This is a genomic window from Micromonospora sp. NPDC085948 (genome assembly GCF_040686315.1).
In the GTDB taxonomy this organism is placed as follows: domain Bacteria; phylum Actinomycetota; class Actinomycetes; order Mycobacteriales; family Micromonosporaceae; genus Micromonospora.
The window spans coordinates 664,463-775,405 of sequence record NZ_JBFBJW010000002.1; the positions used below are offsets into that span (position 1 = coordinate 664,463).

Sequence of the window (110,943 nt, forward strand, 5' to 3'; positions counted from 1 at the left end):
GGCGACGACCGCGATATCGATCGGGCTCAGACGACAGGCGCTGGCGCACGCACACCCTCCGTTGTCGGGGTTCCGAAGCGGCCGGTGGACGTTCGTGAAGCTCCGATGAACGTCCGCTGACCGCGTCGTCACCCGTCCATGGACCTGATGACAACCGTGGACACGTTAGCCAACCACCAGAGGAGTCACAAGCTAGAGCGAGAAATTGGCGTGTCGATCTGTCCGTTTGCGTCCATGATTGTCACGCATCGTGACGCCGAACGGTGCCCCAGATGCTGCCCGTTCGTCGCCGAGCGTGACCGGTCCGGCGGACTCGTCCGGCTTGACTGCGGGCAGCGCCGGGTCACGCCCGGGCGGCGCGGATAGCGTCGGTGCGACCACTCCCGGCCGGCAGCGGTCGCGGCGGGCACCTGTCGGGCGCGGAACCCGGATTTCCCGGGCCGGGCCCGCCGGGTTACCGTTCGTTCAGGTGAAGGCCGTGAAGCCGGTGAAAGGTGTGCGCTGATGAGCTCTCGAATTCGGGTCGTCGTCGCCAAGCCCGGTCTGGACGGCCACGACCGGGGAGCGAAGGTCGTCGCGCGCGCACTGCGCGACGCGGGGATGGAGGTCGTCTACACCGGCCTGCACCAGACCCCCGAGCAGATCGTGGAGACCGCCATCCAGGAGGACGCCGACGCGGTCGGCCTGTCCGTCCTCTCCGGCGCACACATGACGTTGTTCCGGCGGGTGCTGGAACTGCTCGGTGAGCGGGACGCCCGCGACATCGTCGTGTTCGGTGGCGGCATCATTCCGAACGGCGACATTCCCGAGCTGGAAAAGCTGGGCGTCGCGAAGATCTTCACGCCGGGCGCCACCACTCAGGCGATCGTCGAGTGGGTCCGAGAGAACGTCGCGCAGCCGGTTTCCTGAGGCTCGCCGCGACGGTCGGCTCTGGCGAGGCGGATTTGGGCACGGGGGAGGGGCCGGACGCACCCCTCACACGTCCGGCCCCTCTATGCACGATGCCCCGCCGCCACCCCTCGACCGACAGGGCATCGGCCGTATCCCGTCTTTGCGCTGCTCAGCGCTCCGACATCTGACTCAACGACGCCCCCACGGCCGGGTTACGCCACCGGGGCAACATCGCCCGGACGGTGGATGCGGACCGGGTCGTGGCCGGAAACCGGCCGCTCCCGATGTCCGGTTGTGCATTACCGCACACCACGCACCCGCTCGGTTGCCGGCGGTGCCGGCCTCGCTAGGCTGCGGCCAATGGCCTGTTTCAACTGATGACAGGCGTCAAACTGTTTTTGAACGCTGGTGGCGGCGCGACGGCGCGCCGCGGAGACGGGACGGGACGCGCAATCGTGGACCTGTACGAGTACCAGGGGCGGGACCTGTTCGAGCGGCACGGCTTGCCCGTGTTGGCCGGCGGCGTCGCCACTACCCCGGAAGAGGCCCGTGCGATCGCCGACCGCCTCGGCGGTCGCGTGGTCGTCAAGGCGCAGGTGAAGGTCGGCGGCCGCGGTAAGGCCGGCGGCGTCAAGCTGGCCGAGGGCGCCGAGGAGACGGTGGCCCGTGCCACCGACATCCTCGGCATGGACATCAAGGGCCACACCGTCCACAAGGTCATGATCACGGTGACCGCGGACGTGGCCGAGGAGTACTACTTCTCGTACCTGCTCGACCGGGCGAACCGCACCTTCCTCTGCATCGCCAGCGTGGCCGGCGGCATGGACATCGAGCAGGTCGCCGCCGACACCCCCGACAAGGTGGTGAAGGCCCCGATCGACGCCGTCAAGGGCGTGGACGAGGCCAAGGCTCGCGAGATCGTGACCGCCGCCGGTTTCCCGGCCGAGGTCGCCGACCAGGTGGTCGAGATCGCCGTCGGCCTGTGGCAGGCGTTCGTCGCCGAGGACGCCACCCTGGTCGAGGTCAACCCGCTCGCCAAGAACGGCGACGGCCGGATGCTGCTGCTCGATGCCAAGATCAGCCTGGACGAGAACGCCGCGTTCCGGCACCCGGACCACGAGGCGCTCGTGGACCAGGCCGCCGTGGACCCGCTGGAGCAGGCCGCCAAGGCCAAGGACCTCAACTACGTCAAGCTCGACGGCGAAGTCGGCATCATCGGCAACGGCGCGGGTCTGGTCATGTCGACCCTCGACGTCGTCGCGTACGCCGGTGAGCGGCACGGCAACGTCAAGCCGGCCAACTTCCTCGACATCGGCGGCGGCGCGAGCGCCGCGGTGATGGCGAACGGGCTGGAGATCGTGCTCTCCGACCCGGCCGTGAAGAGCGTCTTCGTCAACGTCTTCGGCGGCATCACCGCCTGCGACGAGGTCGCCAACGGCATCATCCAGGCGCTGGCCCTGCTGGAGCAGCGCGGCGAGCAGGTCACCAAGCCGCTCGTCGTCCGTCTCGACGGCAACAACGCCGAGGCTGGCCGGGCGATCCTGGACAGCGCGAACAACCCGCTCGTGCAGCGGGTGGACACCATGGACGGTGCGGCCGAGCGGGCCGCCGAGCTGGCAGCTGCGGGGGTCTGATCATGGCTATCTGGCTGACCAAGGACTCGAAGGTCATCGTTCAGGGGATGACCGGTTCCGAGGGTTCCAAGCACACCCGGCGGATGCTCGCCGCCGGCACGAACGTGGTGGGCGGCGTCAACCCGCGCAAGGCGGGCCAGACCGTCGACTTCGACGGCACCGAGCTGCCGGTCTTCGCGTCGGTCGCGGACGCGATGGCCGAGACCGGGGCCGACGTCACGGTCATCTTCGTGCCGCCGCAGTTCACCAAGGCCGCCGTGGTCGAGGCGATCGACGCCGCGATCGGCCTGGCCGTGGTGATCACCGAGGGCGTGCCGGTGCACGACACCGCGTCGTTCTGGGCGTACAACGTGTCCAAGGGTGAGCAGACCCGGATCATCGGGCCGAACTGCCCCGGCATCGCCTCGCCCGGCGCGTCCAACGCCGGCATCATCCCGGCCGACATCACCGGCTCGGGCCGGATCGGCCTGGTCAGCAAGAGCGGCACGCTGACCTACCAGATGATGTACGAGCTGCGCGACATCGGCTTCTCCACCTGCGTCGGCATCGGCGGTGACCCGATCATCGGGACCACCCACATCGACGCCCTGGCGGCGTTCGAGGCCGACCCGGAGACCGACGCCATCGTGATGATCGGTGAGATCGGTGGCGACGCCGAGGAGCGGGCCGCCGAGTTCATCAAGGCGAACGTCACCAAGCCGGTGGTCGGCTACATCGCCGGCTTCACCGCCCCGCCCGGCAAGACCATGGGTCACGCCGGGGCGATCATCTCCGGCTCGGCCGGCACCGCCGAGGCGAAGCAGGCGGCGCTGGAGGCGGTCGGCGTCAAGGTCGGCAAGACGCCGACCGAGACCGCCAAGCTGATGCGGGAGATCATGTCCGGCAGCTGAGCCGGCCAGGCAACACCGGAGGGGGTCGACCGCAGCCTGGTCGGCCCCCTCCGGCGTACCACCGGGGCGCCGAACGGACCGTAGGCTGCCGGCGTGCTGACAGTGCAGCGGCTGAGGGCCGACCACGCGGACGCTCTGCTGGCGTTCGAACGGGAGAACCGGGCGTACTTCGCGCGCTCGGTGCCGGATCGTGGCGACGCGTACTTTTCCGGGTTCGCCGATCGGCACCGGGCGTTGTTGGCCGAGCAGGAGGCGGGCCTGTGTCACTTCCACGTCGTCCTGACCGAGCAGGGTGACCTGGTCGGCCGGGTCAACCTCGTGGATGTCGCGCCCGGGTTCGCCGAACTCGGCTACCGGGTCGGTGAGCGGGCCGCCGGCAAGGGCGTCGCCACCGCGGCTGTCGAGCAGGTGTGCCACCTGGCCGCCGACGACTACCGGCTCGCCGGTCTCACCGCGCTGGCCACCCTCGACAACCCGGCGTCCCAGGCGGTGCTGGCACGCACCGGTTTCACCGTGACCGGTGAAACCAGCATCGGTGGCCGCCCGGCTCTGCGCTACCAGCGTCAGCTCGCTGGTCGACCGGCTCGCTCAGTCGTTGTTCCAGAACGGGTAGTTGCCGGTCGCCCGCAGGATCGCGCCGCCGATGATGTTGATCACGCCGAAGACGATGGCGAGGTAGCCGAGCAACGGTGACTGCCCGGACCGGCGGGCGTCCCGGATCGACAGGTAGCCGAAGATGATGCCCAGGATGCCGCAGCAGATCAGCCCCAGCACGATGCCCAGCACACCCCAGAGCGTGGTCCGGTCCCGTCCCCGGGCCGGTGGGGGCGGGGGTGGCGGGTATGGCGTCGTCACAGCTTCCTCCGGGCGGTCGTGGACGGCGAGCCGGCCGGACCGCGACCGGCGGACCCGACCCGGGCGGTGGCGACTCGCGCCCCCTCTGGCCGAGGCTAGACCGGACCGGGTCGCCGAGGCCCTGGTTCGGTCAACTCGTCGCCCTTCGGACGGGTTAACGGACTGCCACCGCCTTCCCGACGTGCCAGAGTAGAGCGGATGTCCCCCGTCACCCCTGACCGTCCCAGCCGTCCCGGCGGTGTGCGCGCCGACGACCGGCCGGTCGACCGTGCCGCGCCGGCCCGACGGGTGCCCGCGCCCCGCTCGGGCGGGACGCCACGCGGGCGTGCGCCGCTGCCCGTCGCCGCCGGGGTGGCCGCCTGCTGGGCCGCGCTCACCTCCTACCTGCCGGTCGCCATCGTGCTCGGCCTGGTTCAACTCGGCACGGATTCCAGCACTCTGACCAACACCCTGCGCACCGCGCTGGCCGGGTGGCTGCTCGGGCACGGCGTGCCGCTGCACACCGCGTCCGGTCCGCTGGGGCTCGCCCCGCTGGCGCTGACCGTGCTGGCGCTGTGGCGGCTGACCCGGGCCGGTGTGCACGTCAGCCGCGCGATCGGCGCCCGCGACACCCGCTCACCGCGACGGGCGCTGCTCGCCGCGGGCTCGGTCGGCATCGCGTACGCGCTGCTCGGCGCCCTCGCGGCGGTGCTGATCGGCGCCAACGGACCGGATGTGTCGGTGGTCCGGGCCGGAGTGACGTTCGCGGCGGTCGGCACCCTCGCCGCGCTGGTCGGCGCGACCCGCGTCACCGCCGTGACCCGGCTGCTCGTCACCCGGCTGCCGGCCCCGGTGCGCGACGGCGTGCGCAGCGGTCTGGTGGCCGGGCTGCTGCTGCTCGGCGCGGGTGCCGGGGCGGCCGGCCTGGCGGTGGCCACCGGCGGCGGCGACGCGGCCGACATGATCGGCGCGTACCGGACCGGGGTCGCCGGGCAGGCCGGGATCACCCTGGTCAGCGCCGCGTACGCGCCGAACGCGGCGATCTGGTCGGCCAGCTACCTGCTGGGGCCGGGTTTCGCGGTCGGCATCGACACCGCGGTCCGCACCAGCGAGGTGTCGGTCGGCGCGTTGCCGGCCGTGCCACTTCTCGCCGGTCTGCCGCGAGGTCCGGTGGACGGTCTCGGCGCTCTCCTGCTCGCGGTGCCCGTGCTGGCCGGGATGGTCGCCGGCTGGTTGCTCGCCCGCCGGGTGGCTCGACTCGCCGGTCCGGAGCGGGCCCCGCAGCGCTGGGCCGAGGTGCTGGTGCCGGCGGCGCTGGCCGGGCCGGTGGCCGGAGTGCTGCTCGGCGTGGCCGCCGCGCTGTCCGGCGGGTCGCTCGGCGCCGGCCGGCTGGCGCAGGTCGGGCCGGTGGGCTGGCAGGTCGGAGCGGTGGCGGCAGGTGTGATCGCGGTCGGCGCACTCCTCGGTGCCGCGGCCACCCGAGCGCTCACCCGCGCCCCGGCCCAGTAGGAGCGCTCAGCCCGGCCCGGTAGGCCAGGCCCCGGCCGCGTCCTCGTGCGGGTGAACGAGCGCGGGGCGCCCCGGACGAATCCGGAGCGCCCCGTCGACAGCGAGCCTGGTCAGGGCTGGCCGGGCAACGTCACCTGTGCCACGACGGACACGATGATCAACACGATGCCGAGCCCGACGGCGACCGCGCCGCAGATCAGGCCGGCCTTGGCCTGCCCGGCGTTGCTGGCCTGGCCCTGGGCGACCTTCTTCCGGGCGAGGTAACCGGTGACCACTGCCGCGATGCCGACCGGGATGCCCAGGGAGAAGCAGCAGAGCAGCGGGATCGCCGCGATACCGAGGATCATCGACACCAGGCCGAGGGTGTTGTTCTGCCCCTGCGCCTGCGGGTACCCGGCGTTCGGGTAACCCGGGGCGTTGCCGTACTGGGGCTGCTGCTGGCCGTACGGGTCCTGGTACGCCGGCGGCTGACCGTACGGCTGGCCGGAGGTGGGCTGCTGGCCGTACGGGGCCTGCGGTGCGCCGTACGGGTCCTGCTGACCGTAGGGCTGGCCCGAGGTGGGCTGCTGGCCGTACGGGGGCTGGGGTGCCGCGTACGGGTCCTGCTGACCGTAGGGCTGGCCGGAGGTGGGCTGCTGGCCGTACGGGGCGGCGGGCGGCGGGGGGGCGGTCGGGTCCTGGTTGGGCTGCTGGCCGTACGGGTCCTGACCGGGGTTACCGGGCTGCATTCGAAGAGCTCCTTGGACTGGTTCCGTCAGTTACTGCTGTGTGTTTCCATCCATGATCGCGTTCAGTCCTCCCGATGCCCAGTGCGGCAACCGGTAGACATTCTTCCCGAAGCGCAGGAAAAGGCAGTTCTTGCTCAACTCCGCGGGTCGGGCCAGCGCCGTGGCGCGGGTGGGCGGGACGTTCGGCCCGAGCGAGCGGCAGCGTACCGGGTCGATGCACGTCGACGCTGTCGAAGATCGGCGCACCGCCCAGCGGAGGGGCATCCTGACCTGCCCGATAGGGTGGCCCGGTGACCGAGCCCGCGCCTGTCGCCCGCATCGTCGTCCTCATCTCCGGCTCCGGGAGCAACCTTCAGTCGCTGCTGGATGCCGCCGCCGACCCCGCGTACGGCGCACAGGTCGTCGCGGTCGGCGCGGACCGCGACGGCATCGCGGGCCTGGACCGGGCCGACGCGGCCGGGGTGCCGACCTTCGTCGAGCGGGTCCGCGACCACGACACCCGGGAGGACTGGGACCGGGCGCTCACCGCGCACGTCGCGAAGCACCAACCCGACCTGGTCATCTCCGCCGGCTTCCTCAAGCTGGTCGGCCCGCACTTCCTCGCCGCCTTCGGTGACCGCTACCTGAACACCCACAACACCCTGCTGCCGGCGTTCCCCGGCATCCACGGTCCGCGGGACGCCCTCGCCTACGGCGTGAAGCTCACCGGGGCCACCCTCTTCTTCGTCGACGCCGGTATGGACACCGGGCCGATCGTCGCGCAGGTCGCGGTGCCGGTGCTCGACGACGACGACGTCGACACGCTCACCGAGCGCATCAAGGAAGCCGAGCGGCGCCAGCTCGTCGAGCAGGTCGGTCGCCTGGTCCGCGAAGGCTGGACCATCACCGGAAGGAAGGTCACGGTTCCGTGAGTCCCACTCAGGACGGGCGCCGCCCGATCAGGCGGGCGCTGGTCAGCGTCTACGACAAGACCGGGCTGGTCGAGCTGGCCCAGGCCCTGCACGCGGCCGGCGTGGAGATCGTGTCCACCGGCAGCACGGCGGGCACCATCGCCGCCGCCGGGGTGCCGGTGACGCCGGTGGAGACGGTGACCGGGTTCCCCGAGGTGCTCGACGGTCGGGTGAAGACCCTGCACCCCAAGGTGCACGCGGGTCTCCTCGCCGACCTGCGCAAGGACACGCACGTGGCGCAGCTCGACGAGCTGGGGGTGGCGGCGTTCGACCTGCTGGTCTCCAACCTCTACCCGTTCCAGGCGACCGTCGCGTCCGGCGCCGGCGTCGAGGAGTGCGTGGAGCAGATCGACATCGGTGGCCCGGCCATGGTGCGGGCCGCCGCCAAGAACCACGCCTCGGTCGCCGTGCTCACCGACCCGGCCGGTTACCCGGCGCTGCTCGGCGCGCTCAGCGAGGGTGGCTTCACCCTGGCCCAGCGTCGGGCGCTGGCCGCCCGGGCGTTCGCCGACATCGCCGAGTACGACGTCGCGGTGGCCCAGTGGTGTGCCCAGGAGCTGGCGCCGGCCGACGACTCCTGGCCGCAGTTCGCGGGGCTGGCGCTGCGCAAGTCGACCGCGCTGCGGTACGGCGAGAACCCGCACCAGCCGGCGGCTCTCTACACCGACCCGGACGCCCCCGCCGGGCTGGCCCAGGCCGAGCAGCTGCACGGCAAGGAGATGTCGTACAACAACTACGTCGACGCGGACGCCGCCTGGCGGGCCGCGAACGACTTCGCCGACCAGCCGGCGGTGGCGATCATCAAGCACGCCAACCCGTGCGGCATCGCGGTGGGTGCGGACGTGGCCGAGGCGCACCGCAAGGCGCACGCCTGCGACCCGGTGTCGGCGTACGGCGGGGTGATCGCGGTCAACCGGCCGGTCTCGGTCGAGCTGGCCCGGCAGGTCGCCGACATCTTCACCGAGGTCGTGGTCGCGCCCGGCTTCGACGACGGCGCGGTCGAGGTGTTGCAGGGCAAGAAGAACATCCGGCTGCTGCGGGCGCCGGCCTGGACCCCGGCGCTGGTGGAGCTGCGGCAGGTGACCGGAGGCGTACTGGCCCAGGTCGCCGACCGGGTGAACGCCCCCGGCGACGACCCGGCGAACTGGCAGTTGGCGACCGGAGAGGCCGCCGACGAGGAGCTGTTGCGGGACCTCGCGTTCGCCTGGCGGGCGGTCCGCGCGGTGAAGAGCAACGCGATCCTGCTCGCCAAGGACGGCGCCACCGTCGGCGTCGGCATGGGTCAGGTCAACCGGGTCGACTCGGCGCAGCTCGCGGTCACCCGCGCCGGCGCCGACCGGGCCCGTGGCTCGGTCGCCGCCTCGGACGCGTTCTTCCCGTTCGCCGACGGCCCGCAGATCCTCCTCGACGCCGGCGTCCGCGCCATCGTGCAGCCGGGAGGCTCCATCCGCGACGAAGAGGTCATCGAAGCAGCAAAGAAGGCAAACGTAACGATGTACCTAACGGGAACCCGCCACTTCTTCCACTAACCCCACCCCCTGTTCGCGTCGATCATGGAGTTGTGGTGCCCCGCAAAAGGGGTACCGGCCAAGAAATCGGCCACCACAACTCCATGATCGACGTGTCGGGCGGTCGGGTTAGGCCGGGAGGGGTGGGCGGAGTTCGGCGAAGTGGCAGGCCGACGGGTGCGGGTCGGCTGCTCTCGGGACCGTCTGCGGGTCTTCCTTGGCGCAGATGTCCTGGGCCTTCCAGCACCGCGTCCGGAAGTGGCATCCACTCGGCGGGTCGGCCGGGCTGGGCACGTCGCCGACCAGCCGGATCATGTTGCGCTGATCGCGGGCCTCCGGGTCCGGCACCGGCACCGCGGAGAGCAGAGCCTGGGTGTACGGGTGGGTGGCCCGCTCGTAGATCTCGTCCTCGGTGCCGATCTCCACGATCCGGCCGAGGTACATCACCGCCACCCGGTCGGCGATGTGCCGCACCACGGACAGGTCGTGGGCGATGAAGATGTACGAGAGCCCCAACTCGTCCTGGAGCTGCTTCAGCAGGTTGATCACCTGAGCCTGGATGGAGACGTCCAGCGCCGACACCGGCTCGTCGCAGACGATCACCTCGGGCCGCAGGGCGAGCGCGCGGGCGATGCCGATGCGCTGCCGCTGGCCGCCGGAGAACTGGTGCGGGTACCTGTTGATGTGCTCCGGGTTGAGCCCGACCAGGTCGAGCAACTCCTGGACCCGCTTCTGCTTGCTGCCCTTCGGCGCGGCATCCGTGTGGATCTCGAACGGCTCGCCGATGATGTCGCCGACGGTCATCCGCGGGTTCAGCGACGTGTACGGGTCCTGCATCACCATCTGCATGTTGCGGCGTACCCGACGCATCTCGCCCCCGGAGGCCTTGAACAGGTCGCGACCTTCCAGGGTGGCCCGGCCGGAGGTGGGCGTCTCCAGTCGCATCAGCAGTCGGGCGAGGGTGGACTTACCGCAGCCGGACTCACCGACCACGCCCAGCGTCTCGCCCCGACGCAGCTCGAAGCTCACCCCGTCGACGGCCTTGACCGCGCCGATCTGCCGCTGGAACAGAACGCCCTGCGTGATCGGGAAGTGCTTCACCAGGTTGTCGACGGAGAGGATCGTCTCGCCGCGGACCTTCGTGGGGTTAGCGGGCGACGCTGTCATCACGGACCTCCTGCGCGAAGTGGCAAGCGCTGGTCCGGCCGTCGCCGAGGACCAGGTCGTGCGGTACGACGTCCACGCAGACCTGCTGGACGTACGGGCACCGGGGGTGGAACGGGCAACCGGACGGGATCCGCATCAGGTTCGGCGGCAACCCCTTGATCGTCGACAGTTCCGCGCCGCGGACGTCCAGGCGCGGGATCGACTCCAACAAACCCTTGGTGTACGGGTGGGCGGGCGCCTTGTAGAGCGAGCGGACGTCGGCGTGTTCGACGATCCGGCCGGCGTACATGACCGCGATCCGGTCCGCGACACCGGCGACCACACCCAGGTCGTGGGTGATCAGGATCATCGCCATGTTGCGTTCCCGGCGCAGGTCGGCCAGCAGGTCCATGATCTGGGCCTGGACGGTCACGTCGAGCGCCGTGGTGGGCTCGTCGGCGATCAGCACCTTCGGGTCCAACGCCAGCGCCATCGCGATCATGACGCGCTGCCGCATGCCGCCGGAGAACTGGTGCGGGTAGTCGCCGATCCGCTTGGCGGCCCCCGGGATCTTGACCAGGTCCATCAGCTCGATGGCGCGACGTCGGGCGTCGGACCGGGACATCCCGGCGCGCTGACGCAGCGTCTCGCCGATCTGCCAGCCGACCGGGAACACCGGGTTCAGGGCGGAGAGCGCGTCCTGGAAGATCATCGCGATCTCCTGGCCGCGGATCTGCCGGCGCTGTTCCTCGGAGCGGGTGAGCAGGTCCTGACCCTGGTAGAGGATCTGCCCGGAGCGGACGAACGCCGGCGGGGTGTCCAGGATGCCCATGATCGCCTGGGCGGTGACGGACTTGCCCGAGCCGGACTCGCCGAGCACGGCAAGCGTCTCGCCGGCGTCCAGGTGGTAGGACACGCCGTTGATCACCCGGGCCACGCCCTCGTTGGTGCGGAACTCGACGTGCAGGTCCCGCAGCTCCAGCAGGTGGCCGCCCTCGGGCGTGGCGGAGGCGGGCGTCGGTTGAACGGTCATGGCTGTGCCTGCCTTTCGCTCGCGACCGCGGGGCTCGCTTCGCTCAGTTCTCGCGCTCGCATGAGTCACCGCAGCTTCGGGTCGAAGGCGTCACGGATCGCGTCGCCGAGCATGATGAACGCCAGCACGGTCAACGCGAGGAATGCCGACGGGACGATCAGCGGTGTGGCCGCCTCCCGCATGTGGATGCGGCCGGTGTCGATGTCCTGACCCCACGAGATGGTCGGCGCCTTCAGGCCGATGCCCAGGAAGGACAGCGTCGCCTCGGCCGCGATGAACGAGCCGAGCGCGATGGTCAGCACGACGATGACCGGGGCCAGCGAGTTCGGCAGGATGTGCCGCCACATGATCCGGCTGTTGCCGGCGCCGAGCATCCGCGCCGCCGAGACGTAGTCCTGCTCCTTGGCGGTGATCACCGAGGACCGGACCACGCGGGCGGCGGTGGTCCAACCGAGCAGGGCCAGCACGAAGACGACCGCGCCGATCCGGGCCCACTGGTTGTCGCTGGACACCCGCTTGAGCAGCACGATCGCGGCCAGCAGCAGCGGGATGCCGAGCACCACGTCGATCACCCGGGACAGCACCGCGTCGACCCAGCGGCCGAAGTAGCCGGCCAGCATGCCGATCACCAGCGCGATGATCCCGGTGCCGAGCGCCGCGAGCGCGCCGACCAGCAGCGAGGCGCGGGTGCCGTAGACCGCCCGGGAGTACGTGTCGCAGCCCTGGAAGTCGTACCCGAAGATGGCCCCGCCGGACGGCCCGGCGTGCTGCCGGGAGAGCAGGCAGTCGTTCGGGTTGTTGGCGGTGAACACCCCGGGGAGCAGCGCCATCAGGGTGAAGATCACGACAAGCGCCAGCGAGATCCAGAAGATCGGGTTGCGGCGCAGATCGCGCCAGGCGTCCCCGGCCAGGCTGCGGGGCTTGTTCGCGGCGCCGACCTGGTTGGGTGTACCCGGCTCACCCGAGGGGCCACGCCGCGCGGCCTGGTTCTCGCTGGCCGCCACAGTCTCAAAGTCACTCATGCCGCCACCTCGCTGCGCTCACTCATGCCGCCACCTCGCTGCGCTCGGCGCCGGCATGAGTGCCCAGGCACGCTGCGCTGATGATTCGTTCGCTGCGCTCACTCATAGCGGATCCTCGGATCGAGTACGGCGTACAGGACGTCCACCACCAGGTTCGAGACCAGGTAGACCACGACGAGCACGCTGACGATGCCCACCACCAGGGGGCCGTCCTCGGTGCGGATGCCACGGAAGAGGTTGAAGCCCACGCCGGGGATGTTGAAGACGCCCTCGGTGATGATCGCGCCGCTCATCAGGTTGCCCAGTTCCACGCCGAGGAAGGTGACGACCGGGATGAGCGAGTTGCGCAGCACGTGGACGACGACGATGCGGCGCTTGACCAGGCCCTTGGACCGGGCGGTCCGGACGTAGTCGGCGCGCAGGTTCTCCGCCACCGAGGCCCGGGTGAGCCGCAGCGCGGTGGCCAGCGACAGCGAGCCGAGCACGATGCCCGGCAGGAGGAGTGCGTAGAACGTCGGGTCGGAGCCGGCGGTGGGTGGGAAGAGTTGCCACCTGACGCCCAGGAAGTACTGCGCCAGGGGTGCCAGCACGATGGTCGGGATGCCCAGCACCAGCAGGGTCAGCACCAGCGTCGAGTTGTCGAAGATGCTGGCCCGGCGGATGCCGGCGAGCACACCGGCGGTGACCCCGAAGATGATCGCCACGGCGAGCGCGATGAGCGCCAGCCGGACGGTGACCGGCCAGGCCTGCTGGAGGATGTCGCCGATGTTCCGACCGGTGAGCGACTCGCCCAGGTTGCCCTGGAGCAGGTTCTTCACGTAGTCGAAGTAGCGGTAGAAGAAGCCGCCGACGCCGGTGGCGTCCAGGTGGTACCTCTCGGTCAGGTAGGCCCGTTGGGCCGGCGTCACCGGCCGCTCACCAGCGAGCGCCTGGATGGGGTCGCCCTGCCCGGCGAATGTCAGCGCGTAGACGATCAGGGTGGTCCCGAAGAACGCCAGGACCATCTGCAGTAGGCGCCGCAAGATGTAGCGGAACATGCTTAGCAGTCTCTCCGGAAATGTGCGAAAGGGTCGCAGGACGGCATCTCTGGTCGTACCCGAAATATCCGAGACGTGCCGTCCGGCCCGGGGAAGCCGGCACCACCGACGCCGGGACCGCTCTGCGACCCGACCCGGTGGTGCGGTCGGGCCACCCGGGCGTCGCCCGGGTGGCCCGCACCTTGGTCAGCTCAGCTGGCCGCTTCGATCTTGACGAGGTTGACCCGCTGGAACAGGTCCATCTGCACGTTCTTGACCTTGGACGAGTGGCCGAACACGTTCTCGCCGAAGCGGAGCGGGATCACCGGCATGTCCTTGGCCAGGATGTCCTCCGCCTGCTGGTACTTGGCGATCGCCTCGTCCTGCGTCTTGGCGGCGGAACCCTCCTTGACCAGCTTGTCGAACTCCGGGTTGCTGTAGCCGTAGTAGTTCGACGAGCCGTTGGTGCTGTACAGCGGGCCGAGGTAGTCCTCCATGGTCGGGTAGTCCATGACCCAACCCATCCGGAAGGCACCCACCGGCGTCTTCTTCTCGACCTTGGTGAGCAGGTCGGCGAACTTCGGCTCGGCCGAGCCGACGGCGTCCACACCCAGGTTGGCCTTGAGCTGGTTGACCGTGGCGTCGACCCAGTCCTTGTGACCGCCGTCGCCGTTGTAGGAGATGACGATCTTCTTCGGGCCGCCGGCGGCCTGGTAGAGCTTCTTGGCCTCGGTCGGGTTGAACTCGCCCGCCTTGCCCGTGGTGTTCTCCCGGTAGCCCGGCAGGACCGGCGAGACGAAGGAGCGTGCCGACGTCTGCGAGCCCTTGAAGACCGACTTGGTGATCTCGTCACGGTCGATCGCCATCGAGATGGCCTTGCGCACGTCCGGGTTGGCGTAGTCCTTGTCGAACGTCGGGAACGCGAGGAACTGGAACGACGACATCGGACTGGTCTGGTACCGGTCGCCCAGGTCGCTCGGCGCGGTGCTCAGGCTCTCGGTCGGGATCGTCGGCAGCACGTCCAGGTTGTCCGCCTGGACATCCGCGTAGGCCGCGGTGAGCTGCTGGTAGATCCGGAACTCGACGTCCTTGACCTTGGGCTTCTCACCCGGGTACGCGTCATAGCGCTCGACGTCGATCTTGCTGTCGTGCTGCCAGGTGCCCTTCATCTTGAAGGGACCCTGCCCGATCGGCGCCTGCTCGAAGCCGTCCTTGAGCACACCCGGGGCCGTGAACGCGGCCTTCGGCAGTGGGAAGAACGCGTTGTAGCCGAGCGTGGTCTTGAAGTCGATGTACGGGGCGGACAGCGTCACGGTGAACGTGCTGTCGTCGACCTTCTTCAGGCCGGACATCTCCTTGGCCTTCGGCGCCTTGCCCTGGAGGTCGGCGTAGCCAGCGATCTTGTCGAAGAAGGCGTTGGCGTCCTGACCGTTGGGGGCGTACGCGCCGTAGTTCCAGGCGTTGATGTAGTCCTCGGACGTGACCTTCTCACCGTTGTGGAAGGTGAAGCCGTCCTTGAGCTTGATCGTCCAGACCTTGTTGTCGGACGAGGTGATCGACTGCGCGGCGACCTCGTACGGCTTGTTCTGGGCGTCGTAGTCGACGAGCGGGCTGAACAGGCCGGCGATCACCTGTGACCCGGACGTCTCGGTGGTGTTCGTGGGAACCAGGTGCTTCGGCTCGGCGATCTGGATGCTGACCGCCGACGTGCCGTTGCCGCTGGATCCACCGTCTCCGCCGCTGCCGCAGGCCGCGAGGCCCAGCGTCACCGCGAGCGGGAGGGCGGTCCAGGCGGCGAGTCTACGAACTCGCATTGAGCCTCCTCATCTCCTCACGCTGCGCAGTCAGGCCCGACGCTGGGTTACGCTGCGCAACAAGCGGCAACGGTAGGTCGGCGACCGGCTGTCGGCAACGAGGCGGTTGCGGGTGGGTAACGTTCCGGCACGCCAGGGGTTGCCGAAGGTCAGCCGACCTGCTAGCAGATTTCGGGTAAACGCCTTCCAGCTGCGAAAATGCGGCCGGTCAACGCGCCCAATGGGGCAACCTCGGCCAGCCTGGTGGCCTCTTGACTCGCCGTCCGGTACCTGCCGCACTTTGCCGCCCTGTCTGGTTCGACGGTGACGAAATCCACGATCTGTGACTGAGAGTGACTAGCGCCACGTAACGGAAAGTCACAAGCTGTCGCCGGGGGCGGAGCCGGTGGCGCCGGAGGTCGTCCGAACGCCGAAGCGGTGGCCGTGAGACGATCTGGTGGTGACGGCGACGCTTCTGGACGGCAAGGCAACCGCGGCGGAGATCAAGGACGAGCTGCGGATACGGGTGAAGGCACTCGCGGAACGCGGCATCACCCCCGGGCTCGGCACGGTCCTGGTCGGGGCGGATCCGGGCAGCCAGGCGTACGTCAACGGCAAGCACCGCGACTGCGCCGAGGTCGGCATCGCCTCGATCCGGCGGGAGCTGCCCGCCGACGCCACCCAGCAGCAGGTCGACGACGTGCTGGCCGAGCTGAACGCCGACCCGGCGTGCCACGGCTACATCGTCCAGCTGCCGCTGCCGGCCCACCTCGACACCCAACGGGTGCTGGAGTCGATCGACCCGGACAAGGACGCCGACGGCCTGCACCCGGTCAACCTGGGCCGGCTGGTGCTCGGCTACGACGGCCCGCTGCCCTGTACTCCGCGCGGCATCGTCGAGTTGCTCCGCCGCCACGACGTGGCCCTGCGCGGCGCCACCGTGGCCGTGGTCGGTCGGGGCAACACCGTTGGTCGGCCGCTCGGCCTGCTGCTCACCCGCCGCAGCGAGAACGCCACGGTCACCCTCTGCCACACCGGCACCCTCGACCTCGCCTCGCACACCCGGGCCGCCGACATCGTCATCGTCGCCGCCGGCGTACCGGGGCTGCTCACCGCCGACATGATCAAGCCGGGCGCGGTGGTGGTCGACGTCGGTATCACGCGGGTGATCGGCGCGGACGGCAAGGGCCGCTACACCGGCGACGTGGACCCGGAGGTGACCGAGACGGCCGGCGCCCTGGTCCCCATGCCCGGCGGTGTCGGGCCGATGACCCGGGCCATGCTGCTCACCAACGTCGTCGAGCGCGCCGAGCGCGGCTGACCCACACGTCCGCAGCGCCGAACCAGGACGGCGGTGACGTTCGCCCCATCCCGGCGATGGCCGCCGCCCCTGGCCTGATCGGTGCCAGGATGACTGATACGGTCCGGAAAACCGACTGGTATCAGGGAGTGGGACGACCATGGGTAAGAAGGTCACTGTCGTCGGGGCTGGCTTCTACGGCTCCACCACCGCACAGCGCCTGGCCGAGTACGACGTCTTCGACACCGTAGTGATCACCGACATCGTGGAGGGCAAGCCCGCGGGCCTCGCGCTCGACCTCAACCAGTCCCGGGCCATCGAGGGCTTCGAGACCAAGGTCGTCGGTGTCACCACCGGCCCCAACGGTGAGGGCTACGAGCAGATCGAGGGCTCCGACGTCGTCGTGATCACCGCTGGTCTGCCGCGGAAGCCCGGCATGAGCCGGATGGACCTGCTGGAGACCAACGCCAAGATCGTTCGTCAGGTCGCCGAGAACGTGGCCAAGTACGCCCCGAACGCCGTCGTCATCGTGGTCTCCAACCCGCTGGACGAGATGACCGCGCTGGCGCAGCTCGCCACCCAGTTCCCGAAGAACCGGGTGCTCGGCCAGGCCGGCATGCTCGACACCGCCCGGTTCAGCAACTTCGTCGCCGAGGCGCTGAACGTGCCGGTGGCGTCGGTACGCACGCTGACCCTGGGCTCGCACGGCGACACCATGGTCCCGGTCCCGTCGAAGAGCACCGTCAACGGCAAGCCGCTGCGTGACGCGATGCCCGCCGAGCAGATCGAGGAACTGGTCGTCAAGACCCGCAACGGTGGCGCCGAGGTGGTCGCGCTGCTCAAGACCGGTTCGGCGTACTACGCCCCGTCCGCCGCCGCGGCCCGGATGGCGAAGGCCGTCGCCGAGGACTCCGGCGAGGTCATGCCGGTCTGCGCGTGGGTCGACGGTGAGTACGGCATCTCCGGTGTCTACCTCGGTGTCGAGGCCGCGATCGGCGCCGAGGGCGTCAAGCGCGTCGTCGAGACCGACCTGGACGCCGACGAGCGCGCCAGCCTCCTGGCGGCCGCCGAAGCCGTCCGCGCCAAGCAGGGCGACGTCTCCAGCATGTAGTTCCCCGAGACACCGCTTCAGCGAAGGGCGCGCCGGCTTCGCCGGCGCGCCCTTCGCCGTCCCCACAGTCCGCACAGCCCCCAACCCCGGACCCGGGCGGGCTCATCGAGCAGGTTGATCAAGAGGTTTGCGTCAGGAATCGCGGTTCTGGTGACGCGAACCTCTTGATCAACCGCAGAGGATTGGTCGGACCGCCGCGTGGTCAGACGGTGGTGAAGGGGGCGCTGAGATGGGGGGTGGCCAGGAGGGTGGGGGAGTGGGTGCGCAGGGTGGTCAGCCGGGAGGTGCGGGCTCGTTCCGGGTCCTCCTCGTGGGCGTACGCCAGGTCGGGGTCGACCAACTGCACCATGTGCACCAGCAGGTCGCCGGTGAGCAGCAGCCGCTCGTCGGCGGAGGTCACCAGCACCGACTGGTGGCCGGGCGTGTGGCCGGGAGTGGAGAGCAGGCGTACCGCCGGGGTGAGGGTGGTCTCGCCGTCGACCACCCGGAGCTGGCCGGCGGCGCGCAACGGCGCGACCAGGCCGGCCGGCAGCGCCGGATTGAGTGTCTCCGCCGCGTCGAGATCGGCCCGCTGCACCAGGTAGCTCGCGTTCGGGAAGTACGGCCGGCCGGGGTTGCCGGTCACGGCCCAGCCGATGTGGTCGGTGTGCAGGTGGGTGAGCACGACGGTGTCGACGTCCGCGGGGTCGATGCCGGCGGCGGCCAGTTCGGTGGGCAGCCGCCCCGGTACGGGCGCCCAGCTCGCGGCCAGTGAGTCGGCCGGGCCGATGCCGGCGTCGACAAGGGTGACCGGCCCGTCCCCGGAGCGGATCGCGAAGCTGCGAAACGGCAGCCACCACTGCCCGTCGGCGGTCACCGCCCCCGGGTCGCGTCGGTCGGCCTCCCGCCAGTGGGCTGCCGTGGCGTGTGGAAACGCCTCGGTGCGAGGTTGGAAGAAAGCTCCCTCGGAGTCGATGAGCGCGGTGACCGTGATAGACCCGAGGGTGCGGCTCAGTGGCATCGGGCGATGGTGCCAGGGAATTCTGTGCCGTGCAGCCCGCTTCCACCGGCCGACCGAGGCCGGGTGGGGGCTGCCCGTCCAATTGCAGTACGCTCGTACTGCTTGAGCACGTGTCCCCCGAGAGGAGCGCCGGCCGATGGCGAAGATCAAGGTAAACAACCCGGTCGTGGAGCTCGACGGCGACGAGATGACCCGGATCATCTGGAAGCAGATCCGGGAGCAGCTGATCCTGCCCTACCTCGACGTCGACCTGCACTACTACGACCTGTCGATCCAGCACCGCGACGAGACCGACGACCAGGTCACCGTTGACGCCGCCAACGCCATCAAGGAGCACGGCGTCGGCGTCAAGTGCGCGACCATCACCCCGGACGAGGCCCGGGTGGAGGAGTTCGGCCTGAAGAAGATGTGGCGGTCGCCCAACGGCACCATCCGCAACATCCTCGGCGGCGTCGTCTTCCGTGAGCCGATCATCATGTCCAACGTGCCGCGGCTGGTCCCCGGCTGGACCAAGCCGATCATCATCGGCCGGCACGCCCACGGTGACCAGTACAAGGCCACCGACTTCGTCGTCCCCGGCCCGGGCACGGTGACCATCACCTACACCCCCGCCGACGGCGGCGCGCCGATGGAGATGGAGGTCGCCAACTTCCCCGGCGGCGGCATCGCCATGGGCATGTACAACTACGACGAGTCGATCCGGGACTTCGCCCGGGCGTCGTTCCGGTACGGGCTGGACCGCAACTACCCGGTCTACCTGTCCACCAAGAACACCATCCTCAAGGCGTACGACGGCCGGTTCAAGGACATCTTCGCCGAGGTGTTCGAGACCGAGTTCAAGGACGAGTTCGCCGCCGCCGGCATCACCTACGAGCACCGGCTCATCGACGACATGGTCGCCGCCGCGCTCAAGTGGGAGGGTGGCTACGTCTGGGCCTGCAAGAACTACGACGGTGACGTGCAGTCCGACACCGTCGCGCAGGGCTTCGGCTCGCTGGGTCTGATGACCTCCGTCCTGCTCTCCCCGGACGGTCGTACCGTCGAGGCCGAGGCCGCCCACGGCACGGTCACCCGGCACTACCGGCAGTACCAGAAGGGCGAGAAGACGTCGACGAACCCGATCGCGTCGATCTACGCCTGGACCCGGGGCCTGGCCCACCGCGGCAAGCTGGACGGCACCCCGGCGGTCACCGAGTTCGCCAACACGCTGGAGCAGGTCATCGTCGACACCGTCGAGGGCGGCCAGATGACCAAGGACCTGTCCCTGCTCATCTCGCGCGACGCCCCGTGGCTGACCACCGACGAGTTCATGAACGCGCTCGACGAGAACCTGGCCCGCAAGATCGCCGCCTGATCCAGGCGTACCGCATCATCGGAGCCCGCCGGCGTCTCAGCCGGCGGGCTTCGGCGTGTCCGGCGCTGACGCGCCGGGTGGCGTCACCGCCGTCGGCGCGCCTCGTTGACCAGGATGGACGAGATGCCAGTCGCGTCCGAGGAAGGTTGACCACGGTCGACCCGCGGCACCCGTGCGCCGATCAGCCAGCCTTCCCGGCTGTGCCGTGCACAGCCAGCCGTCCCTTCCCTGCGGGGGGCCCTGTCCCGGGCCCCCCGCGCCCTGTTTCCGTCGCTCACCGGCAGGGTCGGAAAGCAGCTCGGCTCAGACGGCGCGCAGCAGTTCGGCGGCACGCTCGGGGGAGATGTCGTTGATGAAGACACCCATCCCGGACTCGGAGCCCGCCAGATACTTCAGCTTGTCCTTGGCCCGCCGGATGCTGAACAGCTGCAGGTGCAGGTGGCCGAACTCGCGGTCGATGCGCACCGGCGCCTGGTGCCACGCCGAGATGTACGGCATCGGCATGTCGAACAGACCGTCGAAGCGGCGCAGTAGATCCAGGTAGAGCGGCCCGAAGGCATCCCGCTCGCTGTCACTGAGCGCCGGAATGTCGGGTACCACCCGGTGTGGCGCGACGTGCACCTCGAACGGCCAGCGGGCGGCCGCCGGGACGAACGCCGTCCAGTGTTCGTTCTCGGCGACCACCCGGTCGCCGGTCGCGCGCTCGGCGGCCAGCACGTCCGCGTACAGGTTGCCCCCGCCGGTCCGTTCCGCGTGCCGGCGTGCCGCGGCGAGCAGCGCGCGGGTGCGCGGCGTCACGAAGGGGTACGCGTAGATCTGCCCGTGCGGGTGGTGCAGCGTGACGCCGATCTCGACGCCCCGGTTCTCGAAGCAGAAGATCTGCTCCACGCCGGGCAGTTCGCCGAGCACCTCGGTGCGGTCGGCGAGCGCGTCCAGGACGGTGCGGACCCGGCTCGGCGGCAGGCTGGCGAAGGAGGCGTTGTGGTCCGAGGTGAAGCAGACCACCTCGCATCGGCCGACTCCCGGTCGGACAGGCGTGAACGGGGTGATCTCGCCGGGCTCCTCGGCGACGCGGCCACTGAGCGACGGGAACCGGTTCTCGAAGACCACCACGTCGTAGTCGGGCGCGGGGACCTCGGTCAGCCGATCACCCACCGACGGGTCGAGGGGGCACTCGTTCGCCGGGGGGAGGAAGGTGCGGGTCTGCCGATGCACGGCCACCGCCACCCACTCGTCGGTCAGCGGGTCGTAGCGCAGTTGGGACGCGGGGGGCGGCGGCGGCAGGTCCCGGCGGTCCGGCTGGTCGCGGACCGCGTCGTCGCGCTCGTCGAAGTAAATCAGTTCCCGGCCGTCGGCCAGGTCGATCGCGGTGCGTTTCACTGCGCCGCCCCCTCACTCGTCGGCGTGCGCGTCGCGCGGCCCGCCCCGGTCGCTTCTACCATGATCAATTCGCCCACCTGTTCGCCGAGTACCCGCCGTGCGGGCGCAGGCAACCGGTCGTCGCTGACGAGTACGTGTGCTGCCGCCAGCTCGACGATCGAGGAGATGCCCACCGTGCCCCACTTGGTGTGGTCGGCCAGCACCACCAACCGGTCCGCCGCGGCCACGAGCGCCCGGTCGGTCTCCGCCTCCATGAGGTTCGGGGTGGTGAAGCCGGCCCGCTCGGTGATGCCGTGCACGCCCAGGAAGAGCAGATCCAGGTGCAGTGCCCGGATCGCCCCGACCGCGAGTGGGCCGACCAGCGCGTCCGACGGCGTGCGGACGCCCCCGGTGAGCACCACCGTCTGGTCCGGTCGGCCACCGGCGTGCAGGATCTCGGCCACCGGCAGCGAGTTGGTCACCACGGTCAGGCCGGGGACGTCCACCAGCTTGCGGGCCAGCTCGGCGGTGGTGGTGCCGGCGGAGAGCGCGACCGCCGCGCCCGGCCGGACCAGTTGGGCCGCCCGATCCGCGATGGCCGCCTTCTCCACCAGTTGGCGGACCGACTTGGCGGAGAAACCCGGCTCGTCGGTCGAGCTCGGCCCGGCTGCCGTGGCGCCGCCGTGCACCTTGGCCAGCAGGCCCCGCTCGTGCAGCGCCTCCAGGTCACGACGGATGGTCATGTCGGAGACGCCGAACTCGGCCGCCAACTCACTCACGCGGACGCCGCCGGTGGACCGGACCCGCTCCAGGATGGCCGCCTGCCGCTGCTGAGCGAGCATTCGCCGTGCCTCCCGGAGGTCCCCGTACTCTCACGCGGTCAAACGTGTTCCAACAAAGACGAACACTAGCGCGGAGCGAGCGGCGGCCGGACAGCGGCTACGGAAACACCTCAGGAAGAGGCGATCTTCAGCTCCACCCACCCGGTCTCGGTGAGCTGGTGCAACACGGCCTGAACGGCGTCCGCGACGCTGAGATCGCTGGTGTCCAGCACCAGGTCGGCGTCGCTCGGCTCCTCGTACGGGTCGTCGATACCGGTCATGCCGGTGAGCAGGCCGGCCCGCGCTCGCGCGTACAGGCCCTTGCGGTCCCGGCGCTCACACACCTCCAGCGGGGTGGCGACGTGCACCAGCACGAAACCCGCCCCCGCGGCCAGGGCCATCTCGCGGGCGGCGGCACGGGCCGCCGCGTACGGGGCGATCGGGCAGCAGATGCCCACCCCCCGGTGCCGGGCGATCTCGGCGGCCACCCACCCGATCCGCCGGACGTTCATGTCCCGGTCGGCCTTGCTGAAGCCCAGCCCGGCGGTGAGCTCCCGGCGCACCACATCCCCGTCGAGCAGGGTCACCGTGCGGTCGCCGCTCTCCCGCAGCGCGTCCGCCAGCCCGCGCGCGATCGTCGACTTGCCGGAGCCGGAGAGGCCGGTCAGGAAGACCACCAGCCCCCGGTGCCGGCGCGGTGGCCGGGCCCGGGTCAGCTCCCTCGCCACGGCCGGCGGGGTGTGCCACTCCGGCAGGGGGAAGCCCCGATCCAGCAGGTCCTCGATCTCCTGCTGGGTCAGCGCGAGCCGACGGTTGCGCGGAGGGATGTCCTCCCGCCAACGCCACTGCCCGTCCCTGTTGTCGTAGGCGAGTTCCCGTGGCACCAGCACCCGCAACCCGGCGCCGGACAGCATCTCCCCGGTGGAGAGTAGGTGGGTGACCCCGTACGCGGCGGAGACCCGGGCGCGCAGCAGCGCGTCGCTGATCTCCTCCCGGCGATGCGACAGCGGCACCGCGATCACGGTGGCGGGCGGCATCCGGTCCCGGGCGGCGAAGATGATGCGGACCAGTGCCTCGGGCGGAAGCCCTCCGACGCCGCCCTCACCGACCGGGATCATCACGAGCAGGTGCGCGGCCAGCGTGCGGGCTGCGTGGGCGATCTGAGCGAGCTGGGGACGGTGCAGCGGCCGGTCGGCGATCACACCGAGCACCCGGCCCGGGGGCAGCAGCGCGCGGACCTCCTCCGGGCTGCGACGCAGTCGCTGGAACGGGCCGTGGCCACCGTCGCCCAGCCGCCGGACCTGGCCGCCAACCCCGGCGACGCCCTCGCGTACCGGCCAGACGTCCGCCACGTCCAGGGCAGCCGCCGGCGCGCCCTCGCCGTCGGTCAGCACCAGCGCCCGGCGGGCCGGGTCGCGCGGGTCGAAGCCCTGAGCCAGGGCGGTCGGCACCTGGAGGGTAACCGCGACCTGCCACGGCGTGCCGTCGGCCAGTTGGCCGCGCCGGCTGACCGACACCAGGTCGGCACGGGTCATGAAACCGGTCAGGGGGGAGTACGCACCGGTCAGCAGCAGCTCCAGGTCAGCGAGCTCACCGGGACGCGGCGTGTACGCCGGTGCGTCCTGCAGCACCTCGTCGGGCAGCACCCAGCCGTTGCTCATCCACACCCCCCACTCGCTGACCGGCACACAGTTTCGCAGCCGACCGTCGATCGGTCGAGGCCGCCACTCCACGATCCGGCCGGGCGGATCAACACCGGATCCGCCGACCACTGCGGACCTCACCCCGAACCGGTTGTGGTCGGTGCGGAGGACGGACTCGCTCGACATCCAGGTGACGCGGGCACGACTCCCGACAGGCCGGGAGATGAATGGTGTCACCCCGGATCGCCGTTTCCCGAGGCGGGGTCGCGCCGGACGCGCTACCGGCGGCAACGGTTCCACCACCCTCGGCGGGGGACCCTAAGGGTCTGTCGGGGCAAGGATCAGGGAAGCGCCGGGGGCGCGCCGGTGTCCGTGGTGGGCGTCGACTCCCTACGCTGGCAGCGTGACACTGATCGCGACCCAGTCGCTCACCAAGACGTACGGAGGTCGGGTCACCGCGCTCGCCGACCTCACCGTCGCCGTCGAGCCCGGGATCATCGGCCTGGTGGGCGCGAACGGCGCCGGAAAATCCACGCTGATCAAGATCCTGCTCGGCCTGATCGCCCCGACCAGCGGTCAGGTCTCGGTGCTCGGCATCGACCCGTCCGCCGATCCGGCGGCGGTCCGTGCCCGCGTCGGTTACATGCCCGAGCACGACTGCCTCCCACCCGACCTGTCCGCCGCCGAGTTGGTCACCCACCTCGGGCGGATGAGCGGCCTTCCCCGCACCGCCGCCCGCGAGCGAGCCTCGGAGGCCCTGCGGCACGTCGGGCTCTACGAGGAGCGTTACCGCCCGGTGGGCGGCTACTCCACCGGCATGAAGCAGCGCGTCAAGCTGGCCCAGGCGCTTGTGCACGACCCCGATCTGCTGCTGCTCGACGAGCCGACCAACGGTCTGGACCCGGCCGGCCGGGACGCCATGCTGGCGCTGGTGCACCGGATCGGCACCGAGTTCGGCATCTCCGTGCTGGTCTGCTCGCACCTGCTCGGCGAGGTCGAGCGGATCTGCGACACGCTCATCGCCATCGACGGCGGCAAACTGCTGCGCGCCGACCACATCTCCGCGATGACCACGGCCACCGACGTGCTCGCCGTGGAGGTCAGCGAGGGCACCGAGGAGCTCGCCGCCCGGCTCACCGAGCTGAAGCTGCCGGTCGCGCGGGACGGGCGACTGCTGCTCGTGCCACTCGCCGACGACGGCACCTACGACCTGATCCTCGGCGCGGTCGCCGAACTGGACCTGCCACTGCACCGACTGGACCAGCGCCGGCACCGGGTGGCCGAACTCTTCGCCACGAGGGAGCTCTCCCATGCCTGAGCCGACCGCAGCCGCCGTGCGCCCCGCGCCGACAGGCGTCATCCACGACATCGGCTACCAGCGCTACGAGGGCCCGAGGCAGGGCCGCCGGCAGGTCTTCGGCGCGCTCTACGGGCACGGGTTGCGCACCGTGTTCGGCTTCGGGCGCAGCGCCAAGGCCAAGATCTTCCCGTGGCTGGTGGTCGGCATCGTCAGCCTGGTCGCGGTGGCCCTGGCCGCGATCCGCAGCCAGATCGGCGAGCCGGTCGCCACGTACGCCCAGTTCGCCGACGCGATGAGCTGGCTGGTCATCTTCTTCGTCGCGGTGGCCGCGCCGGAGCTGGTCTCCCGGGACCTGCGCAGCGGCGTCCTGCCGCTGTATTTCTCCCGACCGCTGCCCCGCAGCGACTACGCGCTGGCCAAGCTGCTGGCGCTGGTCACGGCGCTCTGGCTGCTGCTCGGGGGGCCGCAGTTGCTGATGTTCCTGGGTGCCGCGTTCACCACCAAGCAGGGCATGCGCGGGGTCTGGAACGAGCTGCTCGACCTGCTGCCCGGCCTGCTCTACGCCGGGCTCTGGGCGGTGGTCTTCGCCTCGATCGGCCTGCTGGTCGCCTCGCTGACCGGCAAGCGGGCCTTCGCCGCCGGCGGCGTGGTCGCGGTCTTCCTGATGACCACCCCGATCGTGGGCGTGCTGAGCATCCTGCCGTCGCAGACGGCCAACGAGCTGGCCGGGCTCGCCTCGCCCTCCACGCTGGTGCAGGGGGTGGGCATCTGGTCGCTGGGTGACCTGCTGGTCGAGGGCGATCCGGGCGAGATGCTGATCGGCGGGTTCGGCCTGGTCTACGCCCTGGCCGCGGTGCTGTTGGTCGCCGGCGCGACCGCCCTCCTGCTGGTCCGCTACCGGAAGGTCGCCTCCTGATGAGCACGCTGAACCTGACCGGGGTGTCCCGGTGGTACGGCAACGTGGTCGCGGTCAACGACATCAGCATGGCCCTGGGGCCGGGCGTGACCGGGCTGCTCGGCCCGAACGGCGCCGGCAAGACCACGCTGCTGCACATGATGGCCGGGTTCCTCTCCCCGTCGCGCGGCACGGTGACGCTGGACGACGAGCCGACCTGGCGCAACCCGGACGTCTACCGACGGTTGGGGCTGGTCAGCGAACGGGAGGCGGTGCAGGGCTTCCTCACCGCGTACGAGTTCGTGCTGGCCAGCGCGAAGCTGCACCGGCTGGCCGATCCGGCGGCGGCCGCCCGGCGGGCGATCGATCTGGTCGAGTTGGAGTCGGCGCAGAGCCGTCGGATCGGCACGTACTCCAAGGGCATGCGCCAGCGGGCCCGCGTGGCCGCCGCGCTGGTGCACGACCCGCAGGTGCTGCTGCTCGACGAGCCGTTCAACGGGATGGACCCGCGCCAGCGGCTGCACATGATGCAGTTGCTGCACACGCTCGGCGACGCCGGCCGGACCATCCTGTTCAGCTCGCACATCCTGGAGGAGGTCGAGCAGGTCTCCGGGACGGTGCAGGTGATGGTGGCCGGGCGGTTGGCGGCCTCCGGCGACTTCCGGACCATCCGCCGGTTGATGACCAATCGCCCACACGTCTTCGCGGTGCGTTCCACGGACGACCGGGCGCTGGCCGTCGCGCTGATCGCCGAGCCGTCCGTCAGTGGGGTCGAGCTGGACCCCACCGGCCTGACCGTGCGGGCCGGTGACTACGGCGCCTTCACCCGGGCACTGCCCCGGATCGCGCTCAAGCACGGCATCCGGGTGCGCCAACTGGTGCCGTCCGACGAGTCTCTGGAGAGCGTCTTCTCCTACCTGGTGGAGGCCTGACATGTCGACAATTACCTGGATCACCGCGCGTGGGCTGTTCGGCAGGCGTCGGTTCCTGCTGCTGCTTCCGCTGCCGTTGGTGCTGCTCGGGCTGGCCGTGCTCTGCCGGTCGCTGGGGGTGGACCCGGGCGAGTGGGGGCCGCCGGTGCTGGTCGGCCTGGGGCTGGCCGTGGTGCTGCCGGTGGTCGCGCTGATCATCGGTACGGGCGTGTTGGGTGCCGAGATCGACGACGGCACGGTCGTGCACATCCTGACCAAGCCGCTGCCGCGCTGGCAGATCGTGCTGCCGAAGCTCGCGGTCGCCGCCGGGGTCAGCGCGGCCACCGTCGCGGTGCCGCTCTACGTCGCGGGCGTGCTCGCCAATTCGGTACGCCTCGGACTGGCGCTGGCGGTCGCGGCGACGCTCGGCGCGCTGGCGTACTCGGCGTTGTTCCTCGCCCTCAGCCTGGTCACCAGGCGGCCGGTGCTGCTCGGCCTGGTCTACGTGCTGATCTGGGAGGGGCTGCTGGGCAACTTCGTCAGCGGCACCAAGGTGCTCTCCATCCAGCAGTACGTGATCGCCCTCACCGACCGGATCGCCCCCACCGGGCTGTTGGAGACCACCGTGTCGGTGCCGGTCGCCTCGGTGATGACCGCGTTGGTCAGCGTCGGCTTCACCGTGCTGGCCATCGACCGTCTGCGTTCGTTCAGCGTGGCCGGCGAGACGAGCTGAGACCAGTGCCCAACGGTGATCCGGCCAGCCACACCTCGGCGGTAGGGCTGGCCGGATGGACCGGTCGGCCCCCGTCGGGCCAGGCTGTTGGGTGTGAGCGTCGAAGCGGAGCGGACGTCGTTGGCTGAGCCGTACTCCCGGAGCAGCCGGCCCTGGCTGACCAGTCTGGCGGTTGCCGGGCTGGCCTGTGCCACGGTCGCGACGGCTGCCCAGGGCAGCGGGCAGTTCCACTGGTGGGCCGTGTTCATCCTGATCCCGGCCGCGTTGATCGCGGCCAGTGGCGGCCCGTTGCTGGCTCGGGGCGGTGGCCGGGCCTTCGCCGGCTACATGCTCGCCTGCGTCGGCACCATCGTGTTCGCGGTGGGCGCGCTGCTGATGTTCGGTGTCATGGGGCGGGGTTGGCCGTTGCTCGTGGTGCTGCCCTGCCTGGCGGTCGCCGGCACCTACGGTTGGCGGGCGGCCCACCCGCTGGCCCGTGGCCTGCACCGTGCGGTGGCCCTGCTCGCGCTGACCGGCGCGATGCTCGGGCTGACCCTGCAAGCGATCCGGGTGAACCTGATCGACCTGGAGACCGGTTGGTGGGGTGCGTTCATGATGCTGGCCGGCGCCATCGTGCTGGGCAACGCGGGCGAGCTGACCCGACACCGGATGCCGTACCGCCTCCAGGCGATCACCCTGCTGGTGGGGCCCTCCGTGGTCGCTTTCCTGCTCGGGCTGCGTTTCCTGCGCGGCTGGTGACGCCCGTCCGCCGCCGCCCCGGGGGGTGGCGGCGGCGGACGCGGCTCAGAACGCGCAGGCGATGACGAGTTCCGGGGTGCGGTCGGGGAGCAGGTCGAGTTTGCCGATCCGACCGGCCGCCCGGAGGTCGTCGGCGACGAGGGTGAGCTGCTCCAGGAGGGCCGCGGGGCCGAGCGCCTCGGCCAGCGGCACCTCCGCCCTCATCGACAGCTTCCGCTCCGACTTGGCCCGTCGCACCTGACTCAACGCGTCGCCGGCGAGCCGCAGCAGGGCCGGGTCACCCGACCCCTCGATCGACCGGGTCACCTCGTAGGTGGTGGGCCACGTCGCGCGGTGCACCGAGCCGTACCGCCACCACGACCAGATTTCCTCGGTCACGTAGGGCAGCACCGGGGCGAACAGTCGTAACTGCACCGAGAGCGCCGAGGCCAGCGCCGCCCGCGCCGAGTCCGCGGCCGCGCCGGTGCCGTACGCCCGCTCCTTGACCAACTCGATGTAGTCGTCGCAGAACCGCCAGAAGAACGCCTCGGCCGCCTGCAACGCGGCCGTGTGGTCGTACGCGTCGAGGGCGGTGCTCGCGGCGGTGACCACGGTGGTCAGTTCGGCGAGCATGGCCCGGTCCAGTGGCGTGGTCGCCGACAGCTCCAGGTCGCGGCGCGGCGTCGGACGCGCCGAACTGGAGTTGTCCAATGGGGCGCGGAGCGCGTCCGCCGCCCCCAGCCCGAGCACGAACTTGGACGCGTTGAGCAGTTTGGTGGCCAGCCGACGGCCGATCTTGATCTGCGCCGGGTCGAAGGCCAGGTCCATGCCGGGCTTGCCGCTGGCCGCCCAGTAGCGCACCGCGTCCGAGCCGTGCTGCTCCAACAGGGCCAGCGGGGTGACCACGTTGCCCTTGGACTTGGCCATCTTCTTGTGGTCCGGGTCGAGGATCCAGCCGGAGAGCACGGTGTCCCGCCAGGGCAGCACCCCGTGCTCGAAGTGCGAACGGACCACGCTGTCGAAGAGCCAGGTCCGGATGATCTCCTGCCCCTGCGGGCGGAGGTCCATCGGAAAGACCTGCGCGAACAGCTCCGGGTCGGTCTCCCAGCCACCGACGATCTGCGGGGTCAGCGACGAGGTGGCCCAGGTGTCCAGCACGTCCGGATCACCGATGAAGCCGCCCGGATGGCCGCGCTGCGACTCGTCGTACCCGGGCGCCGGATCACTGGATGGGTCGACCGGCAGCGCTGACTCGTCCGGCGTGAGAGGGTGGGACCAGTCCGGCTCGCCAGTGTCGTCGAGCCGGTACCACACCGGCACCGGCACCCCGAAGAACCGCTGCCGACTGACCAGCCAGTCCCCGGTCAGGCCGCCCACCCAGTTGTCGTAGCGGTGCTTCATGTGCGCCGGCACCCAGTGCAGCTCCTCGCCCCGGGCCAGCAGCGTGGCCCGCAGGTCGGCGTCGCGGCCGCCGTTGCGCAGATACCACTGTCGAGTCGAGACGATCTCCAGTGGGCGGTCACCGCGCTCGTAGAACTTGACCGGATGGGTGATCGGGCGCGGCTCGCCGATCAGGTCACCCGCGTCGGCCAGCATCCCGACGATCTCCCGGCGGGCGCCGTTGACGCTCTGCCCGGCCAGCGCCGCGTACGGCTGCGCCGGCACCCCGGCCGGCGGCTCCGGAAGCAGCCGACCGTCGCGGCCGATGACCACGCGGGTGTCGAGGTCGAGATCCCGCCACCACGTCACGTCGCTCAGGTCGCCGAACGTGCAGACCATCGCGATGCCGGTGCCCTTGCCCGGCTCGGCGAGCGGGTGGGCGCGCACCGGCACCTCGACGTCGAACAGCGGGCTGCGGACAGTCGCGCCCACCAGGTCGGCGTACCGCTCGTCGTCGGGGTGACAGACCAACGCCACGCAGGCGGGCAACAGCTCCGGTCGGGTGGTGTCGATCTGCACCTCGCGCCCGTCCGGCCGGGTGAACCGCAGCCGGTGGTAGGCGCCGGGGCGCTCCCGGTCCTCCAGCTCCGCCTGGGCGACGGCGGTGGCGAAGCCGACGTCCCAGAGCGTCGGCGCCTCCGACTGGTACGCCTCGCCGCGCCGCAGGTTGCGCACGAACGCCCGCTGACTGGTGGTCCGGGCGATCCGGCCGATCGTCGTGTACGTCAACGACCAGTCCACCGAGAGCCCGAGCCGTCGCCACAGCGACTCGAAGACCTGCTCGTCGGTGGCCGTCAGCCGTTCGCACAGCTCGATGAAGTTGCGCCGGGAGAGCGGGGTGGGGTCGCGGCGGGCCGCGTCGTCGACCGGAGTCGCCGGTGGTCGCCACACCGGGTCGTACGCCAGCGCCGGATCGCAGCGCACCCCGTAGACGTTCTGCACGCGACGCTCGGTGGGCAGGCCGTTGTCGTCCCAGCCCATCGGGTAGAAGACCGCCTTGCCGCGCATCCGCTGGTATCGCGCGACGATGTCGGTGTGCGTGTACGAGAACACGTGCCCCATGTGCAGCTCGCCCGATACGGTCGGCGGCGGGGTGTCGATCGCGTACACGTCTTTCCTGCGACCATTCCCGCTCGGCGCGTCGGACGCCGCGCCGCGACCCGGAACGGTCGGCTTCGCGCGGTCGAACGCGTACGTGCCCTCCTCTTGCCAGCGGCGTGCCCAGCTCTCCTCGAGCCCGTCCAGGGTCGGACGCTCGGGGATGCCGGCGCGGGCCGTCCTCGCCGTATCGGTCATCCAGCGATCGTAGGCATCTTCGGGGGGACGGACCACGCAGTTGCGGATCGCTGGTTCAGATCAGCGACTCGCGCCACTGCCGGTGCAGGGCCGCGTACCGGCCGCCGGCCTCGGCCAGCACGGCGGGTGGGCCGTCCTCGACGACCTTCCCGTCGTCGAGGACGAGCACCCGGTCGGCGGTCTCCACGGTGGAAAGTCGGTGCGCGATCACCAGCGCGGTGCGGTCGCGCAGGATCGTACCGAGCGCGTGCTGCACCAGCCGTTCGGTCGGCACGTCGAGCGACGACGTCGCCTCGTCCAGGATCAGCACGCTCGGGTCGGCCAGGAACGCCCGGGCGAACGCGACGAGTTGGCGCTCCCCGGCGGAGAGCCGGCCGCCGCGACGGTGCACCTGGGTGGCGTACCCCTCCGGCAGGGCGGCGATGAAGTCGTGCGCGCCGATCGCCCGCGCCGCGGCCCGGACGGTCTCGTCGTCCGCGCTCGGGCGGCCGAACCGGATGTTGTCCGCGACCGTCCCACTGAACAGGTGGTTCTCCTGCGTCACCAACACCACGGCCCGGCGCAGATCGGCGTCGCAGACGTCACGCAGGTCGACCCCGTCGAGCTGGACCGTGCCGGTGTCCGGGTCGTGGAAACGGGCGACCAGTTTGGCGATTGTCGACTTGCCCGCACCGGTCGGCCCGATCAGCGCCACCGTCTGTCCGGCCGACACGCTCAGCTCCAGACCGGCGAGGATCGGGGTGCCGGCACGGTATCCGAAGGAGACCGCCCGGAAGGTCACCGCACCGCCACCGGGGCCGGTCGGCAGCGGTGTGGGCCGGGCCGGCTCGGCGACGGCCGGCCGCTCGTCGAGCACCCCGGCCAGTTTCTCCAGGGCGGCGGTGGCCGACTGGAGGGAGTTGTAGAACTGGCTCAGCTCCTGCATCGGCTCGAAGAAGCGACGCAGGTAGAGCAGGAACGCGGCGAGCACACCGACCTCGGTCTGGCCGTCGAGCACCCGCCACCCGCCGTAGCAGAGCACCGCCGCCACGGTGATGTTGCCGATCAGCTTGATCGCCGGCGAGTACGTGGCGATCAGTCGGAACGTGCGCAGGCTGGTCCGTCGGTAGTCGTCGCCGAGCGCCACGAAGATCCGTTGGTTGCGCGGTTCCCGGCGGAACGCCTGCACCGCCTTGATGCCCCGCATCGACTCGACGAAGTGCACGATGACCAGCGCGACCGCGTCCCGGGTCCGCCGGTACGCGCTCGCCGACGACCGGGCGAACCAGCGGGAGAGCCAGAACAGGAACGGGAAGGCGAGCAGCGTCACGGCGGCCAGCGGCAGGTCCAGCCAGAGCAGGATGGCGGCCACCGACAGCATCGACAGCCCCGCCATCACCAGGTTGTCGATCCCACCGTCGACCAACTCGGCGATCGAGTCCACGTCACTGGTGAGGCGGGAGACCATCCGGCCGGAGGTGTACCGCTCGTGGAAGCCCACGGACAGCCGCAGGAAGTGCCCGAACACCCGCTGCCGCAGGTCGAGCAGGACGGCCTGGCCGATCCGGGCGGAGAGGGTGAGGAACCCGCGCCGGGCCGCGTACTCGGTCAGCGAGGCGACCACGAACGCCCCGGCGACGGCGACCAGCGGGCCGGGGTTGCCGGCGCGTAGCGGCGCGATGGTCCGGTCGATGCCGATCATGACCAGGTACGGGCCGGCCATCGCGGCGGCGTTCTGGGTCAGCAGTAGGCCGACCGCGGCGGCGAGTCGCCTCCGGTGTGGTCGGAGCTGTTCGGCGAGCAGTGCCCGGCTGAGCCGGCGCAGCCGGGCCACCGCCTCGGGCGCGGTGTCCTCGGCTCGGCTCCGGTCCGCCTCCGGGTCCGTGGCGGTCCCGCGCCAGCGGGTCAGCTCCGGTTCCTCCTCGGGCGGCGGTTCGGCAGGCTTCGGCACGGTCACGAGCGCACCAGCCCCCACCCGTCGGAGGGGAACGGGCTCGGGCCGGCGGCTTCCGCCGGTGGGTGCTCGGTGGGTGGGTCGGCGGCCAGCAACGCCCGGTACGCCGGAACGGTGGCCAGCAGGTCGGAGTGCCGGCCCACGGCCGTGATCCGTCCGTCTTCGAGCAGCGCGACCCGGTCGGCCAGGGCGATCGTCGACGGCCGGTGCACCACCAGCAGCGCGGTGCTGTCGCGCAGGACCCGTCGCAGTGCCGCCTCGACCAGCGCCTCGGTGTGCACGTCGAGAGCGGACAGCGGGTCGTCGAGCACCAGCACCGCCGGTCGGCCGAGCACGGCCCGCGCCAACGCGAGCCGTTGACGCTGACCGCCGGACAGGGAGATCCCCTGCTCACCCACCCGGGTGGCCAACCCCCACGGCAGCTCGTACGCGAAGTCGGCCTGGGCGAGCGCGAGGGCCGCGCGGACGTCGTCGTCGCCGGCGTCGGGGTGTCCCAGGGTGAGGTTCTCCCACACCGACATGGAGAAGAGCGTGGGCTCCTCGAACGCCACCCCGACCAGGCGGCGTAGTGAGGCCAGCCGTAGTTCGCGCAGGTCGTGCCCGTCCAGGGTGATCCGGCCGGTGGTCACCTCGTGCAGCCGGGGCACCAGCGAGAGCAGCGTGCTCTTGCCGGAGCCGGTGGCGCCGACCAGGGCGAGCGTCTCACCTGGCTCGACGACCAGGTCGATCTCGCGCAGCACCGGTGCGGTGGCGCCCGGGTAGCGGAACGAGACCCGCTCGATGCGGAGCCGGCCCTGCACCGCGTCGCGCGGCAGCGCGAGCGCGCCGGGGGAGTCGACGATCTGGGGTGGGGTGTCCAGCACCTCCTGGAGCCGGTCGGCGGCGGTGGCGGCCTCCTGACCGTTGGCGATGATCCAGCCCAGCGACTGCACCGGCCAGATGAGCATCAGTTGGAGGCTGACGAACGCGACCAGCTCGCCGATGGTGAGCGCGCCCTTCGCCGCGGCGGCCGCACCGGCCACCAGCACCACGCCCAGGGTCACGTTGGGCACCAGGTCGAGCAACGCCGACGTGGTGGCCAGCAGCCGCGCCTTGGCGACGCCCGTGTCGTGCAGCCGCCGCGCCCTGCCGCCGAAGCGGGCCGCCAGTTCCGGCCCGCGCCCGTACGCCTTCATGGTGCGCAGGCCCTGCGCGGTCTCCTCGACCAGGGTCGCCACGTCACCCTGCTGGTCCTGCATCCGCCGGGACGCGGCATGGTAGTGCCGCCCGAACCGGCGGCTGATCAGCAGCAGCGGCACCGAGCTGGCCGCGACAAGCGCACCGAGCATCGGATGCAGGTTGACGAGCAGCACCACCACGACGACGTAGGTGGTCACGTTGAGCACCAGGAAGAACACGCCGAAGGAGAGGAACCGGCGGATCACCGACAGGTCGCTGGTGATCCGGGAGAGCAACTGGCCGGACTGCCAGCGGTCGTGGAAGCTGGTCGGCAACCGTTGCAGGTGGGCGTAGACGTCGGCACGCAGCGCCGCCTCCATGCCCACCGACGAGGAGGACTGCACCCATCGGCGGATGAAGATGAGCACCGCCTCGGCCACGCCGAGCAGCAGCGCCAGACCGCCGAGCTGGAACAGCCCGGCCGGTTCGTGTCGGGCCACCGGCCCGTCCACCACCCGCTGCACGACAAGCGGTACGGCGATCCCGGCCGCCGTGCCCGCGAGGCCCGCGACGAGCAGCCAGGCGAACTCTGTGGCGTACGGCCGGAGGTAGGGGCGTAGCCGCCAGAGGTTGTGCAGGGGGTGCCGGGGCGCGGCAACCCGGGTGGTCGGGTTGCCGTCGCTTTCCACAGGCATACCAGACGGTAGCGTCAATGCCAGGCGACGCCGGTGTCAGCTTGCTGTCAGGCGCCGCTCATGACCGAGAAGCCACGTCTTCACGTCCAGCCCCCAGCGGTACCCACCGAGGGTGCCGTCGGTGCGCAGGACCCGGTGGCAGGGCACGAACAGTGCCGCCGCGTTCCGGGCGCAGGCAGCCGCGGCGGCCCGTACCGCCGGTGGTCGACCGGCCAGCGCGGCGTACCCGGTGTAGGTGACCGGGGTGCCGGGCGGCACCTCGCGCAGCACCTGCCAGGCGTGGGCCATGAACTCCCCGCCGGTGCGCTGGCGGACCGGCACCGCGTCGATGGCGTCGAGGTCACCGTCCAGGTAGGAGTGGACCGCCGCGGTGATCGGGCCGAGGTCGGCCCGTTGGCGTACCGGCGCCCGCAGGGTCGGGTGGATCAGGGGCAGCAGTGCCGCCGGGTCCGGGGTGAAGCCGGCCGCCCGTACGTCGCCGTCCGGGCCGGCGAGGATGCTCAACGGACCGGCCGGCGTGCTCAGTACGGTGCTGTCGATGCTCATGCCGCTCTCCAGAGTCTCATCGTTGCGTAGGACCGCCAGGGACGCCAACGGTCGGCGTACCCGTCGAGGATTGTCGGGTTGTCGGGCAGGCCGAGGGCGGCGGCGCCGCGCCGGACGGCGAGGTCGGTGCTGAGCAGGATGTCCGGGTCGCCGAAGGCGCGCATGGCCAGGTAGTTGGCGGTCCACGGACCGATGCCGGGCAATGCGAGCAGCCCTCGAGTTGCCGCCTCCCGATCCACCCCAGCCGCCAGGTCGACGGACCCGTCCACGACCGCCCGAGCCAGCCCCCGCAAGGTCTCCCGCCGCCCCACCGGCATCCCAAACCCCGAGTCCGGCACGGCCAACAACTCCTCCGCGCCCAAAAAGCCCCGCAGCCCCCCGCCCCCGCCTCGGTGATCATGAGGTTGGCGTGGGATTCGATCTCCAATCGCCAGGTCAACCTCATGATCGACGTGCTTGGGGGTGGGGGTGGTGAGGAGGCGGGTCAGGGTTTTTTGGGCAGAGGCCACCGAGACCTGTTGGCCGACTATGGCGCGGACGGCCATCTCGAAGCCGTCCACCGCGCGGGGGACGCGGATGCCCGGCTCTGCCGCGACCGCCGGGGCTAGCGCCGGGTCGGCGGCCAGCGTGGCGTCGATGGCGGTCGGGTCCGCGTCCAGGTCGAGCAGCCGGCGGCAGCGGGCCACCGCGGGCGCCAGGTCGCGCAGGTCGGTCAACCGCAGCGTCGCCGCCACGTGCCCGGCCGCCGGAGTCAGCGCCACCTCGCCGGTGCCGTGGGGCAACCGCAGACCCCGGTGGTACGTCCCGTCGCGGACCTCGTCCACCCCGGGCAGTGCCCGCACCGCGAAGAAGTCCAGTAGCGCCTGGGCGTGCAGCGGCGGACGGTACGCCAGCCGCAGCGCGAGAGTGCCCGCGCCGGCCGGCGCCCGCTGACCGCCGCGCGCCGTTCGCAGATCGGACGGGGCGCTCGCGTACACCTCGCGGAGCGTGTCGTTGAACTGCCGGACGCTGCCGAAGCCGGCGGCGAACGCGATCTCGGCCATCCCGAGGTCGGTGGTCTCGATCAGGATCCGGGCGGTCTGTGCCCGCTGGGCGCGGGCCAGCGCGAGCGGTCCGGCGCCCATCTCGGCGCTCAGCATCCGGTGCAGGTGCCGTTCGGTGTAGCCCAGGCGGGAGGCCAACCCGGGTACGCCGTCCCGGTCGACCACGCCGTCGGCGATCAGCCGCATCGCCCGGCCGACCACGTCCGCGCGGACATCCCACAGGGGTGAACCCGGCGCGGCGTCCGGCCGGCAGCGGCGGCAGGCGCGCAGCCCGACACCCTGGGCCGCGGCGGCGGACGGAAAGAACCGGACGTTCTGCCGCTTCGGCGTGATCGCCGGGCAGGACGGCCGGCAGTAGATGCCGGTGGACGTCACACCGGTGTAGAACCAGCCGTCGAACCGCTGGTCCCGACTGTCCACGGCCCGGTAACACCGCTCGAAGTCCAGCTCCATGTCACCGATGATGCCCCGCTCGACCCGCCGCCGGCTGGCGGGAATCGGACCTTGCCGTGTCGGTGAGCAGGGACCCCGTCAACGGGGGCGGCGGCGACGCCGATGCGGTTGACCGGACCCGGTGGGCTGGCCAGCCCGATTCGGCTGGCCGGAACGGGTGGGCTGGGCGGCGCGGTGCGGCTGGCCCGATCGGCTCGGCTGCGCGGCCCGGCTCGGTTGACCGGTGAGCAGGGCCGACCGGAACACGCCGTCCGGGTCGTACCGCTTCCACAGCCGTCGTACCCGGATCCCGGTCTCGCCCGGGTAGATCCGGGCGAACGCGGCCGGGTCCGGTCGGCTCTCGAAGTTGGCGTACGCGCCGTCGGCCCGCGCTCCGACGGCCCGCCAGGCGGCGTCCAACGCCGCCCCACCCTGCGGTGGGAACACCGAGGCGACGACGAGCGTGTCCTGGTGGCGATGGGCGTACGCGGTCGCGTCGGATGCCACGTCGTTGACCGCGCCCCCCAGCGAGCGGAGCTGCACCACGGCTCGCCCCGGCCCGGTCACCGCCCGTTGCACGGCCCGCGCGCCGGCGTCGTCCAGCCCGGTGAACAGACCGTTCGTGGTCGTGCCGCGCTGCTGCCCGACGTTGGGGTTGAGGTGCGCGGTCGGCACCAGGGTCGGGTAGGGCAGCAGGTCGGTGCGGTGTTCGAGCACCTTGCCGATGGCGAGCAGCGGCTCCACCGCGGGTCGGGCGCGGCGCAGGCTCTCGGCGGCCACCACGGCGGTGATGGACATGAGGGCCGAGCGGCCCTCGGCGTACACCACGGCCGCCGCGGACAACTCCCGTGGGGCCTGTGCGAGGTAGGCCGTCCACTCCCGGATGGTGCGCCCGTCCGGATGCGCCTCGACGACCAGTTGCGTCACGCCGACGTTGCGCTGCTCGACCGCCTCGATCTCGAAGGCCACCACGATCCCCGCACCAGCTCCCGCGCCCCGGACCAGCCAGAACAGGTCCGGCTCGTGCGCGGCGTCCGCGCGGACCAGCGTCCCGTCGGCGAGCACCACCTCGACCGCGCGGACGCGGTCGAGGGTGAGACCGTGGGCGCGGACCAGCCAGCCCACGCCGCCGCCGGTGGCCAGGCCGCCGACGCCGACGCCACCGTAGTCACCCGAGCTGACGACCAGGCCGTACGGCGCCAACGCCTTCGCGACGTTCGCCCAGCGTGCGCCGGCCTCGACCCGGACCAGCCCGGCCCGCTCGTCGAGCACCTGCACCCGGTTGAGCAGGGACAGGTCGATGACCACGCCACCGTTGTTCGAGGAGGCCCCGGAGAAGCCGTGTCCGCCGCTGCGGACGGCGATCGGCAGCCGCTGCTCCCGCGCGTAGCGCAGCGCGTCGATCACCTGCGTGGTGGTCTTCGGCAGCAGGACCGCGGCCGGGGAGGCAGTCGTGGTGTACGTGGAGCGCAGCTGCGCGTACCGGCGGTCGCCGGGTGTGACGATCTGCCCGGTCAGCGAGGTGGGCACCCGGGGCATGGTGGTGCTCATCGGCGCCCCTGCGGCTCGCACGTCGGATGTCCGGGATCGGTCATGGCCCAAGGATGGGTGGGCTCACCGGCCTCGGCAAACCCGGTGGGCCACCGCCCGCCGTTCCCGGGGACGCGCGGCGCTCGCTGGCGCGGGGAGGGCCGCCCGGAGGTGACCGGTATCTCCGGTCAGGCCGGGGCGAGGACGCCGCCGACCTGACCGGTCCTGCTCAGCGCGACACGGTCGGTGTGCTCATCGGCTGGGCGCGCCGGGTGCGGTAAACGGTGCCGACTCACCAGGCACGCCGGGCACGTCCCGTTTGAACGGATCACTGGGCACACCAGGGGCTCCAGGCACACCAGGGACTCCCGGCGCAGCCGGCGCAGCGGGCGCACCGGGCTCACCGGGCGCAGCGGGCACACCTGGCTCACCGGGCTTGCCGGGCGCGTCCGGCCGCTGCCACGGGTCCTGTTTCGCGCCGCCGGGGCTTGGTACGCCCGGCGGCACCGCGGTCGGCGTGGACAGGTCGGGTGCGGGTGGGCCGGGCACGGCCGCTGGACCCGCCGGGCTGGGGGCGGCCGGCGGCGCCTCGTCCGAGCCGGTCGAGGCGAGAGCGAGCGGAGTGGCGATCAGGATCGCCGCGAGGGTGCCGACCGCCCCCATCGTCACCGTGGCGCGGCGCCTGTTGCGCACCCGCCGTTCCGCTCCGGTCAACTGGTCATGCACGATCGGTGCCTCCTCGGCGAGGTCGGTGAGGGTGGAGCGGATGAGGTGCTCGAAGGGATCGGTCATCGCCGCACCTCCAGCATTTCGACCTCCGGCAGTAGTTCGCGCAGGCGCGTGACAGCCCGGTGGGTACGGCTGCGTACCGTGCCCACGGAGCAGCCGAGCAGCTCGGCCACCCGGGCTTCGGGCAGATCCTCGTAGTAGCGCAGGACCACCACCGTCCGCTGTGCCGGTGGCAGGTGGCGCAGCGCGGCGCGCATGGCCAGCCGCACGTCGGAGCCGCCGCTCGGATCGACGCCGACCGGTTCGTCCGCCGGGTTGAGCGGCGTCTCCCGCCATCGGCGCAGTCGTCGCCACCAGCTGATCTGTTCGCGGTACATCACCACGCGGAGGTACCCCTCGGGATCGGCGTGCCGGATGGACCCCCACTTCGGGATGGTCCGTGCCAGTGCCGACTGGAACAGGTCCTCGGCGGCGTTGCGGTCCCCGGTCAGCAGGTACGCGACCCGCATCAGCGCCGGCGTCCGGCTGCCGACGAACTCGGCCAGTCGAGCCCGCTCGTCCTCGTCCACCCACCACCCCCGTTTCGTTGTCACAGATACAGACGCCGCAGGTCATCGTCGCTATCCGCGATCCGATGGGTTTTTCCGGCCCGGAAGTGTCGGTCGTGACGGGTACCGTCCGGCCACCAACTCAAGAAGGGGTGCGACGGATGACGAGCGTGGCGGGTTGGGCGGCGGCGTCGACACCTGGCACATTTCCGCCGCTGCCCCGCGCGGTGGCGCAGTCCTTCTACCGCCGGATGCGGGCCGTCGCGCCCGCCGCCCGCGGCGCCATCGACCGGGACCGGGCGACCGACCCCGAGCAGGCCTTCACCGACACCGCCTGCGGCCGGCTGGTCGGCTCGCTAGACGACGCGGGCCTGCGGGCGCTCGGCATGTGGACGCACCACTGGTGCATGCGCTTCTACGACGACGACACCCGGGTCGGCCGGCGGCTGGTTCGCGAGATAGCCGCTCGGCCAGGGCTGGGCTGGACGGCCGACGAGGTGCGCTGGATGCTGCGCGAGTCGATCTCGGCCGGCCCGGCCGCCGCCGACCGGTTCACCCTGCCCCGCGCCGCCGCGGCCCAACTACCCCCGGACGGCCGGCCGTTCGACGAACTGCCCGAGGTCACGGTTCCTCGGCAGCGCCGCGGCAACTGACCGCCTCGGCCGACTGGCCGCACCGGGGTTGGCGGTCCCCGGTCGGCCGGCTGCGGCAGGATGGACGCCGCATCCCCGACGGAAGGACGCCCCATGCCCGCCAGCGCACCTACCATCCTCGCCACCAGCATGGGCTTCTTCCGGGGTGACCGCGGCCCCTACAACCTGCGCCCCAGCCCGGTCTTCGAGTTGGCGGCCGAACTGGCCGAGGCCGGCCCGCAGCCACGGGTCTGCTATCTCGGTCAGGCCATCGGGGACCAGCCCACCGTGCTGAGCGCCATCTACGGCGCGTTCGCCGACACCCGGTTCCGGCTGTCGCACCTCACCCTGTTCCCCATGCCGAACGTCGAGGACATCCGCGCCCACCTGCTCGCCCAGGACGTGATCTGGGTCGACGGTGGCAGCGTGGCCAACCTGGTCGCCGTGTGGCGGGTGCACGGGCTCGACGAGATCCTGCACGAGTGCTGGCAGGCCGGCGTGGTGCTGGCCGGGGTGTCCGCGGGCTCGATCTGCTGGCATGTCGGCGGTGCCACCGACAGCTTCGGCCCCCGGCTGCGCGGCTTCACCGACGGCCTGGCCTGGCTGCCGTACGGCAACGGGGTGCACTACGACAGCGAGGGGCAGCGACGCCCGCTCATGCACGAGCTGGTCGGCAACGAGACGCTGCCGACCAGCCACTGCACCGACGACGGGGTCGGCCTGGTCTACCGGGGCACCCAACTGGTCGAGGCGGTCGCGGACCGCGAGGGCGTCTCGGCGTACGAGGTCAGCCGGGGCGCGGACGGCAGCGTCCGGGAGGCGGTCATCGCCCCGCGCCTGCTCGGCTGAGCGCCGGCGCCTGTCACGCCTGCTCGCCGGGTCCCGTCGCGACGTGAACCGTTCGCCGCGTAGGCTGGGTGGTCGTGAGTCTCTCCATCGGCATCGTCGGCCTGCCCAACGTCGGCAAGAGCACGCTTTTCAACGCGTTGACCAAGAACGACGTGCTGGCGGCGAACTACCCGTTCGCCACCATCGAGCCCAACGTCGGCGTGGTCGGGCTTCCGGACGAGCGGCTGGGCAAACTGGCCGAGATCTTCTCTTCGCAGAAGGTGCTACCGGCTCCGGTGTCGTTCGTCGACATCGCCGGCCTGGTCCGCGGCGCCTCGAAGGGGCAGGGCCGGGGCAACGCCTTCCTGGCGAACATCCGCGACGCCTCGGCGATCTGCCAGGTGGTCCGGGCCTTCTCCGACCCGAACGTGGTGCACGTCGATGGCAAGATCTCCCCGGCCGACGACATCGAGACGATCAACACCGAGCTGATCCTCGCCGACCTGCAAACCCTGGACAAGGCGCTGCCCCGGTTGGAGAAGGAAGCCAAGCTCCGCAAGGACCGCTTGGCCGCGGTCGCCGCCGCGAAGGCCGCCATCGAGGTGCTCGACGGCGGCACCACCCTCTACTCCGGGGCCGCCGCCGCCAAGATCGAGCTGGAGCACCTGCGCGAGCTGCACCTGCTCACCACCAAGCCCTTCCTGTACGTCTTCAACGTCGACGAGGCCGAGCTGGCCAACGAGGCGTTCCTCGACGAGCTGCGCGCCCTGGTCGCCCCCGCCGAGGCCGTCTTCATGGACGCGAAGATCGAATCCGAGCTGGTGGACCTCCCCGAGGAGGAGGCCCGCGAGCTGCTGGAGTCGATCGGGCAGAACGAGCCCGGCCTCAACCAGCTCGTCCGGGTCGGCTTCCGCACGCTCGGCCTCCAGACGTACCTCACGGCCGGTCCCAAGGAAGCACGCGCCTGGACCGTCCCGGTCGGCGCCACCGCGCCGGAGGCCGCGGGTGTCATCCACAGCGACTTCCAGCGCGGCTTCATCAAGGCCGAGGTGGTCTCCTACCACGACCTGGTCGAGCACGGTTCGATGGCGTCGGCCAAGGCGGCGGGCAAGGTCCGCATCGAGGGCAAGGAGTACGTCATGCAGGACGGCGACGTGGTGGAGTTCCGCTTCAACGTCTGACTCCGGTCGAGTCGTCGCCCTGGGTCTCGTGCCCTAGGCAGTGTCTTCAAAGGATCATGGTGTCGGATGATGTAGGGCGTGGGTCGTCGCTACGAGTTATCTGACGTCGAGTGGGATGCGCTATCGCGGTATCTGCCGTCGGTGGTGACCGGTGGTCGGCCTCGGGTCGATGACCGGCGGGTCCTCAACGGGATCGTGTGGAAGATCCGGGCCGGGGCGGCGTGGCGTGATGTGCCCGTCCGCTACGGGTCGTGGCAGTCGATCTATACCCGTTTCCGCAGGTGGGCCCTTGATGGCACGTTCGAGCGGATGCTGGCCGGGGTCCAGGCCGACGCGGACGCTGCCGGGGACATTGACTGGCTGGTGTCGGTGGACTCCACGATCGTGCGTGCCCACCAGCACGCTGCGGGCGCTAAAGGGGGGCCTGCGAATCGGACGAACCACAAGATCACGCCCTCGGCCGAAGTCGAGGTGGACTGACCACCAAGATTCACCTCGCCTGCGACGGCCTGGGTCGGACCCTGGCGTTCGTGCTTACCGGCGGCAACGTCAACGACTGCAGCCGCTTCACGCACGTCATGGCAGCGATCCGGGTCGAGCGGGCCGGACCCGGCCGACCTCGGGTCCGGCCCGACCATGTCATCGCCGACAAGGGCTACAGCTCCAAGGCCATCCGGGCTGACCTGCGCCGGCGCGGCGTCGGACACACGATCCCTGAGCGCGCCGACCAGCAGGCCAACCGCCACCGACGCGGCAGCCGTGGCGGCCGACCACCGGCGTTCGACAAGCAGCTCTACAAACGGCGCAACGTCGTCGAACGGTGCTTCAACCGGCTCAAGCAGTACCGCAGCGTGGCGACCCGCTACGACAAGACCGCGACCTCGTTCCAGGCCACAGTCACCATCGCCGCGCTACTCCAATGGTTGTGAGCCTTTGAAGACACGCCCTAGCCGTCTGCGGGAGGCCTCGACCGTCGGCAGCGGTCGGAAGCAGCGTGGCCGCCATGTCCTCGTAGCCGCCAGAGCCACTGGCGGTCCACAACATGCCGCGAGTTCGGTAGTAAGCGCGCAGCGGCTCGATCTGCTCCTGGTAGTTCTCCTGGTAGTGCGAGTACATCAGCAGCAGTTCGTCGCCTCGCCCGGCCTGCTGTGGGTCCAGTTCTATCCGACGTTCTATCCGGCGGCGGGCCATGAGGTCGAGTTCGTCCTTCGTCAGGACGAGCTCGATCACCGTGTCGGGTGCATGGCCGCTCTGCGCCAACAACTCCGCCTGATCGATCCTGCGCGGGTAGTTGCACAGCAGCCAGCCGCCGTCCACGGCGGCCAGGGCGTCAGCGATGGCCTTCGTGGTCAGCACATCCGGGATAAGGTGCCCGGTCTGCATGTACCGGTTCATCTGCTCGCCCAGCGGCGTCCGCAGTTGCACGTGCTCACGGCAGACGTTGCCTGGGCTGATGACCTGCAGGCCGGTCGCTTCCAGAACCGCGGCAGCGGAGGACAGGTCGACCAACGGCCCGGCGAGAAGGGCAACGTTCCGCATGCATGCTCCCAGGTGCATGTAGCCGGCGAACGGCAGTGTGGGCTCCGGGGTCGAGCTGGGAGCTACAGTGCGCGTCATGGTAGGTGACGGAGTGCGCGAGATGCACGGCTTGACGGACGACATGTACGGACACGTCGTAGAGACCGAAGCCGCTGTCGTGCAGTTCATGCTGGGCGGCGGCGATGATGCCGAGACGGTCGACAACGTTGATGCGCACATCTATCTCGCGGACGGCACTCACCGGTACGCCACCTTCTTCACTCTTGACGCAGTGGAGGAAATCCTGCAGAGACACGCGAGCACCGGAGAAACCGATGGTGGCCGTTACTTCTGGTGTTCGGATCAGGTGATCGTTCCCGAACCCGGTGTTGCTGCCATGGTCGCGGCAGTTGACGAGATGATCCGGTCTGGCGAAATCGAGGTCATGTGCGGCCGGGTCGAGGAGCGGCTGGACGACCAACCTTGACAGCCCGAGACGCCAGGTGAGGTGTCGGATGGTGCCGCCGCTGGTAGCGAGACAGCGACTCTGAGTTCGCCTCGACGTCTGACTCCGGTCCGACGTCTGCTGCCTAGGCTGGCCACATGGTGCAGGTAAGGGAAGTCCGGTGAACGCCTCAGCCGACGATGACCGGACGCGTTACCTTCGTGATCGACAGTGGCTTGAATACGCGGTTCACGAGCTGCCAGCCGGTGTGCTGTGGGGCGCCGATGGCGCGACGCCTGCCCAGTGCGCCGAGATGCTGGACGGCCTGGACAAGTTCGCACGTCTCTGTGCTCGGCTGGGCCTCGATGACCACACAGAGTTCGTCGAGGCCTGCCGGTGGCACTTCGATCACTACCCGCACTTTCTCGGCCGGCGTCGCCATTTCGCGGACTATGCGACGTACGTCCGTGACCGCCGCGGACCGTTGCGGGTCTCCGCACCCGCAGTTCCGGACTGGCTGAGGCGTCAATGACAGACACGCGTGCCAGCGAGTCTCGGCGGTCAGTTGGGCCCTCGACGACCTGATCGACTCGGCTTCATTGAAGTCGTGGTGTTCCGCCGACCTCGATAGCGCGGTATTCAGGAAGGCGAGATTGCCCCGTTGCCCGCGGTGGGAAGCTCGCGGGCGGCGGCAGCAGCGGTCTTCAGCAGGCCCTCGTAGAACTCGACAAGCTTGTCGTTGCTCTGGTCGAGCGTGCGCATTCGGCCGACCACGCCCGCACTCAGACCAGCGATGATGCGCCGCGCTCGATCCGGTTCCCTGGACCGCAGATCGAGCAGCCCCATCGCGCGGCCAGGTCGCAGGTGCTCGTCCACGTCATCGTCCTGAAGCATCCCGACGGGAACGGAATCGACAATTTCGTCGAAGACCCATCCCTGGATGTACCAGTCGCGATTGTCGTCGAAGGCCACAATCATCATTGCCGATCCCCCCAAGCCCCTCTGCCCTACCTCGACCGCAGCCTAGCTGCGTCCTTCGGTGCCTGGACAAGGGTTTTGCGGGGCACACAGAGGGCACCGGACGTGCCGCCACAGAGACCCCCGCCGTAACCGCGAGCACCAGCGCCACGCGCCTCCGTTGGGGCCTTACCAGTGGCCCGTGATCAGGACGGCAGCGGCGTCGAGCTGCTCCCGCTCACGTGCGGTGAGTGCCGGATCGTTCCGCCGTACCGCCACGGCGTCGTCCAGCCCGGTCAGCAGGCTGCTGCCGACGCGGTCCAGGAAGGCAGCCAACAGCGTTGCGGCCGGCGTTGCCAGGGGATGCTCACCATCGGCAGCCACCTGGGCGAGGATGACGGCGGAGAGCGCGACATCAAGGTCTGGTGGTCCCTCGGTGGCGTTGCGCCAGTCGATGAGGACCGGTCCCCGTGACGTCAGCATGACGTTGTCCGGGTGCAGGTCGAGGTGCAGGATCCGGTCGTCGTCGCGTTCGCCGAGCCGGGGCGGCAACGCGTGGAGCCGGCGATGCAGATCCGCCAGACAGTCGGCCGCTGCCAGGGCATCGAGTTCACCGGCGATGAGCGCCGACAACATGGTGCCCCCGTCCAGACGTTCCAGGACGAGATCGGTGCCGCGCGCCTCGTACACGGTGGGCACCGGAAAACCCAGACCTCCCACGTACGCCATGACAGCCGCTTCGGCGGCCACGTCTCCACCGTTGCGGTAACGCCGGAGGACGCGCCGATCGTCGATGGCGAAGACGTCGGCGTCTCGCCCCGACGCCAGCGGAACCGGATCCACCACGCCCCGACGGTAACCGAAGCAGTCATCCTCCCCGATGCCTCCGAGGACGATCGGCGTGCTCGCAGCCGCATAGAGTCACCGCATGGACGACCATCTGCTCCGATCATCCTTCGGCGCGGCAGCGACCGTGTACGCCGAACATCGTCCGGACTACGCGCGGGCAGGGGTGCGCTGGGCGCTTGAGCCCGCGCCCGGCCCACGGGTGCTCGACCTCGGTGCCGGTACCGGCAAGTTGACCGCCACGCTGGTCGAGCTGGGTGCGGACGTCGTCGCGGTCGAACCCGACCCGGCGATGCTCACCGAACTGCGCCGCGCGCTGCCGGCCGTCCGGGCACTGCCGGGTAGCGCGGAGTCGATTCCGTTGCCGGACGCCTCCGTCGACGCCGTCCTGGCTGGCAACGCCCTGCACTGGTTCGACCCGGTCGTCGCCGGGGCCGAAATTGCCAGGGTCCTCGCGCCCGGCGGCGTCCTCGCGGGGCTGTGGAACGTCATGGACGACCGGATCGACTGGGTTTCCGCACTCGAACGGGTCAGCGGGAGTGCGGTCATCGGCCCCCGCGACACGCTGAGCAGTTGGCGCGCGGCGACGGCGGCCATGCTCGTCGCGGGCACCGGGCTGGGCACCCGGTTCGGCGCATCGGAGCAGGTCGAGTTTCCGCACGGGCAGCGCCGGACCGCCGACTCCCTCGTCGCGACACTGGCGACCCGGGCGGGGATGCTGGTCGCGCCGGAGGAGGAGCGGGACGCCACGCTCGGCCAAATTCGTGCCTTCCTTGCGACCAGGTCCGAGACCGCGCAGGGCGAGTTCACTCTGCCGATGTTGACCGGCGTGCTGCGCGTCCTGCGCAGGTGACCGATGAGCCGAGGCCGGGCCGGAAGTGTGCACGCTGTGCTGGCAGGCGCCGACGTGGCGCTGGTGGGCCTGTTCTCCGCGAAGGACAGGGAGTTTGCTGACCAGCTCGATCTGCTGGCCACCCTGGTGGAAACCCACGGGGGTCACGTGGTGAGTCGGCACGTTCAGCGGCGGGGCGTCTCCTTCGGCGGGGCGGACAGGATGGCGGCGCCGTTCTCGAGGCGCACTCTGCTCAGCTCTGGCAAAGCCCGCGAGGTCGCCGATGCCTGCCGGGAGGGTGGGGTCGATGTCGCGGTCTTCGTGAACCCCTTGACCGACCATCAGCGCGCTGTCCTCGGCGACATGTTCGGCTGTCGGGTGATGAGCGGTGCCGACCTCCGCTAGGGCATGGTGCAACGTCAGGGACGTACCGCCTTCTCACCATGGACGGCCGCGTACTCCACCGCGAGCCACGGCCCCAGGTCGTCGATGAGGTGGCGTAGTACCGCCGGATCCGCCGAGGGCGCGCGCCCGATCCTCGCAGCGGCGGGCATCTGCTCGGCGCGTTGCGGGTAGTAGAGACCGAACGCCTCGGCGGACTCGACGAGGTCGCTTGTCCAGCCTTCCCAGCGAGGCATGACCAGCGTGAATCCCGTCCGGACGATGCGACGGGCGACGAGCCGGCAGAGACTCCTACGGTGGTTGTCGGTGCTCGCTTCGGCCGCTTGCCGACGCCAGTCTGGAAGCGCGATTGCCAGGTCGCCGTTCGTCTCGCGGGCGAGCAGGGCAGTGGGCCGGTAGCCGGGGAGTTGGTCGGCGAGGTCGTCGCCCAGCAGGGGAGTGCACAGGCACGCGACGAAGAAGCCGAGATCGTGGCGTTCCAGCTCGCTGAGCAGCGTACGTGCGCTGAACAGCAGGATGCCCACGCCGTCGATCTCGTCGAAGGACTGGTCGAGGGCTTGCTCGATCCGCGTGGCATCCCGCCGGTCGGCCGCGGTCGGCTCGGCGTTCAGAGCGAGCAACAGATCAAGATCAGAGACTCCAGGTACGGCGGTGCCACGCGGGATGCTGCCGTAGAGGTAGGCGCTGTGCAGTCGGCCGCCGCCGAAGCCCTCGACTATCCGGGTGCGTGCCGCGTCGACGACACCGGCGAATGCCGGTGGGACCCGACTCAGCTCGCCTTCGCGCGCGATCGTTCCGTCGACGGTCAATCCTCTGCCGGTCATGGGGGTCACTCTGCCGCAGCAGGTGATCGTCAGCTCGGGCGGAGTCGTCCTGCTCGGACTCGTACACGAAGGCCGTGACGCCACGACGGCTGCCGCAGTAGTCCACGATCAGGTCGGCGATCTCGACGGAGCCGGCACGCAACGAGGCCGCCAGCTGCCGAGCCGTGTGGTGCGTGAGGACCCGGCCTCGGGATGCACGGCTACCACCAACGTGTGCATGCGATCAGCGCTCGGCCCAGGCGCCCAGCTCGTTGCCGCTGGGGTCGGTGAAGTGGAACCGGCGGCCACCGGGAAACTCGTACGGCCCCTTCACCACCTGGCCGCCGGCCTCCTTCACGGCCTGCACGGACCGGTCCAGGTCGCTTGAGTAGAGCAGCACCAGCGGACCGCCTTGCTGGACGGCCTGGTCCAGGCGGAGGCCGCCGACCTCGGGGCCGGAGTCGTGCGGGCTGCGGATGCCCGCGTACCCGGGACCGTAGTCGTTGAACTGCCAGCCGAACGCGTCGGCGTAGAAGCGCTTGGCCTCGGCGAGGTTGGTCACCGTGAACTCGACGTAGTCGATGGCGTGGTGCCGGTGCGGCGATGGCTCAGACATGCACGGCATTGTGCGCCCCGGGTACGACCAGACCGCGACATGCAACGAAAGGTTGCGCGAGGGCGGAGGGCTGTCGTAGGTTGAGTGCAACCAAAGGTTGCGAAAGGTTGGGGCGCATGGAACAGGGAACCATCGAGCGCGACATCCACGTCGACGCGTCACCCGAGGTGGTCTTCGAGGTGGTCAGTCAGCCCGAGCACATGCGGGAGTGGTGGCCCGACGACGCGCGGTTCGAATCGGTCGCGGGCGCGCCCGGCGAACTGATCTGGCGAAACGCCGACACCGGCGAGACGACGACCGTCGCGCTCGCCGTCGTCGAGGTCGACCCGCCGAAGCGATTCTCCTTCCGGTGGTGCTTCACCGAGCCGGACCGGAGAGGGTCGGCACTGCTCGTCACCTTCGACCTGACCCCGAGCGGCACGGGCACGCAGATCCGGATGACCGAGACCGGGTTCCGCGAGATGGGCTGGGAGATCGCCGTCCTGGAGGCGCAGTACCAGGATCACGAGAACGGTTGGGACCACTACCTGCCCAGGCTGGGCGGGTACGTCGCACGGCTGGTCGCCACGCCGTGAGCACCGCTGTCGACGACGAGCTGTGGTCGGCGATCGGTGACCCCACCCGTCGTACGATGATCGATCTTCTGCTCTCCGACGGGCCGGGCACCGCGACGTCGCTGAGCCGGCGGCTACCCGTCACCCGGCAGGCCGTCGCGAAGCACCTGGCCGTCCTGGACCGGGTCGGGCTGATCCACGCCGAGTCGGCCGGTCGCGAGCGTCACTACCAGGTCGACGAGGCGCAGCTCGCCCGCGCCGTCGCGCAGTTGTCGGCGGTGGGCTCCACCTGGGACGCCCGGCTCCGCCGGATCAAGCGGATCGCCGAGGCGATCGAGCGCAACCGCCACCACGACGAAGGAGAATGACAATGGTCGACATCCTGCACCAAGTCGGCGTCGTCGCCCCGCTCGACGACGTCTACCAGGCGGTGGCATCTCCCGAGGGCGTTGCCGGCTGGTGGTCGGTCGACACGACAGGCAAGAGCGAGGTCGGCGGCCGGTTGGCCGTCCGGTTCGGCGACGACCCCGGGTTCGACCTGGAGATCCTTGAGCTGGACCCGGCCGGCCGGGTGCGGTGGCGGGTCACCGACGGTCCGACGGAATGGATCGGCACCGAGATCGGCTGGCGTCTCGACGAACGCGGCGAGTTCACGATCGTCCAGTTCACCCATGAGGGCTGGCGTGAGCCGACCGAGCTGACGCACCAGTGCAGCACCAAGTGGGCGACGTTCCTGCTGAGTCTCAAGGCGTTCGTGGAGACCGGGCGCGGCCGGCCGGCACCGGACGACGTACAGATCGGCGACGGGCACTGACCTCGGTGCCGGTCGGCCCGCCGGGGGGTCGCGCGCTCCGCCGGGAGATCGCGAACCCTCCGGCGACCAGGCCGAGGGCCACGATCGCCACGGCGCAGAGCAGCATCGTCGGGCGCGCGCCCACGGCACGCACGAGTGGCCCGCCCAGCATGGTGCCCAGGGGCACCGCCAGCACGAGGACGGCGCCGTTCGCGGCGAGCACCGCCGGCAGTTGCTCGGTCGACGTGCTGCGCTGGAACAGCGCCATCGACGTGGACATGTACGGTGCCCAGATCAGTCCCGCCAGGGCGAAGGCCGGCAACGACACGACGAGCGGCGCACCCAGGCCGAGAGGCAGCATGGCGATCCCGAACCCGACGACGATGCCGATGGTGGTGACCCGCAGCGGCCAGCGGCGGAGGTAACCGGCGACCAGGCCGCCGACGAGACCGCCGACGCCGAAGGCGGCGTAGAAGATGCCGAGCAGCGTCGCGGAGGCGTGCAGGTCGTCTTTGACGTGGAACGGCATGGCCACGTACACCGGTCCGAAGAGGAAGAAGAACCCGAGGCTCAATACCAGGAGGCCCAGCAGGGCCGGGTTGCGGCGGATGACCGCGAGGCCGGCGGTCCGCGAAGCGCCGCGCTCGGCCCGCGGGGCCTCGTCGCTGGTGGGAAGGGCGAGGCGGTACGTGAGGGCCAGCGCGGCGAAGGTGGCGGCGTCGATCGCGATGACCCACACCGGTCCCGCCCAACCGATCAGGATGCCCGCCAGTGGTGGGCCGACGATGGTGGCGAACCCGGCGATGGTGCCCAGCACCGCGTTCGCGGGGAGGTGGTGTCGCTGCGGCAGCAGTTCGGCGATCAGGGTGAACCGTCCGGCCGAGCCCCACGAGTGCAGCAGGGCCGACGCGGCCAGCAGGACCACGTACAGCCCGAGGGTGAGCACGCCCGCGAGGTGGGCGAGCGGGATCGCCGCGAGCGCGCACGCCCGCAGGATCGCGTCCCACCCGGCGAGTTGGGCGCCGCCGCGTCCACGTAGCAGCCGGCCGAAGACGACAGTCCCGACCGCGCTCGGCACGGTGTACGCGGCCATGGCCAGCGCGGCCCAGGTCTCGCGCTGACCGGGCGGGGCGAGGTCGCTGGCGAGCCAGATCACCGCGACGACCGCCATGCCGTCGCCCAACGCCGACACGGCGAGCCCGGGCAGGACGCGCCGGAGCTGCGGATGACTGACCACCGGCCAGTACGGCGAGGTGCGGGGGAACCGGGCGGTGTCCGTTGGCATGCTGCCAGCTCACCCGGCGCGGGCCCGGCAGAGCAAGGAAGACTGCCGACAGCAGAATCAGTCGAACGCGCAACGTGTCACCTACCGGGTCCGGGCGCTCGTCGGCGACCGGTGCGGTGTCGCCGCTGAGGGATACCGCTCGTAGTCGGTCGCCGAGCCCCTCGCGGCGGGTCGGGCCTACCGCTGCAATGTCTGTACCCCCGGTGCCGCACCGCACGGCAGCATCGGAAAGCTGGCGTCCGGCCCGATGCCCACGCCGCTACCTTGTTCGGCATGGAAGCTTCTGAGCCGGCGTCTCTCTGCGGCCTCTGCGGCCAGCCAATCGATGAGCGGCATGTCGACACCACGCACGGTGGTACGGAGGCGCGCGGTGAGAGAAGGGAGTACGTGGTCGTCGGCAGACGCGGGGGGATCGTCGAATTTCAGCGCGCGGGCAACGCTGACCGGACGTACCGGACGGACGCCGAAATGTTGGCGATTCAGTTGAACATCGCGGAACCGCGCCTGGTCGGAGTTCGTTTCAGCTGCTGGGTCTCGCCTGCCGAGTACGGCACGTTCCAGAGTGACTTCAAGCTCATCACGTAGTAGAGCCTGGCCGGTCGGGCCGGCGAATCGCGAGATCGACTCCGGCTCCTTGAAGTCGGGGGGTCAAGGAGACCTCGACATCCCGGATTCCCGGAACCGGAGTCGACCAACTGCTACTCCGCCCGGTAGACGGAGATGTGCGACGGGCTGTCAGCGGTGAACGGCTGCCGGTGCCAGTCCGCGTACCGCTCGGTGAGCCGGAGCCCCGCCTGCTGCGCCATCTCGTCGATCTGGTGTGGCCAGGCGTAGCGCATGGCGAACGGCTTCAGGTGCACACCGTCGGCGTCGAAGGTGATGGTCTGCCGGATGAAGGACTGCGCCGGTCGGTCGTACCGATGCAGTCTTATCGTCGCGGAGTCCTCGGTGACGCCCCAGACCTGCACCTGCTCGTGGCGGTCGAAGTCGCGCGGGTCCGGCACGAACGTCTCGATGACGAACGCCCCGCCCGGCGACAGCACCCGGGCGACGTTGCGGAAACAGTCCGCCTGCCGCTCGGCGTCCACCAGGTTGAACAGCGTGTTGAAGACCAGGTACGCGAGCCGGAACTCACCCGTCACCGGTACGTCCGCCATGTCGGCGACGACCACGGGGATCCGGTCGCCGCCGGGCTTGGCCCGCATCTGCGCCAGCATCTCCTCGGACGCTTCGACACCGTGCACGTCGAGACCGCGCTCGGCCAGCGGCAGCGCGACCCGGCCGGTGCCGATCGCCAGCTCGAGAACCGGCCCACCGTCGGCCAGATCGGCCAGGAAGTCCACCGCTGGCACCGGGTCGGGGTTGCCTGGGCTGTCGTAGCCGGCGGCCCACAGCCGGCCGAAGAGGCCGGGATCGTCGAACACCGACATCAGCGGCCTCCGGGGTTGGTCAGGGGGTCAGTGGCGCGCTCCCGCGCCACGGGAGTCGGAGCAGATCTGCTCACGAAGCCTCGATTCCTCAGGTCGGATGACGTTCGGTCGGAGGGACTTCGTCGTGTCGGGCATGGTGGCTGCTCCCTTCGCGCGGCTGTCGACCGAGCAGACCAGAGACGGCCGCGGCCCGGCAAGGCATATATGCCTGGCCGGGCCACGGTGGTCGGGCGCTCAGGAGATGTGGTGCAGGATCACGTTGTGCACGTGGTGGCTCTTCTGCGCGCCACGGAACTCCACCTCGTAGGTGTGCGTCCCCACGTGGATGGCGATCGCCCCGGTGGAGAAGAACGAGCCACCCCAGGACTTGTTGCTGACCACACTCACGCTGGTGATCTTCGAGTACGGGATGCTGGTGATCGCGAACCGCTTCCCGATGAACGAGCGGTCCTGGATGATCACGCGACGGTCCGTCAGCCCGATGAACCCGGTGCCGGTGCCGACCGCGTCGTAGACGGCGATGATCTGCTCGCCGTCGAGGAGTCCGCTCTCGATCTGCTGGACCTGCTCCTTGCGGTCGTACGCGATGTTCGCCATGGATCCAGGTTAAAAAACCGGTGCCACCGGCCCACCCGGGCGAGGACCACGACTCCGCGTCGTACCCCGGATCAGACGGTGGTGGCGGAACTCGGCGTGTCTCATCGGGGGTTCGCGTCGGTCGCGGCGCGGACGAACTCACGGACCCGGGTGGTGGTGTTGCTGGGCAGCCAGACCGGCCCGCGTTCGATCGGTGGGGCGTCGTGGATGGGCACGTACGCCACGTCGGGGCGCGGGTAGTAGCGCCGCGTGTGCGCGCCCACCGGCAGGACACCCCGGCCCAGCGCGACCAGGGACAGCATCTCGGAGAAGGTGTTCCCGGCGGGTCCCTTCGGCACCGGCCGGCCGGACGGGGTGCGCTCCGGGGTGCGGTCCCGCTTGAACTCCGTCGAGGTCACGGCCGGGTACTGCACCACCGGATGGTCGGCGAGCACCTCCAACGACACCGACCGCTCCCGGGTGAGGGGGTGACCCGCTGCCACCGCCAGTACCCGATCCTCGGCGAGCAGCGCCGGACCGGTGGCCATCCCGTCGAACGGGTACGAGGCGATCAGAACGTCCGTCGATCCGTCGAGCAGCCCCGATCGGGTGGTGGACAACTGCGCCTCGTGCACCTCCACCCGGCAGTCCGGGTGCCGTTCAGCGAACAGGGCCACCGCCCGCAGCAGCACCGGCGCGGTCCATTCGCCGAGGAACGCCACCCGCAGCGTCCCGGTCACGCCCCGGGCGGCGTCGGTCGCGCGGCGAACGGCCTCGTCCATCTCGGCGACCAGCGGAGCCAGCTCGTCGGCGAGCTGCCGGCCGATCGGAGTGAGCCGGACGACCCGGCTGGTGCGGGCGAACAGCGGTGCGCCGATCCGGCGTTCCAGCTTCCTCACGATGTGGCTGACCCGGCCGGTGCTGACTGTCAACCGCTCGGCGGTCCGGCCGAAGTGCAGCTCCTCCGCGAGCGTCAGGAACGTCTCCACCTCGTACCGCTCCAGCACACCGGTTCCCATCGTTGACCTGTGGGCAACGATCGTAGCGGCATCAGATCTTGGTCGGCGTCCCTCGTCCGGGCATCGTGAACGGCACGGAACACCGAGCGAAAGGCGCTGGACGTGAGCATTGACGACTACCTGGCCGGCCTGGCCGGCCCACTGCGCGAGATCGGCGAGAAGCTGACGCCGATCATCGCGGCGGCGCTGCCCGGAGCGACCGGGGCGATGTGGCACGGGCACCCGGTCTGGGGCCTGGGCGACCGGCCCGGCCAGCGTCCGGTCTGCCTGGTCAAGGCGTACGGGTCGTACGTCACCTTCGGGCTGTGGCGGGGGCAGGAGATCACCGACCCGTCGGGGCGGCTGACGCCCGGTGCGCGGGCGATGGCGGCGGTGAAGTTGCGCGAGGTCGCCGACATCGATCCAGCCCTGTTCAGCGGCTGGCTGCGCGCGGCGGCACACCTGGAGGAGGCGTGAGCGGGGTGCGGGTAACCGGTTTCGACCACCTGGTACTGACCGTCGCCGACGTGGAACGGTCCTTGGACTTCTACTGCGGCCGGCTCGGGCTGGCACCGGTACGGGTCGACGAGTGGCGCGCCGGCACCGTCCCGTTCCCGTCGGTGCGGATCAGCCCCGACAGCATCATCGACCTCGTCCGAGGTGCGCCGCTGGGCGCGAACGTGGACCACTTCTGCCTGGTGGTGGCACCACTGGACTGGGCGCAGGTGATCGAGTCGGGGGTCTTCACCGTGCTGACCGGGCCGGTCAGCCGGTTCGGCGCCCGCGGTTCGGCGACCTCGATCTACGTGCGGGACCCGGACGGCAACTCGGTGGAGTTGCGCTACTACCCGCAGGACGCCGGGTCGGAGCCGGAGACGGTCGTCAGGACTCGGTGACCGCCCGGTACGCGTCCTCGATGCGGGCGGCCAACAGGACCTCACCCTCGGTCAACGGCTCGCCGTTGCCGTGCCCGACCCGGATCTGGGTGCGGTCGGGCAGGCGGCTGATCTCGGGGCGCAGGTGCAGCGCGTCAGCGACGACCTTGACCCGTTCAGTTAGGGCGGCGTGTTGGGTATCGTCGATCGCGAGCGTCCGTCGGATCTGCTCGCCTTCGCGTGTCCAACCAGCTAGCAGGGTCAACGCGTCGGAGAGGTAGTCCTGCTTGGCCCTGCTGTTGAACAGCACGCGCATCACCGCACCCCCCAAGCGCCGTTGTCGGCTCGTGGCCAAATCGTCGCCATCCCGTGTCTTGTCGGTGTCCTCTAGTTTGTCGTTGCTCGGAAGGGGTGTCCACGCCCACACTTCCGTGTTCTGTTGGCCTAGCGGACGGCTACGGTACCCAAACCGCCGATTGATCTGGCACCCTGGACGCCCGTGCGGACCGAACGGGCGAATGGCGGCGGGCAGACCGAACGACGGGACCTGAAGGTGATCGTCGGTGCGGCGATCATCCGGGACGGGCGGGTGCTCGCCTGTGCGCGTGCCGCCCCGCCCGAGGTGGCCGGAATGTGGGAGTTTCCCGGCGGGAAGGTCGAGCCGGGGGAGACCGAGACCGACGCGCTGGTCCGGGAGTGCGCCGAGGAGTTGGCCGTACGCGTCGAGGTCCACGATCGGGTCGGCCGCAACGTACGAATGGCGCACGGCCGTTCGGTGCTCAAGGTGTACGCCGCCCGCCTGCTCCACGGCGACGAGCCCCAGGCGCTGGAACACGAGGCGCTGCGGTGGCTCTCGGCCAACGAGCTGGACTCGGTCACCTGGCTCCCCGCCGACGCCCCCATCGTGGCCGCCCTCCGCCCCCTCCTCAAAACCCCCTAACCCCCGCCCCGCCCCCTCCCGCCCCGCCCCGCCCAGCCTCCGGTGATCAAGAGGTTTGCGTCATGCGGCGCGGCGTGTCGTGACGCAAACCTCTTGATCACCGGAGCAGGCGGCGGAGCAGGCAGGTGACCAGGCGGCAGAGCAGGCGGGTGGGCTGGAAGCGGGGACGGGGGCCGTGGCGATAGCCACGGCCCCCGTCTTTGGTTCGGGTTCTAGTGCTGCTTGTCCTGGTCGGGGTGCGCGAAGTTGAGGTGCTCCGGAGGCAGCGGGAAGGTGACGTCGTCACCGAACGGCGACGGCGCGGCGGCCCGGTCGAACGTGAGCTCGGTCAGCGGCAGCTTGCCCCGGTCGTCCACCGCCGGAGCGGTCGGGTGGGGCACCTCCCGGTCCCAGTTCACGCCACTCTGCGCCTGCGCCTCGGCGCGCGGGTCGTGGGAACCACCCGCGTGCGAGTGCACCCCGCCCCTGGCCGAGCCCGACGTCGTCGAGCCCTGGCGGGCGGTGGTCACGCTGGTCTGGGGAGTCTCGCCCCGACGGAAGATCTTGCTACCAAGCCACACAAGGGGATCGTACCTGCGGTCGACGACCCGTTCCTTCATGGGGATGATCCCGTTATCAGTGATCTTGATGTGCTCGGGGCAGACCTCGGTGCAGCACTTGGTGATGTTGCAGAAACCGAGGCCCTGTTCGGCCTGTGCGTACTCCTTGCGGTCCGTCCGGCTGTCCAGCGGGTGCATGTCCAGCTCGGCCGCCCGAATGAAGTACCGAGGGCCGGAGAACGCCTGCTTGTTCTCGTCGTGATCACGGATCACGTGGCAGACCGTCTGGCACAGGAAGCACTCGATGCACTTGCGGAACTCCTGCGAGCGCTCGACGTCGACCTGCTGCATCCGGTAGTCACCCGGGGCCACGTCCGCCGGTGGGGCGAACGCCGGGGTCTCGCGGGCCTTCTGGTAGTTGTACGACACGTCGGTGACCAGGTCCCGGATGACCGGGAAGGTCCGCAGCGGGGTGACCGTGACGGTCTCCTCGTCGCCGAAGGTCGACATCCGCGTCATGCAGCCCAACCGCGGCTTGCCGTTGATCTCCATGGAGCAGGAGCCGCACTTGCCGGCCTTGCAGTTCCACCGGCAGGCCAGGTCCGGCGCGTCGGTGGCCTGGAGGCGGTGGATGACGTCGAGGACGACCTCGCCCTCGTTCACCTCGACCATGTAGTCCTGCAGGTCCCCGCCGGTCTCGTCACCCCGCCAGATTCGGAACTGACGCTTCGCGCTCATCGGTTGTCCGCCTCTCCAGCGTCGGCGACGAGGGCGTCGAAGTCGGCCAGCTCCTCGTCGGTGAGGTACTTGGAAAGCTCCGCACGGTCGAAGAGGCCGATCAGCTCCGGCCGCATCTTCGGCAGCGGCTTACGGGTGAGCCGTACGCTGTCGCCGTCCAGCGAGCAGACCAGGTTGACCTGTCGCCACTTCGGCTCCATCGCCGGATAGTCCTCCCGGGTGTGCCCGCCGCGCGACTCCTGCCGCTCCAACGCCGCCTTCGCGGTGCACTCCGAGACCACGAGCATGTTGCGCAGGTCCAGGGCGAGGTGCCAGCCCGGGTTGTAGCGCCGGCCGCCGAACGCGCTGACCTTGGCGACCCGCTCGCGCAGCTCGGCCAGCCGCACCAGCGCGTCGGCTAGCTCACCCTCCCGGCGGATGATGCCCACCAGGTCCCCCATGACGGCCTGGAGGTCCTGCTGGAGGGTGTACGGGCTCTCGCCGGTGTCCCGTTGCAGCGGGGCGAGGGCGGTCTCCACGGCGGCCTCGACCGCGTCCACGGCCACCTTCGGCCGGGCGGCGAGCCCGTCGGCGTAGCTGGCCGCGTGGCCGCCCGCCCGCTTGCCGAAGACCAGCAGGTCGGACAGGGAGTTGCCGCCCAGCCGGTTGGAGCCGTGCATACCGCCGGAGACCTCACCGGCGGCGAACAGTCCGCGTACGTGGCCGAAGGCCGCACCCGAATCCGGGTCGACCTCGACGCCGCCCATCACGTAGTGACAGGTCGGCCCGACCTCCATCGGCTCGGCGGTGATGTCGACGTCGGCCAGCTCCTTGAACTGGTGGTACATCGACGGCAGCCGCCGGCGGATCTCGTCGGCCGAACGCCGGCTCGCGATGTCCAGGAAGACGCCACCGGCGGGGGAGCCCCGACCGGCCTTGACCTCGCTGTTGATCGCGCGGGCCACCTCGTCCCGGGGCAGCAGCTCCGGTGGACGCCTGTTGTTGTCCGGGTCGGTGTACCAGCGGTCCGCCTCCTCCTCGGTCTCCGCGTACTGCTTGCGGAAGACGTCGGGGACGTAGTCGAACATGAACCGCTTGCCCTCGGAGTTCTTCAGGACGCCACCGTCACCACGCACCGACTCGGTGACCAGGATGCCCTTCACCGAGGGCGGCCAGACCATGCCGGTCGGGTGGAACTGGAGGAACTCCATGTTGATCAGCGTCGCCCCGGCGCGCAGCGCCAACGCGTGCCCGTCCCCGGTGTACTCCCAGGAGTTCGAGGTGACCTTGTAGGAGCGCCCGACGCCACCGGTGGCGAGCACGACGGCCGGCGCCTCGAAGAGGATGAACTCACCGGACTCGCGGTAGTACCCGAACGCGCCGGCCACCCGGTCACCGTCGAGCAGCAGCTCGGTGATCGTGGTCTCGGAGAACACCTTGATCCGGGCGTCGTACGAGCCGAACTCCCGCTGGTCCTCCTGCTGAAGCGAGACGATCTTCTGCTGGAGGGTGCGGATCAACTCCAGGCCGGTCCGGTCGCCGACGTGCGCCAGGCGCGGGTACTCGTGGCCACCGAAGTTGCGCTGCGAGATCTTGCCGTCCTTGGTGCGGTCGAAGAGCGCACCGTACGTCTCCAGCTCCCAGATCCGCTGCGGCGACTCCTTCGCGTGCAACTCGGCCATCCGGAAGTTGTTGAGGAACTTGCCGCCACGCATGGTGTCGCGGAAGTGCACCTGCCAGTTGTCCCGGCTGTTCACGTTGCCCATGGCGGCTGCCGCGCCGCCCTCGGCCATCACCGTGTGCGCCTTGCCGAAGAGCGACTTGGAGATGATCGCGGTCTTCTTGCCGGCGAGCCGGGCCTCGATCGCCGCGCGCAGACCGGCGCCGCCGGCCCCGATGACGACGACGTCGTAGTGGTGTCGTTCGATGCGAGTGGTAGTGGTCATGTCAGGGGCCCTTTAGTTGATGAACCGCAGGTCGGAGAACCAGCCGGCCGCGAGCGCCATGATGTAGAAGTCGGCCAGCGCCAGGGTGCCGAGGGTGATCCAGGCGAGCTGCATGTGCCGGACGTTCAACGCCGAGACGACAGTCCAGGCCTTGTACCGCACCGGGTGCTTGGAGAAGTGCTTGAGCCGGCCGCCGATGATGTGCCGGCAGGAGTGGCAGGAGATCGTGTACGCCCAGAGCATCACCACGTTGAGCACCAGGATGATGTTGCCGAGCCCGAAGCCGAAGCCCTTGGGCGAGTGGAAGGCGAGGATCGCGTCCCAGGTGTTGATCAGCGAGATGATCGCGGCGGCGTAGAAGAAGTAGCGGTGCAGGTTCTGACCGAGCAGTGGGAAGCGGGTCTCCCCGGCGTACTCCTTGTGGCCGTCCGGGACGGCACAGGCCGGCGGCGACAGCCAGAACGACCGGTAGTACGCCTTGCGGTAGTAGTAGCAGGTGAGCCGGAACAGCAGCAGGAACGGCAGGGTCAGCGCGGCATCCGGGATGACCCACCAGCCGGGCAGGAACCGCCCGAAGTGCGAGGCCGCCTCGACACACCGGTCCGTCACGCACGGGGAGTAGAACGGGGTCAGGTAGTGGTACGCGTCGACCCAGTAGTTGTCATGCTGGAAGACCCGGACCGTCGCGTACGCGACCCAGGCGCTGAGCCCGATCACGGTGATCAGCGGAGCGAACCACCAGCGGTCGGTACGCAACGTCTTCGCCGCGATCGCGGCGCGCGCCCGCGCTCCCCGCGGCTTCGTTGCCGTTGAAGTCATTCGAGTCGTCTCCTCGACGGGCCCGTACGGGCGGGCTGATCTTTCTCCGGTCGGCACGCGGACCGGCGAACCCGCACCCGCTGCCACGTCCTGCGCACACCAACGACCACGCCGGATCGACCGACGCAGCTAAGTGACACACGTTACGCCGATCTCTGCGAGCCGTCCGCGCAAGGGAGTGTCCCGTGTGTCTGGCCTGCGGAAAAGCCGCGGTACGTCGGTCCGCGGCGGTCCGCCGCGGTCATCCCGAGGCGCCTCCGCTGAAGTGCCAGGACGCCAGTCGCAGCGGGGGAGCCGTCCACCAGGCACCGTCCACCCGATCCGGTTGCCGCACCACCCGCCCGCCCACCCCGAGCACCGCCCCGGGTCCGAGCGCGCGCGGGTACGACTCGGTGAACCGCAGATCACGGACCGCCCGCACCACCGTGCCGTCCTCGATGAGCCAGACGCCGTTGCGGGTCAGCCCGGTGACGACGAGGCTCTTCGGGTCGAGCACCCTCGTGTACCAGAGGTCGCTGACCAGCAACCCCCGGCGTACACCGGCGACAAGCGCCGCGGTGTCCGCGTCGACCACCGCGCCGGCCGCCCCGCCGGTGGTGCTCCGGCCCGTCGCGCTGACCGGGCCGGCCGCCGCGCCGGACAGCCGCAGGTTACGGGCCATCGGCCCCCAGGTGGCTCCACCCGCGACCGCGTGCCCGGTGGACGGCACACCCGCCGCGTCGGCCGTCCGCCGGTCGTGCGCCACCGCCCGGGTGGTGCCCGCCTCGACCAGGGTCAGCGCCCGACGACCGGTGCCCTCCGCATCGAATGTCAGCCCCGACGCGCCCAGCGGGTCGTCCACCAGGGTCACCGCCCGGTCGAACTGGGCCGTACCCGGCTCGGCGAACGACTGCCGCTCGGCGTACCGCTTGCCGTTGAAGCCGTACCAGGAGAGGTTCTGCAACAGGTCCGCCACGGCGGCCGGCTCGAACACCACCTCGTAGCGCCCCGGTGGCAGCTCGACCGGGTCGGCCGCCGCCCGGGCCTTCGCCGCCGCCCGCGCGCCCAGCTCGGCGCCGTCGAGGTCGGAGAGCCGGTCGGCGCTGCGCCGGGCCACCCCGTCCGCGCCATCGCTGCGGGCGATGCCATCCATCGCCGCCTCCGCCGAACGGCCGTACGCCATGTGCCCGGCCGAGTTGGCGAACGCCGACGAGCGATGCGCGGTACGGCAGTAACCGGCCGTGCTGAGGCCCCCGGCGGCGGCCACGAAAGCGCCCACCCGATCGGCCCGCTGATCCGGCTCGGCGTGCGCGGTGGCCTCGTCGACCGCCGGCGCCTCCGGCGAGGGCGTGGGCGGGGCCAGCCCCGGCCAGCCCGGGTCGGGCGGGCAGAGCCGCGCCGCCGCCAGGGTGCGCTCGACCAGCGCGCTCAGCCCGTCGGCGGTGACCACGCTGCCGCTGCCGGCGGCGGTCCGACCGTCGACGTGCAGCCGCAGCCGGACCCCGACGGTCGACTCCGCGACGTTCTGGTGGATGGCCGAGTTGGCGAACCGGGTCAGCGCCAGGTCCGCCCGCGTCACCACCGCCTCGGCCTGGGCGGCCGGCCCACCGAGGCGGCGGACCAGCTCCACGACCTGCCCGGCCAGCTCCACCTCACTCCTCGCGCTCACGCCGACACCCCCACCCGGACGTTGCGGAACCGGGCCGGCGCGGCCGGGTGGCCGGTGTGCCCGATCTGGCCCGGTTGGCCCTTGCCGCAGTTGGGCGTGCCCCAGGACACCGTCTCGCTCGACAGCATGTCCATCGAGCGCCAGAAGAGCGGGCCGATCCCGGTGTACGTGGGGTTGCGCAGCATCCGCCCCCGCCGCCCCTTCTTGATCTCCCAGCCGATCTCGCAGCCGAACTGGAAGTTGAGTCGCTTGTCGTCGATCGACCAGGACCGGTTGAGGTCCATCAGCACGCCGTCGTCGGTGGCCGCGATGATCTCTTCCAGGGTGTGCGGGCCGGGTTCCAGGCCGACGTTCGTCATCCGCACCATCGGCAGCCGGGCCCACCCGTCGGCCCGTACGCTGCCGCCGTAGTCGAGGCTGGCCATCGCGGCGGAGTCCCGACCGGCGAGCACCCCCACCCAGCGGCCGTCGCGGACCGCGTCCCGCTTGGTCGCCGGGGAACCCTCGTCGTCGAAGCCGAAGCTGCCGAGCGCGCCGGGGATGGTCGGATCGATGGTGATGTTCATCAGCTCGGAGCCGTAGCGCAGCGAGCCGAGCTGGGCCAGGTCCAACCAGGACGTGCCGGCGAACGCGGCCTCCCAGCCGAGGATCCGGTCCAACTCGATGGCGTGCCCGACCGACTCGTGGATCTGCAGGGCCAACTGCTCACCGCCGAGGATCAGATCGGTCTCGCCGGCCGGGCAGAGCGGCGCGGTGAGCAGCGCTCGGGACTCCTCGGCGATCTGCGCGGCGTGCGCGGCCAGGTCGAGTGACTCGACCAGCTCCCAGCCGGTGGTGCCGTACTGCCCCCGGTAGCTCGGCCAGGACCGCCGCTGCGTCTCCCCGTCGCCGATCGAGGTGGCCGAGATGCCGCCGCCGCACTCGCGGATCCGCTGGTCGATCCGGTGGCCCTCGCTGGAGACGAACCACTTCGCCGTGTCCCAGATCTGGTAGAGGCCCTCGGCCAGGTCCGCGCCGTGCTCGGCCATCGTGCGGGTCGCCCCGACCAGCAGGTCGCCCTTGTCCGACAGGGGCACCCCGAGCGGGTCGATCTCGCAGCCGGAGGCCCAACTCGCGGTGACCGCCCGCGTAGGGACCAGGTCGACAGGCGGGCCGGGAACCCGCGCGCTCGCCATGGCGGTCCGCGTCGCGCGCCGGCCGGCGTCGCGGGCGGCGGCGTCCGACAGATCGGGTACGGCGTGGAAGCCCCAACTCGCACCGACGAGTGCCCGGACACCGATGCCGATGCTCTCGTCCTGGGTCAGCTCCTCCACGTCACCGTTGCGCGCGGTCATCGACTCGTAGCGACGGTGCATCACCCGCGCGTCGGCGTACCGTGCGCCCGCGTCGAGGGCGGCCTGGACGGCGGCGCTGGCCGCGTCGAACTCGGTCATGGACCGACCCTAGGCCAGCCGACCGACACCCGTCAGGGGACGAGGTCCTCCGGCCGGATCGTGGCCCGCACCGGCTCCGCCAGCTCCAGAACCTCACCGCGCTTCGTGGTAGCCCGCTCCACGTAATGGCCGCCCTGCCGTTGGTGGAGATGCGCGGTCAGGGTTTCCTGATCGACGAGCAGATACCACTCGATCCCGGCCGCCGCGTACAGGTGCGGCTTCAACACCCGGTCAATGGCGGCGGTGTGTGGCGCGGCGACCTCGCCGACCAGGAGGACCGCGTCTGCCGGTACGCAGGTCGCCTCGAAATCCAGCTCCGTGGTCACCACGAGGTCGGGGTTGAGGATCCGGGTGACGTTCAGCCGCAGGTTGATGACCGGGAGCAGGGTGCGGTTCGCGGCAGCACAGCCTGGTTCCAACGCGGCTGCCAGACCACCGACGATCACCTGGTGTCGGACGGACGGGGATGGGCCGATGAGTAGGCCGCCGTCGAGGAGTTCGATGCGCTGGGCCGTATCACCGAGGGCGAGGTAGTCCAACTCAGTCCACGGCAGCGCGCGGCCAAGAATGCCGACGGGAATCATCCGCCCAGTGCAACTCATTCTGGGTCGCTGAGATCGCACCCGACGTGCGAGCACAAGATCGATTGCGGCTCAGACGATGTGATCGCCGAGGTCCGTTCGCACTCCCACCGGTACGTTCCGTCACCGCAGGGCCGCCGAGTTCGGTAGGCGGAGCGTGAACCCGATGGCGCTCTGCGGGCATGAACAGGTGTGAGCGCAACGTACGACGTGAGGGATATTTCTTTGGGCGAGCCGGCTGGCCCCCGGTCGGAGCGGCCTCCACCGGCGCAGCTCGTGGAGCCGTCGCAACTTGTGGGCGATGACGTGTTGATGCGCGAGTCGGTCGAGTGTCCGGAGCGGTTCGCGACGCTGTTCGACCGGCATGCTGTGGCCGTTCACCGATATCTGGCGCGTCGGGTCGGTAGCGGGGCTGACGATTTGCTGGCTGAGACGTTTCTGATTGCGTTCAGGCGGAGGTCGACCTATCGGTCGCAGGGCGTTGATCCGCGGGCCTGGCTGTACGGCATCGCCACGAACGTGCTGCACCGACAGGCGCGGCAGGAGGAGCGCCGCTACCGCATGTTGGCCCGGTTGGCTGCCGCCGCCACCGATGTGATGTCGAGCGACGATGAAGCCATCCAGCGCGCGGACGCGCAAGCGTTGCGCCAGCAGTTGGCTGCGGCTCTGGTGCGGTTGAAGCGCGGGGACCGGGACGTGTTGTTGCTGACGGCGTGGGCGGGGTTGTCCTACGCCGAGATCGCCGCCGTGCTCGCCATACCTGTCGGCACCGTCCGGTCCCGGCTGAACCGGGCCCGACGCCTGACTCGTGAATTCCTCAGCTCGGCAACGATCAACCAGGAGTTGCTATGAACGATCTCGAATTGCTGCGCGAGCATGGCCCGGACGCCCCGCCGGTGTCTTCGGCGGCTTTGTCCAGCGCTCGTCGCCGACTGATGGCCGAGATGGTCGCGGTTGCGCCGGCCCGCCCTGGGTGGGGTAGGAGACGTGTCAACTTGGCTCTCCAACATCGGCGGGTTGGCCTCGGCTTCGCCGTTGCGGTCGTGGTCGCCGTGGCTGCTGGTGGTCCATTCGTGTTGTCGGAGCGTCGTGCGCCGGCCGGCCGGCAAGCGGGAGTGCAGCTCGTGGCGTTCGATGCGCCGGTGTATCCCATCGGGTTGCGTCCTCGCCCCGCTGGCTTGGCGGCGCCGACCTTCAGTGGCGGTGTTGCCCGCGACGAGCAGGGCAACGACCGGCCGCTGATGACGGCGGTCTTCTCGGCGAATGATGGCGTCAGCGATATCTATCTCGGCGTGAGCGATCGGTATGTGCCACAGGACGTGCCCGAGCGGGTCCGGTCCGTCTCGATGCAGGGCGTGCCCGGCTTCGTGGTCGAACATCAGACACAGTCCGGCACGTCGGTGGTACTGAGTTGGCAGCGCCGGTCCGGTCAGTGGGTCACGCTCACCGGCCATGGTCGCTTCGGCAGCGAAGCGGCGGTGCGGGGGCTGGCCGCGACCGTGGCGGATGATGCCCGGCCGGTGCCGCTGCAGGTGCGTCTCGCCCCAGCGGGCTGGCGGTTGGCAGCGTTCAAGGACAACAAGATCGTGACCCTGCGCGCCCCCGCGTCTGGCGAGGAACTCAGTGTCAATCTCGTCGAGACTCCCGAAAGAAATCTGATGGGCTTGGTGAGCGGCGCTAAGCGGATTGAGACGGTGCAGGTCAACGGCAGGGAAAGTGATCTGGTGCAGACGCTCAACGGGTGGTTCCTGCAGGTCCCGCTGCCTGACGGGACCGCCTTTCACCTGCAGGCGCCAGCGATGTTGACTGGCGAGCAGGTCGTGGCCGTTGGCACCCAGGTCATCGTCACGCCGAGCGGCCGGTGAGGCGGCGGGGCCTCGGCCCTAGCTGCACCTCACCTGATCGCCCCTGAGGCGCGGCAGTCCCTGCTGTCGTAGGCCAGGCGCATCGGGGGATGGTCCAGGTAGCTCAGCTGAGTTCCAAGATCGCGCTCGATCTTGGATGTAGTGGTATCGACGCGTCGGCGATGCCACTACATCCTGGTTCGAGCGTGACCTTGGCGTCCGTGACGCCGCAAACTCCGCTCCCGGTCTCTCGGGTAGGCGCTTGCCGTCAAGATCCGCGCAAACATCGGGGATGTTGCGCGGGGCCGTCGACAGCGCGCCCACCGTGAGGGCGCGGCATGAACGGGTGTGGATGGCGAGGTGACGGGGGTGCGGGGCCGATGCGGACTCGTTACGCTCGGGCCCGCTGACAGGTACGGACTTTGTAGCTTATTTTCACCCTCAGGACTTTCATGTAAGTTCTCTTCGTCACTGAGGGAGGCGGCCGTGGACAGTTCGGATGCCTACCTGCGGGTGCGTGACCTGCGGGTCCGGTTCGACACCGAGGACGGCGTGGTGCGCGCGGTCGACGGGGTGTCGTTCGCCGTGGAGCGGGGTCGCACCCTCGGCATCGTGGGCGAGTCCGGCTCCGGCAAGAGCGTCACCTCGCTGGCCATCCTCGGCCTGCACGACCCGAAGCGCGCCACGATCACCGGAGAGATCTCCGTCGGTGGGCGGCAGTTGGTCGGCCTGCCTGACGAGGAGGTACGCCGGCTGCGCGGCCGGGACATGGCGATGATCTTCCAGGATCCACTGTCGGCGCTGCACCCGTACTACACGGTGGGCCGGCAGATCGCCGAGGCGTACCGGGTGCACCACCCGAAGGCCAACCGGCGCGAGGCCCGCCAGCGGGCGGTGGACATGCTGGACCGGGTCGGCATCCCGCAGCCGGCCCGCCGTTTCGACCAGTATCCGCACGAGTTCTCCGGCGGCATGCGCCAGCGGGCGATGATCGCGATGTCCCTGGTCAACGACCCGGCGCTGCTGATCGCCGACGAGCCGACCACCGCGCTGGACGTCACCGTGCAGGCGCAGATCCTGGATTTGCTCGCCGACCTCCAGGCCGAGTTCCACTCCGCGATCATCCTGATCACCCACGACCTCGGCGTGGTCGGTCAGGTGGCCGACGACGTGCTCGTCATGTACGGGGGGCGTGCCGTCGAGCGGGGCAGCGTCGAGCAGGTGCTCCGCTCGCCGCAGCATCCGTACACCTGGGGGTTGCTCTCCAGCGTGCCGTCCCTTCACGGCGACGCGGACGCGGACCTGGTGCCGATCCCCGGCAACCCGCCCAGCCTGATCAACCTGCCGTCCGGCTGCGCGTTCCACCCTCGCTGCCGGTACGCGGACCGGGTCGGCGGCCGGTCCCGCAGCGAGGTGCCCGAGCTGCGCGCGGCCGGGGCCGACGGCCACCTGGTCGCCTGTCACCTCAGCGCCGAGGAGCGTGTCACGTTCTACGCCGAGGACGTCGCATCCGTGGGGGTGGCCCGATGACCGACGAACCACTGCTGCGGGTACGTGGGCTGACCAAGCACTTCCCGGTACGCCAGGGGCTGCGCGCCACCGGCCAGGTGCGGGCGGTCGACGGGCTCGACTTCGACGTGCGCCCCGGCGAGACGCTCGGGCTGGTGGGGGAGTCGGGCTGCGGCAAGACCACCACCGGTCGGATGCTGGTGCGGCTGTTGGAGCCGACGAGCGGCAGCATCGAGTTCGCCGGGCGGGACATCACCCACGCCGGCCGCCGGGAGTTGCGCCCGCTGCGTCAGGAACTCCAGATCATCTTCCAGGACCCGTACGCCTCGTTGAACCCCCGGCACACCGTCGGTCGGATCGTGGCGATGCCGTTGCAGGTCAACGGGATCAAGCCCCCGGGTGGCGTGAAGGCCCGGGTGCAGGAGCTGCTGGAACTGGTCGGGTTGAACCCGGAGCACTACAACAGGTACCCGCACGAGTTCTCCGGCGGCCAGCGTCAACGCATCGGCATCGCCCGCGCGCTGGCCCTGCGGCCCAAGCTGATCGTCGCCGACGAGCCGGTGAGCGCGCTGGACGTCTCGATCCAGGCGCAGGTGGTCAACCTGCTGCGTGACCTGCAACGGGAGCTGGGCCTGGCGTTCGTGTTCATCGCGCACGACCTGGCCGTGATCCGGCACTTCAGCCAGCGGGTCGCGGTCATGTACCTGGGTCGGATCGTGGAGATCGGCGACCGGGCGGACATCTACGAGCGCCCGCAGCACCCGTACACCCGGGCGTTGCTCTCGGCGATCCCGGACGTCACCCAGCTCGGCCCGGCGGGTCGGATCCGGCTGACCGGTGACGTGCCGACCCCGCTCGACCCGCCGTCGGGCTGCCGGTTCCGTACCCGCTGCTGGAAGGCGCAGGACGTCTGCGCCACCGAGGAGCCCGCGTTGATCCCCCGCGACGGGGGCAGCCAGGCCACCGCGTGCCACTTCCCCGAAGGGGAAGCGGCCAGCACGAGCCCCGAGGTGGCGGCTCCGTTCGTCGAGGAGGTGCCGTCGTGAGCCTGTCCCCGGTGGAGGGTGTGGCGCTGGCCGAGATCGAGTCCGACCTGGACGCGAGCACGCCCGCCGCGAAGGGTGTGGTCGGGCGTTCACCCGGTCAGCTCGCCTGGCTGCGGCTGCGCCGGGACCGGACGGCCGTGGTCAGCGGCGTACTCCTGGTCTTCTTTCTGCTGGTGGGGTTGGCGGCTCCGCTGATCGAGATGGCCTACGGTGTCGGTCCGCGGGAGCAGTTCCAGAACCTGCTGGACGGCTTCGGCATGCCGCTTGGTTACGCCGGCGGCGTCGCCGGCGAGCACTGGTTCGGCCTGGAGCCGGGGCTGGGGAGGGACATCTTCATCCGGCTGATCTACGGGCTGCGGACGTCGTTGTTCGTCGCGTTCGCCGCCGCGTTGATCACCGCGACGATCGGGATCGTGCTGGGCGCGCTCGCGGGCTACCTCGGCGGCTGGCTCGACGCGGTGATCAACTGGATCACCGACCTGACGCTGGCCATGCCGTTCCTGATCATCGCCCTGGCCCTCACCCCCACCATCACGCTGCGGTTCTACGGTGAGCGGGGGCAGGTGTCGTCCGCCTTCGGGATCGGCGTGCTGATCGCCGTGTTCGCCATCTTCGGCTGGACCAGCACGGCACGGCTGGTTCGCGGGCAGGTGATCGCGCTGCGTGAACGGGAGTTCGTGGAGGCGGCCCGGGCCAGCGGGGCCGGGCTGGGGCACATGCTGTTCCGGCAACTGCTGCCGAACATCTGGGCGCCGATCCTGGTGTCGTTCTCCCTCGCCGTGCCGCAGTTCATCACCAGTGAGGCCGCGCTGTCGTTCATCGGCGTCGGCCTCAGCGACGAGACCCCGAGTTTCGGCCGGATGATCTACGACAGTCTGGACTTCCTCCAGACCGACCCGGCCTACGTGTTCTTCCCGGGCATCATGATCTTCGCGCTGGTGTTCGCCTTCAACCTCTTCGGCGACGCGTTGCGGGACGCGCTCGACCCGAAGTCGTCCCGGTAGGGGTGGGCTCATGTCACGGTTTCTGATCAAGCGGCTGTTCTCCGCCACGCTGACCCTGTTCGCGGTGAGCGTGCTGACCTTCCTGATGTTCTTCGCCCTGCCGCGCGACCCGGCGAGCAGCATCTGCTCGAAGAACTGCAACCCGGAGCGGCTGGAGCGGGTCCGCGACGACCTGGGCCTGAACGACCCGCTGGTCAGCCAGTACGCCGGTTACATGAAGGGCATCGTCACCGGCCGGGATCTGGGCAGCGCTCAGGGCGGCCGGTGTGACGCGCCCTGCCTGGGCTGGTCGTACGTCACCAACGAGGCCGTCTCGGACACCATCGGCCGGGTGCTGCCGGTGACGCTGAGCATCGTCATCCCGGCGGCGATCCTCTGGCTGCTGCTGGGGGTGGGGCTGGGGATGGTCTCCGCGTTGCGGCGCGGCACCTGGCTCGACCGGGCGGCCATCGGCTTCTCACTGACCGGCGCGTCGTTGCAGCTCTACTTCGTGGGCGCGGTGCTGCTGCTGGTCTTCGTCTACAACCTGCGGCTGCTGCCGGTGCCCAGCTACACCTCCCTCTTCGACAACCCGGCGAAGTGGGCCAGCGGACTGGTGCTCGCCTGGGTGGCGCTGGCCTTCCTCTTCTCGGCCATCTACGCCCGACTGTCCCGGGCGCAGATGTTGGAGACGCTGTCCGAGGACTTCGTCCGGACCGCGCGGGCCAAGGGCCTGGCCAAACCCACGGTGTACGGGAGGCACGCGCTGCGCGCGGCGATCACCCCGGTGGTGACCATCGCCGGGCTGGACGTGGGCGGGGCGCTGGGCGGCACGGTGATCACCGAGACGACGTTCGGCGTGCAGGGGTTGGGACGTACGGCGGTGGACGCGGTGCGCTCGGGTGACCTGCCCACCATCATGGCCACGGTGCTGATCGCGGCCGTCTTCGTGGTGCTGGCGAACATGCTGGTCGACCTGCTCTACGCGGCCATCGACCCCCGGGTGCGGCTGCGCTGACCCGGCCGCTGTCCAGGGCGTGGCTGCTGGCGAAATTTATCGACAACTGTTACACAACTCGTAGGTTTTCTTCCTTACGATCCTCGGGACGTCGGCGGTTCTCGCCCCGACGAAACGCACGGCACATGTGAAGGGGGTATTCATGAGACCACGCGTGGTGGCCGCCGCGGGCGGCGCGATCGCTCTGGTGGTGGCATTGGGTGCGTGCTCGAAGAACACGGGCGAGGGCACCACCGTGGACACCGACCGGCAGCAGACCGGGGTCATCGCGACCGACCCCAAGGACTCGCAGGGGCCGGCGGCCGAGGTGAGCGGCGCCGCGAAGGGTGGCACCTTCACCATCATCCGGGAGTCGCCGATCTCCCACCTGGACCCGCAGCGGACGTACTCGTTCGCCGGTCTGATGACCAACCCGCTCTTCGCGCGCTACCTGACCACCTGGAAGGACGACGGCAAGGGCGGCCTCGTTCTGGTCGGCGACCTGGCCGAGACGCCGGGCAAGAACGTCAACAACGACTGCAAGGTCTGGGAATTCACGATCAAGGACGGGGTGAAGTTCGAGGACGGCCGGCCGATCACCTCCAAGGAGATCGCGTACGGCATCGCCCGGTCCTTCGACCCGGACCTCTCCGGCGGCCCCACCTACATCCAGGAGTGGCTGGCCGACACCCCGCAGTTCGACACCAAGTGGGACTTCAAGAAGAACAAGACCTCGCTGCCGCCCGGCCTGAGCACTCCGGACGCCAAGACGCTGCGCTTCGAGTTCGCCAAGCCCCGCTGTGACCTGCCGTTCGCGGTCTCGCTGCCGACCACCGCGCCGCTGCCCGCCGACAAGGACACCGGCGTCGACCTGGACAAGCAGCCGTTCTCGTCCGGGCCGTACAAGGTCGCCAAGAACCAGGTGGGCGTGCAGCTCACCCTGGACCGCAACACCAACTGGGACGCGAAGACCGACCCGGTCCGGCACCAGTACCCGGACCAGTTCGTCTGGAGCTTCGGCCCGACCGCGGACGCCGCCAACAACCGGGTGATCGCCGACAACGGCGCCGACCAGAGCGCGCTCGCCTTCAACACGGTGCCCGCCTCGCTCGTCGCCAAGGTGGCCGGGGACGCCGCGCTCAAGTCGCGGACCATTCTCTCGCCGACCCCGAGCGCCAACCAGCTCGTGATCAACAACCAGCGGGTGACTGACCTGAAGGTCCGCCAGGCACTCAACTACGCCATCGACCGCGAGGGCTTCATCAAGGCGATGGGCGGCCAGACCGTCGCCGCGCCGCTGACCACGCTGATGCCGTCGGCCACCATCGGCTACAAGGCGTACGACGCGTACCCGGCGGGCGCCAACGGCAACGTGGACAAGGCCAAGGAACTGCTCGGCGGGAAGACGCCGGAGCTGGTCCTCGGTGTCGCGGACAACTCGACCGAGCAGCAGCAGGGCGCACAGCTCAAGGCCAACCTGGAGCGGGCCGGCTTCAAGATCACGCTGCGGAACATCTCCGACGACGCGAAGCTCGACGAGATCAAGAAGAAGGACAACCCCTGGGACCTGTACATCGGTAACTGGGCGGCGGACTGGCCGAGCGGGGCATCGATCCTGCCGGTGCTCTACGACGGCCGGACCATCAAGGCCGAGGGCAACAGCAACCAGTCCTACTTCAACGACCCGACGATCAACGCCGAGATGGACCGAATCCAGGCCATGCCCGCCGCCGACCAGGGTCCCGAGTGGGCCAAGCTCGACGAGCGGATCATGAAGGAGCACGCGCCGGTGGTGCCGCTGTTCGTCGACGTGGCCTACAACGTGCACGGGTCGAAGGCCGGCGGGATCTTCATCTCCAGCGTCTTCGGCTACCCGTCGTTCGTGAACGCGTACGTCACGCAGTAAGGCACGCCGCAAGCCAGAAGGGTCCTCTCTCGACAGCGTCGTCGGGAGGGGATCCTTCTGTTTCCGCTGAACAGGTCACTTGGTGCGGCCCTGCCCGTTTCATCTGGCCGGCTGGGCGGGACGCGGTCAGATGGTGTGGATCGTGATGAGGTCTTCGAGACCGGCGAGGTCGTCGGCGTTGCGGGTGTAGATGGCGGCGTCGTGGGCGTGCGCGGTTGCGGCGATGAGTAGGTCCATCACCCTGGCTCGTGGCTGACGGCCGATCTCGACGACGCGGGCAGCCAGTCGCGTATAGCTGTCGGTGATGGCTTCGTCGATGGGAAGCGGATCAAATCGGCGTTGGATTGCGCTCAGCCGGGCTAGACGAAGTGCTCTCGCCTCGGCGGTTTTCGCGACCAGGACACCGAACTGGAGTTCGGCGAGGCTGGCGACGCTGATGGCCAGTTCGCCTGGAATCGGGGTTACATCGCTAGCGATGAGGACGCTGGTGTCGAGGATCCCGCGGCTCACCGCTCGACCCATGGATCGGTGACGCTGTCGTCGAGGAGGTCCCGATCCCTTGCCCACGCCGGGTCGGTGGGTTGATCGAACACGCCGGCCAGATCGTCCCATTCGCGCCAGGTTCGAGGACTGACCGGGCCGAGCACGGCGGCCGGTCTGCCGGCGACAGTGATCGTCACGCGTTCGCCGGCCTGCGCCCTGCGCACCAGGTCGCTGGCATTCTGCCGCATCTCCCGCAGTCCCACTTCATGCATACACGCTACTGTAGCACTTGTGCTACCTTCGTCGGAGGTTGTCGCGGGTTGACCGCATCGTTGGCAGGCCCGCTCACCTCACCGGCTGGGCTCGCGCTGGTGGCCGGTTGAGGCGGCGAAACGCTGGTGTGGCGGGCGTTGTGGCACGGCCCGGTATCGCCCGCTGAGCAGAATCCAGCCAGCCACCGCTGCCATCGGAGCGGTCATCAACACCGTGACTGCAATGACGTTGGAGGCCTCACCCAGCAGGGTGCCGGTCAGCAGTGACAGGGTCATGTTGTTTCCGGCATGCGCGACGCTCGTGGTCCAGATGCTGCCGCTGCGCAGCCGCAGCCAGGCAAGAATGATCTCTTGGCACAGGAAGGACACCGTCCAGACCAGCAGGCCCAGGGTCACGTTGCTGAACTCGATGTACCCGAGGAACGGCAGCGGATAGTGCCAGACCGCCCAGATCAGGCCGGTGGCCAGGGTGGCGGCCAGTGGTCGTCCGGGGAAGATCCGCAGCCGGAGGTAGCTGGTCCAGCCGAACTCCTCGCCCCAGTAGAGCGGGGCCAGTAGCGGTACGACGAGCATCAGCACAATCAGGGAGGCCCACCACGGCAGGCCAGGTGCCAGCTCGTTCAACGGTGCCAGGGTCGGCCGCCACAGCCCCAGGGCTGCGGCGATGCCGACGGCAGCGACGGTGAATGCCAGCGGTCCCAGCCAGGCCGCAAGGTAGTGGGGCCACGCCGCGCGTAGCCGCAGCGCCAATCCGGCGTCGGCAAAGCCTTCACGTGTGACCCAGCGGCGAACAATGAAAGCGGCGGCGGCGGGCGCGATCCAGCCGAGGGAGAGGATCTGCACGAGCGGATCCGCCAGCGAGAAACCCAGCAGGTAGAGCGTGATCTCGACGGTCCACGTTGCGCCAAAGGTGATGAGTAGGAACGTTCCCAGTCCCTTGATTCTCGGCATCACGCCAGGCAACCATTCGGCCGGGCGATGACCACTACGCCCAGCTATCGAAACGGCGTAGGGCTGGGTATACCTCGCCCATAGCGTTGGTCCAGAGACTCTGTGGGCGGCCCGCGGCCTTCCTCCTCACGACGTTGCCCGTGGCGCTCCCGCTCCCGACAGCGTCGTCGGGACGTCCTGCCGGACGGGTCGCCGAAACCGTGGCGATAGGGTGGCGCGGTGTTCTCCGCCGGCGAGCGTGACTCGATCCGAGAGCGGTTACTCGGCCTGGCCGACGAAGACCCAGCCGTCGTCGGGGCCGCCATCACCGGATCCCACGCCCTCAACGGCGGCGACCGATGGTCGGACATCGACCTGGTGTTCGGCATCGAAGGACCGCTGGATCCCGCGATGCACCGCTGGACCGACCTGCTCTACGGGGACTTCGCCGCCGTGCACCACTGGGACCTGCCGTCCGGTCCGGCGGTGTACCGGGTGTTCCTGCTTCCCGACCTGCTCGAAGTGGACATCGGGTTCACCCCGGCCGCGGAGTTCGGGCCGCTCGGTCCTACCTGGCGTACCGTCTTCGGGCATCCCGTACCGGCGAAGGACGACCCGTCCCCTGGTCGCCGGACCCTGGTCGGGCTGGGATGGCACCACGCCCTGCACGCGCGGACGTGCATCCAACGACACCGGTGGTGGCAGGCCGAGCAGTGGATCAGTGCCCTACGCGGCCAGGTTCTCGCCCTGGCCTGCTTGCGACTCGGTCACCCCACGAGCCATGCGAAGGGCGCCCACCTGCTTCCCACCGCGGTGACCGCGCCGCTGAACACCACCCTGGTACGCGCGCTCGACGAAGCCGAACTCACCCGTGCACTCACCGCGGCGACGGCTGCGCTGATCGCGGAACTCGCGCTCGCCGACGCGGCCCTGGCGGCCCGACTCGCCTCCACCCTCAGCGACCTGCGCGACGATGCTAACCCGGTCGTGGATCTCCACACCGGCTGTTAGCGTCGCGGCATGTTCGCCACCGATCGGGTCCGACTGCGCCCGCCCACGCCCGACGACGCGGCGGACATGTTCCGCCTCTACGGTGATCCCGAGTTGCACCTGATCACAGACGGCGAGCCGTTCCTGCCGCGCCACGTCGGCCAAATCCGGGCTCGGCTGGAGAAACAGGTCAGCGAGCCACCCGACGGCCGGGCCGCGGTGCCGTTGCTGGCCGAAACCGTGGCCGACGGCACGTTCCTCGGTGGCGGCGCGCTGTGGGGGATCGACGCGTTCAACCAGTACGCCCACCTCGGCATCTCGCTGCTACCCGAGGCACGTGGTCAGGGGTACGGGACCGAAGTGATCCGGTTGCTCTGCCGGTACGGCTTCCGCAACCGCAACCTACGCCGTCTGGAACTGGAGACGGTGGCCAGCAACACGGCCATGCGGCGTACTGCGGAGACGTGCGGCTTCACGCACGAAGGCACCCAGCGGGAGCGCGAGTACGACGGCGACGGCTTCGTGGACATGGTGATCTACGGTCTGCTCCGGCGCGACTGGACGCCGTAACCGGCCGTGAATCAGGGCTGGACTGAGCTTTCAATAGCGGTGCTTTGCTGCGGACGAAGCGCGGTCAGCAGACTGTCGAGTTGACCCCAAGCCCGCGCGCTGGAGATGTGGTCGATGTAGTCGCGGGACTCGATGATGAGCCCGTCGCGGATGCGCATCACGAAGACACACGGCACCGTGAACGCCTCGCCCGTCTCGTCGACCCGCCCCTGATAGGCGAACTCGGCGACGATCACCTCCGGGTCGGCGGTCTCGTGAATCGTCACGTCGACCGGCTTGCGGTTCAGCGTCCGGGCGACCGGAGGTGGCGAGGTGAAGTGCTCGTGCAGCTCACTGCGACTGAGTAGCGGTGGCGGGTTGAGCGGGTGGAACGGATGCGTGACGTGGGTTTGTTCGGCGTACAGGTCGGCCAAGTCCTCGTACGGACCGTCGCAGACGCCGTTCACCAGCCGGAGGAAGGTTTCGCGTGGGCTAGTCATGCCGGGCTTCCTTCGAATCGGTGGATGTCACTTGGGGCATGCCGAGGACTGCATCCGGGAGTGGCCGGCACCCCAACGACGGCACCCTACCGACCTCAGCCCCGAGCTGGCTGCCCCGGAGCGCCTGGTCGGCCTTGTCGGGTGCGCTGAGATCGGCCGTGAATCCATCAACCGATGAGCGCTTCCGCGATCTGCCGGGTGGTCTGTGCGGCCACCCGCGCATCGGAGGCGGCGTACGAGCAGTAGGCGTTCAGGCCGGTAGCGAGTGCCCATCCGCGACCCCTGGCCCACGTCGGATCGTCCACGCCGAGCGCGGCGCGGAAGACGGCACGCGTGGTGCGCGACATCAGAGTAAAGGCGCTGGTCATGTCCCGTGCCGGATCGCCGACACCGAGGCCACCGAAGTCGATCTCGGCGCTGACGCGGCCGTTCACGGTCAGAATGTTGCCAGTGTGAAAGTCGCCGTGGAACCAGACCGGCGGGCGGTTCCAGCCCGATGTGCTCAGCGCCGTCTCCCAGACCGACGTCAGGGCCGCCGCGTCGAAGACCCCGGCAACCTGCGCGATCCTGGTACGTGTTTCGTCGTCCCGGGCAGCCAACGCCCGACCGTCGCCCTGCGGCACCTCCAGGACCGGGAACCGCTGAAGTGCGCTGAGAAATCCGGCCAGAGCGACGGCGGCCTTCCGCGACTGCGCCAGAGCAGCTGAGGTTGCCACCTCGCCGTCAAGCCATTGAGAGACCGTCCAGGGCCACGGATACCCGAGGTCCGGCCGACCCACCGCGACCGGTTGCGGGATGGCCAGCGGTAGGTGCGGGGCCAACCGTGGCAACCACCGATACTCCTTCTCGGCCTGACTGACGGCACCGGCGTGCGGTCGATTCGTGGTCGGGCGATTACCACGGACGGCTCCTACCGGGAGAGAAGTCATGACCATGAGAGTTCACGACTGATCACCTGTCGACCGGGTTCCCATACCTGTCTGGAGTGTGGGACACCGAGCCTTTCCCGCATCCGCCGTCAGTGCGCAGCAGGTCGCCCGCGCCCCGGACGCCCCAGCCACGATCACCCAGCTCGCCATCAACCTCGGGGTGCTGTGAGCGGGACGGGTTAGGCTCGGCACGGTTCCTGACCGTGGGGAGTTGCCGATGCGCGTCACCACCTGGCTCCGGTCACCGTCCATCCGTCGACGCTTGTTCGTCGCTGCCGTGCTGGTCGGCTGTTTCGTCTGGGCGATGGTCGTCGTCGGGCTGTCGTTCGCGATGGTGGAGCGTGGCAGCGGCCAGTGGTGGGCGATCCCACTGTTCGGCGCGTTCGTGTTGGCGGTCGCGGTGCTGGCCGTCCGTTGGGTCGCAGCCGTCCCGTCCGGGGCCGACCTGGCACCGGCAGGTCTGGCCGTGCCCGTCGCCGCTCAGGGGCCGTCGCCAGTCGCGGTGCGGCGCAGGCTCGCGGAGCCGCTCAGCTCGCGCGAACTGGAGGTGCTACGACAGTTGGCGACCGGTCGTACGAACGCGGAGATCGCCAAGGGGCTCTTCGTCGCGACCGGCACAGTGAAGGCGCACCTCAACCACATCTTCCGCAAGCTCGATGCGACGAGCCGCCTGCAGGCCGTCGCGCACGCCCGCGAGGCCGGTCTGCTGGAATAAACCCTGTTTAAACCAGCGGTAGACCGATCGGCAGATGCCCTCCCCGGTGGTCCTTCCTAACGTCCGGAGGCATGAAGCAGCGTATTGATCACGTAGCGCCGTTCGCCCTCGTCGCGTTGTTCACGATCGTGGTGCAGGGGCTGTCCCTGATGGAGTTTTTGCCACTGCCGATCGCCCTGCTGGCCGGGGCCGGATGGGCGGTCCTGATCGGGCTCGTCGCGCGCTGGATCCGCCGCAGACCGGCGTTGAGCGCCTGGGTCGAGGATGGCCTCGTGGCGCTGGGCTGTGTGACCATGGCGCTGCTCGCGTTCGGCGGCGCCATCGGGCTGGTGATGCTGGGTGCCGCGCTGGACAGCTCCTCGATCACCGGCGAGACGCTGGTGACGATGTTCCTCCCCAGCATTCCGGTCGCGATCGCGGCGAACGTCCCCACCGAACTCGTCATCCTGCCGGGGCTGCTGGTCCTCGGATGGCGTCCCGGTGCCCGTCGGATCCTCTTCGTCGCCGCAGCCGCCGTGTATTTCGTCCACCGGGTCTGGACCTACCTGGTGTTCGCGCCCGACCGCCTGGACTTCGCTGCGGCGGAGCGGTCCACAGCGGTGCTGACCACAGCGGAGAAGGATCAGTTCGCCGCTGCGCTGCACGTCGACGACCCTCGATGGGTCCTCAACCTGCTGATCTTCGCGATCATCCTGCTTTCCGCGTTCGTCTCCAGCCGCGGCCGGCAGGAGGAGGGAAGCCGGAGTGCGGTACGCCGCCGGCGTCGGTGATCATGGGGTGGTGATCATCCCTGCCGCGCTGTCGGCCGACTCCGGTGCGTTCTCGTTGGCCGTACCGCCGCTGTTTGCCGCTCTGGCTCCGGCGCGGAGCATCCTCATCGCCGGAGCGGGCGGGGGGTTCGACGTGTACGCGGGCCTGCCCTTGGCGTTCGCGCTGTGGCGCGCCGGCGCGCAGGTGCACCTGACCAACCTCTCCTTCTCGGAGCTTGAGGTGATGGACCGGGACGCGTGGGTGGCGGAGCACGTCGCAGCGGTACAGCCGGATACCGCCAGCCCCGACTGGTACTTCCCCGAACGAACGCTTGCCCGCTGGCTGGCGGCTCAACAACTGCCGTCGACGGTGTACGCGTTTCCGCCCCTCGGTGTCCAGCCACTACGGGCGGCGTACCGGCACCTGGTGGAGCACCTCGACATCGACGCGGTGGTCCTGGTCGACGGCGGCACGGATGTCCTGCTGCGGGGCGACGAGAGCGATCTCGGCACGCCGGTGGAGGACATGACCAGCGTGGCCGCAGTGGCCGCGCTGGACGTACCGGTCAAGCTGGTGACCAGTCTCGGCTTCGGCATCGACGCCTACGACGGCGTCAATCACGTTCAGGTGCTGGAGAACCTTGCCGCGCTCGACCGGGACGGTGGTTACCTCGGCGCTCTGTCCATCCCCGGTTCGAGCCGGGAGGCGGAGCTCTACCGCGCTGCCGTCGCCGACGCCCAGGCCGCCACCCCGCAGCGGCCGAGCATCGTCCAGGGGCAGATCGCCGCCGCCACCAGCGGCGCTTTCGGGGACGTCCGATTCACCAGGCGTACCGGCGGCGGCGACCTCTTCGTCAACCCGCTGATGGCCATCTACTTCACCGTGGATCTGGACAAACTCGCCGCCCGATGCCTGTACCTCGACCGTATTGAGAACACCGTCGGCAGACGGCAGGTCATCACACGCATCCAGGCGTTCCGCGACGAACTCCTCGACGCACGCATCCCCCGCGCGTTCCCACACTGATCGCTCGCCAGCGGCGGAGCGTGCACCCGGGGTTGGGGCTCATCGGTCGGCGTCGTAGGCCTGCCGTGCCTGCTCCACCTCTGGGAGGTGGGCGTCGGCCCAGGTGGTCAGGTGCGCGAAGAGCGGACCGAGGCTGGCACCCAGCTCGGTGATCTCGTATTCCACGCGGGGTGGCACCTCGGCGTGGTAGGTGCGTGCCACCAGCCCGTCGCGTTCGAGTTGGCGCAGCCGTTGGGTGAGCACCTTCGGTGTGATGCTGGTCAGCCGGCGTTCCAGCTCCACGAATCGCTGCCGCCCGTACTCGTGCAGAGCCCACAGAATCGGTGTGGTCCATCGACTGAACACGATGTCGACGACCGGCGCGACCGGGCAGGCCAACTCGGGGTGCGTTGACCGTTGCATGTGGCCTCCGTCATAAAGCCATTACTATCCTCTAGGTACCTACTATATCGACGCTACTAACGTCGCCTCCAACCGCGTGACCGACGCGGTCGACTTGGAGGTTCAGACATGTTCGTCGTGACAGGCGCCACCGGGAACGTCGGTCGGAAGCTGTTGTCGATCCTCGCGGCGTCGGGTGCCGCGGCGTCGGCGGTGTCCCGTGCACGACGTCCGGTCGTCGTACCGGACGGGGTGCGCCACCATCGTGCGGACCTGGAGCGGCCGGAGAGCCTGCGGCCGGCGCTCGCCGGCGCCGAGGCGTTGTTCCTGCTCGTGGAGGGCGCCGGGGCGCATCTCGACGTGCCCGAGATCCTGCGGGTCACCACGGAAGCCGGCGTGAAACGCATCGTGCTGCAATCCTCGCAGGCGGTCGGCACGAGGCCCGGGACCGCGTCGCACGCTCCACTGCACGCCATCGAAGAGCAGGTACGCCGGTCCGGCCTCGACTGGACGATCCTGCGCCCCGGCGGCTTCGCCTCCAACGCCCTCAGTTGGGTCGAGCCGGTCCGCAAGGGCCGGACGGTGGCCGCACCGTTCGGTGGGGTCGGTCTGCCGGTGATCGACCCGGACGACATCGCCGAGGTGGCGGCCGTCGCCCTCCGCGACGACGCCCACGCCGGTCGCACGTACGAGTTGACCGGTCCCGCGCTGAGCACACCACGTGAGCGGGTCGCCGATCTCGCTACCGCACTCGGCGAGCCGATCAGCTTCGTCGAGCAGACGCCCGACGAGGCCCGCGAACAGTTGCTGCGGTTCATGCCCCCGCCGGTGGTCGAGGGAACGTTGGCGATCATCGGCGCGCCGACCGCACGTGAGCAGCGGATCAGCCCGGACGTGTCCGAGGTCCTGGGCCGACCGCCGCGCCCCTTCGCCGCGTGGGCCGCTCGCAACGTCGACGCCTTTCGCTGACCCGGCAGACCATCGAAGCGTCTCCTCCCTCGGACCGATGACCGGCCAGCCGTGCGCGGCTGGCCGGTCATCGGCAGGGTTGTGAGCGGCTGATCAGGGGACGATCACCACGCCGCCGCGCACGCCACCTTGGGCCAGTCGGTCGTGGGCCGCCGCCGCGTCGGCGAAGGGGTACACGTCGGCGACCCGGAGCGGGAGGTCGCCGCTGGTGACGAGTTTGACCAACTCACCCAGCCGGGCTCCGTCCGGTAGCACCTCCAGTGCGAGGGTCCGGATTCCCCGCACCGGCTCCGGGCGAAGTGGAGGTGACGCGGCCACGTAGCCGCCGCCGTCCCGGACGAGGTCCAGCAGCGCGGGGCCGATCACCGCCAGATCGATGACCGCGTCGAACGTCCCCGTCGGATCGTCGGTGCGCGACAGGAACGCCGCGCCCAGCGACTCGACGAACTCGCGGTCGTCGGCCCCGGCGAGTCCCGTGGCGTGCAGACCGGCCGCCCGGGCCAGCGCCAGCACGAACCCACCGACCTGCCCGGCGGCGCCGGTGACGAGCACGGTCGAACCCGCGGGGAGCGCGAGCAGGTCAATGGCCTGGGCGGCGGCCAGGCCATTGGTCGGCAGGGTCGCCGATTCGGTGGCGGGGACGCCGGCGGGCGCGGAGGTCAGCCCGGCGGCGTCGAGGACCACGTACTCCGCGTGGGTGCCGACCGTGGTGCGTAGCCAGTGCGAGAAGCCGATGACCTCGTCGCCGATCCCGAACTCCTCGACCGATGGGCCGACCGCGTCGATGCTGCCGGCAACGTCCCAGCCCGGCGTGTACGGCAGATCGGTCGGCAACGGGGCCGGGAACCGGCCGGAGCGGAGCATCAGATCGACCGGATGTACGACTGACGCCGCGACCCGCACCCGGACCTGCCCCGGACCGGGCTCGGGCACCGGCACGTCGATCACCTGCAGGACCTCCGGCCCTCCGAACTGTGCATAGCTGACTGCGCGCATCGCCGACTCCTTCGTGGGACCTCGTGATCACCACAACCGTACGAATCGCTGGCACTGTCGGTAAGTAGGTACCGTAAAGTGCCTAGGGAACCTGAGGAGACAAGATGGCGACGATGACTGCGGCGCAACGCCGCGAGCAGGCCAAACGTGACTACGACGCGTTCCTGGAACAATGCCCGACCCGCGAGCTGCTGAGCAGGCTCACTGACAAGTGGGTCGCCCTGGTGATCCCAGCGCTCGCCAGCGGCCCGCAGCGGCATGGCGAACTCGCCCGCCGCATCGCTGGCGTCAGCCAGAAGATGCTCACCCAGACCCTGCGCACGCTGGAACGCGACGGCCTGGTCACCCGCACGGTCACCGCCTCGATGCCGGTCCGCGTCGACTACGCGCTCACCCCGCTCGGCCATGAGCTGTTCCCGGTCATGGTCGCGATCAAGAACTGGGCGGAGACACACATGGACCGCGTCTTCGAAGCGCGGACTCAGTTCGACGCTCGCCCCTGACCTCTTGTTGCGGCGTGACGGCCGGGACGAGTGACGGCCCGGCGGCGCGTCGGTGCACCGAGGGCTCGCCGGACTGTCGCTCGTGACGGCTAGGGTCCGCGTCGTGGATGACACCTCGACGGCCCGGCGGGCCGCCCACGCCTACGCTGATCTTCTGGAGCGCCGCGACTGGTCCGGGTTGGCCGCCCTGCTCACCGATGATGTGGTCTACGAGATGCCGCAGACCCGGGAGCGCATTCGCGGCCGGGACGCGTTCCTGCGGTTCAACACCGAGTATCCCGGCGATTGGCACCTCCGGCCGCGACGGGTGATCGCCGATGGCCGTCATGCTGCCCTGTTGGTCGATGTTCGCGTCGGCGACGAGCAGCAGGACGCGTGCGTCTGGCTGGAGATGTCCGAGCAGGGGCTGATCAGCAAGATCATCGACTACTGGCCCGAACCGTACGATCCGCCGCCGGGCCGGGAACACCTCGTGGAGCGTTGGTGACCGTGGCCCTACCTGGCGTCGTCCGTGGCCGCCTCGGCTCCGACCGAGTGTGGCAGCACCACCGCCTGAGCGGCGATGACACGTTCGCCGTCGTAGGTCAGCGCCGGTGACCCATGCAGTCGATAGCCCTCATCGAGAAGCGCGCTGACGCGGGCGCAGAATTCGGCGTCGTCGGGTCCGGTGATGAGACGGTAGCCGAGTGGCTTCGTGAAATCCGACACCGCCGCATTCTCCCCGCTGCGATGCCGGCGACCAGTCCCCAGCCCCCAACCCGTTCTCCGATCAGGAACGACCGATGGAGCGGTCGAGGAAGTCGTGGATCATCGGCGCAGCGACGTCGATCTTGTCTTCCAGCAGGAAGTGGCCGGTGTCGAGCAGGTGGAATTCGGCCGCCGGCAGGTCCTTGCGATAGGGGTGGGCGCCAGCGGCCGGGAAGACCGGGTCGTTCTGGCCCCAGACGACAAGCGTCGGCGGCTGGTGGTCACGGAAGAAGGCGTGGAATTCCGGATACAGCGTGACGTTGCTGCCGTAGTCGTAGAACAGATCCAGCTGGATGTCCGCGTTGCCGGGGCGAGCGAGCTGCATGTCGTCGTGGGCCCACCGGTCGGGGTCGAGCCGACTGAGGTCCTGCACCCCCGCCGTGTACTGCTGCTTGACCGTGTCGGAGTTGAGGATGAACGCGATGGCCTGACGGCGTTCGTCGGTCTTCTCCGCCCAGTAAGCCTTGATCGGATCCCAGAACTCGCTCAGCCCCTCTTCGTACGCGTTGCCGTTCTGCACGATGAGCGCGCTGATCCGCTCAGGTCCCTTGAGGGCCATCCGGAACCCCGTCGGCGCCCCGTAGTCAAAACAGTAGAGCGCATAGCGATCCACGCCGAGCTGGCCGAGGAGGCCGTCCATCAGATCGGCGAAGTTGGCGAAGGTGTAGTCGAACGTCGACCGGTCCGGGCTGGCGCTGTGACCGAAACCTGGAAAGTCCGGCGCGATCACCCGATATCGATCAGCGAGCAGGGGGATCAGGTGGCGGAACTGCGAGGACGCCGTGGGAAATCCGTGCAGCAGCAGGACGGCCGGGCCGTCGGCCGGGCCGGCCTCGCGGTAGAAGATATCGATTCCGTTCACGGTCGCCGTACGAAAGTGCGTGACCGGGAACTCGCCTTCCTGGACGGCGGCGACCGAGGGTTTCTGCGCAATGCCCACCATTGTCGAATCCTTTCGGAATGAGGGAAAGCGGTATCACCCTCGGCAATCTCAGCGCCGGGTCCCGCTTCGTCAGCATGGCATGCGACAGGGCCCCCGACGTGCCGAAATCAGTTATCGAACACCGCTTACAGCAGATGGGTACGGAGGAAGTCGAGTTCCAGCGGGAGCAGCCGCTCGGCGGTGCCGTTCGCGGCCATGTGGGTGGCTCCGGTCAACGGCAGGACGGCGTGCGGGCGGCCGGTGCTCAGCAGGGCCGCGGAGAGCCGGAGCGTGTGCGCGGCCACCACGTTGTCGTCGGCCAGGCCGTGCACCAGCAGCAACGGGCGGGCCTGGTCGGGGCCGGTGAGCGGCTCGGCGGCCAACTCGACGAGTGAGTGGTGCGCGTAGACGTCCATGCCGTCCTCGGGCAACCCCAGATAACGCTCGGTGTACGCGGTGTCGTACAGCGCCCAGTCGGTCACCGGCGCGCCCGCGATCCCGCACCGGAACAACTCCGGGTGGCGCAGCACCGCCAACCCGGCCAGCCACCCGCCGAACGACCAACCACGAATCCCCACCCGTGCCATGTCCAGGTCGGGGTGCTTACCGGCGAGCGCGGTCAGGGCGTCGATCTGGTCGGTCAGGGTCACGTCGGCCATCCGCCGGTGGATCGCCTTCTCGAACGACGGGGCCACCCCCGGCGTACCCCGGTTGTCGATGGTGACCACCGCGAACCCGGCATCGGCCCACCACTGCCGCTCCAACCACGCGGCCCGTGCCGCCACGACCTCCTGGTGCCCCGGCCCGCCGTAGATGTCCAGCAGCACCGGCAGCCGCCGGCCCGTCACGTGGTTGTCCGGGTAGAGCACCGCCGCCGGCAACCGCCGATCGGTCACCCGTTCCAGCAACGGCAGCGGAGAGTACGGAGGGGTGGCGGCCAGCGACCGCAGCTCGGCCAACTCCTGGTCGCCGCGCCGAACCGTCCACCGCACCCCCGCGTGGTCCAGCGACGCGATCCCGACGGCAAGCACGTCACCGCCCACGGCGGCGGTGTACCAACCCGGGTCGGTGGTGATCCGGCGCGCGTCCACCCCACCGCCGATGGTGGTGCGGACCCGGAACAGGTGCCGCTCGCTCGGCTCACCGTCGCTGGCCTCGACCAGCAGGTCGGCCGGCCCGGAACTGGCCGGCAGCCGACCCACGACCCGCCGCACGTACAGCGACGGCGGAGTGAGCAGTGTGCCGTCCGCGAACAGGCACCGCGCGTCGTACCCGTCGTGGGCCAACTCCCCGCCGACGAGCACCCGGCCGTCCGGCAGGTGCGCCGGGGTGCCGGTGATCGGCTCGACCCAGCGCGGATCGGCCAGCTCGGCGTGCACCTGCGTCTCACCCGTCCGGGGATCCACCGCGAGTACCAGCCCGTGCTGCTGCGACCGCCGCAACACGGTGATCAGTGGGCTGCCCTCGACCCAGCTGACCGCGGTCAGGTACGGGTAGGTCTCCCGGTCCCAGTGCACGTCGACCCAGCCGTCGTCGAGGTCCAGCAGGTGCAGGCTGACCTCCGCGTTCGGCCCACCAGCCCGGGGGTACGCCACGGCGGTCGGCGCGCTGGCCGGCTCGGCCGGGTCGTGCAGGTGCCAGCGATCCAGGCGGGACTCGTCGACCCGGGCGGCGAGCACCATGCGTCCGTCCGGCGCCCACCAGTACCCCCGGAACCGGCCGAACTCCTCCGCCGCGATGTGCTCGGCCAACCCCCAGCTCACCCCGGCGTCCTCGCCGGCCAGCAGGGTGTCGGTGCCGTCTGCCTCGATCACCCGCAGCTCGCCGCGACGCACACCCTCGCCCGCGTCGGTCACGTACGCCAGCCGCTGCCCGGTCGGGTCGGGACGCGGATCCAGCACCGGACCGACGGTGGCCACCTCCACCACGTCACCGTGCACCAGATCGGCCCGGAACAACCGCCCGGCCAGCGCGAAGACCGCGATCCGCCCGGCGGCGTCCAGCGCGTACGAGCCGATGCCCGCGGCGCTGAGCCGTAAGCGCTCACGAAGCGCGCGTTCGCCGGGGGAGAGGGACCGCACGTCCCCGCCCTCGCCCAGCAGGGTCGTCGGGTCGGCGATCAGGCGCTCCTCGGCGGTGGCCACGTCCAGCAACCAGAGCGCGTCCGCCGGGTCCTCCGGCCCGGCCGAGCGCAGGAAGATCACCCGGGAGCCGTCGTCGGCCACGGAGACAGCGCGCGGCGCGCCGTGGCTGAACCGGCGGGTGCGGGCGGCCAGCTCCGGAAAGTCCACAGACCAAATCGTAGAGCGGTACGGGAGGTGATGTGGCCGACCTGGGCGGACGCGTCGACGCCGGTGGGACCTGGGCGCCGGTTAGAGTGACCGTCGTGACGATGCTGCCCGACCGCCGCCTGCTGCTGGTCCACGCGCACCCCGACGACGAGTCGATCGGCACGGGCTCGACGATGGCCCACTATGCCGCCAACGGGGCCCACGTCACGCTTGTGACCTGCACCCTCGGCGAGGAGGGCGAGATCCACGTGCCCGCGCTGGCCCAGCTCGCCGCCGCCGAGGCCGACCAACTCGGCGGGTACCGCATCGCCGAGCTTGCCGCCGCGTGCGCCGCGCTCGGCGTCAGCGACCACCGCTTCCTGGGCGGCGCCGGCCGCTACCGCGACTCGGGGATGATGGGGCTCGCCACCAACGAACACCCCCGCGCCTTCTGGCAGGCCGACCTCGACGAGGCCGCCGGGCATCTCGTGGAGATCATGCGAGAGGTACGGCCGCAGGTGCTGATCACGTACGACCCGAACGGCTTCTACGGCCACCCCGACCACATCCAGGCCCACCGGGTCGCGATGCGCGCTGTCGAGCTGGCCGCCGCCGAGTTCTGCGCCCCGCCGAAGGTCTACTGGACCGCGATGCCGCTCAGCGTCCTGGAAGCCGGCATGGCGCACTTCGCCGGGTCCTCCGACAACCCGTTCGGCGGCATCGCCGACATCGCCGACCTTCCCTTCGGCACCCCGGACGACCAGATCGCCGCCCGGATCGACGGCACCGACCAGCACGCGGCCAAGGAAGACGCGATGCGGGCGCACGCCACCCAGATCCCGGCCACCTCCTGGCTCTACTCGATCGCCGGCAACTTCGGCGGCGAGTTCATGGGCGTGGAGTTCTTCACCCTCGCGGTCGGCGAGAAGGGACCGGGCTCCGGGCCGTACGCCTGGGAGGACGACCTCTTCGCCGGGCTCCCCGAGGAGATTGCTCCGGACCGGTCCTCGGTCGGGACCGTCTCGGACCGGTCTCCGGTCGGGACCGTCTCGGACCGGTCTCCGGTCGGGACCGTCTCGGACCGATCCTCGGTCGGGACCGCGCCGGACCGGTCCTCGGTCGCGGCGGCGGGTTCCCGGTGACCCTGCCCGCGTCGATGACGGTTCTGGACGACCTGGATGCCCCGCCCCCGGCGGGACCACCGCCGCGACTGTTCGACCTGGGCCTACGGCTGGCCGGCGCGGTCGTCGTGGTGGTCGCCGGAGTGCTGAGCGGGGTGCTGGAGTTGCTGCTCTCCACGGTCCGCGTCGGCGGGCAGTTGATCGGCGTGTCGGCGCTCCTCGCCGTCGGTGCCAACATCGTGCTGAGCTGGTTCGCGCACGAGGCGGTCGGCCGCAGGTGGGCGGTGGCGCTGCCGGCGGTGCCCTGGTTCGCGCTGATGGCGGTGGCCGCCATCCGGACCAACGAGGGTGACCTGTTGCTGGCCGGCGACAACTGGGTCGGCCTGGCCATGATCGTGGCCGGTGCGATGACCTTCGCGGTGATGGGCTTCCGGCAGATCCTCGCTCCGCCGTCCACGGTCGGGCTGATGACGCCACCCAGGTAAGGGTGGTAGATATTCCAGCCAGGGATGTGAGCCCCGCGACGGGGCGTACGGCAGGAGGTCCGGTGGTGGACAGACGGTGGCGTGACATCGCGGTGCTCGTGGCAGCACTGTTCGCGGTCAACGTGGTCGCCCGGCTGATCATCCGGTTCGGCTTCGAGCAGGACGACACGGCCGCCGACCGGGTGTCGTTGGCGATGTTCGCGGTGATCGGGGTGACCCTGGCAGTGGTCGCCTTCCGCTGGGGTCGTCGCCGGCCGCTGGCGGACTGGGCGGCCGACATGGCCCTCGTGGTGCTGGCGGCGATGCTGCTGACCGTGTTGGTCGGGCCTCTGCTGATCGGCCACAATCCGTTCGCTGGCGGCGCGCCGACGTTCTTCGCCCAGCTCTGGCTGTACCTGCTGGCCTCCGTCGCCGGGGTGCTGATCGGCTACCTGGTGCTCACCGCGCTGGGGCGTGACTACCGCTCGTGGCAGCTCAAGCGGTACGCCGAGGTCAAAGCCGCCAAACCCCGCCGCGTCGTCCGCCGCTGACGAGCGCGCACGCCACGACCGACCGCACCGCTGACAAGCCAGGCGTACGAGCAGGCGAGGGCTGGGCTTGTGCCGGCCTGCGCTGCCGGACTCGGGGGTTTGATCAACTCGGCTTTCGTGAAGTCGGGCTGTCCGGAGGGGGCGGACGCCCCGATTTCTTGTTGATCAACTCGGGTTTTATGAAGTCGGGCTGTCTTGGGCAGGCAGATGCCGCGACTTCCCGAAAGTTGAGTCGATCACGGTGCCGGGCTTGCCGCGTGCCGGGCTCGCCACGTGTCCGGCTCACCGCGTGCGCGGGTTTGACCCTGTGCGCCGGTCCTCGTCACTGTGGGGCGACTCGGGTCAGGTAGGTGTGGTGTGTGCTGAAACCGAGTCGCCGGTAGAGCGCCACCGCCGCCGTGTTGTGCTGCTCGACCTGGAGGAAGGCGTGCGTCGCGCCACTGGACACGCCCCAGCCGGCCAACTCGTGGATCACCCGGACAGCCAGCCCTTGACGGCGGGCGGCCGGTAGAACCTCGATGAGGCTGAGGCCCAGCCAGCGCCCCTGGCCGGTCACCGTGCCTCGGCCGACCGCCACCAGCGTGCCGTCGACGTACACGTGGGCGAAACGGACCAGGTCCACGGCGGTGAGCACGTGCCGGGCGGCGTCCGGCAGGCCGCCCTTGCGGCCGGCGGCGACGGCCAGCCACTCCGCGCTCGGCGCGCTGGCCAGCTCAACGACCGCACTGCTCCACACGCCGGCCTGCCCGTCTGCGCCGGCCTGCCCGTCTGCGCCGGCCTGCCCGTCTGCGCCGGCCTGCCCGTCTGCGCCGGCCTGCCCGTCTGCGCCGGCCGTGCCGGTGTCCCCGTCGGCGCTGGGCTGCTCGGTGGTGGTGGATCGGGCAGCCGATGCGGTGCCGGTCGGTCGTAGCGGGAGCGGCGTGGTCTGCACCAGGACCGGCGGGCGGGCGGCCCAGCCGCGGGCGTCCAGTTCGGCGCCGACCGGGGCGGCGAGGGGCAGCGGCGTGTTGATGATCGGCGGCTGGCCCTGTTCGGCGTACCAGCGTTCGACCGCGTCTACGGCGGCGGGGAGCGGTCGGTCGGGGTCGCCGATCGGCAGCGCCGAGTTGGCCCGCCCGCTCCAGCCCTCCGCCGAGCGGAGCAGCCAGTCGCCGAGCTGGCCCCGCGTCGGTGCCGGCCAGGCCTCGTCGGCGGCCCGCTCCAACGCGACGACCGCCGCGGCGGTTGGCCGACGGGTGGGCGGCACCCGCTTGGCGCGGTGGACCTGCGCGACCGGGACGCGCAGATGGCCCTGTGCGGTGGAGAGCGTGAGATGAGTCTCGCTCAGCTCGACCAGCTCGCCGAGGGCGTCGGAGAAGAGCGGTCGGCCCTCGCGAATCCCCACAATCCGGCGGACTACGATTCGGTATCCCACATCCTGCTGTCGGAGCACGATCGACCCCCTCCCCGGCGAGATACTAGGCTCTTACCGTCGCGGGTGATCGCGGCGTGTCTTGCGGAGGAGAAGACCGGTGACCTACATCATCGCCGAGCCGTGCGTGGATGTGCTCGACAAGGCATGCATCGAGGAATGCCCGGTCGACTGCATTTACGAGGGCAATCGGATGCTCTACATCCACCCCGACGAGTGCGTCGACTGTGGTGCCTGTGAGCCGGTCTGCCCGGTGGAGGCGATCTTCTACGAGGACGACGTCCCGGAGCAGTGGAAGGACTACACGGGCGCCAACTACGAGTTCTTCGAGGAGCTGGGCTCGCCCGGCGGTGCCTCGAAGATCGGCAAGGTGGAGAAGGACGCCACCTTCGTCGCCGCGCAGCCACCGCGCGGCGAGGGCCACTGAACCGGCCCGCGCCGGTCTCGTCGCGGCTGCCCGAGTTCACCTGGGACACCCTGGATGCCGCGGCCACTCTGGCCGCGGCCCATCCGGAGGGCCTGATCAACCTCTCGATGGGTACGCCTGTCGACCCGGTGCCCGAGGTGATCCGCCAGGCGTTGGCTGACGCGTCCGATGCTCCCGGCTACCCGCTGACCGCCGGTACCCCGGCGTTGCGGGCCGCGATCACGGCGTGGGTGTCCCGAGCCTGTGGTGCTGGGGTCGACGGTCTGGGTGTGCTGCCGACCATCGGCTCGAAGGAGCTGGTCGCCTGGCTGCCCACGCTGCTCGGCATCGGCCCGGGTGACGTGGTGGTGGTGCCGTCGATCGCGTACCCCACCTACGAGGACGGCGCCCGGTTGGCCGGCGCGACAGTCGTCCGCACCGACTCGCTCACCTCGGTCGGGCCGACCCCGCGGGTCCGGCTGGTCTGGGTGAACTCGCCCGGCAACCCGACCGGTCGGGTGCTGCCCGCGGCGCACCTGCGCAAGGTGGTCGACTGGGCTCGGGAACGCGGCGCGGTGGTCGCCAGCGACGAGTGCTACCTGCCGCTCGGCTGGTCGGCGGAGCCGGTCTCGGTGCTGTCGCCGCAGGTCAGCGGTGGCAGCTATGCCGGGCTGCTCGCCCTGCACTCGCTGTCCAAGCGATCCAATCTCGCCGGCTACCGGGCCGGGTTCGTCGCCGGTGATCCAGCGCTCGTCGCCGAGCTGCTGAAGGTGCGCAAGCACGCGGGGATGATCGTGCCCGCGCCGGTGCAGGCGGCCATGGTGGCCGCGCTGGACGACGAGCGACACGCCGAGGAGCAGCGGGAGCGCTATCGAGCACGGCGGGAGAAACTGGCCGCCGCGTTCACCGGTGCCGGGTTCACCGTCGAGCACTCCGAGGCAGGTCTCTACCTCTGGCTCACCCGAGGTGAGGACTGCTGGCAGACCGTCGACTGGCTGGCGCGGCGCGGCATCCTGGTCGCCGCCGGCGTCTTCTACGGTCCCGGCGGCCAGCAGCACGTACGGGCGGCGCTGACCGAGTCCGACGAGCACATCGCGGGCGTCGCGGCCCGCCTCGCCCAGGTCTGACCGTACGTCCGGGCGACCTCGCCAGGATTTACGATCTTGCGGATCACGGGCTGACGCGATGACCGCCGAGGGCTGACCGGCGTCCGCGCCGGCCCCGGACGATATCCTCGGCCCGACCTGCCCCACACCCGAGCAGGAACGTCGAGGTACGCGGATGGTGGACAGCCCCGGTGTGCGGGCGGCGGTGGTCGGCACCGGCCTGATCGGTGGTTCGGTGCTGCTCCGACTGCACGCCGCAGGCGTCGACGTGACCGGGTGGGATCCGGACGAGGGCACCCGGCGGGAGGCCCGCCGGCTGGGCGTACCCGCTCCGGACCGGTTGGTCGAGGCGGTGGCCGACCGGGACCTGGTCTTCCTCTGCGGGCCGCTGCCGACGCTGCCGGCGACGCTCGTCGAGGTGGCCGCGATGACCGGTGAGCGTTGTGTGCTGACCGACGTGGGCAGTACCAAGGCGGAGGTGGCGGCGTTCGCCGCCACGCACGGGCTGACGCACCGGTTCGTGCCGGGCCACCCGATGGCCGGCACCGACCGGGCGGGCTTGACGGCGGCGGGGCCGGAGCTGCTCAGCGGCGCCGCCTGGGTGCTCTGTCCCACCGCTGGGCCGGCCACGACGGCGTTCCGTTGGCTGGCCGAGTTGCTGGTGGACCTCTTCGCGGCCCAGGTGGTGCCGATGTCCGCGACGGAGCACGACTCGGTCGCGGCGCTCGCCTCACACGTGCCGCACCTGCTGGCCGGCGCGCTTGCCGGTGCGGTGCAGCGCGCCCCGCTGCGCGACGCGATACTCGCGCTCGCCGCCGGCAGCTTCTCCGACGGCACCCGGGTCGCCGGCACCCCCGCCGGTCGGACCGCCAACATGCTGCTCGGCAACCGGGAGCGGGTGCTGCGCGAGCTGGCCGAGGTCACCGCGTTCCTGGACGACCTGACCGCCGCGCTGAGCGCCAGCGACGCACCGGCGCTCACGGCCCGGTACGACGAGGCACGTGCCGCCCGCGCGGCGTTGCGCGATCGCCGGTTCGACGCGTACGACAGGCAGTTCCCGATCGGCGGTGACCACGCCGCGGAGGTGTCCTGGCTGTGCGAGCTGGGGGTGGCCGGTGGTCACCTGACGGGTCTGCACGTCGGCGTCGACACCGTCTCCTACACGGCGCGGCGGCCCGTGGCTGACTAGGCTGAGAGGCATGGCGGCGGACGGTCCGGTGGTGCAGGTGCGCGGCGAGGCGTACCGGGAGGTGCCGCCCGAGCTGGCCCGGTTCGCGGTCACCGCGACCGCGCGGGACCGGGATCGGGAGGCGACCCTGACCCGGCTGGCCGAGCGTGCCGCTGCTGTCCGGGTGCTGCTGGACGGCTCCGGGCCAGCGGTGGCACGGCGGGAGACCGGCGATCTGCGGGTGCGGCCGGAGACCCGTCGCTCCGGTGAACGGGTGGTCGCCTGGCACGGCAGCGTGACCACCACGGTCACCGTCACCGACTTCACCGCCCTCGGCGAGTTGATGCTCCGGTTGGCTGACCAGGACCAGGTCGAGGTGGCCGGGCCGTGGTGGGAGCTTCGCCCGGACAGCCCCGCGCACCGCGAGGCCCGACACGCCGCGATCCGCGACGCGCTGGTACGCGCCCGGGAGTACGCCGAGGCGCTCGGTGCCCAGGTCACCTCGTTGCTCGAGTTGGCCGACGCCGGGCCGGCGGACCGGCCGATGTTCGCCCGCGCGGCGTTCGCCGGAGGTGGCGGCCCGGGTGGCGGCCCGCCGGAACTCGAGTTGGACCCGCAGCCGCAGACCGTCCAGGCGGCCGTGCAGGCGCGGTTCACGATCAGCGCGCCGGTCCTCGACTGATGCCACCGGCTCACGTGCTGTCGGTCGACGAGTTGGTGCAGCGCGCGCTGGCACTGGCCGAGGCCGGTCCGCGGCAACTGCTGGGCATCGCCGGCGCGCCGGGCGCGGGGAAGTCGACGCTGGCCGAGCAGGTCGTGGCCGCGGTCGGGTCGGCCGCCAGACTGGTGCCGATGGACGGCTTCCACCTGGCGCAGTCCCAGCTGGTCCGGCTGGGCCGCGCGGACCGCAAGGGCGCGGCGGACACCTTCGACGCCAACGGGTTCGTCTCGTTGCTGCGCCGACTGCGCCGGTTGGAGCCCACCTCGGTGTACGCGCCGGAGTTCCGCCGTGAGTTGGAGGAGCCGGTGGCCGGGGCGATCGAGGTGCCGCCGTCGGTCCGGCTGGTGGTGACCGAGGGCAATTACCTGCTGCTGCCGGATTTTCCGTGGCAGGAGGTGCGCGCGCTGCTGCACGAGACGTGGTTCCTCGACCTGGACGCCGACCTGCGCCATCGGCGGTTGACCGCCCGACACGAGGCGTTCGGGCGGTCGCCGGAGCAGGCCCGCGAGTGGGCGCTGGGCAGTGACGAGGCCAACGCGGCCCGGATAACTCCGACCGCCGACCGAGCCGACCTGGTGGTCCGCCTGCCGGAGTCGCCGCCGGCCTGACCGGCGGGCTCGAAGCCAGCGTGGTCTGCCCGCCCGTGCCGGCGGCGGCCGGACCCGCCGGGGTCGGTGGGATCAGTCCAGGTCACGGATGGGCCGGGCGGGGTTGCCGACGGCGACCACGTTGGCGGGCAGGTCCCGCGTCACCACCGCGCCTGCGCCGACGACGGTGTTCGCGCCGATCGACACTCCGGCCAGCACGATCGCGCCGCCGCCGAGCCAGACGTTGTCGTCGATGGTGATCGGCTTGGCGGCCTCCCACTTGTCCCGTCGCGGGCCGGGATCGACCGGATGGGTCGGGGTGAGCAGCTGCACGTTCGGTCCGACCTGGACGTCCGCGCCGATGGTGATCCGCGCGACGTCGAGGAAGACGGCGTGGTAGTTGACGAAGCTGCGCGGGCCGATGCGAATCTGCCAGCCGTAGTCGCAGTAGAACGGTGGGCGGACCCACGCGTCCTCGCCCACGTCACCGAGCAGTTCGCGCAGCGCCCCCAGCCGCCCCTGCGGATCTGCCGCGGGACTGGTGTTGAAGCGTTCCATCAGGCGGGCGGCCCGGTCCAGGTCGGCGATGAGTTCGGGATCGTCGGCGAGGTACGGCTCGCCGGCCAGCATCCGGTCCTTCATGGAGGTCACCCGGTCGATGATGCCCGCCGACTCCGCTGCTGGTTGGCAGGTCCGTCATATTTTCGACCCCTTTTTTGCATACCGGGTATGCAATACTGACGGCGGTCTATGCACGTCTCGCAGTACAAACGCTCCACCGAGGAGGATCCGTTGCATCGACGCAGCAGAATGACCACCGCCGTCACCGCCATCGCCGCCCTCGTCCTGGGCCCTCCGGCGATCGCCGTGGCCAGCCCACCGACCATCGCCCCCGACGCCGCCCCGCGTACCGCGACCGGCGCGCCCACCGCCAGCGCCACCGCGAAGACGGTCACCCTGCTCACCGGAGACCGGGTCACCGTCACCGCGTCCGGGTCCGCGGCCGTCCGCCCCGGTCCCGAGCGTGCTCACCTGCGCTTCCTCACCAGCCGCGTCCGCGGTCACCTGACCGTGCTGCCGGAGGACGCCCTGCCACTGGTCCGCGCCGGCCGGGTCGACCGGCGACTGTTCGACGTGACCGGGCTGATCGCCGCCGGCTACGACGACGCCCGCCGGGACAACCTGCCGCTTCTGGTGACGTACGGCGAGACCGGCTCCGCCCGGCGCGCCCCGGCCGCACTGCCCGGCACGCGGGTGACCCGCGACCTACCGGCGATTCACGGCGCCGCCCTGCACAGCGACAAGTCCTCCCTCGGCGCGGTCTGGGCGACTGTCGCCACCGGCCCCGCCGGGGCCCGTATCGACGCGGCGGGGGGCGTCGAGCGGATCTGGCTGGACGGCCGTCGCCGGGTGACCCTCGACCACAGCGTGCCGCAGATCGGCGCACCCGCAGCCTGGGCGGCCGGGTTCACCGGCACGGGAGTGACCGTCGCGGTGCTGGACACCGGCGTCGACGCAACCCACCCGGACCTGGCCGGCAAGGTGGCCGAGGCGCGCAACTTCACCGAGGTCCCCGAAGCTCGGGACGTGATCGGCCACGGCACCCACGTGGCCTCGACCATCGCCGGCACCGGCGCGGCCTCCGGCGGCAAGTACCGGGGTGTGGCGCCGGACGCGACGCTGCTGGACGGCAAGGTCTGTGAGGACCAGGGCTGCACCGACTCGGCGATCCTCGCCGGCATGCAGTGGGCCGCGGTGGAGAAGAAGGCCGCCGTGGTCAACATGAGCCTCAGCGGTTGGGACACCCCCGAGGTCGACCCGCTGGAGGAGGCGGTGCAGACCCTGACCGCGCAGACCGGCACGCTGTTCGTCCTCGCCGCCGGCAACGACGGCTCGGACGGCTCGGTCGGCTCCCCGGCCAGCGCCGACGCCGGGCTCGCCGTGGGCGCGGTGGACCGGGACGACGAGCTGGCCGAATTCTCCAGCCGGGGACCGCGGGTCGGCGACGAGGCGCTGAAGCCGGACATCACCGGGCCCGGCGTCGACATCGTCGCCGCGCGGTCCGCCACCGGCGTCATCGGCGACCCGGTGGGGGACCGCTACGTCACCCTCTCCGGCACCTCGATGGCGACCCCGCACGTGGCCGGTTCGGCCGCGCTGCTGGCCCAGCAGCACCCCGGGTGGCGGGCCGAGCGGCTCAAGGCCACCCTGATGGCCGCCGCCAAGCCGCACCCGGACCAGACCGCCTACCAGCAGGGCGCCGGGCGGGTCGACGTCGCGCACGCGACCACCCAGGCGATCACCAGCGACCCGGTGAGCGTCTCGTTCGGGCGTGCGCTCTGGCCGCACGCCGACGACGCCCCGATCATCCGCACGGTGACCTGGCGAAACGACGGTCCGGACCCGGTCACCGTGGACCTGGGCGTCGAGGGCGCCGGCCCCGGCGGTCGTGCGCTGCCGGCCGGTCTGTTCGTGTTGGGCGCCAACCAACTCACCGTGCCGGCGGGCGGTACGGCCGCCACGACCGTCACCGCGGACACCCGGCTCGGCGACGCCGACGGCTACTGGACCGGGCGGATCGTGGCCCGGTCCGGGGCGGCGGTCGCGGTCACCCCGCTGGCCGTGCACCGGGAGGTGGAGAGCTACACGCTGACCATGGAGCACCTGAACCGCGCCGGCGCGCGCACCGCTGACCATTCGAGCAGCCTGGTCGGGTTGGACGGTTTCGCCTGGTGGGACCTTGAGGGCGTCGACGGAGTCTCCACCGTGCGACTGCCGAAGGGGCACTACGGCCTGAGCAGCATCATCTTCGAGCCGGCGCCGGACGATGAGTCGGGTGGGGTGTCCGTCCTGGTGCAGCCCGAACTGACCGTCGAACGGGACACCCGGATCGTCGTGGACGCCCGCCGGACGAAGCCGGTACGGACGACCGTCCCCGAGCGGGGGGCCGCCCCGGAGTTGATCGACATCAGTGGCAACTTCACGGCCGACGACGGCAGTGGATACGGCGTCGGGCTCTGGGCGGACACGTTCACCGGCCTGACCAGTGGCCAGCTCGGCAAGGCGGTCTCCGCCGACCGGTTCGTCGCCACCGTCAGCAGCCAGTGGACCAAGCCGGACACGGCCAACAGCCCGTACCTGTACGCGTTGGCCGAGGCGATCCCCGGCCGGATGCCCACGGGGTTCGTCCGCGACTACACCCGACGGGATCTGGCCACCGTCGTGCACCGCTTCCGCGGTGGCTACCCGGACCTGGAGGCCGAGCGGACCGTGTACCCCGTCCTGGAGTACAACGTCGGCGGCTCCGCCCTGGTCCTGCCCACCGTCGTGCCCGGCCAGCGGGTCGAGCACTACAACACGAGGGGCGTGAAGTGGGAGACCGACATCTACTTCGGAACGCGGGACGAGGAGGGCTGGTTGAACCCGCGGGCAGCGCTCTTCTCCACCGCCACCGCGTACCGGGCCGGGCGGACGGTGCAGGAGATCTGGAATCAGGCCCCGTACGCGCCGTCCTTCCCGAACCCGCGCTGGCCGCACCAGAGCGTCAGCCGGGTCGGCGACACCATCCTGGCCGACGTGCCGATGTTCAGCGACGCGGCCGGGCACCCGGGCGCGTCACTGAGCGACAGTGAGCACACCACGCTCTGGCGCAACGGCGAGCTGGTCGGCGAGAGCGAGTACGCCGGCTACGGAGAGTTCACCGTGCCGCCGGGTAGGGCGGACTACCGCCTCGTCGCGTCCTCGAAGCGAAGCTTCACCGACCTGAGCACCGAGGTGGAATCCACCTGGACCTTCCGGTCGCGGCACGTCACCGGTGACACACCGGCCCGACTGCCGCTGTCGGCGGTGCGCTTCACCCCGCCGTTGCGGGTCGACAACAGCGCACCCGCGGGTCAGGACTTCGTCGTCCCGGTGCGGGTGCAGCGGCAGCCCGGCGCGCCGGCCGCCCGGGTGCAGAAGCTCACTGTCGACGTCTCGTACGACGGCGGGAAGACCTGGGCCACGGCGAAGCTGGTCCGCTCCTCCGCCAACGGCTGGTCGGCTCTGCTGCGGCATCCGGCGGGCACCGGTCACGTGTCGCTGCGGGCCACCGCCCGGGACACCGCGGGTAACACGGTGACGCAACGGGTCATCCAGGCGTACCGGTTGCGCTGAGGCGTACCCCGTCGGGTCCGCGGCCGAGTGCCGCGGACCCGACGGGTCCGTCAGTTGTTGACGTGCAGGGCGGCGTTCAGCTCGATGCCCCGGCCGGTGCGGGGCCGGGCCTCCAGCCCGCCGGTCACCGAGTTGCGCCAGAACAGCAGGCCGTCGACGCCGGACAGCTCACGGGCCTTGACCACCCGGCCGTCGGGGAGCGTGATCTTCGACGCGGCGGTGATGTAGCAGCCGGCCTCGACCACACAGTCGTCGCCGAGCGAGATCCCGACGCCGGCGTTCGCGCCGACCAGGCTCCGCTCACCGATGCTGATCTTGTCGGTGCCGCCGCCGGAGAGGGTGCCCATGATGGAGGCCCCACCGCCGATGTCGGAGCCGTCGCCGACCAGCACGCCCTGCACGATCCGCCCCTCGACCATGGAGGTGCCGACGGTGCCGGCGTTGAAGTTCACGAAGCCCTCGTGCATCACGGTGGTGCCGGCCGCCAGGTGGGCGCCCAGGCGGACCCGGTCGGCGTCGGCGATCCGCACCCCGGAGGGCACCACGTAGTCGGTCATCCGGGGGAACTTGTCGACCCCGTACACCGACAGGTGGCGACCGGCGGCCCGCTCGATCACCCGCAGCTCGTCCACCCGCTCCGGTGGGCACGGCCCGGCGGACGTCCAGGCCACGTTGGCCAGCTTGGCGAAGATGCCGTCGAGGTTGAGCTGGTTGGGCCGCACCAGGCGGTGCGAGAGCAGGTGCAACCGGAGGTACGCGTCCGGGGCGTCCTTGATCGGGTCGTCGAGCGAGCCGATCACGGTGACCACCTGGACGGTACGCAGACCGGGCAGTGCCCGGTCACCGAGCGCCGCCGGCGGCAGGTCGAGCACGTCCGACTTGTCCTCCCCGGCGACCAGCGGCAGCTCACCGAGGCCCAGCTTGCCGGTCGGGTACCAGGTGTCGAGCACCTGCTCATCTGCCGTGACCGTGGCCAGGCCAATACCCCAGGCGGAATCTGCGGACGTCACTGTTACACCTCTCGGTCGCGGCCGGGTCGGCCTCAGCTCACTCCTCGCGCGGACAGACCTGAAGGTACCGTGCGAACCATGGAGAACCCGCTGACCCCCGAGGTCCTCGCCGATCCGGTACAGCTGACCCGCGCGCTGGTCGACATAGAGTCCGTGTCCCTCAACGAGAAGGCGATCGCCGACTGTGTCGAAGAGGTGCTGCGGGGCGTACCGCACCTGACCACCCACCGGCACGGCAACACCGTGATGGCGCGTACCGACCTCGGTCGGGCGCAGCGCGTCGTGTTGGCCGGACACCTCGACACGGTGCCGCTCAACAACAACTTCCCGTCGACCATGCGCGGCGACCTGATGTACGGCTGCGGCACCTCGGACATGAAGTCCGGCACCGCGTACGCGCTGCACCTGGCGGTGACCCTGCCCGCCCCGCGCTACGACGTGACGTACTTCTTCTACGAGGCCGAGGAGATCGAGTCGCGGTACAACGGGCTCAACCTGGTGGCCCAGGCCTACCCGGAGTGGCTGGAGGCGGACTTCGCGGTGCTGCTGGAGCCGACGTACGGCATCGTCGAGGCGGGTTGCCAGGGCACCATGCGCGCGCTCGTGACGACGACGGGCGAGCGGGCGCACGCGGCGCGCTCCTGGCACGGGGTGAACGCCATCCACGCGGCCACCGAAGTGCTGCGGCGTCTCCAGACGTACGAGGCGCGCCGGGTCACCATCGAGGGGTGCGACTACCGCGAGGGCATGAACGCGGTACGGATCATCGGCGGGGTCGCCGGCAACGTGATCCCCGACCGGTGCGAGATCGAGGTCAACTACCGGTACGCGCCGGATCGCGACCCGGCGGGTGCGGAGGCGCACCTGCGGGAGGTGTTCGCTGGCTTCGACGTGGTGGTGACCGACGCGGCTGCCGGTGCGACCCCCGGGTTGGAGGCGGCTCCGGCGAAGGAGTTCCTGGCGGCGGTGGGCGCGGCGCCGATCGGCAAGCTGGGCTGGACGGACGTGGCCCGGTTCGCGGCCATGGGGATCCCGGCGCTGAACTTCGGTCCCGGCGACCCGAACCTGGCCCACCACAAGGACGAGCACGTCGAGATCAGCAAGATCCGCGACGGCGCGGCAACCCTGCACCGCTGGCTGGCCCCAGCCTGACCCGGCCTGACCCGGCTCGCCCCGGTGATCAAGAGGTTTGCGTCAGCCGGGCCCGTTGTCGGCGACGCAAACCTCTTGATCGGCTCCTGCGGGCGCGGCGGCGGGGGAGACCAGGGGTGGGTCCTGCAGTCGGGTGCGGCGGCGTTCGGCCACCACGTCTCGGATCCGTCGCTGCATCTGGCGACGGATCCGGATCATCTCGCTGTTACTGATCACGCTGTCTCCTCCCCCGAAGGCGCGCGCCGGGCATACCCGGTATGTGAATAGTAAGACGTACGGGGGAGCGAATTAGTTGCCCATGATCCCGAACTATTTCTCGGCGTCCCCGCCCCGCACACCTGCGAGGTGCCGCTCCACTACGGTTGCCCCATGAGCCAGAGCAACAACGGGCGGGAGGCCGGTCGCGGTCCGGGGCAGGAACGACACCGCGGCGCGGTCACGCTGCGCAGGGGGTCGATCCCGAGCAGTACCGCTGATCAACGGTTGTTGGACTCGCGTGGGCGGAGCGACTGGAAGACCAGGGACGCCTGGCGCGCGCTGCGCATCCTCTCCGAGTTCGTCGAAGGTTTCGACACCCTCGCCGATCTGCCGCCCGCGGTCAGCGTGTTCGGCTCCGCCCGCAGCGGCCCGGACAGCGCCGAGTGCCAACTGGCCGAGCAGGTGGGCGGCGCGCTGGCCCGAGCCGGCTACGCGGTGATCACCGGGGGTGGGCCGGGCGTGATGGAGGCCGCCAACCGCGGCGCCAGCGAGGCCGGTGGCCTCTCCGTCGGGCTCGGCATCGAGCTGCCGTTCGAGCAGGGCCTCAACGAGTGGGTCGACCTGGCGATCGACTTCCGCTACTTCTTCGCCCGCAAGACCATGTTCGTCAAGTACGCACAGGCGTTCGTCGTGCTGCCCGGTGGGTTCGGCACCATGGACGAGCTGTTCGAGGCGCTCACCCTGGTGCAGACCGGCAAGGTCACCCGGTTCCCGGTGGTGCTCATGGGAGTCGACTACTGGCAGGGCCTGCTCAACTGGATGCGCGACACGATGGCCGCCGGTGGCAAGATCGGGCCGGTCGACCTGGACCTGATCTGTCTCACCGACGACGTCGGCGCCGCGGTGCGGTACATCGTCGAGGCGGAGGCCGCGCTCTCCGTCGAGCAGGAGGCGGTCCGCGACGAGGCGGTCGCGCGTACCGGCGCGGACCAGCAGGCCGCCGCCGCGCAGGCGGCCGACCAGCCACGGGACAGGTGATGGCCGCGATCTGCGTCTTCTGCGCGTCCTCCCGCACGCTGGACCAGCGCTGGTTGGACCTGGCCACCGAGACCGGTGCGGAGCTGGCCCGGCGCGGCCACACGCTGGTCAGCGGCGGCGGCTGCGTCGGCATGATGGGCGCGCTGGCGGACGGCGCCCGCTCCGCCGGCGGACGCACCCTGGGGGTGATCCCGCAGTCGCTCGTCGATCTGGAGGTCGCCGACCTGGCCTCGGACGAGCTGCTGGTGACCGACTCGATGGCCGGCCGCAAGACCCTGATGATCGACAAGTCGGACGCGTTCCTCACCCTGCCCGGCGGGCTGGGCACCCTGGACGAGCTGTTCGAGGTCTGGACGACCGCGACCCTCGCCCTGCACGCGAAGCCGATGGTGCTGATCGACACCGACGGGTTCTACCGCCCCCTGCTGGACTGGCTGGACAGCCTGACCAACCAGAACTTCCTCAGATCAGCAGGCCGCAACCTCCTGACGGTGACCACCACAGTCCCCGAAGCCCTGGACGCCCTGGAGTCCCGCCTAACCTGACCCACCCTGCCCCGACACCCCACCCCACCCCACCCCGGCCCCGGTGATCATGGAGTTGGCGGTGCTGTTGTCGGCGTGTCGCGCCGCTAACCTCATGATCGACGGGGGTGGATGGGGTGGGGTTGAGGGTGACGTGGGGGATTGGGTGGGTGTCGTATGGGTCTGATGGGATGAGCTGATGCAGGCGTACCGGTTGGTGCGGCGGTCCGGGGGACCGCCGCGGGGGGACGGGACGACGCCGGACGGCGCTTCCGTGCCCGCCCGCGGGGGCACGTCCGGTGGCGCGTCGGCTGAGCCCGATCGCGTGGCCGGGTCCGAGCTGACGGTCGACGGCGGCGGTTGGCGGGCCGATCCGGTGCAGGCCGAGGTGGTCGGGCACACCAACGGGCCGATGCTCGTGCTCGGCGGCCCCGGCACCGGCAAGACCAGCACGCTTGTCGAGGCGGTCGCCGCCCGGGTGAGCGAGGGGGTCGACCCCGAACGGATCCTGGTGCTGACCTTCGGCCGTCGAGGGGCCACCGCCCTGCGTCAACGCATCGAGGCCCGGGTCGCGCAGGACGGCCACCGGGTGCTGCGCGAGCCGCTGGTGCGCACCTTCCCGGCGTACGCCTTCGGGTTGCTGCGCCGAGCCGCCGCCGAACGAGGCGAACCGTCACCCCGCCTGCTGACCGGCCCGGAGCAGGATCTGATCATCCGCGAGCTGCTGGACGTGGTGGGCGAGGAACCCGAGGACGACCCGGTCGGCTGGCCGACCGACCTGCGCCCGGCCCTGCGGACCCGGGCCTTCGCCGGTCAGCTGCGCGACCTGCTCATGCGCGCCGCCGAGCGCGGCGTGGGTCCGATGGACCTGGCCCGGCTGGGTGAGAAGCTCGGCCGCGCCGACTGGCCGGCCGCCGCCCGCTTCCTCCGGGAGTACGTCGCCGTGCTCGCGCTGCGCGACGTCAGCAACCGGGGCTCGATCGCGTACGACCCGGCGGAGCTGGTCCGGGCGGCCACCGGGCTGCTGCGCGACGACGAGGAGCTGCTGGCCGCCGAGCGCCGTCGGCTCGCGTACGTGTACCTCGACGAGCTGGCCGACACCGACCCCGCCCAACTGGAGCTGCTCTCGGTGATCGCCGGCGGTGGCAAGTCGCTCGTCGCGTTCGCCGACCCCGACTCCTCCACGTACGCCTTCCGCGGCGCCGACCCGGCCGGGGTGACCACGTTCGCGCACCGCTTCCGGACCGCCTCCGGAGCGCCCGCCGCGCAGGTGCTGCTGACCACGTCGTACCGGGCCGGGCCTGGTCTGCTCGCCGCCCTGGCCCGGCTGGGCCGCCGGCTGCGTGGCCCGGCCGCACACCGCCGGCTGCACCCACTGCCGGACGCGCCACCCGGGACCGTCGAGGTGCACACCTTCCGGTCGGCGACAAGTGAGGCCGCCTGGCTGGCCCACGCGCTGCGCTCGGCCCACCTGCTCGACGGCGTGCCCTGGTCGCGGATGGCGGTGCTGGTGCGGTCCACCGCGTTGCAGCTGCCCACCCTGCGACGGGCGCTGCACGCCGCCGGCGTACCCACCGTGGTGCACGGTGAGGATCTGCCCCTGCACCTGCAACCGGCGGTCGCCCCGCTGCTGCTCCTGCTGCGCTGCGCGCTGGAGCCGGAGCGACTGGACGAGGAGTCGGCGGTCGCGCTGCTGCACTCGTCGCTGGGCGGTGCCGACCCGCTGGCCGAGCGGCGGCTGCGGCAGGGCCTGCGAGCCCTCGCGTTGGCCGGCGGTGACCGCCGCCCGTCCGGGGAACTCATCGTCGAGGCGTTGCAGGACCCGGAGGAGTTGGCCGGCATCGAGCGGCGCTGGGCGGAGCCGGCGCAGGCGGTGGCCGGGCTGCTGGCCATCGCACGCGAAGCCGCCGCCCGGCCGGGCGCGACCGCCGAGGACGTGCTCTGGGCCGTGTGGGAGACCAGCGGTCTCGCCGAGCGCTGGGCGGGCGCGATCAACCACGGGCGGCCGGCGGCCGGCGAGGGGGACCTGGCCCGGCGGCGGCGGGCCGAGGCGGCCGACCGGGACCTCGACGCCGTCCTGGTTCTCTTCGACGCGGCGGCCCGGTTCACCGACCGGCTGCCCGGTGCCCGCACCGAGGTCTTCCTCGACCACGTGCTCGCCCAGGACCTGCCGGCCGACACCATCGCGCCGACCGCCGACCGGGGTGCGGCGGTACGCCTGCTCACCGCGCACGCCGCCAAGGGCCTGGAATGGGACCTGGTCGCGGTGGCCGGCGTCCAGGAGGGCATCTGGCCGGACCTGCGACTGCGCGGCAGCCTGCTCGGCTCCGAGCGGCTGGTCGACGTGCTGGCCGGCCGCTCTGTCGACGGCGCCACCAGGGCGAACGTGGTGGGCCAGACGTCGGCGTTGCTGGACGAGGAGCGCCGGCTCTTCCACGTCGCCATCAGCCGGGCCCGGCACCGGCTGCTGGTCAGCGCCGTGGCCTCGGCCGCCGTCGGCGGTGACGACCACCAGGAGCAGCCGAGCCGGTTCCTGCACGAGCTGGGTCCCACCCCACCGAGTGCCGGGCCGCCCACCCCGCCGAGTGCCGGGCCGCCCACCCCACCGAGTGCCGGGCCGCCCACCCCGCCGAGTGCCGGGCCGCCCAGCCCGCCGAGTGCCGGGCCGCCCACCCCACCGAGTGCCGACCCGCCCCCGCCACCGGGTCCGCGCACCGGGGACCCCGCCCCCAGCCCACCTGAGGCCACGCCCGCCGCCGATGGAGCGCCGAACAGCGCGAACGGCGGCGCAACGAACGGCGCGACTGCCGGCACGACCACTGGCGCGGCCGGTGCGACGAACGGCACGACCGGCGATGACGGTGAGCCGGACCGTCCCGGGGCACTGCCGGTGACCCGTCCACCTCGGGCGCTGACGCTGCCGGCGCTGGTGGCCGAACTGCGTACCGCCATCACCGACCCGGCCGCCCCGGCGGGTCGGCGGCGCGCGGCGGCGGCCCAGTTGGCCCGGCTGGCCGCCGCCGGGGTTCCCGGCGCGCACCCGGACGACTGGTGGGGGTTGCGCGCGCTCTCCGACGACCGGCCGCTCGTCGAGGACGGGGAGCCGGTGCGGGTCACCCCGTCGGCCATGGAGAGCGCCCTGCGATGCAGCCTGCGGTGGTTGCTGGAACGGCACGGCGGCAGTGGCCCGACCAGCACCGCGCAGGGGGTGGGCAACCTGGTGCACGCCGCCGCGATGCTCGCCGAGGACGCCAGCGCCGACCGGGGTGCGCTGCTCGACTACGTGGCCGCCCGGTTCGACGCCATCGAGTTGGCGGCCCGGTGGATGGCCGGGCCGGAGCGGGAACGCGCCGAGGCGATGGTCGACAAGCTGCTGCGCTGGCTGGCCACCAATCCGCGCCGGTTGCTCGCCATCGAGCACGAGTTCGCGGTCCGGCTGGACGACCCGCACCGGCCCGTCGACCTGACCGGACGGGTCGACCGGCTGGAGGTCGACGAATCCGGACGGCTCGTGGTGATCGACCTGAAGACCGGCAAGTCCACCGCCGTTACCGGCACCGACCTGGCCGAGCACCCGCAGCTCGGCGCGTACCAGGCGGCGGTGGAGGCGGGCGCGTTCGCCGAGTTCGGTGACGAGTCCGGCGGCGCGGCGCTCGTGCAACTCGGCACCTCCGCGAAGGACGCCCGGGAACAGAACCAGCCGGCGGCCGGCGAGGGACCGGCGGCCGGTTGGGCGACCGCGCTGGTCCGGAGGACCGCCGATACGATGGCAGCCGCCACGTTCGCCGCGGTGGCCAACTCGAAGTGCCGGGTCTGCCCGGTCCGCACCAGCTGCCCGGTCTCCGGGCAGGGGCGTCAGGTCGTCGAGCCGCCGACCGTTCGACGCAACCGTGAGGGCGAGGAGTGAGCGGGTGTCGCATCCTGAGACAGCACCGTGAGCCAACCCACCCTGTTCGGCGCGGGTCCCACACCGGCGCCCCGACTGGCGGACTCCGGCCCCCGGTACACGCCCGTGGAGCTGGCCAAGCTGCTGCGGTTGCCGGCGCCCACCCGGGAGCAGGCCGCGATCATCGCCGCCCCGGTGGAGCCGCTGCTGGTGGTCGCGGGAGCCGGGTCGGGCAAGACCGAGACGATGGCCGCGCGGGTGGTCTGGCTGGTGGCCAACGCGTACGTGCGCCCGGAGCAGATCCTCGGGCTGACCTTCACCCGTAAGGCGGCCGGTGAGCTTGCCCACCGGGTCCGCACCCGGCTGGACCAACTGATCCGCCGACTCGGCCGGCAGGGCCGCGACCCGCTGGACGACCCGCTCGCCGGTGAACCCACCGTCTCCACGTACCACTCCTACGCGGGGCGGATCGTCACCGAGCACGGGCTGCGGTCCGGTTACGAGCCGTCGACCCGGCTGCTCACCGAGGCGTCCCGCTGGCAGTTGGTCGACCTGCTCGTGCGCAACTACGACGGCGACATGTCCGAGGTGGACCGGATGCCGAGCACCATCACCGACGCGGTGCTGGCGCTCGCCGGGGAGTTGGACGAGCACCTGGTCGCCCCGGACCAGCTGGCGGCCTGGACCGGTCGGTTCTTCGCCGAGGTGCAGTCCCGGCCGGGCCGGGTGTACGCCGACGTACGCAAGGCGCTCACCCTGCAACAGACCCGGCTGCGCCTGCTGCCGCTGGTGCGGGCGTACGCCCGGCGCAAGGAGGACTTCGAGGCGATGGACTTCGCCGACCAGCTCGCCCGGGCGGCCCGGGTGGCCCGCGATCACCCGGGGGTCGGCGAGATCGAGCGGGACCGCTTCCGGGCGGTGCTGCTCGACGAGTACCAGGACACCAGCCACGCCCAGGTGGTGCTGCTCAACGCCCTGTTCGGCGGTGGGCATCCGGTGACCGCGGTGGGCGACCCGTGCCAGTCCATCTACGGCTGGCGGGGGGCCAGCGCCGGCACCCTCGACCGGTTCCCCACCGAGTTCGCCCGCGCCGACGGTGAGCCGGCCCCGGCGCTCGGGCTCACCACGAGCTGGCGTAACCGTCCGGAGATCCTCCGGGTGGCGAACGCGTTGTCGGCTCCGCTGCGGGCGGCGGGTGCCCGGGTGCCGGAGCTGCGCTCGGCGCTGACCGTCCGGGAGCCGATCCCGCACCGCAGCCCCGGCGGTTCGGCCGGCGGCACGGTGCACTGCGCGTTGCTGCCCACGTACGCCGACGAGGCGGACTGGATCGCCGACAGCGTGCTGGCCGCGTGGCGGGGGGCGGCCCGGATGCCGGGCGCGGCCCCCGAACACATCCCGGTGGCGCAGCGCCCGACCACCGCCGTGCTGGTCCGGGTCCGCAGTCAGATTCCGGCGATCGAGTCGGCGCTGCGTGAGCGTGGCCTCCCGGTCGAGGTGGTGGGGCTCGGCGGCCTGCTGGACACCCCCGAGGTACGAGACGTGGTCTGCACGCTGCGGGTGCTGGCCGACCCGACCGACGGGGCCGCTCTGCTGCGGTTGCTCACCGGCGCCCGCTGGCGGATCGGGCCGCGTGACCTGGTGGCGTTGCACCGGCGGGCCCGCGCCATCGCCAACGCCCGCCGTCAGTTGGCCGCCGACGACGACGCGGACATCAGCCCCGATCTGCTGGACGAGGCGACCCTGGTGGAGGCGCTGGCCGATCTCGGCCCGGCGCAGGCGTACTCGGCGGAGGGCTTCGCGCGGCTGCGCGCGTACGGCATGGAGCTGGCGCTGTTGCGGTACCGGCTGGACCAGGCGCTGCCGGATCTGATCGCGGACATCGAGCGGACCATCGGCCTGGACGTGGAGGTCGCGGTGCGGGCCGGCCGGGACGGTGCCGGCGACGCCGGTCTGGCCCGGGGTCACCTGGACGCGCTGGGTGACGTGGCGGCCCGCTTCAGCGGGGAGACGCCCGGCGCGACACTGTCCGGGTTCCTGTCCTACCTGGCCGCCGCCGAGGACGAGGAGCGCGGACTGGCGCCGGGTGAGGTGGAGGTCGTGGAGGGCGCGGTGCAGGTGGTCACCGCGCACGCCGCCAAGGGCCTGGAGTGGGACGTGGTGGCGGTGGCCGGCCTGTGTCGTGGGTCGTGGCCGGGGCCGGTGCGCAACTCCGATCACTGGCTGGGCGGACTGGGGGTGCTGCCGTTCCCCCTGCGCGGCGACGCCGACGGGTTGCCCGAGCTGGCGCTCGACGAGGCCGCCGACCAGCGGGCCGTGGCACGGGCGGTGAACGACTTCACCGACGCCTGGCGGGCACACGACGAGCGGGAGGAACGCCGCCTGACGTACGTGGCGGTCACCCGGCCGCGCCGGCTGCTGCTGTGCTCCGGTTACTGGTGGGGGGAGGGGACGAAGCGACCGCGCGGTCCGTCGGTCTTCCTGCGTGAGATGTACGACGCCTGCCTCGACGGTGGGCCGGGGCACCTGATCGACGCCTGGGCACCGGAGCCGACCCCGGATGCCACGAACCCCACCGCCGAGGTGGTGGTCCGCGCGGAGTGGCCGGCCGACCCGCTGGGTGGCCGCCGACCGGAGTTGGCCGAGGCGGCCGGGCTGGTACGCCGCCTGATGGCCGACGGGCCGGCCGCGGTGCTCCCCGGGCCGGTCGGGCCGGTGCTCCCCGGGCCGGTCGGGCCGGCGCGTGTGGTCGGGCCGGTGACGCCGATCGGGTCGGAGACCGAGGCGGTCGGGCCGGTGACGCCGATCGGGTCGGAGACCGAGGCGGTCGGGCCGGTGACGCCGATCGGGTCGGAGACCGAGGCGGTCGGGCCGGTCGAGCCGGAGGTCGACCCGGAGGTGGCGCGCTGGCAGCGCGAGGCGGATCTGCTGCTGGCCGAGCGGGCCGAGCTGACCCGGCTCTCCGGTGCGGTCGAGGTGGTCCTGCCCGGGCAGTTGAGCGTCACCCAGCTGGTGGCGTTGCGGCGCGACCCGGCGGCCCTGGCCCGTACGCTGCGCCGCCCGGTGCCGGCCGAGCCCAACCCGTACGCCCGCCGAGGCACCGCCTTCCACGCCTGGTTGGAGCAGCGCTTCGGTGCTGACCGCCTGCTGGACCTGGACGAGCTGCCCGGTGCGGCCGACGCGGATGCCGCGCCCGACGAGGCGCTGGTGGAGCTTCAGGAGCGGTTCCTGGCCAGCGAGTGGGCCGACCGGTCACCGGTGGAGGTGGAGGTCCCCTTCGCGACGGTGATCGGCGGGGTCGTGGTGCGGGGGCGGATGGACGCGGTCTTCGCCCGGCCCGGCGGGCGGTTCGACGTGGTCGACTGGAAGACCGGCGCGCAGCCCTCGGGGCCGGCGGCGGAGGTGGCCGCGGTGCAGTTGGCCGTGTACCGGTTGGCCTGGGCGGACCTGGCTGGTGTGCCGGTGGACCGGGTGGGCGCGGCGTTCCACTACGTCCGGCACGGGGTGACGGTTCGGCCCGCCGATCTGTTGGATGTGACGGGGCTCACGGCCATGATCGCCCAGTTGCCCGAAGATTCTGCCCAAGCTTGACCGCTCGCGGGAAAACCATGATACGTTGACCGGGTTGCAGTTTTGGTTACCAGAGACTCTGTGTGCGCCTGGCGGGATTGTGGCCCCAGGCGCTCTTTGTTGTGTCCGGAGTTCTCCGGGCGGGGCGACCAGAAGCGACAGGCGATTCGCGCATCCCCGCGCGGAGCGCTCCTCTTCGGGCACGCAACACGTGCGTGTCCGACGTTCCGTCAAGGAGACGAAACACATGGCTATTGGCACCGTGAAGTGGTTCAACGCTGACAAGGGCTTCGGCTTCATCACCCCGGACGGCGGCGGCGCTGACGTCTTCGCACACTTCTCGGCGATCCAGTCCTCCGGCTACCGGAGCCTGGACGAGAACCAGCGGGTCGAGTTCGAGGTGACCCAGGGCCAGAAGGGCCCGCAGGCGGAGAACATCCGCCCGCTCTGATCTTCGGATCGGTCAGCATTACCTGTCGCGCCCTCCGGGTGTGACGGTGACGGGACCGGCCCGCCTCGCCGCCGCCTGCACACGCAGGCGGCGGCCCGGCGGCGGGCCGGCCCGTACTCCAATCGGTTCGTGCTTGTGAGTCCTGGCTGCCCTGGCCGCCGGTGACAGCGCCACCTTCGGCGCCCTCCCTCGACACGTGCCGCGTCGAGGAAGGCTTCCGCATGACCACAGTTATTCCTTCTTTCGCTCATACCGGTCTGGCGCCGGCGCTGCTCACCGCGCTGACCGCGCAGGGCATCACCGAGCCGTTCCCGATCCAGACGGCGACGCTGCCCGACTCGCTCGCCGGGCGGGACGTCCTGGGCCGCGGTCGTACCGGCTCCGGCAAGACGCTCGCCTTCGGGCTTCCGCTGCTGTCCCGCACCGCCGGCCGTAAGGCCCGGCCGGGTCGTCCGCTGGCCCTGGTGCTGGTGCCGACCCGTGAGCTGGCCCAGCAGGTCACCACCGCGTTGGCCCCGTACGCCCGCGCCGTCGGGCTGCGCTGCGCCACGGTCGTCGGCGGGCTGTCGTTGCAGCGGCAGGCGGACGCGCTGCGGGCCGGCGCCGAGGTGGTTGTCGCCACCCCCGGCCGGCTGCACGATCTGATCAACCGGGGCGACGCCCGCCTCGACCAGGTCGAGATCACCGTGCTGGACGAGGCCGACCAGATGGCCGACATGGGCTTCCTGCCGCAGGTCACCAAACTGCTGGAGCAGGTCGCGCCGCAGGGGCAGCGGATGCTCTTCTCCGCCACCCTGGACGGCGGCGTGGACCGGCTGGTCCGCCGCTTCCTGAGCCACCCGGTCACCCACTCGGTCGACCCGGGCACCGCCACGGTCACCGCGATGACCCACCACGTGCTGCACGTCGACGCCGTGGACAAGCCCGACGCGCTGACCCGGATCGCCGCCCGTGAGGGCCGCACCATCCTGTTCATGGGCACCAAGCACCGCGCCGACCGGCTCGCCCGCCAGTTGCTCTCCAAGGGGGTACGCGCGGCCGCGCTGCACGGTGGCAAGTCCCAGCCGCAGCGCACCCGCATCCTGGAGCAGTTCCGCAACGGTCAGGTGACCGCCCTGGTGGCCACCGACGTGGCGGCCCGGGGTATCCACGTCGACGGCCTGGACATGGTGGTCAACGTGGACCCGCCGACCGAGGCGAAGGACTACCTGCACCGGGGCGGCCGGACCGCGCGGGCCGGCGAGTCCGGTTCCGTGGTCACCCTGGTCCTGCCCGAGCAGCGCCGGGACGTGTCGCGACTGATGGCAGTTGCCGGCATCCGACCCGAGTCGGTTCAGGTGCGTCCGGGTGACGGGTCGCTGGCCCGGGTGACCGGTGCCCGCGAGCCGTCCGGCGTGCCGGTGACCATCGTCGCCCCGCCGGCGCCCGCCGCTCGGGTCCGCACCGGCGGCGGAGCGGTCGCCGACGGCACCGCCCGTCCGGCGCACCGCGCGTCGGGTCGGTCGCGCCGCCCGCGCCGCCCGCGTACCGTCTGATCTCTTTTCGCGCTTCGACCGACCCGCCCCGCT

110 protein-coding genes and 1 pseudogene (1 of these 111 running past the window's edge) are annotated in these 110,943 nt (G+C 70.9%); 60 read left to right on the forward strand and 51 right to left on the reverse strand.

Going from position 1 to position 110,943, the window contains the following annotated elements; genetic code table 11:
- On the reverse strand, nt 1-49 hold the 5' portion of the coding sequence (locus AB0O48_RS08935) for a M23 family metallopeptidase (RefSeq protein WP_357247047.1). 659 nt of this gene lie to the left of the window's left edge; only the first 49 of its 708 coding nucleotides appear in the window; the start codon lies at nt 47-49; the stop codon falls past the left edge of the window.
- A gap of 455 nt (nt 50-504) precedes the next feature.
- Here AB0O48_RS08935 and AB0O48_RS08940 point away from each other — a divergent pair, with 455 nt between their 5' ends.
- The 4 genes from AB0O48_RS08940 to AB0O48_RS08955 all read left to right on the forward strand — a co-directional run bounded on the left by AB0O48_RS08940 (nt 505) and on the right by AB0O48_RS08955 (nt 4,108).
- Nucleotides 505-909: a cobalamin B12-binding domain-containing protein gene (locus tag AB0O48_RS08940; protein ID WP_088987674.1), complete on the forward strand. Its 405-nt coding sequence runs from the start codon at nt 505-507 to the stop codon at nt 907-909.
- A gap of 437 nt (nt 910-1,346) precedes the next feature.
- On the forward strand, nt 1,347-2,525 hold the full coding sequence (gene sucC / locus AB0O48_RS08945; RefSeq protein ID WP_357247044.1) for an ADP-forming succinate--CoA ligase subunit beta: 1,179 nt from the start codon (nt 1,347-1,349) through the stop codon (nt 2,523-2,525).
- Nucleotides 2,526-2,527: 2 nt separating this feature from the next.
- Nucleotides 2,528-3,415 (forward strand): succinate--CoA ligase subunit alpha, encoded by an 888-nt coding sequence (gene sucD, locus AB0O48_RS08950; RefSeq protein ID WP_365064141.1) that lies wholly within the window; start codon nt 2,528-2,530, stop codon nt 3,413-3,415.
- A gap of 93 nt (nt 3,416-3,508) precedes the next feature.
- Entirely contained in the window at nt 3,509-4,108 is a 600-nt protein-coding gene (locus AB0O48_RS08955; RefSeq protein ID WP_365064144.1) for a GNAT family N-acetyltransferase, read from the forward strand.
- Here the strand turns inward: AB0O48_RS08955 and AB0O48_RS08960 are convergent.
- On the reverse strand, nt 4,004-4,270 hold the full coding sequence (locus tag AB0O48_RS08960; RefSeq protein WP_357247035.1) for a DUF4190 domain-containing protein: 267 nt from the start codon (nt 4,268-4,270) through the stop codon (nt 4,004-4,006). The two genes, AB0O48_RS08955 and AB0O48_RS08960, sit on opposite strands and share 105 nt — an antisense overlap.
- A gap of 198 nt (nt 4,271-4,468) precedes the next feature.
- On the opposite strand from AB0O48_RS08960, the gene AB0O48_RS08965 reads away from it, so the two are divergent.
- Nucleotides 4,469-5,758, forward strand: coding sequence for a DUF6350 family protein (locus tag AB0O48_RS08965; RefSeq protein WP_365064149.1), 1,290 nt, complete (start codon nt 4,469-4,471; stop codon nt 5,756-5,758).
- A gap of 110 nt (nt 5,759-5,868) precedes the next feature.
- Here AB0O48_RS08965 and AB0O48_RS08970 read toward each other — a convergent pair whose 3' ends face one another.
- Nucleotides 5,869-6,486: a DUF4190 domain-containing protein gene (locus tag AB0O48_RS08970; protein WP_365064151.1), complete on the reverse strand. Its 618-nt coding sequence runs from the start codon at nt 6,484-6,486 to the stop codon at nt 5,869-5,871.
- A 290-nt stretch (nt 6,487-6,776) separates the two neighbouring features.
- Between AB0O48_RS08970 and purN the strand changes: the two genes are divergently transcribed.
- Together purN and purH are read left to right on the forward strand one after the other, a co-directional pair.
- Nucleotides 6,777-7,397 carry a phosphoribosylglycinamide formyltransferase gene (gene purN / locus AB0O48_RS08975; RefSeq protein WP_091406347.1) on the forward strand — a complete coding sequence of 207 codons (621 nt, stop codon included), beginning with the start codon at nt 6,777-6,779 and terminating at the stop codon, nt 7,395-7,397.
- Nucleotides 7,394-8,965, forward strand: coding sequence for a bifunctional phosphoribosylaminoimidazolecarboxamide formyltransferase/IMP cyclohydrolase (gene purH / locus AB0O48_RS08980; protein ID WP_365064154.1), 1,572 nt, complete (start codon nt 7,394-7,396; stop codon nt 8,963-8,965). The genes purN and purH overlap by 4 nt, the downstream gene beginning before the upstream one ends.
- Nucleotides 8,966-9,073: 108 nt before the next feature.
- Here purH and AB0O48_RS08985 read toward each other — a convergent pair whose 3' ends face one another.
- From AB0O48_RS08985 to AB0O48_RS09005, 5 genes are all read right to left on the reverse strand, one after another.
- On the reverse strand, nt 9,074-10,111 hold the full coding sequence (locus AB0O48_RS08985) for a dipeptide ABC transporter ATP-binding protein (RefSeq protein WP_365064156.1): 1,038 nt from the start codon (nt 10,109-10,111) through the stop codon (nt 9,074-9,076).
- A complete protein-coding gene (locus AB0O48_RS08990; protein ID WP_357247021.1) occupies nt 10,092-11,123 on the reverse strand; it encodes an ABC transporter ATP-binding protein in 1,032 nt (343 codons plus the stop codon). The genes AB0O48_RS08985 and AB0O48_RS08990 overlap by 20 nt, the downstream gene beginning before the upstream one ends.
- A gap of 65 nt (nt 11,124-11,188) precedes the next feature.
- A complete protein-coding gene (locus AB0O48_RS08995; protein ID WP_357247018.1) occupies nt 11,189-12,145 on the reverse strand; it encodes an ABC transporter permease in 957 nt (318 codons plus the stop codon).
- Nucleotides 12,146-12,243: 98 nt separating this feature from the next.
- Entirely contained in the window at nt 12,244-13,182 is a 939-nt protein-coding gene (locus AB0O48_RS09000; protein WP_357247015.1) for an ABC transporter permease, read from the reverse strand.
- A 191-nt stretch (nt 13,183-13,373) separates the two neighbouring features.
- Entirely contained in the window at nt 13,374-14,975 is a 1,602-nt protein-coding gene (locus AB0O48_RS09005; RefSeq protein ID WP_357247012.1) for an ABC transporter substrate-binding protein, read from the reverse strand.
- Nucleotides 14,976-15,414: 439 nt separating this feature from the next.
- On the opposite strand from AB0O48_RS09005, the gene AB0O48_RS09010 reads away from it, so the two are divergent.
- Nucleotides 15,415-16,275, forward strand: coding sequence for a bifunctional methylenetetrahydrofolate dehydrogenase/methenyltetrahydrofolate cyclohydrolase (locus AB0O48_RS09010; RefSeq protein ID WP_357247009.1), 861 nt, complete (start codon nt 15,415-15,417; stop codon nt 16,273-16,275).
- Between the two features lie 139 nt (nt 16,276-16,414).
- Nucleotides 16,415-17,365: a malate dehydrogenase gene (locus tag AB0O48_RS09015; protein ID WP_357247006.1), complete on the forward strand. Its 951-nt coding sequence runs from the start codon at nt 16,415-16,417 to the stop codon at nt 17,363-17,365.
- 202 nt (nt 17,366-17,567) lie between these two features.
- On the opposite strand, the gene AB0O48_RS09020 is transcribed toward AB0O48_RS09015, so the two are convergent.
- Complete coding sequence (locus AB0O48_RS09020; RefSeq protein WP_365064162.1) at nt 17,568-18,365, reverse strand: MBL fold metallo-hydrolase; 798 nt, start codon at nt 18,363-18,365, stop codon at nt 17,568-17,570.
- Nucleotides 18,366-18,501: 136 nt separating this feature from the next.
- Between AB0O48_RS09020 and AB0O48_RS09025 the strand changes: the two genes are divergently transcribed.
- Nucleotides 18,502-19,719, forward strand: a complete 1,218-nt coding sequence (locus tag AB0O48_RS09025; RefSeq protein ID WP_357247000.1) for an NADP-dependent isocitrate dehydrogenase — start codon at nt 18,502-18,504, stop codon at nt 19,717-19,719.
- A 303-nt stretch (nt 19,720-20,022) separates the two neighbouring features.
- Here the strand turns inward: AB0O48_RS09025 and galT are convergent, their stop codons facing one another.
- From galT to cysC, 3 genes are all read right to left on the reverse strand, one after another.
- On the reverse strand, nt 20,023-21,099 hold the full coding sequence (gene galT, locus AB0O48_RS09030; protein ID WP_357246997.1) for a galactose-1-phosphate uridylyltransferase: 1,077 nt from the start codon (nt 21,097-21,099) through the stop codon (nt 20,023-20,025).
- Nucleotides 21,096-21,920 (reverse strand): DeoR/GlpR family DNA-binding transcription regulator, encoded by an 825-nt coding sequence (locus AB0O48_RS09035; protein ID WP_357570941.1) that lies wholly within the window; start codon nt 21,918-21,920, stop codon nt 21,096-21,098. The genes galT and AB0O48_RS09035 overlap by 4 nt, the downstream gene beginning before the upstream one ends.
- 110 nt (nt 21,921-22,030) lie before the next feature.
- Nucleotides 22,031-23,560 (reverse strand): adenylyl-sulfate kinase, encoded by a 1,530-nt coding sequence (gene cysC, locus AB0O48_RS09040; protein ID WP_365064399.1) that lies wholly within the window; start codon nt 23,558-23,560, stop codon nt 22,031-22,033.
- Between the two features lie 385 nt (nt 23,561-23,945).
- Between cysC and AB0O48_RS09045 the strand changes: the two genes are divergently transcribed.
- From AB0O48_RS09045 to AB0O48_RS09065, 5 genes are all read left to right on the forward strand, one after another.
- Nucleotides 23,946-24,860: an ABC transporter ATP-binding protein gene (locus tag AB0O48_RS09045; RefSeq protein ID WP_357246992.1), complete on the forward strand. Its 915-nt coding sequence runs from the start codon at nt 23,946-23,948 to the stop codon at nt 24,858-24,860.
- On the forward strand, nt 24,853-25,758 hold the full coding sequence (locus AB0O48_RS09050; protein WP_365064169.1) for an ABC transporter permease subunit: 906 nt from the start codon (nt 24,853-24,855) through the stop codon (nt 25,756-25,758). Before AB0O48_RS09045 ends, AB0O48_RS09050 begins: the two co-directional genes overlap by 8 nt.
- Nucleotides 25,758-26,669 carry an ABC transporter ATP-binding protein gene (locus tag AB0O48_RS09055; RefSeq protein WP_357246986.1) on the forward strand — a complete coding sequence of 304 codons (912 nt, stop codon included), beginning with the start codon at nt 25,758-25,760 and terminating at the stop codon, nt 26,667-26,669. Before AB0O48_RS09050 ends, AB0O48_RS09055 begins: the two co-directional genes overlap by 1 nt.
- Nucleotide 26,670: 1 nt before the next feature.
- Nucleotides 26,671-27,381 (forward strand): ABC transporter permease subunit, encoded by a 711-nt coding sequence (locus AB0O48_RS09060; protein WP_357246983.1) that lies wholly within the window; start codon nt 26,671-26,673, stop codon nt 27,379-27,381.
- 93 nt (nt 27,382-27,474) lie between these two features.
- Nucleotides 27,475-28,119, forward strand: a complete 645-nt coding sequence (locus tag AB0O48_RS09065) for a hypothetical protein (RefSeq protein WP_357246980.1) — start codon at nt 27,475-27,477, stop codon at nt 28,117-28,119.
- A 45-nt stretch (nt 28,120-28,164) separates the two neighbouring features.
- On the opposite strand, the gene valS is transcribed toward AB0O48_RS09065, so the two are convergent.
- The 8 genes from valS to AB0O48_RS09105 form a co-directional block, all read right to left on the reverse strand.
- The gene (valS, locus tag AB0O48_RS09070; protein WP_357570942.1) at nt 28,165-30,834 is read right to left on the reverse strand and encodes a valine--tRNA ligase; all 2,670 of its coding nucleotides are present in this window, start codon (nt 30,832-30,834) and stop codon (nt 28,165-28,167) included.
- A 55-nt stretch (nt 30,835-30,889) separates the two neighbouring features.
- Nucleotides 30,890-32,770, reverse strand: coding sequence for an ABC transporter ATP-binding protein (locus AB0O48_RS09075; RefSeq protein ID WP_365064175.1), 1,881 nt, complete (start codon nt 32,768-32,770; stop codon nt 30,890-30,892).
- Nucleotides 32,767-34,620 (reverse strand): ABC transporter ATP-binding protein, encoded by a 1,854-nt coding sequence (locus tag AB0O48_RS09080; protein ID WP_357246971.1) that lies wholly within the window; start codon nt 34,618-34,620, stop codon nt 32,767-32,769. Before AB0O48_RS09080 ends, AB0O48_RS09075 begins: the two co-directional genes overlap by 4 nt.
- Before the next feature lie 36 nt (nt 34,621-34,656).
- Nucleotides 34,657-35,166 (reverse strand): methylated-DNA--[protein]-cysteine S-methyltransferase, encoded by a 510-nt coding sequence (locus tag AB0O48_RS09085; protein WP_357246968.1) that lies wholly within the window; start codon nt 35,164-35,166, stop codon nt 34,657-34,659.
- Nucleotides 35,163-36,662 carry an AlkA N-terminal domain-containing protein gene (locus AB0O48_RS09090; RefSeq protein WP_357246965.1) on the reverse strand — a complete coding sequence of 500 codons (1,500 nt, stop codon included), beginning with the start codon at nt 36,660-36,662 and terminating at the stop codon, nt 35,163-35,165. The genes AB0O48_RS09085 and AB0O48_RS09090 overlap by 4 nt, the downstream gene beginning before the upstream one ends.
- Before the next feature lie 78 nt (nt 36,663-36,740).
- Entirely contained in the window at nt 36,741-38,192 is a 1,452-nt protein-coding gene (locus AB0O48_RS09095) for an FAD-binding oxidoreductase (protein WP_365064180.1), read from the reverse strand.
- Nucleotides 38,193-38,423: 231 nt separating this feature from the next.
- Nucleotides 38,424-38,963 (reverse strand): hypothetical protein, encoded by a 540-nt coding sequence (locus AB0O48_RS09100; RefSeq protein WP_365064183.1) that lies wholly within the window; start codon nt 38,961-38,963, stop codon nt 38,424-38,426.
- A complete protein-coding gene (locus tag AB0O48_RS09105) occupies nt 38,960-39,469 on the reverse strand; it encodes a SigE family RNA polymerase sigma factor (protein ID WP_357246957.1) in 510 nt (169 codons plus the stop codon). Before AB0O48_RS09105 ends, AB0O48_RS09100 begins: the two co-directional genes overlap by 4 nt.
- A 140-nt stretch (nt 39,470-39,609) precedes the next feature.
- On the opposite strand from AB0O48_RS09105, the gene AB0O48_RS09110 reads away from it, so the two are divergent.
- From AB0O48_RS09110 to AB0O48_RS09125, 4 genes and pseudogenes are all read left to right on the forward strand, one after another.
- Nucleotides 39,610-40,101, forward strand: coding sequence for a hypothetical protein (locus tag AB0O48_RS09110; protein WP_357246954.1), 492 nt, complete (start codon nt 39,610-39,612; stop codon nt 40,099-40,101).
- 93 nt (nt 40,102-40,194) lie between these two features.
- Nucleotides 40,195-40,929 carry a peptidase E gene (locus AB0O48_RS09115; protein WP_365064188.1) on the forward strand — a complete coding sequence of 245 codons (735 nt, stop codon included), beginning with the start codon at nt 40,195-40,197 and terminating at the stop codon, nt 40,927-40,929.
- A gap of 74 nt (nt 40,930-41,003) precedes the next feature.
- The gene (gene ychF, locus AB0O48_RS09120; RefSeq protein ID WP_357246949.1) at nt 41,004-42,089 is read left to right on the forward strand and encodes a redox-regulated ATPase YchF; all 1,086 of its coding nucleotides are present in this window, start codon (nt 41,004-41,006) and stop codon (nt 42,087-42,089) included.
- A 78-nt stretch (nt 42,090-42,167) separates the two neighbouring features.
- Nucleotides 42,168-43,018 (forward strand): annotated as a pseudogene (locus AB0O48_RS09125) (IS5 family transposase).
- On the opposite strand, the gene AB0O48_RS09130 reads toward AB0O48_RS09125, so the two are convergent.
- A complete protein-coding gene (locus AB0O48_RS09130) occupies nt 42,987-43,628 on the reverse strand; it encodes a nucleoside monophosphate kinase (RefSeq protein WP_365064193.1) in 642 nt (213 codons plus the stop codon). The pseudogene AB0O48_RS09125 and the gene AB0O48_RS09130 overlap by 32 nt on opposite strands.
- 91 nt (nt 43,629-43,719) lie before the next feature.
- On the opposite strand from AB0O48_RS09130, the gene AB0O48_RS09135 reads away from it, so the two are divergent.
- Nucleotides 43,720-44,094 carry a hypothetical protein gene (locus tag AB0O48_RS09135; protein WP_357246946.1) on the forward strand — a complete coding sequence of 125 codons (375 nt, stop codon included), beginning with the start codon at nt 43,720-43,722 and terminating at the stop codon, nt 44,092-44,094.
- A 148-nt stretch (nt 44,095-44,242) separates the two neighbouring features.
- Here the strand turns inward: AB0O48_RS09135 and AB0O48_RS09140 are convergent, their stop codons facing one another.
- The 3 genes from AB0O48_RS09140 to AB0O48_RS09150 form a co-directional block, all read right to left on the reverse strand.
- Nucleotides 44,243-44,494: a hypothetical protein gene (locus tag AB0O48_RS09140; protein ID WP_357570949.1), complete on the reverse strand. Its 252-nt coding sequence runs from the start codon at nt 44,492-44,494 to the stop codon at nt 44,243-44,245.
- 197 nt (nt 44,495-44,691) lie between these two features.
- Nucleotides 44,692-45,033 carry a hypothetical protein gene (locus AB0O48_RS09145; RefSeq protein WP_357246941.1) on the reverse strand — a complete coding sequence of 114 codons (342 nt, stop codon included), beginning with the start codon at nt 45,031-45,033 and terminating at the stop codon, nt 44,692-44,694.
- 165 nt (nt 45,034-45,198) lie between these two features.
- Nucleotides 45,199-45,855, reverse strand: a complete 657-nt coding sequence (locus tag AB0O48_RS09150) for a phosphotransferase (RefSeq protein ID WP_365064197.1) — start codon at nt 45,853-45,855, stop codon at nt 45,199-45,201.
- A gap of 82 nt (nt 45,856-45,937) precedes the next feature.
- On the opposite strand from AB0O48_RS09150, the gene AB0O48_RS09155 reads away from it, so the two are divergent.
- Both AB0O48_RS09155 and AB0O48_RS09160 read left to right on the forward strand, forming a co-directional pair.
- Nucleotides 45,938-46,708, forward strand: a complete 771-nt coding sequence (locus tag AB0O48_RS09155; protein ID WP_365064200.1) for a class I SAM-dependent methyltransferase — start codon at nt 45,938-45,940, stop codon at nt 46,706-46,708.
- Nucleotides 46,709-46,744: 36 nt separating this feature from the next.
- The gene (locus tag AB0O48_RS09160; protein WP_357246932.1) at nt 46,745-47,092 is read left to right on the forward strand and encodes a hypothetical protein; all 348 of its coding nucleotides are present in this window, start codon (nt 46,745-46,747) and stop codon (nt 47,090-47,092) included.
- 14 nt (nt 47,093-47,106) lie between these two features.
- Here the strand turns inward: AB0O48_RS09160 and AB0O48_RS09165 are convergent, their stop codons facing one another.
- Together AB0O48_RS09165 and AB0O48_RS09170 are read right to left on the reverse strand one after the other, a co-directional pair.
- Nucleotides 47,107-47,913: a nucleotidyltransferase domain-containing protein gene (locus AB0O48_RS09165; RefSeq protein ID WP_365064204.1), complete on the reverse strand. Its 807-nt coding sequence runs from the start codon at nt 47,911-47,913 to the stop codon at nt 47,107-47,109.
- A gap of 223 nt (nt 47,914-48,136) precedes the next feature.
- A complete protein-coding gene (locus AB0O48_RS09170; protein ID WP_357246926.1) occupies nt 48,137-48,508 on the reverse strand; it encodes a VOC family protein in 372 nt (123 codons plus the stop codon).
- Between the two features lie 116 nt (nt 48,509-48,624).
- Between AB0O48_RS09170 and AB0O48_RS09175 the strand changes: the two genes are divergently transcribed.
- From AB0O48_RS09175 to AB0O48_RS09185, 3 genes are read left to right on the forward strand one after another with little or no spacing between them, the layout of a single operon-like run.
- Nucleotides 48,625-49,083 carry an SRPBCC domain-containing protein gene (locus tag AB0O48_RS09175; RefSeq protein ID WP_365064209.1) on the forward strand — a complete coding sequence of 153 codons (459 nt, stop codon included), beginning with the start codon at nt 48,625-48,627 and terminating at the stop codon, nt 49,081-49,083.
- Nucleotides 49,080-49,430 carry a metalloregulator ArsR/SmtB family transcription factor gene (locus AB0O48_RS09180; RefSeq protein WP_357246920.1) on the forward strand — a complete coding sequence of 117 codons (351 nt, stop codon included), beginning with the start codon at nt 49,080-49,082 and terminating at the stop codon, nt 49,428-49,430. Before AB0O48_RS09175 ends, AB0O48_RS09180 begins: the two co-directional genes overlap by 4 nt.
- A gap of 2 nt (nt 49,431-49,432) precedes the next feature.
- Entirely contained in the window at nt 49,433-49,876 is a 444-nt protein-coding gene (locus AB0O48_RS09185) for an SRPBCC domain-containing protein (RefSeq protein WP_365064213.1), read from the forward strand.
- On the opposite strand, the gene AB0O48_RS09190 is transcribed toward AB0O48_RS09185, so the two are convergent.
- The gene (locus AB0O48_RS09190; protein WP_365064216.1) at nt 49,806-51,140 is read right to left on the reverse strand and encodes an MFS transporter; all 1,335 of its coding nucleotides are present in this window, start codon (nt 51,138-51,140) and stop codon (nt 49,806-49,808) included. The two genes, AB0O48_RS09185 and AB0O48_RS09190, sit on opposite strands and share 71 nt — an antisense overlap.
- Before the next feature lie 273 nt (nt 51,141-51,413).
- Here AB0O48_RS09190 and AB0O48_RS09195 point away from each other — a divergent pair, with 273 nt between their 5' ends.
- Complete coding sequence (locus AB0O48_RS09195; RefSeq protein WP_365064220.1) at nt 51,414-51,725, forward strand: hypothetical protein; 312 nt, start codon at nt 51,414-51,416, stop codon at nt 51,723-51,725.
- A 113-nt stretch (nt 51,726-51,838) separates the two neighbouring features.
- On the opposite strand, the gene AB0O48_RS09200 is transcribed toward AB0O48_RS09195, so the two are convergent.
- The 3 genes from AB0O48_RS09200 to AB0O48_RS09210 all read right to left on the reverse strand — a co-directional run bounded on the left by AB0O48_RS09200 (nt 51,839) and on the right by AB0O48_RS09210 (nt 54,153).
- The gene (locus tag AB0O48_RS09200) at nt 51,839-52,570 is read right to left on the reverse strand and encodes a class I SAM-dependent methyltransferase (RefSeq protein WP_357246909.1); all 732 of its coding nucleotides are present in this window, start codon (nt 52,568-52,570) and stop codon (nt 51,839-51,841) included.
- A 234-nt stretch (nt 52,571-52,804) separates the two neighbouring features.
- Nucleotides 52,805-53,167 carry a PH domain-containing protein gene (locus tag AB0O48_RS09205; protein WP_110563545.1) on the reverse strand — a complete coding sequence of 121 codons (363 nt, stop codon included), beginning with the start codon at nt 53,165-53,167 and terminating at the stop codon, nt 52,805-52,807.
- Between the two features lie 101 nt (nt 53,168-53,268).
- A complete protein-coding gene (locus AB0O48_RS09210; protein ID WP_365064402.1) occupies nt 53,269-54,153 on the reverse strand; it encodes a LysR family transcriptional regulator in 885 nt (294 codons plus the stop codon).
- Nucleotides 54,154-54,267: 114 nt separating this feature from the next.
- On the opposite strand from AB0O48_RS09210, the gene AB0O48_RS09215 reads away from it, so the two are divergent.
- Complete coding sequence (locus AB0O48_RS09215; protein WP_365064223.1) at nt 54,268-54,621, forward strand: DUF1801 domain-containing protein; 354 nt, start codon at nt 54,268-54,270, stop codon at nt 54,619-54,621.
- On the forward strand, nt 54,618-55,040 hold the full coding sequence (locus AB0O48_RS09220; RefSeq protein WP_357571878.1) for a VOC family protein: 423 nt from the start codon (nt 54,618-54,620) through the stop codon (nt 55,038-55,040). The genes AB0O48_RS09215 and AB0O48_RS09220 overlap by 4 nt, the downstream gene beginning before the upstream one ends.
- Here AB0O48_RS09220 and AB0O48_RS09225 read toward each other — a convergent pair.
- Nucleotides 55,027-55,335, reverse strand: coding sequence for a 4a-hydroxytetrahydrobiopterin dehydratase (locus AB0O48_RS09225; protein WP_357246897.1), 309 nt, complete (start codon nt 55,333-55,335; stop codon nt 55,027-55,029). The genes AB0O48_RS09220 and AB0O48_RS09225 overlap by 14 nt on opposite strands.
- Nucleotides 55,336-55,518: 183 nt before the next feature.
- Between AB0O48_RS09225 and AB0O48_RS09230 the strand changes: the two genes are divergently transcribed.
- Nucleotides 55,519-55,959 carry a (deoxy)nucleoside triphosphate pyrophosphohydrolase gene (locus AB0O48_RS09230; RefSeq protein ID WP_357246894.1) on the forward strand — a complete coding sequence of 147 codons (441 nt, stop codon included), beginning with the start codon at nt 55,519-55,521 and terminating at the stop codon, nt 55,957-55,959.
- Between the two features lie 212 nt (nt 55,960-56,171).
- Here the strand turns inward: AB0O48_RS09230 and AB0O48_RS09235 are convergent, their stop codons facing one another.
- The 6 genes from AB0O48_RS09235 to AB0O48_RS09260 all read right to left on the reverse strand — a co-directional run bounded on the left by AB0O48_RS09235 (nt 56,172) and on the right by AB0O48_RS09260 (nt 63,645).
- Nucleotides 56,172-57,236: a succinate dehydrogenase/fumarate reductase iron-sulfur subunit gene (locus AB0O48_RS09235; RefSeq protein ID WP_357246892.1), complete on the reverse strand. Its 1,065-nt coding sequence runs from the start codon at nt 57,234-57,236 to the stop codon at nt 56,172-56,174.
- Nucleotides 57,233-59,161: a fumarate reductase/succinate dehydrogenase flavoprotein subunit gene (locus AB0O48_RS09240; protein WP_357246889.1), complete on the reverse strand. Its 1,929-nt coding sequence runs from the start codon at nt 59,159-59,161 to the stop codon at nt 57,233-57,235. The genes AB0O48_RS09235 and AB0O48_RS09240 overlap by 4 nt, the downstream gene beginning before the upstream one ends.
- A 12-nt stretch (nt 59,162-59,173) precedes the next feature.
- Entirely contained in the window at nt 59,174-59,980 is an 807-nt protein-coding gene (locus AB0O48_RS09245; protein ID WP_357377893.1) for a hypothetical protein, read from the reverse strand.
- Between the two features lie 241 nt (nt 59,981-60,221).
- The gene (locus AB0O48_RS09250; protein ID WP_365064232.1) at nt 60,222-61,628 is read right to left on the reverse strand and encodes a metallopeptidase TldD-related protein; all 1,407 of its coding nucleotides are present in this window, start codon (nt 61,626-61,628) and stop codon (nt 60,222-60,224) included.
- Entirely contained in the window at nt 61,625-63,061 is a 1,437-nt protein-coding gene (locus AB0O48_RS09255) for a TldD/PmbA family protein (RefSeq protein WP_365064235.1), read from the reverse strand. Before AB0O48_RS09255 ends, AB0O48_RS09250 begins: the two co-directional genes overlap by 4 nt.
- A gap of 32 nt (nt 63,062-63,093) precedes the next feature.
- Nucleotides 63,094-63,645 carry a Uma2 family endonuclease gene (locus AB0O48_RS09260; RefSeq protein ID WP_365064238.1) on the reverse strand — a complete coding sequence of 184 codons (552 nt, stop codon included), beginning with the start codon at nt 63,643-63,645 and terminating at the stop codon, nt 63,094-63,096.
- Nucleotides 63,646-63,954: 309 nt separating this feature from the next.
- Here AB0O48_RS09260 and AB0O48_RS09265 point away from each other — a divergent pair, with 309 nt between their 5' ends.
- The 7 genes from AB0O48_RS09265 to AB0O48_RS09295 all read left to right on the forward strand — a co-directional run bounded on the left by AB0O48_RS09265 (nt 63,955) and on the right by AB0O48_RS09295 (nt 71,927).
- Nucleotides 63,955-64,494: an RNA polymerase sigma factor gene (locus AB0O48_RS09265; protein ID WP_365064241.1), complete on the forward strand. Its 540-nt coding sequence runs from the start codon at nt 63,955-63,957 to the stop codon at nt 64,492-64,494.
- Nucleotides 64,491-65,507 carry a hypothetical protein gene (locus tag AB0O48_RS09270; protein WP_365064244.1) on the forward strand — a complete coding sequence of 339 codons (1,017 nt, stop codon included), beginning with the start codon at nt 64,491-64,493 and terminating at the stop codon, nt 65,505-65,507. Before AB0O48_RS09265 ends, AB0O48_RS09270 begins: the two co-directional genes overlap by 4 nt.
- 465 nt (nt 65,508-65,972) lie before the next feature.
- Nucleotides 65,973-67,016, forward strand: coding sequence for an ABC transporter ATP-binding protein (locus AB0O48_RS09275; protein WP_365064247.1), 1,044 nt, complete (start codon nt 65,973-65,975; stop codon nt 67,014-67,016).
- Nucleotides 67,013-68,041 (forward strand): dipeptide ABC transporter ATP-binding protein, encoded by a 1,029-nt coding sequence (locus AB0O48_RS09280; protein WP_357246875.1) that lies wholly within the window; start codon nt 67,013-67,015, stop codon nt 68,039-68,041. The genes AB0O48_RS09275 and AB0O48_RS09280 overlap by 4 nt, the downstream gene beginning before the upstream one ends.
- On the forward strand, nt 68,038-69,045 hold the full coding sequence (locus AB0O48_RS09285) for an ABC transporter permease (RefSeq protein ID WP_365064250.1): 1,008 nt from the start codon (nt 68,038-68,040) through the stop codon (nt 69,043-69,045). The genes AB0O48_RS09280 and AB0O48_RS09285 overlap by 4 nt, the downstream gene beginning before the upstream one ends.
- A gap of 10 nt (nt 69,046-69,055) precedes the next feature.
- On the forward strand, nt 69,056-70,042 hold the full coding sequence (locus AB0O48_RS09290; RefSeq protein WP_357571873.1) for an ABC transporter permease: 987 nt from the start codon (nt 69,056-69,058) through the stop codon (nt 70,040-70,042).
- A 142-nt stretch (nt 70,043-70,184) separates the two neighbouring features.
- Nucleotides 70,185-71,927: an ABC transporter substrate-binding protein gene (locus tag AB0O48_RS09295; protein WP_365064253.1), complete on the forward strand. Its 1,743-nt coding sequence runs from the start codon at nt 70,185-70,187 to the stop codon at nt 71,925-71,927.
- Nucleotides 71,928-72,053: 126 nt separating this feature from the next.
- On the opposite strand, the gene AB0O48_RS09300 is transcribed toward AB0O48_RS09295, so the two are convergent.
- The 3 genes from AB0O48_RS09300 to AB0O48_RS09310 form a co-directional block, all read right to left on the reverse strand.
- Entirely contained in the window at nt 72,054-72,437 is a 384-nt protein-coding gene (locus tag AB0O48_RS09300; RefSeq protein ID WP_365064256.1) for a PIN domain-containing protein, read from the reverse strand.
- Entirely contained in the window at nt 72,434-72,682 is a 249-nt protein-coding gene (locus AB0O48_RS09305) for a type II toxin-antitoxin system prevent-host-death family antitoxin (RefSeq protein WP_357246860.1), read from the reverse strand. The genes AB0O48_RS09300 and AB0O48_RS09305 overlap by 4 nt, the downstream gene beginning before the upstream one ends.
- Before the next feature lie 78 nt (nt 72,683-72,760).
- Entirely contained in the window at nt 72,761-73,633 is an 873-nt protein-coding gene (locus AB0O48_RS09310; protein WP_357246858.1) for a CPBP family intramembrane glutamic endopeptidase, read from the reverse strand.
- Between the two features lie 219 nt (nt 73,634-73,852).
- On the opposite strand from AB0O48_RS09310, the gene AB0O48_RS09315 reads away from it, so the two are divergent.
- A complete protein-coding gene (locus AB0O48_RS09315) occupies nt 73,853-74,623 on the forward strand; it encodes a hypothetical protein (RefSeq protein ID WP_365064259.1) in 771 nt (256 codons plus the stop codon).
- 9 nt (nt 74,624-74,632) lie between these two features.
- Nucleotides 74,633-75,172: a GNAT family protein gene (locus AB0O48_RS09320; RefSeq protein WP_365064262.1), complete on the forward strand. Its 540-nt coding sequence runs from the start codon at nt 74,633-74,635 to the stop codon at nt 75,170-75,172.
- Between the two features lie 11 nt (nt 75,173-75,183).
- On the opposite strand, the gene AB0O48_RS09325 is transcribed toward AB0O48_RS09320, so the two are convergent.
- Both AB0O48_RS09325 and AB0O48_RS09330 read right to left on the reverse strand, forming a co-directional pair.
- Entirely contained in the window at nt 75,184-75,651 is a 468-nt protein-coding gene (locus tag AB0O48_RS09325; protein ID WP_357246849.1) for a nuclear transport factor 2 family protein, read from the reverse strand.
- Nucleotides 75,652-75,818: 167 nt separating this feature from the next.
- Nucleotides 75,819-76,586, reverse strand: coding sequence for an aminoglycoside phosphotransferase family protein (locus AB0O48_RS09330; protein ID WP_365064267.1), 768 nt, complete (start codon nt 76,584-76,586; stop codon nt 75,819-75,821).
- A 211-nt stretch (nt 76,587-76,797) separates the two neighbouring features.
- Between AB0O48_RS09330 and AB0O48_RS09335 the strand changes: the two genes are divergently transcribed.
- The 3 genes from AB0O48_RS09335 to AB0O48_RS09345 all read left to right on the forward strand — a co-directional run bounded on the left by AB0O48_RS09335 (nt 76,798) and on the right by AB0O48_RS09345 (nt 79,071).
- Complete coding sequence (locus AB0O48_RS09335; RefSeq protein WP_357246846.1) at nt 76,798-77,295, forward strand: response regulator transcription factor; 498 nt, start codon at nt 76,798-76,800, stop codon at nt 77,293-77,295.
- A 71-nt stretch (nt 77,296-77,366) separates the two neighbouring features.
- Nucleotides 77,367-78,065, forward strand: coding sequence for a hypothetical protein (locus tag AB0O48_RS09340; RefSeq protein WP_365064270.1), 699 nt, complete (start codon nt 77,367-77,369; stop codon nt 78,063-78,065).
- Between the two features lie 10 nt (nt 78,066-78,075).
- Nucleotides 78,076-79,071: a DUF1152 domain-containing protein gene (locus AB0O48_RS09345; protein WP_365064272.1), complete on the forward strand. Its 996-nt coding sequence runs from the start codon at nt 78,076-78,078 to the stop codon at nt 79,069-79,071.
- A gap of 39 nt (nt 79,072-79,110) precedes the next feature.
- Here the strand turns inward: AB0O48_RS09345 and AB0O48_RS09350 are convergent, their stop codons facing one another.
- Nucleotides 79,111-79,473 carry a helix-turn-helix domain-containing protein gene (locus AB0O48_RS09350; RefSeq protein ID WP_357246838.1) on the reverse strand — a complete coding sequence of 121 codons (363 nt, stop codon included), beginning with the start codon at nt 79,471-79,473 and terminating at the stop codon, nt 79,111-79,113.
- Nucleotides 79,474-79,581: 108 nt separating this feature from the next.
- On the opposite strand from AB0O48_RS09350, the gene AB0O48_RS09355 reads away from it, so the two are divergent.
- On the forward strand, nt 79,582-80,421 hold the full coding sequence (locus tag AB0O48_RS09355; protein WP_357246834.1) for an NAD(P)H-binding protein: 840 nt from the start codon (nt 79,582-79,584) through the stop codon (nt 80,419-80,421).
- Between the two features lie 93 nt (nt 80,422-80,514).
- Here AB0O48_RS09355 and AB0O48_RS09360 read toward each other — a convergent pair whose 3' ends face one another.
- A complete protein-coding gene (locus tag AB0O48_RS09360) occupies nt 80,515-81,417 on the reverse strand; it encodes an NADP-dependent oxidoreductase (protein WP_365064277.1) in 903 nt (300 codons plus the stop codon).
- A 104-nt stretch (nt 81,418-81,521) separates the two neighbouring features.
- Between AB0O48_RS09360 and AB0O48_RS09365 the strand changes: the two genes are divergently transcribed.
- A complete protein-coding gene (locus AB0O48_RS09365; RefSeq protein WP_365064280.1) occupies nt 81,522-81,920 on the forward strand; it encodes a helix-turn-helix domain-containing protein in 399 nt (132 codons plus the stop codon).
- A 73-nt stretch (nt 81,921-81,993) separates the two neighbouring features.
- Nucleotides 81,994-82,407: a nuclear transport factor 2 family protein gene (locus tag AB0O48_RS09370; protein ID WP_357247181.1), complete on the forward strand. Its 414-nt coding sequence runs from the start codon at nt 81,994-81,996 to the stop codon at nt 82,405-82,407.
- 8 nt (nt 82,408-82,415) lie between these two features.
- Here the strand turns inward: AB0O48_RS09370 and AB0O48_RS09375 are convergent, their stop codons facing one another.
- The 3 genes from AB0O48_RS09375 to AB0O48_RS09385 form a co-directional block, all read right to left on the reverse strand.
- Nucleotides 82,416-82,628: a DUF1737 domain-containing protein gene (locus AB0O48_RS09375; protein ID WP_357246825.1), complete on the reverse strand. Its 213-nt coding sequence runs from the start codon at nt 82,626-82,628 to the stop codon at nt 82,416-82,418.
- A 61-nt stretch (nt 82,629-82,689) separates the two neighbouring features.
- Nucleotides 82,690-83,610, reverse strand: coding sequence for an alpha/beta hydrolase (locus AB0O48_RS09380; RefSeq protein WP_357246822.1), 921 nt, complete (start codon nt 83,608-83,610; stop codon nt 82,690-82,692).
- Between the two features lie 125 nt (nt 83,611-83,735).
- Nucleotides 83,736-85,880: a prolyl oligopeptidase family serine peptidase gene (locus AB0O48_RS09385; protein WP_357246820.1), complete on the reverse strand. Its 2,145-nt coding sequence runs from the start codon at nt 85,878-85,880 to the stop codon at nt 83,736-83,738.
- Between the two features lie 86 nt (nt 85,881-85,966).
- Here AB0O48_RS09385 and mshB point away from each other — a divergent pair, with 86 nt between their 5' ends.
- The 3 genes from mshB (at nt 85,967) to AB0O48_RS09400 (ending at nt 87,995) form a co-directional block, all read left to right on the forward strand.
- Nucleotides 85,967-87,001, forward strand: a complete 1,035-nt coding sequence (mshB, locus tag AB0O48_RS09390) for an N-acetyl-1-D-myo-inositol-2-amino-2-deoxy-alpha-D-glucopyranoside deacetylase (protein ID WP_365064285.1) — start codon at nt 85,967-85,969, stop codon at nt 86,999-87,001.
- A gap of 14 nt (nt 87,002-87,015) precedes the next feature.
- Entirely contained in the window at nt 87,016-87,465 is a 450-nt protein-coding gene (locus tag AB0O48_RS09395; protein WP_357246814.1) for a hypothetical protein, read from the forward strand.
- Nucleotides 87,466-87,530: 65 nt separating this feature from the next.
- Entirely contained in the window at nt 87,531-87,995 is a 465-nt protein-coding gene (locus tag AB0O48_RS09400) for a hypothetical protein (protein ID WP_357247178.1), read from the forward strand.
- Between the two features lie 322 nt (nt 87,996-88,317).
- Here AB0O48_RS09400 and AB0O48_RS09405 read toward each other — a convergent pair whose 3' ends face one another.
- On the reverse strand, nt 88,318-89,427 hold the full coding sequence (locus AB0O48_RS09405) for a GNAT family N-acetyltransferase (RefSeq protein WP_365064289.1): 1,110 nt from the start codon (nt 89,425-89,427) through the stop codon (nt 88,318-88,320).
- Nucleotides 89,428-89,506: 79 nt separating this feature from the next.
- On the opposite strand from AB0O48_RS09405, the gene fdxA reads away from it, so the two are divergent.
- The 5 genes from fdxA (at nt 89,507) to AB0O48_RS09430 (ending at nt 93,415) form a co-directional block, all read left to right on the forward strand.
- Nucleotides 89,507-89,833: a ferredoxin gene (gene fdxA, locus AB0O48_RS09410; protein WP_091422126.1), complete on the forward strand. Its 327-nt coding sequence runs from the start codon at nt 89,507-89,509 to the stop codon at nt 89,831-89,833.
- Entirely contained in the window at nt 89,830-90,939 is a 1,110-nt protein-coding gene (dapC, locus tag AB0O48_RS09415; protein ID WP_365064406.1) for a succinyldiaminopimelate transaminase, read from the forward strand. Before fdxA ends, dapC begins: the two co-directional genes overlap by 4 nt.
- A 154-nt stretch (nt 90,940-91,093) precedes the next feature.
- A complete protein-coding gene (locus AB0O48_RS09420) occupies nt 91,094-92,107 on the forward strand; it encodes a prephenate dehydrogenase/arogenate dehydrogenase family protein (RefSeq protein ID WP_365064292.1) in 1,014 nt (337 codons plus the stop codon).
- Between the two features lie 10 nt (nt 92,108-92,117).
- The gene (locus AB0O48_RS09425; RefSeq protein ID WP_357246806.1) at nt 92,118-92,768 is read left to right on the forward strand and encodes an SIMPL domain-containing protein; all 651 of its coding nucleotides are present in this window, start codon (nt 92,118-92,120) and stop codon (nt 92,766-92,768) included.
- Nucleotides 92,768-93,415, forward strand: a complete 648-nt coding sequence (locus AB0O48_RS09430; protein ID WP_357246803.1) for a nucleoside/nucleotide kinase family protein — start codon at nt 92,768-92,770, stop codon at nt 93,413-93,415. The genes AB0O48_RS09425 and AB0O48_RS09430 overlap by 1 nt, the downstream gene beginning before the upstream one ends.
- Before the next feature lie 72 nt (nt 93,416-93,487).
- On the opposite strand, the gene AB0O48_RS09435 is transcribed toward AB0O48_RS09430, so the two are convergent.
- A complete protein-coding gene (locus tag AB0O48_RS09435; RefSeq protein ID WP_357246800.1) occupies nt 93,488-94,045 on the reverse strand; it encodes a sugar O-acetyltransferase in 558 nt (185 codons plus the stop codon).
- A 159-nt stretch (nt 94,046-94,204) separates the two neighbouring features.
- On the opposite strand from AB0O48_RS09435, the gene AB0O48_RS09440 reads away from it, so the two are divergent.
- Entirely contained in the window at nt 94,205-97,549 is a 3,345-nt protein-coding gene (locus tag AB0O48_RS09440) for a S8 family serine peptidase (protein WP_365064297.1), read from the forward strand.
- Between the two features lie 50 nt (nt 97,550-97,599).
- Here AB0O48_RS09440 and dapD read toward each other — a convergent pair whose 3' ends face one another.
- Entirely contained in the window at nt 97,600-98,559 is a 960-nt protein-coding gene (gene dapD / locus AB0O48_RS09445) for a 2,3,4,5-tetrahydropyridine-2,6-dicarboxylate N-succinyltransferase (RefSeq protein ID WP_357246795.1), read from the reverse strand.
- A gap of 78 nt (nt 98,560-98,637) precedes the next feature.
- Between dapD and dapE the strand changes: the two genes are divergently transcribed.
- Entirely contained in the window at nt 98,638-99,711 is a 1,074-nt protein-coding gene (gene dapE, locus AB0O48_RS09450; protein WP_357246792.1) for a succinyl-diaminopimelate desuccinylase, read from the forward strand.
- Between the two features lie 42 nt (nt 99,712-99,753).
- On the opposite strand, the gene AB0O48_RS09455 is transcribed toward dapE, so the two are convergent.
- The gene (locus AB0O48_RS09455) at nt 99,754-99,927 is read right to left on the reverse strand and encodes a hypothetical protein (RefSeq protein ID WP_357246789.1); all 174 of its coding nucleotides are present in this window, start codon (nt 99,925-99,927) and stop codon (nt 99,754-99,756) included.
- Between the two features lie 153 nt (nt 99,928-100,080).
- On the opposite strand from AB0O48_RS09455, the gene AB0O48_RS09460 reads away from it, so the two are divergent.
- From AB0O48_RS09460 to AB0O48_RS09485, 6 genes are all read left to right on the forward strand, one after another.
- Nucleotides 100,081-100,947 (forward strand): TIGR00730 family Rossman fold protein, encoded by an 867-nt coding sequence (locus AB0O48_RS09460; RefSeq protein WP_357246786.1) that lies wholly within the window; start codon nt 100,081-100,083, stop codon nt 100,945-100,947.
- Complete coding sequence (locus tag AB0O48_RS09465) at nt 100,947-101,492, forward strand: TIGR00730 family Rossman fold protein (RefSeq protein ID WP_357246783.1); 546 nt, start codon at nt 100,947-100,949, stop codon at nt 101,490-101,492. Before AB0O48_RS09460 ends, AB0O48_RS09465 begins: the two co-directional genes overlap by 1 nt.
- Nucleotides 101,493-101,670: 178 nt before the next feature.
- Nucleotides 101,671-105,378, forward strand: coding sequence for an ATP-dependent DNA helicase (locus tag AB0O48_RS09470; protein ID WP_365064303.1), 3,708 nt, complete (start codon nt 101,671-101,673; stop codon nt 105,376-105,378).
- A gap of 27 nt (nt 105,379-105,405) precedes the next feature.
- A complete protein-coding gene (locus tag AB0O48_RS09475; protein ID WP_365064306.1) occupies nt 105,406-108,945 on the forward strand; it encodes an ATP-dependent DNA helicase in 3,540 nt (1,179 codons plus the stop codon).
- Between the two features lie 226 nt (nt 108,946-109,171).
- Nucleotides 109,172-109,375, forward strand: a complete 204-nt coding sequence (locus tag AB0O48_RS09480; protein ID WP_007464836.1) for a cold-shock protein — start codon at nt 109,172-109,174, stop codon at nt 109,373-109,375.
- A gap of 221 nt (nt 109,376-109,596) precedes the next feature.
- Nucleotides 109,597-110,910 (forward strand): DEAD/DEAH box helicase, encoded by a 1,314-nt coding sequence (locus AB0O48_RS09485; protein ID WP_357246775.1) that lies wholly within the window; start codon nt 109,597-109,599, stop codon nt 110,908-110,910.
- Nucleotides 110,911-110,943 lie beyond the last annotated feature (33 nt).

Excerpts from the sequence above, each read along its gene's own strand:
- AB0O48_RS08940 (WP_088987674.1), top strand. The coding sequence starts at position 505 with ATGAGCTCTCGAATTCGGGTCGTCGTCGCCAAGCCCGGTCTGGACGGC.
- sucD (WP_365064141.1), top strand. The coding sequence starts at position 2,528 with ATGGCTATCTGGCTGACCAAGGACTCGAAGGTCATCGTTCAGGGGATG.
- AB0O48_RS08965 (WP_365064149.1), top strand. The coding sequence starts at position 4,469 with ATGTCCCCCGTCACCCCTGACCGTCCCAGCCGTCCCGGCGGTGTGCGC.
- AB0O48_RS08970 (WP_365064151.1), bottom strand. The coding sequence starts at position 6,486 with ATGCAGCCCGGTAACCCCGGTCAGGACCCGTACGGCCAGCAGCCCAAC.
- AB0O48_RS08985 (WP_365064156.1), bottom strand. The coding sequence starts at position 10,111 with ATGACAGCGTCGCCCGCTAACCCCACGAAGGTCCGCGGCGAGACGATC.
- AB0O48_RS08990 (WP_357247021.1), bottom strand. The coding sequence starts at position 11,123 with ATGACCGTTCAACCGACGCCCGCCTCCGCCACGCCCGAGGGCGGCCAC.
- AB0O48_RS08995 (WP_357247018.1), bottom strand. The coding sequence starts at position 12,145 with ATGAGTGACTTTGAGACTGTGGCGGCCAGCGAGAACCAGGCCGCGCGG.
- AB0O48_RS09000 (WP_357247015.1), bottom strand. The coding sequence starts at position 13,182 with ATGTTCCGCTACATCTTGCGGCGCCTACTGCAGATGGTCCTGGCGTTC.
- AB0O48_RS09005 (WP_357247012.1), bottom strand. The coding sequence starts at position 14,975 with ATGCGAGTTCGTAGACTCGCCGCCTGGACCGCCCTCCCGCTCGCGGTG.
- AB0O48_RS09015 (WP_357247006.1), top strand. The coding sequence starts at position 16,415 with ATGGGTAAGAAGGTCACTGTCGTCGGGGCTGGCTTCTACGGCTCCACC.
- AB0O48_RS09020 (WP_365064162.1), bottom strand. The coding sequence starts at position 18,365 with ATGCCACTGAGCCGCACCCTCGGGTCTATCACGGTCACCGCGCTCATC.
- AB0O48_RS09025 (WP_357247000.1), top strand. The coding sequence starts at position 18,502 with ATGGCGAAGATCAAGGTAAACAACCCGGTCGTGGAGCTCGACGGCGAC.
- AB0O48_RS09035 (WP_357570941.1), bottom strand. The coding sequence starts at position 21,920 with ATGCTCGCTCAGCAGCGGCAGGCGGCCATCCTGGAGCGGGTCCGGTCC.
- cysC (WP_365064399.1), bottom strand. The coding sequence starts at position 23,560 with ATGAGCAACGGCTGGGTGCTGCCCGACGAGGTGCTGCAGGACGCACCG.
- AB0O48_RS09050 (WP_365064169.1), top strand. The coding sequence starts at position 24,853 with ATGCCTGAGCCGACCGCAGCCGCCGTGCGCCCCGCGCCGACAGGCGTC.
- AB0O48_RS09055 (WP_357246986.1), top strand. The coding sequence starts at position 25,758 with ATGAGCACGCTGAACCTGACCGGGGTGTCCCGGTGGTACGGCAACGTG.
- AB0O48_RS09060 (WP_357246983.1), top strand. The coding sequence starts at position 26,671 with ATGTCGACAATTACCTGGATCACCGCGCGTGGGCTGTTCGGCAGGCGT.
- valS (WP_357570942.1), bottom strand. The coding sequence starts at position 30,834 with ATGACCGATACGGCGAGGACGGCCCGCGCCGGCATCCCCGAGCGTCCG.
- AB0O48_RS09080 (WP_357246971.1), bottom strand. The coding sequence starts at position 34,620 with ATGCCTGTGGAAAGCGACGGCAACCCGACCACCCGGGTTGCCGCGCCC.
- AB0O48_RS09085 (WP_357246968.1), bottom strand. The coding sequence starts at position 35,166 with ATGAGCATCGACAGCACCGTACTGAGCACGCCGGCCGGTCCGTTGAGC.
- AB0O48_RS09090 (WP_357246965.1), bottom strand. The coding sequence starts at position 36,662 with ATGGAGCTGGACTTCGAGCGGTGTTACCGGGCCGTGGACAGTCGGGAC.
- AB0O48_RS09095 (WP_365064180.1), bottom strand. The coding sequence starts at position 38,192 with ATGAGCACCACCATGCCCCGGGTGCCCACCTCGCTGACCGGGCAGATC.
- AB0O48_RS09100 (WP_365064183.1), bottom strand. The coding sequence starts at position 38,963 with ATGACCGATCCCTTCGAGCACCTCATCCGCTCCACCCTCACCGACCTC.
- AB0O48_RS09110 (WP_357246954.1), top strand. The coding sequence starts at position 39,610 with ATGACGAGCGTGGCGGGTTGGGCGGCGGCGTCGACACCTGGCACATTT.
- AB0O48_RS09115 (WP_365064188.1), top strand. The coding sequence starts at position 40,195 with ATGCCCGCCAGCGCACCTACCATCCTCGCCACCAGCATGGGCTTCTTC.
- AB0O48_RS09130 (WP_365064193.1), bottom strand. The coding sequence starts at position 43,628 with ATGCGGAACGTTGCCCTTCTCGCCGGGCCGTTGGTCGACCTGTCCTCC.
- AB0O48_RS09140 (WP_357570949.1), bottom strand. The coding sequence starts at position 44,494 with ATGGCGACGCCGGCCGAGAAAGTGCGGGTAGTGATCGAAGTGCCACCG.
- AB0O48_RS09145 (WP_357246941.1), bottom strand. The coding sequence starts at position 45,033 with ATGATGATTGTGGCCTTCGACGACAATCGCGACTGGTACATCCAGGGA.
- AB0O48_RS09155 (WP_365064200.1), top strand. The coding sequence starts at position 45,938 with ATGGACGACCATCTGCTCCGATCATCCTTCGGCGCGGCAGCGACCGTG.
- AB0O48_RS09165 (WP_365064204.1), bottom strand. The coding sequence starts at position 47,913 with ATGACCGGCAGAGGATTGACCGTCGACGGAACGATCGCGCGCGAAGGC.
- AB0O48_RS09170 (WP_357246926.1), bottom strand. The coding sequence starts at position 48,508 with ATGTCTGAGCCATCGCCGCACCGGCACCACGCCATCGACTACGTCGAG.
- AB0O48_RS09175 (WP_365064209.1), top strand. The coding sequence starts at position 48,625 with ATGGAACAGGGAACCATCGAGCGCGACATCCACGTCGACGCGTCACCC.
- AB0O48_RS09185 (WP_365064213.1), top strand. The coding sequence starts at position 49,433 with ATGGTCGACATCCTGCACCAAGTCGGCGTCGTCGCCCCGCTCGACGAC.
- AB0O48_RS09190 (WP_365064216.1), bottom strand. The coding sequence starts at position 51,140 with ATGCCAACGGACACCGCCCGGTTCCCCCGCACCTCGCCGTACTGGCCG.
- AB0O48_RS09195 (WP_365064220.1), top strand. The coding sequence starts at position 51,414 with ATGGAAGCTTCTGAGCCGGCGTCTCTCTGCGGCCTCTGCGGCCAGCCA.
- AB0O48_RS09200 (WP_357246909.1), bottom strand. The coding sequence starts at position 52,570 with ATGTCGGTGTTCGACGATCCCGGCCTCTTCGGCCGGCTGTGGGCCGCC.
- AB0O48_RS09205 (WP_110563545.1), bottom strand. The coding sequence starts at position 53,167 with ATGGCGAACATCGCGTACGACCGCAAGGAGCAGGTCCAGCAGATCGAG.
- AB0O48_RS09225 (WP_357246897.1), bottom strand. The coding sequence starts at position 55,335 with ATGCGCGTGCTGTTCAACAGCAGGGCCAAGCAGGACTACCTCTCCGAC.
- AB0O48_RS09235 (WP_357246892.1), bottom strand. The coding sequence starts at position 57,236 with ATGAGCGCGAAGCGTCAGTTCCGAATCTGGCGGGGTGACGAGACCGGC.
- AB0O48_RS09240 (WP_357246889.1), bottom strand. The coding sequence starts at position 59,161 with ATGACCACTACCACTCGCATCGAACGACACCACTACGACGTCGTCGTC.
- AB0O48_RS09245 (WP_357377893.1), bottom strand. The coding sequence starts at position 59,980 with ATGACTTCAACGGCAACGAAGCCGCGGGGAGCGCGGGCGCGCGCCGCG.
- AB0O48_RS09255 (WP_365064235.1), bottom strand. The coding sequence starts at position 63,061 with ATGACCGAGTTCGACGCGGCCAGCGCCGCCGTCCAGGCCGCCCTCGAC.
- AB0O48_RS09260 (WP_365064238.1), bottom strand. The coding sequence starts at position 63,645 with ATGATTCCCGTCGGCATTCTTGGCCGCGCGCTGCCGTGGACTGAGTTG.
- AB0O48_RS09265 (WP_365064241.1), top strand. The coding sequence starts at position 63,955 with ATGCGCGAGTCGGTCGAGTGTCCGGAGCGGTTCGCGACGCTGTTCGAC.
- AB0O48_RS09270 (WP_365064244.1), top strand. The coding sequence starts at position 64,491 with ATGAACGATCTCGAATTGCTGCGCGAGCATGGCCCGGACGCCCCGCCG.
- AB0O48_RS09280 (WP_357246875.1), top strand. The coding sequence starts at position 67,013 with ATGACCGACGAACCACTGCTGCGGGTACGTGGGCTGACCAAGCACTTC.
- AB0O48_RS09290 (WP_357571873.1), top strand. The coding sequence starts at position 69,056 with ATGTCACGGTTTCTGATCAAGCGGCTGTTCTCCGCCACGCTGACCCTG.
- AB0O48_RS09295 (WP_365064253.1), top strand. The coding sequence starts at position 70,185 with ATGAGACCACGCGTGGTGGCCGCCGCGGGCGGCGCGATCGCTCTGGTG.
- AB0O48_RS09305 (WP_357246860.1), bottom strand. The coding sequence starts at position 72,682 with ATGCATGAAGTGGGACTGCGGGAGATGCGGCAGAATGCCAGCGACCTG.
- AB0O48_RS09310 (WP_357246858.1), bottom strand. The coding sequence starts at position 73,633 with ATGCCGAGAATCAAGGGACTGGGAACGTTCCTACTCATCACCTTTGGC.
- AB0O48_RS09320 (WP_365064262.1), top strand. The coding sequence starts at position 74,633 with ATGTTCGCCACCGATCGGGTCCGACTGCGCCCGCCCACGCCCGACGAC.
- AB0O48_RS09325 (WP_357246849.1), bottom strand. The coding sequence starts at position 75,651 with ATGACTAGCCCACGCGAAACCTTCCTCCGGCTGGTGAACGGCGTCTGC.
- AB0O48_RS09330 (WP_365064267.1), bottom strand. The coding sequence starts at position 76,586 with ATGGTCATGACTTCTCTCCCGGTAGGAGCCGTCCGTGGTAATCGCCCG.
- AB0O48_RS09335 (WP_357246846.1), top strand. The coding sequence starts at position 76,798 with ATGCGCGTCACCACCTGGCTCCGGTCACCGTCCATCCGTCGACGCTTG.
- AB0O48_RS09340 (WP_365064270.1), top strand. The coding sequence starts at position 77,367 with ATGAAGCAGCGTATTGATCACGTAGCGCCGTTCGCCCTCGTCGCGTTG.
- AB0O48_RS09350 (WP_357246838.1), bottom strand. The coding sequence starts at position 79,473 with ATGCAACGGTCAACGCACCCCGAGTTGGCCTGCCCGGTCGCGCCGGTC.
- AB0O48_RS09355 (WP_357246834.1), top strand. The coding sequence starts at position 79,582 with ATGTTCGTCGTGACAGGCGCCACCGGGAACGTCGGTCGGAAGCTGTTG.
- AB0O48_RS09360 (WP_365064277.1), bottom strand. The coding sequence starts at position 81,417 with ATGCGCGCAGTCAGCTATGCACAGTTCGGAGGGCCGGAGGTCCTGCAG.
- AB0O48_RS09365 (WP_365064280.1), top strand. The coding sequence starts at position 81,522 with ATGGCGACGATGACTGCGGCGCAACGCCGCGAGCAGGCCAAACGTGAC.
- AB0O48_RS09380 (WP_357246822.1), bottom strand. The coding sequence starts at position 83,610 with ATGGTGGGCATTGCGCAGAAACCCTCGGTCGCCGCCGTCCAGGAAGGC.
- AB0O48_RS09395 (WP_357246814.1), top strand. The coding sequence starts at position 87,016 with ATGACGGTTCTGGACGACCTGGATGCCCCGCCCCCGGCGGGACCACCG.
- AB0O48_RS09420 (WP_365064292.1), top strand. The coding sequence starts at position 91,094 with ATGGTGGACAGCCCCGGTGTGCGGGCGGCGGTGGTCGGCACCGGCCTG.
- AB0O48_RS09425 (WP_357246806.1), top strand. The coding sequence starts at position 92,118 with ATGGCGGCGGACGGTCCGGTGGTGCAGGTGCGCGGCGAGGCGTACCGG.
- AB0O48_RS09430 (WP_357246803.1), top strand. The coding sequence starts at position 92,768 with ATGCCACCGGCTCACGTGCTGTCGGTCGACGAGTTGGTGCAGCGCGCG.
- AB0O48_RS09440 (WP_365064297.1), top strand. The coding sequence starts at position 94,205 with ATGACCACCGCCGTCACCGCCATCGCCGCCCTCGTCCTGGGCCCTCCG.
- dapE (WP_357246792.1), top strand. The coding sequence starts at position 98,638 with ATGGAGAACCCGCTGACCCCCGAGGTCCTCGCCGATCCGGTACAGCTG.
- AB0O48_RS09460 (WP_357246786.1), top strand. The coding sequence starts at position 100,081 with ATGAGCCAGAGCAACAACGGGCGGGAGGCCGGTCGCGGTCCGGGGCAG.
- AB0O48_RS09465 (WP_357246783.1), top strand. The coding sequence starts at position 100,947 with ATGGCCGCGATCTGCGTCTTCTGCGCGTCCTCCCGCACGCTGGACCAG.
- AB0O48_RS09470 (WP_365064303.1), top strand. The coding sequence starts at position 101,671 with ATGCAGGCGTACCGGTTGGTGCGGCGGTCCGGGGGACCGCCGCGGGGG.
- AB0O48_RS09480 (WP_007464836.1), top strand. The coding sequence starts at position 109,172 with ATGGCTATTGGCACCGTGAAGTGGTTCAACGCTGACAAGGGCTTCGGC.
- AB0O48_RS09485 (WP_357246775.1), top strand. The coding sequence starts at position 109,597 with ATGACCACAGTTATTCCTTCTTTCGCTCATACCGGTCTGGCGCCGGCG.